This is a genomic window from Streptomyces sp. NPDC045695 (assembly GCF_056432025.1).
In genome coordinates, this window is record NZ_JBWKJU010000018.1 from 1 (window position 1) to 111068 (window position 111068).

Here is a 111068-nt window from a genome sequence, read left to right on the forward strand (position 1 = left end):
GCCGTTGGGTGGTCCGGTTTCGGGGGTGGCTTGGGTGGTACGGGGTGGACCGGCTTTGGTGGCTTGGGTGCCGTTGGGTGGTCCGGTTTCGGGGGTGGCTTGGGTGGTACGGGGTGGACCGGCTTTGGTGGCTTGGGTGCCGTTGGGTGGTCCGGTTTCGGGGGGGGCTTGGGTGGTACGGGATGTACCGGCTTTGGTGGCTTGGGTGCCACTGGCTGTACCGGCTTCGGTGGCGGCGGTGGTTCCGGCTTCGGTGGCTCGGGTGCCACTGGCTGTACCGGCTTCGCAGGCTCCGGTGCCACGGGCTGGACCGGTTCCGGCGGGGGCTTCGGCGGCTCGGGTACCACGGGTTCGACCGGCTTCGCAGGCTCCGGTGCCACGGGCTGGACCGGCTTCGGAGGGGGTGGGGGCGGTGGCTCTGCGGGCACGGGTGGCGCGGGCGGAACCGGAGGCTCCGGGGGTGCTGGCGGATCCGGCGGGGGTGGCGGCGGTTCTGTGTCAGGTGCGGCGATCGGAGGCTCTCCGAGGTGTCCGGGCGCCGCCACAACACCCGTCGCGCCGGTCACGGTGATGGCCGCAGACAAGCAGGACGCGCCGATGAAGCGTGCGAGTTGTCCCCGGCCGATTCTGACCATGGCGGTATCCATTACAGGTAGTGCTAGTTCCGCTATCCACCCTACGCCCCGGAGTCTCCGCCATGCCCCGGCCTCTCAGACAGGCCCGGAGCGAGCGGTCACGTGATCGTGCTCCCGTCAGGGCGCGTACCCGATGCGCCGGCCGATCGAGGCGAGGCGTGGCGATCTGACCTTCCGTCAGAATGGAACGTGTTCTACTCTGGCCCGCGACCGGGACCCGGGACGGACCGGACCGGGCGGGAGAGGGTGGGGCGAGGATCCGTATGGGCATCGGAATCACGCAGGAACAAAGGGAGTTGGCCGAGGCGGTGCGCGGCTGGGTGGCGCGGGCCGTGCCGCCCGAGGAGGTGCGCAAGCTCCTCGACACCCCGCCGCAGACCGGCGCGCGGCCCGCCTACTGGGACGCCATGACCGCGCAAGGTCTGCTCTCCCCGCACCTCGACGGCGGGACGCTCCTCGACCTCGCCGTCGTCGTCGAGGAGGCCGCCCGGGCCGCGCTGCCCGGGGCGTACCTGCCGAGCGCGCTGGCCTCCGTCCTGCTGGACCGGGCCGGCGCCGAGCCCCTCGCGGGCCGGGTCGGCGCCGTCGCGCTCGGCCCGGGGGCGCTGAGCGCCGTCGCCGTCGAGGGCGGCGGGTACCTGCTCGACGGCCTCGCGCCGCCCGTACTCGGCGCCGGCGAGGCCGACCTCGTCCTGCTCGCCGCCGAGGCCGCGCACGGCACGTGCTGGTTCGCCGTGGACGCGGCCGCGCTGGACATCCGTACGCACGAGAGCGCCGACCCGACCCGCCCGACCGCCGAAGTGCGGGCGCGCGCAGTCCTCACCAGCCCCGACCGGCTGCTGGAGGTGGACACTGCCCTGGTCCGCGACCTGGCCTGCACGCTGTTCGCCGCCGACGCCTGCGGCACCGCCGCCTGGGCCCTGCACACCGCCGCCGAACACGCCAAAGTACGCGAGCAGTTCGGCCGGCCCATCGGCCGGTTCCAGGGCGTCAAGCACCTGTGCGCCGACATGCTGGTCCGGCTGGAGCAGGCCCGGGCGCTCGCCTGGGACGCCGCGCAGGCCATGGACGAGCCGGCGCAGGTGCGCTCGCTCGTCGCGGCCCTCGCCGCCGGGAGCGCCCTGGACGCCGCGTACTCCTGCGCCAAGGACTGCATCCAGCTGCTCGGCGGGATCGGCTTCACCTGGGAACATGACGCCCACATCTACCTGCGGCGGGCGGTCGTCGCCCGCCAGCTCCTCGGCCCCGGCGACGGCCACCGCCTGCGGGCCGTGCGGTGCGCCGCGGGCGGTGCGCGGCGCGAGCTGCGCCTGGAACTCCCGGCGCGGGCCGAGAGCTACCGCGCGAAGGCCCGCAGCGCCATCGCGCAGGCGCGCGGGCTCGACCCGGCCGCCGCCCGGCGGGTCCTGGCCCCCACCGGCTACACCGCCCCCTACCTCCCGCCGCCCTACGGACTGGGCGCCGGGCCCGTGGAACAGCTCGTCGTCCAGCAGGAGCTGCGCGCGGCCGGGGTCAAGATCGCCGACCTCGGGATCGCCACCTGGGTCGTGCCCTCGCTGATCGCCTACGGGACGCAGGCGCAGCGCGACGCCTACGTCCTGGCGACCCTGCGCGGGGACGTCACCTGGTGCCAGCTCTTCTCGGAGCCGGGCGCGGGCTCCGACCTCGCCTCGCTGCGGACGAGGGCGCAACGGACCGGGGACGGCTCCTGGAGGATCAACGGACAGAAGGTGTGGACGAGTTCCGCGCACAGCGCCGACTTCGGGATCCTGCTGGCGCGCACCGACCCGGACGCGCCCAAGCACAAGGGGCTCGGCTACTTCGTCGTCGACATGAAGAACACCCCCGGCATCGACGTCCGGCCGCTGAGGGAGATCACCGGCGAGGCCCTCTTCAACGAGGTCTACTTCGACGACGCGGTCCTCCCCGCGGACGCGCTGGTCGGGGCCGCCGACGAAGGGTGGAAGGTCGCGCGCAACACCCTCGGCAACGAACGCGTCCACATGGCCGACCAGATGAGCTTCGACACTCCCCCTGGGCCTGGCGGCCCGGGAGGTACCCCCAGTCTGGAAACCCTGATCGCACGCTCATGCGACCTCGACGGCTCGTACGGGGCGCGGATCGGCGCGCTGGCCGCCGAGGCGCACGCGCTGGCCTGCATCGGGCTGCGCACCACCCTCCAGCAGGTCTCGGGGCTGGAGCCGGGCGCGGGCGCCTCCGTACGCAAGCTCATCCAGACCCCGCACCAGCAGCGGACCGCCGAGCTCGCGCTCGAACTCCTGGGGCCGCTGGGCGCGGTACGGGAGGGGGCGGGGGAGCGGGCGGTGCACGGAATGCTCATGTCCCGCTGCCTGACCATCGCCGGGGGCACCACGCAGGTCCAGCTCAACGTCGTGGCCGAGCGGATCCTCGGCCTTCCCAGGGACTGAAGGGCATCAATGATGAAGTCGTACATCGTGGGCGTCGGCATGACGAAGTTCGAGAAGCCGGAGTCGCGGGACTGGCAGTACTGGGACATGGCGAAGGAGGCCGGGTCCGCGGCGCTCGCGGACGCGGGGGTGGACTACGGGCTGGTGGAGCAGGTCCCGGTGGGGTACTGCTTCCAGGCCTCCACGGCCGGTCAGCGGGCGGCGTACGAGCTGGGGCTGAGCGGGGTGCCGGTCTACAACGTCAACAACAACTGCGCGACGGGCTCGACGGCGCTGATGATGGCGCGGCAGTTCGTGCAGGGCGGGATCAGCGACTGCGTGCTGGCGCTGGGCTTCGAGAAGATGAAGCGCGGCGCGCTGGGCGGCGGGGCCGACGGTGGCGACTTCAAGACCTCCCCGGTGGCCCGGCACTACGGGATCATGGCCGCGGGCCACGGCTTCGCGATGTCCCCGCCGACCGCGCAGATCTTCGGGAACGCGGCGCGGGAGCACATGGAGCGGTACGGGACGACGGCCGCGCAGCTGGCGGCGGTGGGCGAGAAGAACCACCGGCACTCGGCGGACAACCCGAACGCGCAGTTCCAGGACGTGTACTCGGCGGCGGAGATCCTGGCGTCGAAGGAGATCCACGCGCCGCTGACGAAGCTCCAGTGCTCGCCGACGTCGGACGGGGCGGCGGCGGCGCTGGTGGTGTCGGAGCGGTTCGTGGTGCGGCACGGGCTGCACGACAAGGCGGTGGAGATCGTCGCCCAGGCGATGACGACGGACACGGAGGAGTCCTTCGCGTCGGGCTCGTGCATCGACGTGGTCGGCAAGCCGATGACGGCGGCGGCGGGGCGGAAGGTGTACGAGGCGTCGGGGCTCGGGATCGAGGACGTCGACGTGATCGAGCTGCACGACTGCTTCTCGGTCAACGAGCTGCTGACGTACGAGGCGCTGGGCATGTGCGGGGACGGGGGCGGCGGGAAGCTGGTGGAGTCGGGCGCGACCACGTACGGCGGGCGGTGGGTGGTCAACCCGTCCGGGGGGCTGATCTCGAAGGGGCATCCGCTCGGGGCGACGGGGCTGGCGCAGGCCGCGGAGCTGGTGTGGCAGCTGCGGGGGGAGGCGGGGGCGCGGCAGGTGTCGGGGGCGCGGGTGGGGCTGGCGCACAACATCGGGCTGGGCGGTGCGGTGGTGGTGACGCTGCTGAGGAGGTAGCGGGCCGCGGGCCCGCGCCCGGGCGTGTGGGGCTCGGCCCCGGGCCCCGCGGGGCTCCGGCCCGGGCGCGTGATCGGGGCTCCGCCCCGGGGCCCCGCGCGGCTCCGCCCCGGGCGCAAGATCGGGGCTCCGCCCCGGGCCCCGCGCCTCAAACGCCGGCGGGGCTGGATTGGGGCGGCGGGGCCGGATGGTGCGCCCCGGGCGCAAGATCGGGGCTCTGCCCCGGGCCCCGCGCCTCAAACGCCGGCGAGGCTGGATTGGGCGGCGGGGCTGGATTGGGGCGGCGGGGCCGGATGGTGCGACGGGGGGTGCAAGATCGGGGCTCTGCCCCGGGCCCCGCGCCTCAAACGCCGGCGAGGCTGGATTGGGCGGCGAGGGCCCGGCAAGATACGGAAGAGACGGCCTAGCGGCGGGGCGTGGGGACTAGTTCGCAGACGCCGTTCGTGCACGCGCGGCGGAGGCGGCCTCGGGAGAGGGTTTGGATCAGGCCGATGGTCCAGCACGTCGGGCAGCCGCGTAGGGCCAGGACGCCGATCGGGGCGAGGAGGAGGCTGGCCGGGCCCGTGGTCGGCAGGAGGGCGAAGGCGGCTATCAGCGCGCCGAAGCCGATCGCGCCGCGCACCAGGTGCCGGGGCACGGAGGCGCTCGCGAAGTCGCGGCCGTCAGTCTTCATCGGGGGCTCCCGGGGTGGGGTCGGGGTCGGCCGGGGTGTGCAGGGTGCGCTGCACCGCCGCGCGGGCCCGGTGCAGGCGCGATTTCATCGCGGCCGGGCTGAGGCCGAGCGCGTCGGCGGTCAGCCGGCCGCTGTAGCCCTGGATGTCCCGCATGATCAGCACGTTGCGCTGGTCCTCGGGCAGCGCGGCCACCGCCTTGGCCACCCGCGCCGCCTCCAGGCGCAGTACCACCTCGTCCTCGGCGGACATCACGGCGGTGTCCGGCAGCGGCGCGCGGTGCCGCGGCGTCAGCCGGGCGCGCCGCAGGCACTCGTTGCGGACGATGCGGAACATCCACGAGGCCAGCGCCCCGGAGGCCCGCAGCATCCCGATCTTGCGGTACAGGATGATCAGCGCCTCCTGGGCCGCGTCCTCGGCGTCCTCGGGCGAGGCGCACAGCGCGTGCGCGAACCGGCGTACGTGCGGGTGCGATCCGGACACCAGGGCCGTGATCGAGTCGAGGTCGCCGCCCTGCGCGGCGACCACCAGCGCCTCACCGGGCCAGGTCGTGTCAGCCACGGGACCGACCCCGCTTGCGCAGGACGAGGACCGTGCACGTGCAGAGCATGACGACGACGACGGCACCGGCGATGAGAGCGGTCACGACAACCTCCAGGTCATGTCCCGACGTGGTTGCCGGAACACTCATAAGAGGGGCGACCACCGGAAAAGGATTCACCCCAGGCTGGGATCGATCACGGTTTCGCCCATCGAGGCGCGGCGGATGGCGTCCGCCAGGTCCTCGACCGGGCCGTCGCGCAGGATCAGGCCCGCCGCGCCCGCGGCCAGGGCGGCGTCGGCCAGGCCCGGGTGCGCGGACCCGGTCAGGACCAGGATCCGGCATTCCGGGTCGTCCTCCAGCAGGGAGGGCACGCTCGTGACCTCCTCCACCAGCGCCACCACCGGCCGGGCCGTCAGGTCGCGCACGACCTCGATGTCCGGCTGGAGGCCGAGCTGGAGCGCCAGGGCCGGGTTCTGCGGCTCCAGCAGGACGCGTAGCGCACGGGCCTGACGGTGGTCAACGGGCATTTCGGTCACCGGCGCAGCATATCTGACGTCAAGTCAGGAGTCTTTGCGTGCGTCTTCCCAAGTGCCGGGGCGTGCGTTATACATTCCCTCACCGGTCGGACCTAGAACGCGTTCTAGAACCGGCCGTCCCGCATGCGACCTCGGTGCGGCCGACGGTGCGGACAGCCGCACCGAGGTCTTCCAGCACGAGCCAAGAAACAGGGAGCAGCATCCTCATGCCGATCGATGCCGCCAAGGCCCTCGCCGCAGAACCCCGCCAGGGGGTCATCGGCTGGGACCACAAGGACATCCAGCTCTACCACCTCGGCCTCGGCGCCGGCCGGCCCGCGACCGACCCCGACGAGCTGCGCTACACCCTCGAATCCAAGCTGCACGTGCTGCCCAGCTTCGCCACCGTCGCCGGCGCCGGCATGGCCATGCTGGGCGGCCTCTCCGCACCGGGCATCGACGTCAACCTCGCCATGGTCCTGCACGGCGGCCACTCCATCGAGCTGCACCGCCCCATCCCCGTCACGGGCCGGGCCACCTCCAGCTCCAAGGTCGCCGCCGTCTACGACAAGGGCAAGGCGGCCGTCATCGTGCTGCGCTCCGAGGTCGCGGACGCGGACGGGCCGCTGTGGACCAGCGACGCGCAGATCTTCGTACGGGGCGAGGGCGGGTTCGGCGGCGAGCGCGGGCCCTCCGTCACGTCCGAGCGGCCCGAGCGCGCGCCCGACCGTACCGAGGAGCGGCGCATCCGCGAGGAGCAGGCGCTCCTCTACCGCCTCTCCGGCGACTGGAACCCCCTGCACGCCGACCCCGAGTTCGCCAAGGTGGCCGGCTTCGACCGGCCCATCCTGCACGGCCTGTGCTCGTACGGGATGACCCTCAAGGCCGTCGTGGACACGGCCCTGGGCGGGGACGTGTCGCGGGTCCGCGCCTACCGCACGCGCTTCGCCGGGATCGTCTTCCCCGGCGAGACGCTGCGGATGCGGATGTGGCAGGAGCCGGGCCGCGTCCTGGTGTCGGTGACCGCCGTCGAACGCGACGACGCGCCGGTCCTGGCCGACACGGTCGTCGAGCACGCGTAGGACCCCCGGCACTGCGGCACCCGGCACGCGTACCCCGGCACGCGAAGCACTCGTAGCACGACACCTCACGGACTGAAGGAGCCGCACCGTGCGCGCAGCACTGCAGAGCGAGATCGGCCAGGACAAGCTGGAGGTCGTCGACGACATGGAGGCCGTGGGCCTCGGTCCCGGCAAGGTGAAGATCCAGGTGAAGGCCACCGGCCTGTGTCACTCCGACCTCTCCGCGATGAGCGGCGTCCTGCCGCAGCCCGCCCCCTTCATCCCCGGCCACGAGGGCTCCGGGGTGATCAGCGACGTCGGCGACGGGGTCACCGGCCACAGCATCGGCGACCGGGTCCTCGTCTGCTGGCTGCCGCCGTGCGGCCAGTGCTCGTCCTGCAAGCGCGGCCAGGGCCACCTGTGCCTGGCGAGCCTGGCCAACGCGGGCACCCCCAACTTCCGCCGCGCGGGCGGCGACGTCTTCGGCTTCGCCGCCACCGGCACCTTCGCCGAGGAGCTCGTCGTCGACGCAGCGTGCGCCGTCCCGATCCCCGACGACGTGCCCTACGACATCGCCGCCCTCATCGGCTGCGGCGTCACCACCGGCCTCGGTGCGGCCATCAACACCGCGCAGGTGCAGGCCGGTTCCTCGGTCGCCGTCATCGGCTGCGGCGGCGTCGGCATCTCCGTCATCCAGGGCGCCAAGGTCCAGGGAGCGGCGCAGATCGTCGCCGTCGACCCGGTGGAGTCGCGGCGCGAGGGCGCGCTGAGGTTCGGGGCGACGGAGGCCGTCGCGCCGGAGGCCTTCGACGACGCCAAGAACCGGATCACCGGCGGCGAGGGCTTCGACTACGTCTTCGAGGTCGTCGGCAAGTCCGCCACCGCCCTGACCGCCTACAAGATGACCCGGCGCGGCGGCACCGTGGTCATCGTCGGCGCGGGCGCGCTCGACGACAACTTCCAGATCGACATGTTCTCGCTGTTCTTCGACGAGAAGCGGATCCTCCCGTCGATGTACGGCGGCGGGGACGTGCTGCGCTCCTACGAGCGCACCATCGCGCTGTGGCGGGCCGGCCGCGTGGACCTGGCCGGCCTGATCACCCACCGGGTGCAGCTCGCCGAGATCAACGACGCACTCGACCAGATGCGCACGGGCGTGGCCCTGCGCACCTGCATCGAACTCTGACGCTCCGCCGACCAGTCTGAGGGGAACCGTACGGATGTCACTGCCACTTGAGGGACTCTCCGCCATCGTCACGGGCGCCGGCCGCGGACTGGGCCGGGCCGAGGCGATCGAGCTCGCGCGGCTCGGCGCCGGCGTGGTCGTCAACGACTTCGGCCAGAGCGGGCGCGACGGCTCCGGGGAGGCCTCGGCCACCCCGGCCGAGGAGGTGGCCGCGGAGATCCGCGCCGCGGGCGGCCGGGCCGTGGCGCACCTGGGCGACGTGGCCGAGTTCGCACAGGCGCGCGAGCTGGTCGAGCTGGCGGTGAGCAGCTTCGGCAAGCTCGACATCCTGGTCAACAACGCGGGCATCCTGCGCGACCGGATGGTCTTCTCGATGTCGGAGGAGGAGTGGGACTCGGTCATCCGGGTCCACCTCAAGGGGCACTTCAACACCACGCACTTCGCGTCAGCGCACTGGCGCGAGCGCTCGAAGGCGGCGGGCGGCCCGGTCTACGGCCGGATCATCAACACCTCCTCCGAGGCCTTCCTCGGCGGCTCGGCCGGCCAGCCCAACTACGCGGCGGCCAAGGGCGGCATCGTGGGGCTGACCACCTCGACCGCCCTGGCCCTGGCCAAGTACGGGGTGACGGCCAACGCCATCTGCCCGCGCGCCCGCACCCGGATGACCGAGGACGTCTTCGCGGGCTTCCAGGTGCCGGAGGAGGGCAGGCTGGACGCCCTCGCCCCCGAGCACGTCTCCCCGCTCGTCGGCTACCTGGCCTCACCCGCCGCGGCGAAGGCCAACGGCCAGCTGTTCGTCGTACACGGCGGCATCGTGGCCGTGATGGAACGCCCGAAGGTGGCGGCCAAGTTCGACACGGGCAAGGAGGCCTTCTCCTACGAGGAGCTCGACGAGGTCCTCACCCCGCACTACGCCTCCCGCCCGGCGAACGAGACCTTCGCCGCGACGGAGGTCCTGGGCCTCAAACACGGCTAGGCGTACGGCCCACCGGGTCGTCGGCACGGCTGAGGGAGCCGGGCCACCAGGCGCGCGGCCCGATGTCCAGCACCAGGGCGGGGACGAGCACGGACCGGACGAGGAGGGTGTCCAGGAGGACGCCGAAGGCGACGATGAAGGCGATCTGCGCGAGGAACGCGAGCGGGATGACGATCAGCGCGGCGAAGGTCGCGGCGAGCACCACGCCCGCCGAGGTGATCACTCCGCCCGTCGCCGTCAGCCCGCGCAGGACGCCCTCGCGCGGCCCGTGCAGCAAGGACTCCTCCCGTACCCGTGACATGAGGAAGATGTTGTAGTCCACGCCCAGGGCGACGAGGAAGACGAACCCGTACAGCGGCACGGACGCGTCGGTGCCGCTGAATCCGAAGACGTGCCGGAAGACCAGCGCGGCCACTCCCAGCGTGGCCAGGTAGTTCAGCGCCACCGTCGCCACCAGCAGCAGGGGGACGGGGAACGAGCGCAGCAGCAGGACGAGGATGGCCAGGATGATCACCAGTACGACGGGCACGATCAGGTTCCGGTCCTGCTGTGCGGTGCGCTGGGTGTCGTACTGCTGGGCGGTGTAGCCGCCCACCAGGGCACGCGCCTCCGGCACCGCGTGCACCGCGGCGCGCAGCCGTCCCACCGTCTCCTTCGCGGCGTCGCTGTCCGCGGCGTCTTCGAGGGTCGCGTCGATCCGTACCCGCCCGGTGCCCGGCGCGGCCCCCGGGCCCGGTCCCGCCCGCACGATGGCCGAGGCCACGCCCCGGGTGCCTTCCGCCGTGGCCCGCACCTCCTCGGCCGCGGCCGCGTCGGTCACGATGACGGCGGGGTTGCCCGATCCGCCGGGGAAGTGCTCGCCCAGGGTCTGCTGGGCCGTCACGGACGGCGCGTCGTTGACGAAGATCTCGTCCAGCGGCACCCCCTTGGCGGACAGCGTGGGCGAGAAGCAGGCCAGGAGGGCGAGCAGCAGGGCTGCCGACACCCACACGCGCCGCGGCGAACGGTCCACGAGGGCGGCGACGCGTCGCCAGACGGCGTGCCCGCCGCGTGCCCCGTCGGCCGGTTTCGGCCTGGCCGGCCAGTAGGCGGCCCGGCCCAGCAGGACCAGTACGGCCGGCAGGAACGTCAGCGCGCCCAGCACGGCGCACACGATTCCGATGGCCCCGACCGGGCCCAGGGCGCGGTTGTTCGTCAGATCACTGGCGAGCAGCGCGAGCAGGGCGAGGGCGACCGTCGCGGCGCTCGCGGTGATCGCGCCGAAGGAGCGCCGCAGGGCCGCGCGGGCGGCGGCGAACCGGTCGTCCCGTTCGGCGATCTCCTCGCGGAAGCGGGCGGCGAGCAGGAGTGCGTAGTCGGTGGCGGCCCCGATCACCAGGATCGAGAGGATGCCCTGCACCTGCCCGTCGACCCGCACGATGTCGTGGAGGGCCAGGACGTAGACGACGGCGCACGCCAGCGCCAGCGAGAAGACGGCGCCGAGAATGATCACGAAGGGCAGCAGGGCACTGCGGTAGACCGCCAGCAGGATCACGAGCACCGCGCCGAGCGCCACTCCCAGGAGGAGGCCGTCGATTCCGCCGAAGGCCTTCGCCAGGTCGGCCCGGGTGGCCGCCGGTCCCGTGAGCTGCGCGGTGGTGCCCGGTACGGCTTCGACCGAGGTACGGATCCGGTCCAGCGTGGCGGTGAGGGCGTCCCCGAGGTCAGGCTCCAGCTGGACGACGCCCCGCAGCGCTCTGCCGTCCTCCGAGGGAAGGGCGGGCGAGGGCGCGCCCACCACCCCCGGCACCCCTTGGAGGGCCGCCAGTGCGCGCGTGGCCGACTCCTGCTGTGCGGGTGTGACGGGGCCCCGGTCGGCGGTCCAGACCGCGATGGCGGGGAGCGTCTGCGCCTGGCGCAGCGCCTTCTGCTCGGCGGCCACGGCCGTGGACTCGGCGCTCCGGGGCAGGAACGCCGCCCGGTCGTTGGAGGAGACCTCGCCCAGCTTCCCCGCGTACGGGCCGAAGGCGCCGCCGACCGCGAGCCAGACGACGACGAGGACGACGGGCAGCACCCATCGGACGTGTCGGTGTGCGGTGATGCCCAACGCTTCCCCGTCTCGCTCGGTGTCCACGCGACGAGTGCACCACACGAACCCCTACAGCGGCGCCTGCTGGAGCGGCACCGGGCGGGGGGCGGGTACCGACGGGTCCACCCGTACGGGGGACGGTGACGGGTCCAGCCGGACGGGGGGCGGCGGCGACACCGGCAGGGTCAGGCTCGCGATCCCGCACGGGACATCGGGCGTGGCGTACGGGAGGTGCAGGCGGCCCTGCGGGCTCCACAGTCCCGTGCCGAGCCAGCCGACGGGCGCGCCGAGGCGGAACACGTGCCGGTCGGCGGGGCGCCACAGGCCGATGCCCGCCGCGCCGCCGGGCGCGGCCCCGGCGTCCTCGAACCGCAGCGCCACCCCGCAGGTCTCCGGCATCAGGGCCTGGCCGGGCTGCACCGCGAAGGGATGTGCCCGGCCCAGCCGGGCCAGGCATTCGGGGAAGCGGACCGGCCGGGAGCTGCCCAGCACCCCCCAGCCCAGCCGGGCTTCGCCGGGGGCGTCGGAGCGGATCAGCAGCAGCCCGCTGTCCGGGTCGGCCAGCAGCAGCCGGTCGTCGCTGTGCTCGGTGATCTGGAGCAGTGCGGAGGTCGCCCCGCCGTTGCCCAGGTCGACGGCGACGGCCTTGGTAGCGCCCTCCAGTTCGCGGTCCAGGGCCAGCAGCCGGCCCGCCCGGTCCAGCCAGACGCCGCCGGAGCACCTCCCCGGGATCCGGGCGACCGGCCGGGGCCCGAAGGGGACCCCGGCCACCTGCCAGACCGTGGTCACGGTGTCCGCCGCGGCCAGGGCGAAGGCCGTGGCCCCGTCCGGGGACGGCGGGAGCAGACGCACCCGTAGGCCCTCCTGCGCGTCCACCGAGCCCAGCGCCAGCTCCCCGGTGCGGGGCCCGCCGACGCCGCCGCCCGTCGGGTACAGCAGCGCGAAGGCGTGGCGGTCCGCGACCCGCCGGTGGATCAGCACCCGACCGTCGGCCAGCGGCAGCAGCTCGCTGTCGGCCTCCTCCGGCTGCGCGAGCGGCAGCGGAACCGCGTACGGCTCGGGCCCGCCCAGGGTCCACCGCTCCGCGTAGCGGGCCTCGCCCTGTCCGGCGAGCCGGGCGGCGTACGACCCGTCCGCGGCGATCGTGAACGGGACCGTGGTCGTCATGTCGATGGCACAGACAGTCATCCGGCCGTCACCTCCGGCGAGGAAGGTAGTTTTCGCACCTCCGCCGAACAACATCAAGCAACCCGGCTTCATACATATGGGTGTCCGTACGGCGATTCCGCTGTGGTGGACGGGGCGGTTGTGCTGTGTCATTTAGGGGCGTTTGGGGTGGAAGGAGGTGAGGTGGGCCTAAGCTCCACCGCATCGCCGATCCGCGGCGGCGGGTCCCGTGGGCGGGTCGTGGGCGGGCTCCTGTCGGCCGGGCGGGGCGGTCGCCGCGGACGGTAGCCTTGGCCTGTGCCCCGTCTCTCTGAAGTCATCGCCGCGCTGGACGCTCTCTGGCCCCCCTCGCGGGCCGAGCAGTGGGACGCCGTCGGCACCGTCTGCGGCGACCCCGACGCCGAGGTCACCCGGGTCCTCTTCGCGGTGGACCCCGTCCAGGAGATCGCCGACGAGGCCGTGAAGCTGGGCGCCGACCTGATCGTCACCCACCACCCGCTCTACCTGCGCGGCACCACCACCGTCGAAGCCGGCACCTTCAAGGGCCGCGTCGTGCACACGCTGATCAAGAACGACGTCGCGCTGCACGTCGCCCACACCAACGCCGACACCGCCGACCCCGGGGTCTCCGACGCCCTCGCCGGCGCCCTGGACCTGCGGATCACCGGTCCGCTGGTGCCCGACGCGAGCGACCCCGAGGGCCGCCGCGGCCTCGGCCGCATCTGCGAACTCGACCACCCCGAGACCCTGAGCGCCTTCGCCGCCCGCGCCGCCGCCCGGCTGCCGCAGACCGCCCAGGGCATCCGCGTGGCGGGCGACCCCGACGCCCTGATCCGTACCGTCGCCGTCAGCGGCGGCTCCGGCGACAGCCTCTTCGAGCAGGTCAGGGCCGCGGGCGTGGACGCCTTCCTGACCGCCGACCTGCGCCACCACCCGGTGTCCGAGGCCCGCGAGCAGAGCCCGCTCGCCCTCGTCGACGCCGCGCACTGGGCCACCGAGTGGCCCTGGTGCGAGCAGGCCGCCGCGCAGCTCGACGCCATCTCCGAGCGCCACGGCTGGGGTCTGCGGACCCACGTCTCGCGCACGGTCACCGACCCGTGGACGGCGCACGCGCCGTCCGTGACACCCCCTTCTATCTCTGGAGCCCCCAACTGAACGCCGAGCCCGCCGACCAGATCCGACTTCTCGACATCCAGGCCCTGGACGTCCGGCTGTCTCAGCTCGCCCACAAGCGCAAGTCTCTGCCCGAGCACGCCGAGGTCGACTCGCTGACCAAGGACCTCACCCAGCAGCGCGACCTGCTCGTCGCCGCCCAGACCCAGGCCAGCGACGCGGCCCGTGAGCAGACCAAGGCGGAGCAGGACGTCGACCAGGTACGCCAGCGCGCGGCCCGCGACCAGCAGCGACTGGACTCCGGCGCCGGCGTCTCGGCCCGCGACCTGGCGAACCTGCAGAGCGAGGTCGTCTCCCTCGCCAAGCGCCAGGCCGACCTGGAGGACGTGGTCCTGGAGGTCATGGAGCGCCTGGAGGCCGCGCAGGAGCGGGTCACCGAGATCACCGACCGCGTCGCCGCCCTGGAGGCCAAGCTGACGGACGCCACCGCGCGCCGTGACGCCGCCACCGGCGAGATCGACGCCGAGGCCGCCAAGATCGCCAAGGACCGCGAGGTCATCGTCGCGTCCATGCCGACGGACCTGATGGCCCTGTACGAGAAGATCCGCGCCAAGCAGGGCGGGGTCGGCGCCGCGCGCCTGTACCAGCGCCGCTGCGAGGGCTGCCGGCTGGAGCTCGACATGGCCGAGGTCAACGAGATCAAGGCCGCTTCCCGGGAGCAGGTCGTGCGTCACGAGAACTGCGGCCGCATCCTCGTCCGTACGGCCGACTCGGGCATCTGATGCCGCGGTTCGTCGTGGAGGCGGACGGCGGGTCCCGGGGCAACCCGGGCCCCGCCGGCTACGGCGCGGTGGTCCTCGACCCGGAGACGGGCGAGACGCTGGCCGAGCGCGCGGAGTACATCGGCGTCGCGACGAACAACGTGGCGGAGTACAAGGGCCTGATCGCCGGGCTCCAGGCGGCGCGCGAACTGGCCCCGGCCGCGCAGGTCCTGGTCCGGATGGACTCCAAGCTCGTCGTCGAGCAGATGTCGGGCCGCTGGAAGATCAAGCACCCGGACATGAAGCCGCTGGCGGCGCAGGCGGCGCAGATCCTGCCCGCCTCGCAGGTGACGTACGAGTGGATCCCGCGGGACCGCAACAAGCACGCCGACCGACTCGCCAACGAGGCGATGGACGCCGGCCGGCTGGGCCGGCAGTGGGAGCCGTCGGCCTCCACGGCGGCCCTCGACCACGGCGCCGCCCGCGCGGTGGCCGCCTCCTCCGCTCCGCCCGCGTCCGGTCCGCCGGGTGACGCGGCGGCGGGCGCGGCAGCCGTCCGCGCGGCGCTCGCGGCCGCGGGCAGCCGCACCCGGACCGGTGCCGGCGCCGTCTCCCCTGAACCAGCCATCCGCGACACGTTGTTCGCGGACGCCGAGGCCCTGACGGGACCGGGACACCCGGCGGCGCCCGCGGCGGACACGCTGGTGATCGAACCCTGCCTCGACTCCGACACCCCGGCGACCCCGGCGGCCGAGCCGTCCGGCGCGGCCGAGGCCACCGGCCCGGCTGCGGCTGGCGCCCCCGGGTGGGGCCCCGACATGGGGGCGCCCGCCACCTTCGTGCTGCTGCGGCACGGCGAGACCGCGCTCACCCCGCAGAAGCGCTTCTCCGGCAGCGGGGGATCGGACCCCGAGCTGTCCCCCGCGGGCAGGCGCCAGGCCGCCGCCGTCGCCGAGGCGCTGGCCGCCCGCGGCACCGTCCAGAGCGTCATCACCTCCCCGCTGCGCCGCTGCCGCGAGACCGCCCGGGCCGTCGCCGACCGGCTCGGCCTCGACGTGACCGTCGAAGAGGGCCTGCGCGAGGTGGACTTCGGCGCCTGGGAGGGTCTGACCTTCGCCGAGGTGCAGGAGCGCTTCCCGGACGACCTCCAGGCCTGGCTGGACTCCCCGAAGGCGGCCCCCACGGGCGGCGGCGAGAGCTTCGCGGCAGCCACCCGCCGGATCTCCGCCACCCGCGACCGGCTCCTTGCCGCGCACGCGGGCCGTACGGTCCTGCTGGTCACGCATGTGACCCCGGTCAAGATCCTGGTCCGCCTCGCGCTGGGAGCCCCGCCCGAAGCACTGTTCCGCATGGAACTCTCGGCGGCCTCCCTCTCGGCGGTGGCCTACTACGCCGACGGCAACGCCTCGGTCCGGCTCCTGAACGACACGTCCCACCTGCGCTAGGACGCGAAAACCCCCCTCACCGGAAGCCCGGCGGCGGGGGCGGCGCCGCTCAGCGGCAGACCCTCCACCCCGAACGGGGTGGGAAGGGCAGACGAGCCGGCCTGTACGCCGGGTTCTGTCGCCCGGAGACCTCGCGGTCGCCGGGGAGACGGCCATCCATCTAGGACCGGTGTTGCCACCGGCCTCGTGCGGTCTACCCGCGAACTCGGGCGGGCAGCCCTCAAGCGTTCGCGCAGACCCGTCCGAAGACGGATCCTCTTGACCTTGCTCCGGGTGGGGTTTACCTAGCCGCCTGAGTCACCTCAGGCGCTGGTGGTCTCTTACACCACCGTTTCACCCTTACCGAGGACCGAAGTCCCCGGCGGTCTGTTTTCTGTGGCACTGTCCCGCGGGTCACCCCGGGTGGGCGTTACCCACCACCCTGCCCTGTGGAGCCCGGACGTTCCTCGGCGGGATCCGGGGATCCCGACGCGGCCGCCCGGCCGACTCGTCTGCCGTGGCGACCATGTTACCGGCTGTGCCGTCGCCGCCCGACCCCGACGAGTCCTCCCGGTCAGGCCGGGGCGAAGAGGACCTTCGCCGTGCCCGGGTCCGCCTCCGTCAGCCGGACGCGGATGCGGTCGCCCAGGGGGAGCTCCTCGGTGGACCGGATACGGCCGACCACCGCGGGGTCCTCCAGGTGGACGGTGCCCACCAGCGGCTCCCGGTCCTTGACGTCGATGACCGTGGCGTCGAAGGTCTCGCCGACGCGGTCCTTCAGCACGGCGGCCTCGACCAGGTCCACGCACTCGCGCTCCGCCGTGTTCACCAGCCGGGTGCCCTGCGCCATCCGCTCGGGCAGCGCCTCCAGCGCCGCCACCGCCCACTGCGGGGGCTCGGCCCCCGCGGCCGCCGCCACGCACAGCTCGCCCGCGTACCGGTCGACGAGCCGGCGCAGGGGCGCGGTGCAATGGGCGTACGGGGCCGCCACCGCGGAATGGATCGCCGGGTCGGGGCTCCGGCCGCCGGTGAAGGCGGTGTAGCCGGCGCCGCGCAGCAGGCCCGTGCACTCCTGGAGGAAGGCCGCGTGGGCGGGGCGGTGCGGGTCGAGGGAGCGTACGAGTTCGGCGTACGGGACGTGGTGCGGCCAGTCGATCCGCAGGGCCTTCGCCGCCCGCCGGAGCCTGCCGACGGCGCCGTCGGGGGCGCTGGGCAGGGTGCGCAGGATGCCCTGACCGGCGGCCAGCATCAGATCGGCGGCGGCCATCCCGGTCATGAGGGAGATCTGCGCGTTCCAGCCGTCCGCGGGGAGCGGGGCGCGGTAGGCCAGGGCGTACGAACCGTCGTGCGCGATGACCTCCTGCTCGGGGACGTTGAGGGAGATGCCGCCGCGTTCGCGTTCGAGGGCCTCGCGGAGCCGGCCGATGTCCTCCAGGAGGGCGAGGGGTTCCTCGGCCGTGCCGGTGTCGATGGCCTTCTGGGCGCCGGCGTAGTCGAGTCTGGCCCGGCTGCGGACCAGGGCGCGGCGCACGTCCGTGGTCTCGATGCGGCCGTCGGCGTCCAGGTCGAGGCGCCACACGAGCGCGGGGCAGGTCTGGTCGGGCAGCAGGCTGGCCGCGCCCGCCGAGAGCGCGGCCGGGTGCAGGGGGATCTTCCCGTCGGGGAAGTAGAAGGTGGTGACGCGGCGGTGGGCCTCGGCGTCGAGCGGGCCGCCGGGGGTGACGAAGGCGGCGACGTCGGCGATGGCGTAGTGCACGCGGTAGCCGCCGCCGGAGCGTCTGGCCAGGTGCATGGCCTGGTCGAGGTCGACGGAGGCCGGAGGGTCGATCGTGAAGAAGGGGATGTCGGTGCGGTCCAAGGCGGGGAGGCGGGGGTGCCCGGCCGCGTGCTCGGCCTCGGCCAGCACCTCGGCCGGGAAATCCCCCGGTACGTCCAGCTTCGTCCGCAGTTCACGCAGCGCGGCCCGCAGAGCAGCCCCGTCTGCGCCGGTCATGTGCATCTGACGGCGTGGCATGGCCCGAGCCTATGGGCGCCGGGGCCGGACGGCACGGCGAGCCGTCTACCCTGGCCCGGGGGCCGCATCCCCTGCGCCGTGTCGTATTGAAGGAGAACCACCGTGCTCGTGCTGCTGCCGCCGTCCGAAGGAAAGGCCGCCGGCGGCTCCGGCGCACCGCTGAAGCCGCAGTCGCTGTCCCTGCCCGGTCTGGCCCCGGCCCGTGCGGCGGTGCTGGAGGAACTGGTCGAGCTGTGCGCGGGCGACGAGCTCAAGGCGCGCGAGGTGCTGGGTCTGAGCGAGGGGCTGCGCGGCGAGGTCGCGAAGAACGCCGCGCTGCGCTCGGCGCCGGCCCGCCCGGCGGGGGAGATCTACACGGGCGTGCTCTACGACGCGCTGGGCCTGGCCGACCTGCCGCCCGCCGCGCGGGAGCTCGCCGAGCGTTCGCTGCTGGTGTTCTCGGGACTCTGGGGTGCGGTGCGGATCGGCGACCGGATCCCGTCGTACCGCTGCTCGATGGGCGTGAAGCTGCCGGGGCTGGGGGCGCTCGGGGCGTACTGGCGGGGGCCGATGGCGGAGGTCATGCCGCAAGCCGCCGCGTCGTCCGCCTCCGCCGGATCCGCCGGGGGCGGGCTGGTGCTGGACCTGCGGTCGGCGGCGTACGGGGCGGCGTGGAAGCCGAAGGGGGAGCTGGCGGGGCGGACCGCGACCGTGCGGGTGCTGCACGCGCAGGTGGTGGACGGGGTGGAGAAGCGGTCGGTGGTCAGCCACTTCAACAAGGCGACCAAGGGCCGGCTGGTCCGGGACCTGCTGATCACGGGCTCCGCCCCGGCCTCGCCGGCGGAGCTGGCCACCGCCCTGCGGGACCTGGGCTACGTGGTCGAGGCCCAGGCCCCCGCGAAGGCGGGCAAGGCCTGGTCCCTCGACGTGGTGGTGAGCCAGATCCACTGATTCAGCCCCTCCGGCGTTTGAGGAGCGGGGTACGGGGCGGAGCCCCGGCTTTCAGCCGCGCCGGCGTGTGAGGCGCGGGGCCTGGGGCGGCCTCCCAGGGGCCGGGCGCAGCACGGCTGGGGCTGCGGCCCGCCGGGAGGCTACGCGCGGCCCAGGGGCCAGGCGACGGCCGCCGGGGTCTGGTCCGTCGCCCCCGCGTACTGCGCGCACGCGTCCGTCAGGGTCTCCAGGAGGGTGAGGGGGTCCGGCAGGGGGTGTTCCATCCCGCGCAGCCAGGTCACCGCATGCTCACCGGGCAGGGCCGCCGGGGGGACCAGGACGTAGCTGCCGCGGCAGTGCCAGCGCAGGCCCGGGTGTTCGTCCATCGTCTCGGGGTGGCAGTCCAGTTCGCAGGGCCACCACTCGTCCTCGTCCTCCGGGGTGCCGCGCGTGGCGGTGAAGAAGAGCATGCGGGCCTGGTCGCCCGTGCCGCCCGATTCGGCGACCGGACCGACCTCGATGCCGGCCTCCAGGAGGCGGGCGAGGGCGGCCGCGCCGGCTTCCAGCGGGACGTCCAGGACGTCGTGGACCATGCCGGTCGCGGTGATGAAGTTGGCCTGGGGCTGGCTGCGCGCCCATCGCTCGACCTGGGCGCGGTCGGTCGTCGACTGGGTCTGCCAGGCGAAGGAGACGGGGTGACGTGCGGGCGTCGGACAGCCGATCCGGTCGCACGAACACCGGTAACCGGCGGGATGGGCGGCGGGGGCGAGCGGCAGACCGGCGGCGGCGACGGCCAGGAGGAGCGCCTCGCGCTCGCGTCCGGGGTCCTCGGCGGTGGGTTTCTGCTGCCGGCGCAGCCACTGGGAAATCCTGCTCTGCTCGCCGCGTTTGACGCGGCCGGACTCAGACCCCATCTATCCCCTCACCTCACCGTATCCCCGGCGGACCTTCACATGGTCCCACCATCCTGCGCCCCAAGTGACCGCTCTTGACGACCGGGGCCCCGGGGATCGGCGGCACGGAATCCCCACATACCCCCAGAATCAGGCCATTTGGGCTCGGCCAGCGGCCGGTGGCCGGCCGGTCAGCGGGCGGTGACGTTTGCCACCCCGCCGAGCACCCGGTCCACCAGTGCGTCGGTGTAAGCGTGCGTCAGGGGCGCGGTGCGCAGCAGCCAGCGGTACGTCAGCGGCCCCAGGAGCATCTCCACCGTCAGCCGCAGGTCCGTGTCCGGGGCGAGCTGGCCGGCCTCCCGGGCCGTGCGCAACCGGGCTTCGTAGAGGGCGAGCTGCGGCTCCAGCAGCTGTTCGGTGAAGCGGGCGCCGAGCTCGGGGTCGGTGGCCCCGGCCGCCGTCAGGGCGCGCGCGGGGGCCTCGTACGCCTCGTCGTTGAACTCGTCCACCGTCGCCCGCAGTACCTGCTTCAGGTCGGCCGCGAGGTCCCCGGTGTCGGGGAAGCCGGTCCACGCGGCGTCCCGCTCGGCGTCCCCGGCGAGGGCCAGCGAGGCGTCGAGCAGGACGGCGGCCTTGGAGGGCCACCAGCGGTAGATGGTCTGCTTGCCGACGCCCGCGCGGGCGGCGATGGCCTCGATGGTCAGCTTGTTGTAGCCGACCTCCCCGACCAGGGCGAGGGCGGCGTCGAGGATGGCGCGGCGCGAGCGGTCGCTGCGGCGCGTGGCGTCAGGGGTCTTGGTCATGGCCTGAACGTACCAAAGCGAGACGTCTCGTCTCCCTGAGATCCGGTGAACCACCCGACCGGTCCACTGCGTCGCCCTGTTTGAGGAGAGACGATTCTCTCCAATACTCGACTCCGTACTCCGAACGAGTAGAGCTAGCCGTGTAAGTCGTGAGGAGCCTTCTTTGCGCAGAAACGCCACACCCCGGCGTTACCTGATGTGCCCACCCGCACACTTCAAGGTCACGTACTCCATCAATCCGTGGATGGACCCCACGAAACCGGTGGACCTGCCCCTCGCACTCGCCCAGTGGGAAGACCTGAGGGACCGCTACCGCGCCCTCGGGCACACCGTCGAGACCCTCGTACCCGACCCCGAGCTGCCCGACATGGTCTTCGCGGCGAACGGCGCCCTGGTCGTCGACGGCAAGGTGCTCGGCGCCCGGTTCGCCCATCCGGAACGGGCCGCCGAGGCCGGGATCCACCTCGCATGGTTCCGCAGCCACGGCTACCAGGACGTCCACGAGCCGTCCCACGTCAACGAGGGCGAGGGCGACTTCGCCGTCACGGCCACCTACATCCTGGCCGGCCGGGGCTTCCGCTCCAGCCCGCTCTCGCACGACGAGGCCCAGGAGTTCCTCGCCCGCCCGGTCATCGGCCTCGACCTGGTGGACCCGCGCTACTACCACCTGGACACGGCGCTCTGCGTCCTCGACGGCGACGAGATCATGTACTACCCCGGCGCCTTCTCGCCCGGCAGCCAGGGCGTCCTCAGGCGGCTCTTCCCGGACGCCCTGATCGCCGAGGAGGCGGACGCGGCGGCCCTCGGTCTGAACGCGGTGTCCGACGGCCGGCACGTGGTGCTCCCGCAGGCGGCGACCGGGCTGCTGGCGCCGCTGCGGGACCGCGGGTTCGAGCCGGTCCCGATGGACCTGGGCGAGCTGCTCAAGGGCGGCGGCAGCGTGAAGTGCTGCACCCAGGAGCTGCGGCCCCAGGCCGTCTAACCCTCTTGGGATTCGGAGGGCGGGGGCCAGGCCTGGCCCCAGTCGGCGTCCCGGGCGGCCTTGTAGCGGTCGCCCTGGCGCTTGGTCACGTTGACCCGGGTCAGGCCCTCGCCCTGCGGCCCGCACAGCTCCAGCAGGACCAGCCCCTTGCGGATCTGCGGCTTCCGCGTGATCCGGAAGGCGGCGGGCCCGGTCGGGAAACGGGTCGCGGCGACGTAGCTGAACTTCTCGTCCTCGTACGGGAGCGAGCCGCCCTTGACCTGCCGGTGCAGGGAGGACCGGCTGACCCGCGCCGAGAAGTGGCACCAGTCCTGGCCGACCTCGATCGGGCAGGCCCCGTCGTGCGGGCAGGGCGCGGCCACCCGCAGCCCGGCGCCGATCAGCTGGTCGCGGGCCTCGCGGATGCGGAGGTAGCCCTCCGGCGTGCCCGGCTCGATCAGCACCACGGCCTGTCCGGCCCGCGCCGCCTCGGCGACGACCGCCGTGCGGGCCTGCGGGGTCAGCTCGCCCAGCACGTACGAGACGGTCACCAGGTCCGCGTCGGGCAGGGCCAGACCGGAGCCGATGACGGCCCGGCGCCAGTGCGCCGCGCGCAGCGCGGGGGAGGGCGAGGCGTCCGCGATCTCCTTGCCGAGCTTGAGCGCGGGCTCCGCCCAGTCCAGCACCGTGGTCTCGCGCGGGCCGTCCCAGGTGGCGTCCACCGCCCAGGTGGCCGCGCCCGTACCGCCGCCCACGTCCACGTGCGAGCCCGGTGTCCAGGCGGGCGCCGCCTCCGCGAGCCCGTCCAGGGCGGCCCGTACGGCCTCGAAGGTGGCCGGCATCCGGTACGCGGCATACGCCGCCACGTCGGAGCGGTCACGCAGTACGGGCACGTTGGTCGGGGTCTGCCCCCGGTAGCTGGCGATGAGCCGCTCGACGGCGGCCGCGGCCTGCGTGGGCGGGAGGCCGTCGAGCAGACCGCCGAGGGCGGTGCGCAGGGTCGCGGCGGTGGTGGGGGCGGAGGCGTTCACCCACCGAGTTTACGGCGCCGGGCGGGGTGGCCTCGTGGGGGGCGCCTGCGGTGCGGCTGCCGGGGCTCCGCCCCGGACCCCGCACCTCAAACGCCGGCGGGGCCGGATTTCCAGGGGCGGCACAGAGTCAGGAAGAAGGTCACCGACAGGAGGGCGCACACCAGCTGGACCACCGCCATCGGCACCGCCGTGTCCTCGCCCGCGACGCCCACCAGCGGGGAGGCGATCGCGCCGACCAGGAACGAGGAGGTGCCGATCAGGGCGGAGGCGGAGCCGGCCGCGTGCGGGGTGCGCATCAGCGCCTGGGCGTTGGTGTTGGGCAGCAGCACGCCCATCGCCGACATCAGCACGAACAGCGCGGCTGCGACCGGGGGCAGCCCGACCTCCCCGAACACCCCGGTGGACATCAGCAGCAGCGCCACCGCGGCGGCCGTGACGATCCCGAGCCCGACGGCCAGGACCTTGTCCAGGCTGACCCGGCCGACCAGCAGCTTGCCGTTGATCTGGCCGACGGCGATCAGGCCGACGGAGTTGAGGCCGAAGAGCAGGGAGAAGGCCTGGGGCGAGGCCCCGTAGATCTCCTGGATCACGAAGGGCGAGGCCGAGATGTAGGAGAAGAGCACGGCGAAGGCGAAGCCGCCGGTGAGGGTGTAGCCGGTGAAGACGCGGTCGGCGAGCAGGCCGCGCATGGTGTGCAGGGCGGATCCGACGCCGCCGGTGTGCCGCCGCTCGGGCGGCAGGGTCTCGCCGAGCTTGCGCCACACGACCAGCGTGAGCACGGTACCGACGCCGGTCAGGACGACGAACACCCCGCGCCAGTCGGAGACGCGCAGGACCTGGCCGCCGATGAGCGGCGCGATGATCGGGGCGGTCCCGGATATGAGCATCAGGGTGGAGAAGAAGCGGGCCATCTCGACGCCGTCGTACAGGTCGCGCACGACGGCCCGCGCGATGACGATCGCGGCCGCTCCGGCCAGGCCCTGGAGCAGGCGGAAGCCGATCAGCATCTCCGCGCTCGGGGCGAGGGCGCAGATCGCGGTGGCCAGGACGTAGACGACCATGCCGGCGAGCAGCGGACGGCGCCGGCCCCACTTGTCGCTCATCGGGCCGATGACGAGCTGGCCCAGGGCCATGCCGGCGAGGCAGGCGGTGAGGGTGAGCTGGACGGTCGCGGCGGGGCTGTGCAGGGCGTCGGTGACCTGCGGCAAGGCCGGCAGGTACATGTCCATGGACAGCGGGGGCAGGGCCGTCAGCCCGCCGAGCACGAAGGTCACCAGCAGGCTGGTGCGCCGGGCGGCCGCCAGGGGCGCGCTGGCGGAGGGCGATGCGGGCGAGGAGGGAGACGAGGGCGATGCGGGCGACGAGTCCTGCGAGGCGGCCGTCGCGGGGCCTCTTTCCGACATGCGGGACTCCCGTCCTCTCAGCTGCTGCACGCACCCTGACCGACCCATGCTCTCAGCAATCGGAACGTCCGGGGACCGGGCCGCCGTGTGACGTACCCTGCGGCCCCATGGACGAACCTACGAAGAAGATCGCCGTGGTCACCGGCGCCGGCTCTGGGATCGGCCGCTCCGTGGCGCTGGCCCTGGCCGCCGCGGGCTGGGCCGTGGCCGTGGCCGGCCGCCGCACCGAACCGCTGGAGGAGACCGCGAAGGCGGCCGGGGCCGGCGCCGACGTGCTGTGCGTACGCGCCGACGTGAGCGACCCGGACGACGTGACTCGGCTGTTCGAGTCGGTACGCGCGCACTACGGGCGCCTGGACGTGCTCTTCAACAACGCGGGCACCTTCGGGCCCGGCGGGGTCCCCCTGGAGGACCTCACCTACGAGGCGTGGCGCTCCGTCGTGGACGTCAACCTCACCGGCGCCTTCCTGTGCGCGCAGGCCGCCTTCCGGCAGATGAAGCAGCAGACCCCGCAGGGCGGGCGGATCATCAACAACGGCTCCATCTCGGCGCACGTGCCCCGCCCCCACTCCATCGCCTACACCGCGACCAAGCACGCGATGACCGGCCTGACGAAGTCGCTGTCGCTGGACGGGCGGCCGTACCGGATCGCCTGCGGCCAGATCGACATCGGCAACGCGGCGACCGAGATGACCGAGCGGATGCAGACCGGCATCCTCCAGGCCAACGGGCAGCTGGCGGTGGAACCGGTGATGGACGCCGCCGACGTGGCCCGTACGGTCCTGCACATGGCCGATCTCCCGCTGGAGGCGAACGTCCAGTTCGCGACGGTGATGGCCACCGCGATGCCGTACATCGGGCGCGGCTGAGCAACCTCGTTGCGCGCCCGTGCGAACGCGGCAGATCATGAACGGATGACCGATACCGAGGTACTGCGCTACACCGCCTTCTCCCACGACCCGGCAGGCGGCAACCCCGCCGGGGTCGTGCTCGACGCGGCCGGGCTGGACGACGCCGCGATGCTGGAGATCGCCGCCGGGCTGGGCTACAGCGAGACCGCCTTCCTTACCGCGCCCCCGGAGGGACTGGGCGGCCCCGAGGGCCGGTCCTTCACCGTGCGCTACTTCAGCCCCAAGGCGGAGGTCTCCTTCTGCGGGCACGCCACCGTCGCCACGGCCGTGGCGCTGGCGGAGCGGACCGGTCCCGGTGAGCTGCTCTTCGCCACCCCGGCGGGGCCCGTCCCGGTCGACGTCGTCGCGGAGGCGGACGGACGGCTGCGCGCCACGCTGACCAGCGTCGAACCGCACACCGAGGAGATCGCCGCCGCCGACCTCACCGAGGCGCTGGCCGCGCTGGACTGGCCGCAGGCCGACCTGGACCCGGCCTTCCCGCCCCGGATCGCCTTCGCCGGAGCCCGCCACCTGGTGCTCGGCGCCGCCACCCGGACCCGGCTCGCCGACCTCGCGTACGACTTCGCCCGGCTGGAGGCCCTGATGCGGCGCCTCGACCTCACCACCGTGCAGCTGGTGCACCGGGCGGGCCCGGCGGAGTTCCACGTACGGGACCCGTTCCCGGTCGGCGGCGTCGTCGAGGACCCGGCCACGGGAGCCGCCGCGGCCGCCTTCGGCGCGTACGCCCGCGAGCTGGGTCTGGTCCCGCAGGACGCCGTGCTCACCCTGCACCAGGGCGAGGACATGGGGCGGCCGGGGGTGCTCACGGTGGAGCTGCGCGCGGGCGACTCGCGCGTGCGGGTCGGCGGCGGGGGCGTGCGGATCGCGTGAGCGCGTACACCCGTCGTCGAGGAAGGCCCGTGCGGCGCCGCTGCCGGGGCTCCGCCCCGGACCCCGCGCCTCAAACGCCGGCGGGGCTGAATTGGCCGGCATGAGGGTGCTCGGGTCAGCTGAGGCGGACGTGCCCGCCGAGCTGGCCCGGCAGGTCGCGGCCCTGGAGGCCGAGGCCTGGCCGGGGGCGTCGCCGGGGCACGACCCGGCGCTGGCGCCGCGCGCGATGCTGCTGGTCGACGCCGACGGCGCCGTGGCCGCCTCCCTGGCGCTGTTGTTCAAGGAGATCCCGCTCGCGGGGCGGACGTACCGGGCGGCCGGGCTGAGCGCGGTCGTGACGCGGGCCGCGCTGCGCGGCCGGGGGAGCGGCGGCCGGCTGGTCGCCGCGGCCCGCGCGGCGCTCGCCGCGGAACCGGGCCTGGACCTGGCGCTGTTCAGCTGCGACCGGCCGCTGGTCCCGTTCTACGAGGCGGCCGGGTTTGAACTGCTGCCCGCCACCGTCCTGGTGGGCGGGACGCCGCAGGAGCCCCTCGCCACGGACGCCCCGGGCTTCGACAAGACGGTCATGGCGGCCTTCTTCTCGGACACTCCCGACCGGGACCGGGCGGCCTTCACGGGCGCCCGCGTCCCGCTGTACCCGGGGAGCGTCGACCGGCTGTGGTGACCGGACGCGCCGTTCAGCCGGCCTGGGTGGCCTGCGCCGGCTGCGGCTTCGCGGCCGGCGGGCGGCCGCGGTCGAGGAGGAACAGCGTCAGCACGGGGACCAGGTACAGCGCCCACACCGTCAGCTGGAGGACGGTGGGATCCGGCTGGAAGTTGAAGACCCCCTTGAGCAGGGTCCCGTACCAGCTGTCCGGCGGGACGGCCGCGCTGACGTCGAAGGCCCGGTCGTTCAGACCGCCCAGGAAACGGGCCTCCTGGAGGTCGTGGACGCCGTACGCGAGCACGCCCGCGGCCACGATCACCAGCATGCCGCCGGTCCACGTGAAGAACTTCGCCAGATTGATCTTCAGGGCGCCCCGGTAGAAGAGGTACCCCAGCACGATCGCCGTCGCGATGCCCAGCAGGACCCCGATCAGCGGCGCCGAGGAGCCCTCGCCGCTGGCACGCACCGACGCCCACACGAACAGCGCGGTCTCCAGCCCCTCGCGGCCGACGGCCAGGAACGCGGTGGCGACCAGCGCGCCGGTGCCCATCGCGAGCGCCGTGTCGAGCTTGCCGTGCAGCTCGGCCTTCAGATGCCGCGCGGTGCGCTTCATCCAGAAGACCATCCACGTCACCAGACCCACCGAGATGATCGACAGGCTGCCGCCGAGCAGCTCCTGCGTCTCGAAGGTCAGCTCCTGCGTGCCGAACTCCAGCATCGCGCCGAAGGCGAGCGAGAGCCCGCAGGCGATCGCGATGCCGAGCCACACGGGACGCAGGGCGTCCCGGCGTTCCGTCTTCACCAGGTACGCGACCAGGATGCAGACGACCAGGCTGGCCTCCAGCCCCTCGCGCAGGCCGATCAGATAATTGCCGAACACGGCGGTTTCCTTCTCTCGGGCTGACTTACGCGAACAGCGTCCGGCCCCACCAGTCGTCCTTGTCGCGGACGCCCGGCGGGACGGCGAATATCGCCGAACCCACGTGCTGGATGTATTCGTTGAGGACGTCGGCCTTGGCCAGCTGGCGCTGGATCGGGACGAAACCCTTGCGGACGTCGCGCTGGTAGGCGAGGAAGAACAGGCCCGCGTCGAGGCGGCCCAGGCCGTCGGTACCGTCGGTGAAGGAGTAGCCGCGGCGCAGGATCGTCGCGCCGTTGTTCGAGTCCGGGTGCGCGAGGCGGACGTGCGCCTCGGGCTTCATCGCCTTCAGGAACGGCTCGTCGCGCTCCTTCGACTTGCCGACCGGGGCACCCTCGCCCTTGTCGCGGCCGAAGATGTCCTCCTGCTCGCGCAGCGGGGTGCGGTCCCAGATCTCGATGTTCATCCGGATCCGCCGGGCCACCAGGTACGAGCCGCCGGTCATCCAGTCGCTGCCGTCGCCGGGGCCGACCCACACGTGCTTGTCCAGGGCGGCCTTGTCGGTGCCGGAGATGTTCCGGGTGCCGTCCTTGAAGCCCATCATGTTGCGCGGGGTCTGCTCGTCGGGCGTGGTCGACGAGGTCTTGCCGAAGCCCAGCTGCGACCAGCGCACCGCGGTCTTGCCGAAGCCGATGCGGGCCAGCTGGCGGATGGCGTGCACGGCGACCTGCGGGTCGTCGGCGCAGGCCTGGACGCAGATGTCGCCGCCGGAGCGGGCCGGGTCCAGGTTGTCACCGGGGAACAGCTCCAGGTCCACCAGCGCCTCGGGGCGCTTGCCCTCCAGCCCGAACCGGTCCTTGGCGAACAGGCCCGGACCGAAGCCGATGGTGAGGGTGAGGCGGGAGGCCTTCAGGCCCAGGGCCTCGCCGGTGTCGTCCGGCGGGGCCTCCGGGAGCCCGCCGAAGCCGCCCTCGCCGACCGGCCGGCCGACCGTCATCAGGCGGGCGGCCTCGGTCCACTCCTTGAGGAGCTTGATCAGCTCCTCGCGGCTCTTCGTCTTCACGTCGAAGGCCGCGAAGTGCAGACGGTCCTGCACGGCCGTAGCGATACCGGCCTGGTGCTCACCGTGGAACGGCACGGCCGCCCCGGCGGCAGCGGCCGAGACCATGTCCGGCCCGCCGCCCAGGGCAGCCGCCGCGCCGCCGGCCGCGGCCGCGCCGAGCGCGAGCCCGGCACCGCCCCAGCCCAGGACGGTGCGGCGCGAGGGCGCGCCGGCCGTCGCCGGCTCGCTGCCGCCGAGGTGTTCGGCCTGCGTTTGCGTCTGGGCCTGCGTCTGCTGCGCCGCCGTCTCCGGCGTGGGCTCGGTCATCGCGCTCTCCCGCCTCCTCGTCCCCGTTACTTCGCGACCGCGGCGGCGAGCTTGGAGAGCGGCTCACCGAGGGCGCTGACGCCGTCCGAGAGCTCCTTGCGCTCCGGGTCGCCGACCTGGTTGTACGAGGTGAACTCGTAGGAGGTCTTGTCCGCGCGGTACTTGTCCAGCAGCGTGTTCATCGCCGCGAACTGGGTGTCCAGCTGCTTGACGAGCTCCGGGTCGTTCTTCGAGGCGATGGCCTTCAGGACCTCGTACGCCTTCTCCGCGCCCTCGACGTTGGCCTTGAAGTCGACCAGGTCGGTGTGGGAGTAGCGCTCTTCCTCGCCCGTGACCTTGCCGGTGGCGACCTCGTCCAGGAGCTCCTTGGCGCCGTTGGCGATCGAGGAGGGGGTGATCTCGGCCGTGCCGACCTTCTTCTCCCAGTCGGTCAGGTCCGCGATCAGGGTGTCGGCGAGCTTCTTGTCGTTGTCGTCGATCTTCTTGTCGACCCACAGGGACTTCTCCAGGCGGTGCCAGCCCGTCCAGTCCTTCGCCGGGTCCTGACCGGCCTCCAGGCCGTCCTCGCGCACGTCGACCTTCGGGTCGATGTCACCGAAGGACTCGGCGACCGGCTCGGTGCGCTCCCAGCCGATGCGGGACGGCGCGTACGCCTTCTTCGCGGCTTCGAGGTCGCCGGCCTTGACCGCGTCCGCGAAGGCCTGGGCCTTGGGGAGGGTCTCCTGGGCCTGCGTGACCACGTACTGGCGGTAGGCGGCGACCGCGGCGTCCGCCTCGGGGCTGCGCTTCTCCTCGGCGGCGCCCTTGCCGGTGGCCTTGACCTTCTGCGCGATGCCGTCGCCCTTCATGCCGGGCTTGCAGACGATCTCGTACTCGCCCGCCTTGATCTCGGCGGTGATGGAGGCCTTGGTGCCGGGGCCGATGTTCTCGCGCTCGGTCACGATGCGGGCGTCCGGGAAGAGGACGTAGACCTCGGTGACCTTGGAGCCCTTGTTCTCGACGTCGATCTGGACCTTGCCCGCCGGGAACTCGGTCGCGGAGACCTCGCAGGCGTTGTCGGAGGCGGCCACCTTGATCGCGCCGTCGCCGCCCGCGTCGCTCTTCTCGGAGCAGCCGGTGACGGCGGTCAGGGCGGCTGCCACGGAGGCGGCGGCGATGACGGTGAGGCGGGCGGGGCGCATGGGGGCTCCTGGGCGTCGGACGAGGGGCCGTCCCAAGGGGGAACAGGCCGGTGAGGCGGACCTAACTTAACCGAGCCTTACCTCAGTCATACCCACTCGTACAGTGATTCAGCTCTCACCTCTTGTGGTCGGATACGAGCCAGTCACGGTCGTTTCACGCCAACCCCATGGTCGAGTCAAGAGAGGGTCAAGCCCTGGTGACCGTTCCGTACTGCGGAAGGCCGATCCGCGGAATTATTCGTTTCCGCGGACGGGGACTACCGCGCACCGAACACCTCGCCGGGCCGGACCGTCCGCGGCGATCCGCCCCTCGTGCAGGACGGCGGCCCGGTCCGCGTAGGCGGCGGCCAGCCCGAGGTCGTGCAGGACGACGACCACCGCGTCCCCGGCCGCGGCCCGCTCCCGGCAGATGCGCAGCACGAGCTCCTGGTGGCGCAGGTCCAGGGCGGCGGTGGGCTCGTCGAGCAGCAGCAGCGGGGCCCGCTGGGCCAGTACGCGGGCCAGCGCGACCCGGGCGCGCTCGCCGCCGGAGAGGGCGGAGAAGGGGCGCGCGGCGAAGGCCGTGACCTCGGTGGCGGCCATGGCGGCGGCCACCGCCTCGTCGTCGCGGCCGGCGCAGGCGGTGCCGGCCCAGGGCGCGCGGACCCTGTACGTGGACGTCACGAACGCCTCCGGCAGCAAGGCGGCCGTCCCCTTCGCCACGCTCGACCTGTCGAAGACCGACTACAAGACCAAGGGGGGCGTGCTGACGCTCCAGGCGGTACCGGCGGTGTTCACCGCCGAGGGCGCGGCGAGCTTCGCCAACGCCACCACCGGCTCCCCGTACAAGGCGGGTGACGCGATCGACCCGCTCGGCCTCTCCGTGGCGGTGGACAAGGACGCGGTCCTCCCGGCCACCGGTGCGACCCCCGCTCCCACCGCCACGACGGTGACCACGACCGGCGGTACGGGCGCCGGCGTGGGCGGCGGCTCCGTCGGAGGGAACCTCGCCACCACCGGCTCGGAGGTCCCCGCCGGAGCCCTGCTCGCCACCTCCGGCGCGGTGGTCGCGGCCGGCGCCGGCGCGGTGTTCCTCGCCCGCAGGCGGCGCGCCGACCTGGTCTGAGCCGTGCTTCAATTCCCGCGTGAACGATCTCGACGTGCTGAAGGTCTTCTGCGCGGGCGACGGCCGCCACGGCAACCTGCTCGGTGTCGTACGCGACGGCCGTACCTGCCCCGACGACGCCGGGCGGCAGGCGCTGGCCGCCGAACTCCGATACAGCGAGACGGTGTTCGTCGACGACCCCGAGCGCGGGGTCGTCGACATCCGCACCCCCGGCACGCGGATGTCCTTCGCCGGACATCCGCTGGTCGGGGTCGCGTGGCTGCTGGACATCGAGGAGCTCCAGCCGCCGGCCGGATCCGTATGGGCCCGCGACGACGGGGAGTTCACCTGGATCACGGCCCGCCCCGAGTGGGTCGAGGGCAAGCGCACCGAGCAGTACGGGTCCGTCGCCGAGGTCGATGCGCTGCCGGCCCCGCCACCGGGCGAGGGCTGGCTGTACGCCTGGGCCTGGGAGGACGAGGCGGCGGGCCGCGTGCGGGCCCGCGGGTTCCCGCGCCGCCCCGACGGGGTCATCACCGAGGACGAGGCCACCGGATCGGCGGCGATCCTGCTGACGGCGCAGCTGAACCGCGCCCTGAACATCACCCAGGGCGCGGGCTCCCAGCTCCTGACCGCCCCCGGACCCGACGGGACGGTCGAGATCGGCGGCCGCGTCCGCTTCGCCCAGATCTAACCTCGCCGGCGTTTGAGGTGCGCGAGGCCGGATGCGGGCTACGCGCTCAGCGGGAACCGTTCGCCCAGCTCGCGGAAGACCGCCCCGTTGAAGTCGAAGGCGCGCTTGCACTCGTCGACGATGCGCTGCTTCTCCAGGTCGTCCGCGGCGATCGCGTCCAGCAGCTCGCGGTAAGACCGCTTGAAGGCCGCCGGGTTGGCGATGTCCGCGAAGACGTAGAAGCGCACGCCGTCGCCCTTGCGCGCGAAGCCCCAGGTGCGCTCGGCCTTGTCGCGGATGATCTGGCCGCCGGAGAGGTCGCCCAGGTACCGGGTGTAGTGGTGGGCGACGTACCCGCCCGGCCACTCGGCCGCGCACCGCGCCACCCGGGAGGCGTACGCCTCGGTCGCCGGCAGCGCCCTGACGCCCTCGCGCCAGTCCGGGCCCAGCAGGTGCGCGAGGTCGCGTTCGAGCTCCGCGACGCGCATCAGCTCGGGCCGGATGAACGGGCCGGCCACCGGGTCGTCCTTGAGGGACTCGGCTGCGTCCTCCAGGGCCCGGTACACGAACCACAGTTGCTCGGTGTAGCGCGTGTACGCGTCCACGCCGAGCCGGCCGCCCAGCAGGTCGCTCATGAAGCTCGACGTCTCCGCTTCGGTGTGCTGTTCGTGTGAGGCGACGCGGATGACCGTAGAGAAGGCGTCCAAGGCGGACCTCCAGACAGAGGAAACGGGCGCGGCGGCTGTGCCGCCACGCCCGATACTCCTACTTGGTATGCCTAAGTCAATGTGTTGCCGACGTCTTGTCGGTAAAGGGACGCAGGCTACGGAAGGGTCAGGATCTCCGCCCCGGAGTCCGTGACGACCAGCGTGTGCTCGAACTGGGCCGTGCGCTTGCGGTCCTTCGTGACGACCGTCCAGCCGTCCTCCCACATGTCGTACTCGTGGGTCCCCAGGGTCAGCATCGGCTCGATGGTGAAGGTCATCCCCGGTTCGATGACGGTCGTGGCGTGCGGGCTGTCGTAGTGCGGGATGATCAGGCCGGAGTGGAAGGAGGAGTTGATGCCGTGGCCGGTGAAGTCACGGACCACGCCGTAGCCGAAGCGCTTCGCGTACGACTCGATGACCCGGCCGATGACGTTGATCTGGCGGCCCGGCTTCACCGCCTTGATGGCCCGGTTCAGCGCCTCGCGGGTGCGCTCCACCAGCAGCCGCGACTCCTCGTCCACCTCACCGCACAGGTACGTGGCGTTGTTGTCGCCGTGCACCCCGCCGATGTACGCGGTCACGTCGAGGTTCACGATGTCGCCGTCGCGCAGGACGGTGGAATCGGGGATGCCGTGGCAGATGACCTCGTTCACGGAGGCGCACAGCGACTTCGGGAAGCCGCGGTAGCCGAGCGTCGAGGGGTAGGCGCCGTGATCGCACATGTACGCGTGGGCGACCCGGTCGAGCTCGTCGGTGGTCACCCCCGGCGCGATCAGTTTGGCGGCCTCTTCCATCGCCTGGGCGGCGATCCGGCCGGCGATGCGCATGGCTTCGATGGTCTCGGCCGACTGCACCTCCGGTCCGGTGTACGGCGTGGGCGCGGGCTTGCCCACGTACTCGGGCCGGCGGATGTTTCCGGGAACGGAACGGACGGGGGAAAGCTCGCCTGGTACGAGCAGCGACTGGCCAGACATGCAAGCGAGTGTATCCAGCGGTGATGGGGCAGCATGGCGGCAGAGAGCGGTTGCAGCGGTATCGAGAGGAGCCCGACAGCGATGGCCCTGTTCAAGAAGCGCCAGGTGGGCAAACCGGGCGAGTGGTACTACTGCCTGGTCCACCAGAAGGTCGAGGAAGGCCCCGAGTGCCCGGCCAAGGACCGGTTCGGTCCCTACGAGAGCCGCGAGGAGGCCTCCCGCGCCATGGCGACGGCGCAGGAGCGCAACCTGGAGTGGCAGAACGACCCCAAGTGGAACGACGCGTCCCGCGAGGAGGACGAGGGCTCGGCGCCCTGACGGGGGCGCTGCACGGCCGGCCCCGGCAACGGGGCACCAGCGGGGCTACCAGCGGGTGGGCGGCGGCGCGGTCAGCTGGTCGACCAGCCGCGCCAGCCGGTCCCGCAGCCGGCGCGGCCCGCGCTGCACCGGCAGGCTGGTGTTCTCCCCGGCCGCCGCGCTGACCAGGTGCTGGACGGTGTCGAGGTCCAGCTCGGCGGCGCCGTCCGGCACCGACAGCGCCTCGTGCGCGAGCGTGCCCAGATCGGGGTCGCCGCCGTCCAGGGACAGCACGGTCGCCCCCGCCCGCCGGGCGTCGTGGACCCGCTCCAGCAGCCCCTCGCCGGGCTCCCCGGGCGCCACCACCAGCAGCGTGTGCCCGCGCCGGGCCGCCTCCAGCCTGCCCAGGCCCACCGACAGGTGCGGCGGCTCCCCGGGCCGCACGTGGTGGCGTACGAGCGTGGGCGCCAGCTCCGGCAGGCCCGACCAGGCGGCCTCGTCCACCAGGTGCGCCGCCAGGTGCCAGGGCTCGTAGCGCTCGGTTCCCACCAGCAGCAGGTTGCCGCCGGCCGGCACGACGGAGCGCCGCAGCGATCCGGCGAAGCGGCGGGCGGCGCCCGGCCACTGCGTACCGGCGAGCACCTCGCGCAGCAGCGCGACCCTCACGGCGTCCATGCCGGAATCCTGCACCATCGGAGGGACGCGGGGGAGCGGTTCCCTCCGGTCCGCCGCGCCGCGTTCCCGTCCTCCCCTCGCGCGCCCTCTCCCGCGCCCCCTCCCCGCGCCCGTCCCTTCGACTGTGGGCTACCCGGCAGTACCCTCGCCCCCATGACTTCCTCAGACAACACGCAGAAGCCGCCGGCGAAGGACCCGTGGGACCTGCCCGACGTGTCCGGGCTCGTCGTCGGCGTCCTCGGCGGTACCGGCGACCAGGGCCGGGGCCTGGCCTACCGGCTCGCCCGGGCCGGCCAGAAGGTGATCATCGGCTCCCGCGCCGCCGACCGCGCACAGGCCGCGGCCGACGAGCTGGGCCTGGGCGTGGAGGGTGCGGACAACGCCGCGTGCGCGCGCCGCAGCGACATCGTCATCGTCGCCGTGCCGTGGGAGGGCCACGCCAAGACCCTCGAAGCGCTGCGCGAGGACCTCGCGGGCAAGCTCGTCGTGGACTGCGTCAACCCGCTCGGCTTCGACAAGCAGGGCGCCTACGCCCTCCAGGTCGAAGAGGGCAGCGCCGCCCAGCAGGCCGCGGCCCTGCTCCCGGACTCCCGCGTTACGGCCGCCTTCCACCACCTCTCGGCGGTCCTCCTCCAGGACGAGTCGATCGAGGAGATCGACACCGACGTGATGGTGCTGGGCGAATCCCGCGCCGACACGGACCTCGTCCAGGCCCTGGCCGCCCGTATCCCCGGCATGCGCGGAGTCTTCGCGGGCCGCCTGCGCAACGCCCACCAGGTCGAGTCCCTGGTCGCCAACCTGATCTCCACCAACCGCCGCTACAAGGCCCACGCGGGCCTGCGCGTCACGGACGTCTGAGCCGGCGCCCGCACGCCGGACGACCCGGGACGACCCCGGACGACCCGGACGACCCGGCCGGCCGGGACGTCCTTACGGCAGCACTGCGGGGCATGGGGGACACTGGACGGGCTCGACCCCGTTCCGTGTTCCCGAGGAGCCCTTCCCATGCCCCGCCTTGCAGTCTTCGCCGTCGTCGTGTGCGTCCTCGCGGTGGCCGCGGCCGTCGTCGCCTTCGTCGACGGCAGCTTCCTCGGGATCATCTGGGTGCTGCTGGCCGGCCTCACGTCCAACATGGCCTGGTACTACCTGCGCAAGGCGAAGGCCGAGAAGGCCGCGCGCGCTTCCTAGGCGGCGCTGGTGCCTCGGCAGGCCTACGGGGCCGTGCAGAGGCCCTCGCCCTCCTGCCAGAAGCGGTAGAGGTCGCGGCCGCAGTACGTCTCCAGGTCCGAGACGCCCAGTCCCGACAGCACGCCCTGCACCACGTCGAAGAAGAACGCGTTGACCTCCGGGATCCACAGCAGCGCGAAGACGGCGATCAGGCCGAACGGCGCCAGCGGCGCCACCTCTCGGCGCACCTTGTACGACAGCCACGGCTCGATGACCCCGTAGCCGTCCAGGCCCGGAACCGGCAGGAAGTTCAAGATCGCCGCCGAGACCTGGAGCAGCGCGAGGAAGGCGAGCGCGTAGCGGAACGCCATCGGCACCCCGTCGAGGGCGTCCAGCCAGAACGGGGCCGTGCAGACGACGGCGAACGCGACATTGGTCAGGGGGCCCGCCGCCGAGACCAGGCTGTGCTTCCAGCGGCCGCGGATCCGGTCACGCTCGATGTAGACGGCGCCGCCGGGCAGGCCCAGCCCGCCCAGGATCACGAAGAGCACCGGCAGGACGATGCTGAGCAGCGCGTGCGTGTACTTGAGCGGATTCAGCGTCAGGTAGCCCTTGGCGCCGACCGAGATGTCACCGCCGTGCAGGGCGGTGCGGGCGTGCGCGTACTCGTGCAGGCACAGGGAGACGATCCACGCGGACGTCACGAACAGGAACACCGCGAGCCCGGTACTCGTCGCGTACCGCGTCCACACCGCCCAGCCGGTGACGGCCATGACGGCGACGATGCCGAGGAATACCGAACTGATCTGCCGCTCGCCGCGGCCGCCCTGGTGACCCATGCCCGGAAACCTATCCCGGAGCCCCGCAGGAAATGGGTTCGGGGCCGGGACCGGGTCCGGTGACAATGGGCCGGTGCGTTACGCGATTCTCGGCACCACCCAGGCCATCCAGGACGACGGCACCACCGTCGCCGTCGGCGGAGCACGCCTGCGGGCGCTCCTGACCGCGCTCGCACTGCGACCGGGGCGCGTGGTCCCGGCGCACCTGCTCGTCGCCCAGGTGTGGGACGGCGACCCGCCGGCCGACGCGGTGGCCGCCCTGCAGGCGCTGGTCGCCCGGCTGCGGCGGGCGCTGGGGCACGCGGCCGTGCGCTCCGCCGAGGGCGGCTACCAGCTGGCCGCCGAGCGGGAGGACGTGGACCTGTACCGCTTCGAGCGGCTGGTCCGGGCCGCGGCCACGGCGCCGCAGCCGACCGAGGCGGCCGCCCTGTACGAGGAGGCCCTCGCCCTGTGGCGCGGCCCGGCCCTCGCCGACCTGCCCGACCCGGCCGCGGAGGCCGCGCGCTGGGAGGCCGTACGGGCGGACGCGCGCCGGGGCCGGCTCGCGGCGGCCCTGGCCCTGGGCGAGGTGGAGCGGTCCCTGCCGGAGCTGACCGCGCTGTGCGCGCAGCAGCCGCTGGACGAGCCGTTGCAGGCGCTGCGGATCCGGGCCCTGCGCGACGCGGGACGCCCGGCGCAGGCCCTGGCCGCCTACGACACCGTCCGCCGCGAGCTCGCCGACCGCCTGGGCGCCGACCCGGGCCCCGCCCTGCGCGCCCTGCACGCCGAACTCCTGAGCCCGCCGCAGGCCCCCGCCTCCGGCGGCACCCCTGCCCTGCACCCCTGGTCCCAGGCCCCAGGCCAGACGACTGCGCCGGCGCGCAGCTGGGGCTCCGCCCCAGACCCCGCGCCTCAACCACCGGCGGGACTGCATGTGGCCGATGCCTCCCGCCGCGCCCCCGGCAACGGCGCCGCAGGCGCCGGCCAGGGAAACCTGCGGGCGCGGCTCACCACCTTCGTCGGACGCGAGGACGACATCCGCGTCATCGGGGACGACCTCGCGCGGGCGCGGCTCGTCACGCTGCTGGGCCCCGGCGGGGCCGGCAAGACCCGGCTGTCCCAGGAGGCCGCGGAGGCCCACGAGGCGCGCGGCGACTGGCCCGACGGGGTGTGGCTCGTCGAGCTGGCCCCCGTGGACGACCCGGAGGACGTGGCCGAGGCGGTGCTCGCCGCGCTCGGCGCCCGGGAGACCAAACTGCGCGGCGCCGCCGCCGAGGAGCTGCGGGCGCTCACCGACCGCGCCGGGGACGATCCCCTGGACCGCCTCGCCGAGCACTGCGCCCGGCGTCGGATCCTGCTGCTGCTCGACAACTGCGAACACGTCATCGGCGCGGCCGCCGAGCTCGCCGAGCGACTCCTCATCCACTGCCCCGGCGTGCAGATCCTGGCCACCAGCCGCGAACCCCTCGGTGTACCGGGGGAGTCGCTGCGCCCGGTGGAGCCGCTGCCCGACCCGATCGCGCTGCGGCTGCTCGGTGACCGCGGGGGCGCCGCCCGCGCCGGGTTCACCGTGGACGAGGACCCGGAGGCCGCCGCCGAGATCTGCCGCCGACTCGACGGTCTGCCGCTGGCGATCGAGCTGGCGGCGGCCCGGCTGCGGCTGCTGACCCCGCGCCAGATCGCGGACCGTCTCGACGACCGGTTCCGCCTGCTGACCAGCGGAGCCCGTACCCTCCTGCCCCGCCAGCAGACCCTGCGGGCCGTCGTCGACTGGTCCTGGGACCTGCTGGACGAGTCCGAACGGGCCGTCCTGCGCCGCCTGTCCGTCTTCGCCGGCGGCTGCGACCTGGCCGCCGCGGAGGCCGTCTGCGCGCAGGGATCCCTCGACGTGGCCGACGTCCTCGGCTCCCTCGTCGACAAGTCCCTCGTCGTCGCCACCCCCGGCCCCGACGGCTCCGGCATGCGCTACCGCCTGCTGGAGACCGTCGGCGAGTACGCCGCCGAGCGCCTCGCCGCCGCCGGCGGCGACCGCGAGGACACCGGACGCCGCCACCTCGTCCACTACCGCGAACTCGCCCGCACCACCGAGCCCCTGCTGCGCGGCCACGGCCAGCGGGCCGCCGCCGACCGTCTCGCCACCGAGTACGAGAACCTGCGTACGGCCCTGCGCCGCGCCGTCGCCACCCGGGACGGGGACGAACTGCTCTGCCTCATCCACTCCCTGGGCTGGTACTGGCACATGCACGACCAGCGCGCCGAGGCCCGGCACTGGGCCGACGCGGCCGCGACCCTGGGCCCCAACCCCTTCCTGGCACCCCTGACCCCGGCGGAGCCGGTGTACGAGCGGCTCGTCGACTCGCCCCCGCCCTACAGCGGCGAGCTGCTCGCCGAGGGCTGGCGCGCCGTCCACCTGGTCCGGCTGGCCTCCCGGGACCAGACGAACGCCACCTGGGACAGCCCCGAGGTGCGGATCCAGATCGACGGGGTACTGGCCACCTACCGGCCCGGCCTTCCCCAGACCTGCCGGACCCCCGGCTCCCTGTGGATCTACGCCGTCATGATCGCGGGCGACCCCGGGCTGCTCAAGCGGGTCGTCGACGAGACCGTGGAATCCGCCCGCGCCCTCGGCTACCGCTGGGAACTGGCCTCCGCGCTCCAGCTGCGCGCCAACATCCTGGCCAACCGCGCCGACTGGGCGGGCGACGCCTCCCGTGACGCCGACGAGAGCCTGGCCCTCTTCCGCGAGCTCGGCGACGCCTGGGGCTGCGCCGAGGCGCTCTCCGCCCGCGCCGAGTCCCGGGAGAAGCGCGGCGAGTACGGGCCGGCCGCCCGGGACTACCGCGAGGCGATCGCGTACGCCGAACGCCTCGGCGCCAAGGCGCAGGTGACCGTCCTGCGCGTACGGATGGCCGGGACGCTCACCGAGGCCGGCAGGATGGAGGAGGCCGAGCAGATCCTCACCGAGGTCACCGCCACGGTGCAGCGGTTCGGCAACGAGGCCATGCCCGCCGCCCGGATGTTCCTCGCGGGCATCCTCGGCCGCACCGGCCGGATCCCCTCGGCGCGCAAGCAACTGCAGCTGCTGCGCGACGAGTTCGCCTTCGGCGCGTTCGCGGTCTTCGACGGCTTCCTCCTCGGGACGATGGCCTGGCTGGACAACCAGGAGGGCCGCTACGAGGAGGCCCGCGAGCGGCTGCGGCAGGCGATGACGTCCATCGAGGATCCGATGGCGCGGATGGTGGCCCCGCAGATGCCGGCGGTCTACCTGATGACCGCGGCCGTCTCCCTGAGCTCGCTCGGCGGCCCGCAGCGGGCGTACGACGCCGCCCGGCTGATCGGCGCCTACGGGACCCAGCTGCCGCCCGGGCACTTCCCCGTCACCACGGAACGCGAGGACCGCGCCCTCGCCGAGAAGCTGGCGCGGGCGGCGCTCGGTGACCGCGCCTACGAGGAGGCGTACGCCGAAGGCGGCGGCCTCACGCTGGAGGAGGCCACCGCCCTCATCTGACCCGGCCCCCGGCCGGTGTCCGTCCGGGACGCGATCCGGAACGGATCGGTCCGCGGGTCAGGTCTTCTGGCGGAACTTGCGCACCGCGAGCGGCATGGTGGTCGCCGTGATGGCGACCGACCAGGCCAGGGTCATCCACACCGAGTCCCCGACCGGCGTCCCGTTGATCAGGGCGCGGGCCGCGTCGGCCAGGTTGGACAGCGGGTTGTAGTCCGTGAAGGACTGCAGCCAGGCCGGCATGGTGGTCGGCGGCGCGAAGATCGAGCTGCCGAACTGGAGCGGCATCAGGACGATCATCGCCATGCCCTGGACGGCCTGCGCGGTCTTCAGGGTGAGACCGAGCAGGATGAAGATCCACATCAGCGAGGCGCCGAAGACGGCGGACAGACCGATGGCCAGGAACAGGTCCAGCACCGACCCCTTGATCGACAGACCGAGGATGAAGCCCACCGTGAGCAGGATGGCGATGGCGACCATCATCCGGCCGATCTCGACGACGATCTTGGCGAGGAGCACGGAGGACCGGGCGATGGGCATGGACCGGAAGCGGTCCATCACGCCCTTCTTGAAGTCGTCGTTGACGCCGGTGCCGACCGCCATCGAGATGTTCATGCCCATCATGGCCATGAGGCCGGGGATCACGTAGTTGACGTACGCGTCCTGGTTGCCCTTGCCGGAGATCGCACCGCCGAAGACGAACACGAACAGCAGCGTGAAGATGATCGGCATGAACAGGACGTCGAACATCGACTCCGGGTCCTGCTTGATCTGCAGGGCGTTGCGGCGCACCAGGGCGCCGATGTGCCGCAGGTTGGCCCGCAGGCCGATCCGGCCCTCGCCGCCGCCGGCGGCCACCGGGGCCGGACCGGGCGCGGTGGGAGCGGGCTTCGTCGTGGTTACGGTGCTCATGCCGCGACCTCCTCGGTCTTCTCGGTGGGGACGAAGTCCTCGACGGCGGTGGGCTTCTGGCCGGTGATGGACAGGAACACCTCGTCGAGGCTGGGCAGGTAGGTGCCGAGGTCGGCGATCGCGTACCCGCGGGCGGCCAGCAGACCGACCACGGCGGTCAGCTGCTCGTCGCTGAGGATCGGGACCAGCAGCACGCCCTCGTCCGGTACGGCCTGGGTGCCGGCCACGCCGTCCAGTCCGGCCTCGGACAGTGCGCGGGCCATGCCCGGCAGGTCGGCAGAGGCCACCGGCCGGATCCGCAGGGTGCGGCCGCCCACGCGCGCCTTCAGCTCGTCGACCTTGCCGTTGGCGATGACCTTGCCGCGGTCGATCACCGTCAGCTCGCTGGCGAGCTGCTCGGCCTCCTCCATGTACTGGGTGGTGAGCAGCACGGTGGCGCCCTCGGCGACCAGCCGCTGGACCTCGTCCCACACCTCGTTACGGGTGCGCGGGTCGAGACCGGTGGTCGGCTCGTCCAGGTAGAGCACGGCCGGGTTGCCGATCAGCGAGGCGGCGAGGTCGAGCCGGCGCCGCATGCCGCCGGAGTAGTTCATCGCGGCCTTCTTGGCCGCCTCGGTCAGGGAGAACCGCTCCAGCATCTCGTCCGCGCGGCGGCGGGAGTCCTTGCGGGAGAGGTCGAGCAGCCGCCCGATCATGTAGAGGTTCTCCCAGCCGGAGAGCTTCTCGTCGACCGAGGCGTACTGGCCGGTCAGGCCTATGGTGCGGCGCAGCTGCCGCGGCTGGCGGACCACGTCGTAGCCCGCGACGGTCGCGGTCCCGGCGTCGGGAACGATCAGGGTGGAGAGGCAGCGCACCAGCGTGGTCTTGCCGGCCCCGTTCGGTCCGAGGACCCCGAGGACCGTGCCCTCGCGGACGTCCAGGTCGACCCCGTCGAGGGCCTTGGTCTCGCCGTAGTGCTTGACCAGCCCCCGTACTTCAACGGCGTTGGGGTTCTTGTCGTTTCGCGTCATGTCCACCATGGGAACACCCGCCACCGACAAAGCACCGACAGCGGACCGACAGCGGACCGACAACCGGCTGACAGCCACCTGACGAGGGAGCGGCGAAGGAGCGGCGAACGCCGGCAGCCCGCCGACGCGGAGTCGACGGGCTGCCGGGGCTTACGGGGCCCAGGGGGCCCGGTTGCCTCAGTGGAAGGCGTGTTCCGCCTGCGGGAACGTTCCGCCGACCACGTCCTCGGCGAAGGCCTTCGCCGCGTCGCCCATGGTCGCGCGGAGGTTCGCGTACTGCTTGACGAACTTCGGCATCTTCCCGCCGGTCAGGCCCATCATGTCGGTCCACACCAGTACCTGCGCGTCGCACTCCGCGCCCGCACCGATCCCCACCGTCGGGATGTGCAGGGACCGGGTGACCTCGGCGGCCAGCTCGGCCGGCACGAGCTCCAGCACCACGGCGAAGGCACCCGCGTCCTGCGCCGCCTTCGCGTCGCGCAGCAGCCGGTGCGCCGCCTCGTCGCCCCGGCCCTGCACCCGGTAGCCCATGGCGTTGACCGACTGCGGGGTCAGGCCCAGGTGGGACATGACGGGGATGCCGGCCTGCACGATCAGCTCGGTCTGGGCCAGCGAACGCTCGCCGCCCTCCAGCTTCACCGCTCCGACCCCGGCCTCCTTCACGAGACGGGTGGCGCTGCGCAGGGCCTGCACGGCGCCTTCCTGGTACGAACCGAACGGCATGTCGCCGATCACCAGCGCACGGCTCGTGCCGCGCACGACGGCCGCCGAGAGCATGGTCATCTGGTCCATCGTCACCGGGACGGTGGAGTCGTAGCCGAGGTGGCAGTTGCCCATCGAGTCGCCGACGAGGATGACCGGGATGCCGGCCTCGTCGAACACGGACGCGGTCATCGCGTCGTAGGCGGTGAGCATGGGCCACTTCTCGCCGCGTTCCTTGGCGAGGGTCAGGTCGCGGACGGTGATGCGCCGGGTGCCGGTGCCTCCGTACAGGGTGCGGGGGTCCGACGGAGATGCTGCTGCGGGTTCGCGGGCAGGCGAAACGGCATGCGTCATTGCAACTGCTCCTTGTGTCATCTCGAGGCGCCCTCACGGCGTCCCCGGACTCACCCACCATGGTGGCATCCGCGTGGCCGAAGGCGGAAGTGCTGGGGAGCGCGCGCCCCGCCACACGATGCAATGTGCGCGTTTCGTGACAAGCGGAACCCGTGGCGTACGGCCGTTCGTCCTCCCGGACGTACGACCGTGAAGGACGGTCGTGACGTACGGCACGTAAGGCTTCGTCGATCGCCTAGGGTCAAGGGGCGGGGACGGAGCGCGAGCACGGCAGTGAGGGCAGTGGCATGGCACAGGCGTACATGACGGAGTCGGGGAACGGCGGCTCGGACCCCGAGCCCTCCGCGTCCCGCTTCCGACGCCGGCTGGCCGACCTGCGCAAGGACCCCGGAATCTGGCGCCGCGGATGGGTGCTGGCGGGGATCGCCGCCCTGATCTCGCTGATCATGATCTTCCATGCCGACCTTCCCAACGACGTGGGCAACCTCGGCAGCCTCACCGAGACCTTCCTGCCCTGGCTCGGCGTGGCCGTCCCGGCCCTGCTGGCCGGGGCCGTGGTCCGCAAGTCCGCGACCGCGCTCATCGCGGTACTGCTGACGGCCGCGGTCTGGGCGAACCTCTTCGGCGGCCTGGTCACCGACAAGTCCGGCGCCGGCGGCAACCTCGTCGTCGCCACCCACAACGTGGACGCCGACAACCCCGACCCGCGCGGCACCGCCGAATCCGTCGCCCGGTCCGGCGCCGACGTCCTGGCCCTGACCGAGCTCAAGGGCAGCGCCGTCCCCGTCTACGAGAAGGCACTCGCGGCCACGTACAAGTACCACTCGGTCGAGGGCACCGTCGGCCTGTGGAGCAAGTACCCGCTGAGCGCCAGCGCGCCCGTCGACATCAGGATGGGCTGGACCCGCGCCATGCGCGCCACCGTCGACACCCCCCAGGGGAAGGTCGCCGCCTTCGTCGCCCACCTCCCCTCGGTCCGGGTCAAGCTGAACGCCGGCTTCACCGCGAACCAGCGCGACGACAGCGCCGACGCGCTGGGCGCCGCGCTCGCCGCCGAACCGCTGAAGAAGGTCGTCCTGCTCGGCGACCTCAACGGCACCATGAACGACCGCGCGCTGTCCGAGGTCACCTCGCAGATGCGCTCCACCCAGGGCGCGGCGGGCGACGGCTTCGGCTTCAGCTGGCCCGCCGGGTTCCCGATGGCCAGGATCGACCAGATCCTGGTCCGCGGGATCCGCCCGGAGGCCTCCTGGACCCTGCCGCGCACGGGCAGCGACCACCTGCCGGTCGCCGCCCGGCTCACCGTCAAGCCGTAGACCAGCCAGGGCGGCTACGCCCGCTGCCCTGCGGCTACGCCCGCTCGCGCCAGCCGTTCGTGATGGGCAGCCGGCGGTCCTTGCCGAAGCCCTTCGCGGAGATCTTCGTGCCCGGCGGGTACTGGCGGCGCTTGTACTCCGCCGTGTCCACCATCCGCAGCGTCCTGGCGACCAGCTCCCGGTCGAAACCGGCCGCGACGATCGCCTCCATGCCCTGGTCCCGGTCCACGTACAGCGCGAGGATCGCGTCGAGGACCGGGTAGTCCGGCAGCGAGTCCGTGTCCACCTGCCCCGGGCGCAGCTCGGCGCTCGGCGGCTTCACGATCGAGTTCTCCGGGATCGGCGGGGTCTCGCCGCGCTCGACGGCGGCCCGGTTGCGGTAGTGGGCCAGCCGGAACACGTCCGTCTTGTACACGTCCTTGATCGGGCCGTACGCGCCCACCGAGTCGCCGTACAGGGTGGAGTAGCCGACGGCCAGCTCCGACTTGTTGCCCGGGGCCAGCACCAGGTGGCCCTCCTGGTTGGACACCGCCATCAGCATGGTGCCGCGCAGCCGGGACTGGAGGTTCTCCTCGGCCAGGCCGGTGAGGCCGAGCGATCCCATGTACGCGTCGAACATCGGCTCGATGGGCACGGTCCGCAGGTGCAGCCCGGTCCGCTCGGCCAGATCGGCCGCGTCGCCCCTGGAGTGGTCCGAGGAGTACTTCGAGGGCATCGAGACGCCGTACACGTTCTGCGCGCCGATTGCGTCGCAGGCGATGGCGGCGACGAGCGCCGAGTCGATGCCTCCGGAGAGCCCGATCAGGACGGAGCGGAACCCGTTCTTCTTGACGTACGCGCGCAGGCCCACGACCAGCGCGTCGTAGACCTCCTCGTCGTCGTCGAGCCGGTCGGCGTACCCACCGGGGACGACCGGCTCGTACGGCTCCACCGGATCCTCGGAGAGGATCACGCGGTCGATCCGCAGCCCGTCGTCCACCACGCCCTCGGGCGCGTCGGCGCGCGCCGCGGGCAGGTCGAGGTCGACCAGGACGCAGCCCTCGGAGAACTGCGGTGCGCGGGCGATGACTTCGCCGGCGGAGTCGACAACGATCGAGTCCCCGTCGAAGACCAGCTCGTCCTGGCCGCCGATCATCGCCAGGTAGGCGAGCGTGCAGCCGGCCTCCTGGGCCCGCTTGCGGACCAGCTCCAGGCGCAGGTCGTCCTTGTTGCGCTCGTACGGGGAGGCGTTGATCGAGACCAGCAGCCCGGCCCCGGCGGAACGCGTGGCCGGGACCCGGCCGCCCTCCTGCCAGAGGTCCTCGCAGATGGCCAGGGCCACGTCGACGCCGTGGACCCGGATCACCGGCTGGGTGTTGCCCGGTACGAAGTACCGGAACTCGTCGAACACGCCGTAGTTGGGGAGGTGGTGCTTGGCGAAGCGCAGGACGACCTGCCCGCGGTGCAGCACGGCGGCCGCGTTCTCGGGCGAGCCGGCCGGGCGGCCGAGCCGGGGCGTGGCCTTCTCGGTGCGGTCGAGGTAGCCGACGACGACCGGCAACTCGCCGAGCCCCTCGGCCGCCAGCCGCTGGGCGAGCTCGCGCAGCGCGGTGCGGGAGGCCTCGACGAAGGACTCGCGCAGGGCGAGGTCCTCGACGGGGTAGCCGGTCAGCACCATCTCCGGGAACGCCACGAGGTGGGCGCCCTGCTCGGCGGCGTGCCGGGTCCAGTGGACGACCGAGTCGCAGTTGGCCGCGATGTCGCCGACGTGCGAGTCGATCTGATTCAGAGCGAGGCGTAGTTGAGGCACGGGGCCCAGTCTAATCGTCTTTCTGACGCGATGTCCTGGGCCCCGGCTCTCTCACGGGCCGCGTCAGCCGATCGGGCCGCCGAACTTGGCGGGGGCGAGCAGGGTGGCCGGACTGATGTCCGCACTGATCTTCGTCGTGCCCTCGGGGACCTCGTAGGCGACGACGCCGCTCGCGGACGCGCCCGGCAGGATGTCGCCCCTGATCATCTTCGGCAGGTCGCCGTCGAAGACGATCTTGCCGGTCATGCCGTTGTCGTCGCGGACGTTGGGCATCGCGTAGATGACGTTCAGGGTCTTGTCGGAGTCGTTGGTGATGGTGACGGTCATCTGGACCGCGTTGCCCACCTTCAGGTACTCGCTCTTCGTCACGTACTTCTTCGGCACGCTGATGCTGACCTTGACGCCGCTGGGGTACGTGAACGTCTCGCCGAACGCCAGCGCGCTGGTCATGCCCGGGACCTGGGAGGGCGACGGGGACTTCGAGGGGTACGAGGGCTTCGACGGATACGGGTACGGGGTGGCCGACGGCCACGGGTCGCCGCTGGGGTACGGGCCCAGCTCCATCTGCTCCTCCTCGATCTTCCGGTCGATGCGGTCGACGACGCCGACGGTGAGGAAGAAGCCGACGGCGGAGGCACCGAGGCCGAGCACGCCGAGGACGGTGCCGAGGATGGCCAGCGGCTTGTGCGGCCCGCCCTTGGAGGCGCGGACGAGGGCGCCGATGCCCAGGCCGATGCCGACCACGGCGGTCAGGGCGCCCGCCCAGAAGAGGAAGGGGATGAAGCCGAAGACGATGCCGAAGCCGCCGACGATGAGGGCGGCGATGGCCAGGCCGTTGGTGGCCGCCGGACCACCCTGCGGGTACCCGGGGTACGGACCCGAGCCATAGCCGTGACCGTGGCCGGGCTGGGCCCAGACGTTGCCGGGGGCACCGGGAGCGCCGTGCGCGCCCGGGACGCCGTAGCCGCCTGCGGGCGGGGCCGGGGCGGCGGGGGCGGCCGGGGTGGGCGGGGCGAACGGCGTCGCGACGGTGGCGGGGGACGGGGCGGGCGGGTCCGCGGGGGCCGCCAGGGCCGAGTGCAGCGGGACGGTCGCCGGTTCGGTGGGCTCCACCGCTTCGGGGGCGCTCGGGGCGGGCTGCAGCGGGACGGTTGCCTCTTCCGACGCCGGGTCCGGGGCGGGGGCCGGTTCCGGGGCCGTGGCCGGGGTCGCCGGGGTCTTCTCCAGCGACAGCGCGGGCGCGCGCGTCGGTTCCGGCGCCGGCTCGGGGGAGATGGGCTCGGGCGTGGGCTCCGGTATGGAGGCCGTCTCGGGAACGGGCGTGCCCGCAGGCTCCGTCGGCGGACCGGCGGGGGTGCTGGGCGGGTTCGGCGGAGTACTCATACCGGCGGGGTCGTCCTTTTGTCGCAGCAGCTCTGATCACCGCAAGAGTGCCATGCCGACGGCCCGCCCCCGTCCGAATTCCCGTGCGGTTCCGGTCCCCGGCCGGAACCGGAACCGCACGGACGGGCCCGGCGCTCGCCAAGAGCCCGTCAGGCGCCCGTCAGAGCTGGTAGCCGAGGACCGCCATCATCCCGGACTCCGAGTGGTAGACGTTGTGGCAGTGCATCATCCACAGCCCGGGGTTGTCCGCGTCGAAGTCCGCGGTCAGCCTCTTGCCCGGCAGGAGGATCGCGGTGTCCTTGCGGGCCCCGCCCGCTCCGCCGCCCAGCGCGAAGGTGTGCCCGTGCAGGTGTACCGGGTGCCACATCGCCGACTGGTTGCTGAACTCCAGCCGGACCCGCTCGCCCGCCTTCACGGGGTGCCGCTGGTCCGGTGTGTACGGCTTGCCGTCGAAGGCCCAGTTGTACCTGGCCATGGTGCCGGTGAGCCGGATCCGCACCGTACGGTCCGGCTCGCGCGGCGCCAGTACGGCCGGCCCCGCCGCCTTGAGCGCGTCCGCCATCAGCGGCCGCACGTCCAGCTCGGCCGGCCGGGTCGCGGCGGTGGGCGCCGTCCCCGACCCGGTGCGCAGCACGGCGAGCGCCGACCGGCCCTTGCCCTCGGCCAGCGCGGTGAGCGGGAACACCCCGTCCTGCGCGGTGACCAGGACGTCGTACCGCTCGCCCATGCCCAGCAGCAGCGAGCTCGCCTTCGCCTGCTCCACCGGAAACCCGTCGGTGTGGGTGACCGTCAGTTCGTGGCCGCCGAGGGCGATCCGGAAGGCGGTGTCCCCGCCGGCGTTGATGATGCGCAGTCGGATCCGGTCGCCGGGGCGGGCGGTGAAGACCGACGGGTCGTCCGCCACCCGGCCGTTGATCAGGTAGTGCGGGTAGACGACGTCCCCCGCGTCCCCGCCGAGGAGTTCGCTGTTGCCGCCCATCATCACGTGGGAGCGCCCGCCGCCGGCTCCGGCCCCACGGGTGCCGGCGGGTGCGGGCGCCCGGCCGTGGGCGTGCCCGCCGCCCGCCGCGGTCATGCCCTGGCGGAGCTCGGCGAGGACGGCGTCGGGCGTGGCTCCGTCCACTCCGTCGATCCAGTCGTCGAGGACCACGACCCACTCCTTGTCGTAGGAGAGCGGCTCCTTCGGGTCCTCGACGATGAGCGGGGCGTAGAGGCCGCGGTCCTGCTGGACCCCGGTGTGCGGGTGGAACCAGTACGTGCCCGGGTGCGTGACGGCGAACTTGTACGCGAAGGATCCGCCCGGGGCGATGTCCCGCTGCGTCAGCGCGGGGACCCCGTCCATGTCGTTGCGCAGCGCGATGCCGTGCCAGTGCAGGGAGGTGGCCTGCGGGAGGTTGTTGGCCAGGGTGAGGGCGAGGGTGCCGCCCGCGGTGGCCCGTACCTCCTGGCCCGGCAGCTTGTCCCCGTACGCCCAGGAGCGGACGGTGTGCCCGCCGCCGAGGTCGAGCGGGGTGGCGGTGGCGGTGAGCTTGACCTCGGTGAGCGGTCCGGTGGCCTTGCGGGCGGCCTCGGCGGCCTTGACCTCGGGCCCGGCCGGGTCGACGTAGCCCGCCGGGCCGTCGGCGAGGGAACCGCCGTGGTTCATGGAGCCGTGGTCCGCGCCGGAGGAACCGGAACGGGAGCCGGAAGAGGATCCGGAACCGGAGCAGGCGGAGAGCAGTCCGGAGCCGAGGACGGCGGCGGACGCGCCGAGGACGGCGCGGCGGGTCGTCGGACGGGTGGGAAGAGAGCGCATGGGGGCACCTCGTGCGTGTGGTGGTACGGGTTCAAGGGCGCGATCCGGGGCCGCCCCACGGCCGTGCGCACAGGAAGGCGCGCGGACGTGCGGGCCTGCGGGCGCGGGGGCATGGGGGAGGGAGGGGGGCGGCGGCGAGGCGGCCTATACCCGCAGAACCGCCAGCCGGGTGAGGAGTTCGCGTGGTGACGACGGGCCCGGGCCACCGGACCGGCCGGGTATGCGGGCCGCGCCCCCGAGCGGCGCGGTGTCGCGGGAGCCGGCCGGTCCGGCGCCGAGGTACAGCAGGACGAGCCCGGTGAGTACGGCGAGGCACACGGACAGGGGGTCCATGCCGGTGCCGGTGCCGGTGCCGGTGCCGGTGGCGTTGCTGATGCCGACGGCGGCGGCGGGCAGGGGCGCCCCGGCCACCGGTATCGGGTCCTGCGCGTGCCCCTGGGCCTGCCCCTGCGCGTGCACCCGTTCCGCCCCCCGGGCGTGACCGGCCGAGGCAACGGAGCGGCCCGCGGGCGCGTCCTCCACGGCATGGGAGTCAGCCGGATGGCCCAGGGAGTGCATGGTGACGATGCCCAGCAACAGCGCGGCGAGCAGCAGCAGCCGGGCCCCCGGGCCTGCTCGCTCGCCACTGCGCGTCATGCGCGGAACCCTACCCGGGGTGGGTATCCGATCATAGGACCGACCCTGGATCTGCCTAGGATCAGTCACACTATGTCCCGCCATGGTCTCTCTCTGCGGACCGCCTGGCCGGTCGCCGTCCTCATCGGCCTCGCCGGCGCCGCCTACACGGCGTGGGTACTCGAAGTCGTCCTCTCCACGGGCCTCAACCCCATCGAGACGTACGTCAGCGAGCTCGCCGCCCAGGACCAGCCGCTCGGCGGCCTGTTCCGGGCCACCGACTTCACCGCCGGCCTGCTCGCCTTCGCCGGGGGCCTGCCGGCCCTGCTGGGGCTGCTGAGGCAGGCCGCGTCCCGCCGCCCCTGGGCGGTCGTCGGCTGGGCCGGGGTCACCCTCTTCGGCGCGGCCACCGCCGCCGACGCCTGGCTGCCGCTGAGCTGCACGCCGACCGCGGACCCCGTGTGCGCCGCGCGGGAGACCGCCGGGCTCGTCCCCGCCACCCATCAGGCGCACGCCATCAGCAGCAGCCTCGCCATGACCGGAGCCCTGACCGGGGTGGTGGCCCTGACCGTGGCCGCGCGCCGCTACGGCTGGTTCGCCCCGCTCGCCCGCTACGGTCCCGCGCTCGTCGTCCTCGAACTGCTCGCCACGGTCTGGACGCTGTCCGCCATCGCGCTGTTCACCGCCGGGCGCGGGACCTGGGCCCTGGGGGCCGGACAGCGGCTCCAGGTGCTGTTCGTGGCGCTCTGGCTTGGCCTGCTCGCGTATTCGGTCCACAAGGAACGCCGCACACGCGTCCACGACGCACGCCGACCGCCCGTCCACGAGGAACGCCGACCGCGCGCCCACGAGGAACGCCGGCCGCGCGCCCACGAGGAACGCCGGCCGCGCGCCCACAAGGAGCACCGCAGGTGACCCGCACCGGCCGGTTCGTGCGCGTGGACGGGACCGCGCTGCACGTCCTCGTCGAGGGCCGGGGCCCCGTGTGCGTGCTCAGCGCCGGGCTGGCCCTGGCCTGGTTCGACTGGGACCCGGTCGCCGCGCTGCTCGTCGCCCGGGGCCGTACCGTCGTCCGCTTCGACCGGCCCGGACACGGCCTCAGCGGTCCGGCCACCGTGCCGCCGACCACCGTCGGGGAGGCCCGCCGGATCGCAGGCCTCCAGGACGCGCTGGGCCTCACCGGCCCCGTCACCGTCGTGGGGCACTCGATCGCCGGGTTCCACGCCGAGGCCTTCGCCCGCCTGTACCCGCAGCGCACCGCCGCCCTGGTGCTGCTCGACTCCAGCGTGGAGGAGACCCCCCGGGCCCTGCTGCCCGCAGGGCCGCGCACCGCAGCCGCCCGGGCGCTCGGCCGGGCCGTGACCGCCGCGGGCCTGCCGGCCGCGCTGGGGCCACCGGTGCGACGGGCGGCCGTACGGGCCTCGCGCGCCGGCGGCTCCGACCCGGCCGCGCGTGACCTCGTACGACGCTGCTACCGCACGGGCCGCGTCTGGCGCGGCGCCCTGCTGGAGAACGCCCGCTACCCGGACATGGCGGCCGAGCTGCTCGCACTGCGCGCCGCGCACCCACTGGCCGCACCCGCCACCGTCCTCGCCGCCCACGACGGCTCCCGCGGCCGGTGCGCGCTGCGCTGGCCGGCCCGCCAGGCGGAACTCGCCGCACGGCTCGGCGCCCGCTTCGAGGTGGCCGAGCCCGCCGGACACCTGGTCATGCTGGACCGCCCGGACCAGGTGGCCCGGGCGGTCCTCGCAGCGCGGGAACCGGGTCAGCGCCTGGCGTAGACCTTCTCGACGAAGCCGGCCAGCTGGTCCTCCGACAGGTGCTGGGCCAGGTCGGCCTCGCTGATCATGCCGACCAGCTTCTTGTCCTTGATCACGGGGAGTCGCTTGATCTGGTGGCTCTCCATCTCCTCCAGCACTTCGGAGACGTCCGCGCCCGCGTCGATCCAGCGCGGGGTGCCCTGGGCCATGTCACCGGCGGTGGTCTTCGACGGATCGTGGCCCTTGGCCACGCAGCCCACGACGATGTCGCGGTCGGTCAGGATGCCGCACAGCCGCTCGTCGGCGTCACTGATGGGCAGCGCGCCCACATTGAGCCGGCTCATGAGCTCTGCGGCCCGGTCCAGGGTCTCCGTGGCGGGGATCCACTGGGCCCCCTCGTGCATGATCTCTCCGGCGGTGGTCATCGCGTCAACCTCCTGAGCGCCGTGTGCGGCGGGCCCGGGCGGGCCCGCCTCGGCGCCCTCCTGGTCATGCGGCCTGGTCATAGGGCCGCCGGGCCGTCCGGCGTACGCGACCCCCAGGGGGAGTACACGCCCGTACGGGTGAGAGGGCGCCTCCCACCACCGTACGAGCGTGTCCCGTCACCCGCGCGGCGCGGCCCCGCGCTGCTTGAGCATGTCCGCCATCAGGGTGAGCTCCGAGCGCTGGGCGTCGACCATGCCCTGAGCCAGCGCCCGCTCGACCGGGGTCTCGCACTGCCGCGCGCAGCCCTCGGCCATCGCGACGCCGCCCTGGTGGTGGTCGGTCATCAGCTGGAGGAAGAGCACCTCCGCGTCCCGGCCCTCGACCGCGCCCAGCCGGGCCAGCTCCTCCTTGGTGGCCATCCCGGGCATCAGCGCGCCGGGCTTGGCCGCGCCGTGGCCCGCGTGCCCGCCGTGGCCGCCCGAGGCCCCCATCCAGGACATGGGCGGCTCGTCGGCCACGACCTTCGGCAGCCCCCACAGGTCCAGCCAGCCGAGCAGCATGCCCCGCTGGTTGGCCTGGGTGTTGGCGATGTCGTAGGCGAGGGTGCGGACGGCCTCGTCCTGGGTGCGGTCCCGCACGATGAAGGACATCTCCACCGCCTGCTGGTGATGCACTGCCATGTCGCGGGCGAAGCCCGCGTCGGGGGAGTGGAGCCCGGGCGTCCGGGCCGCGGCGCTGCCGTTACCGCTGCCGCTGTCGTTGCCAGTGCCGTTGGCGGCGGACACGGTGGCCGCCGCCGCGAACAGCAGGGCCAGCAGGACGGCCGCGCCGGCGATCCAGTACGTACGCGGGACGGTGGCGCGGGGGAGCGGGCGGCTCACTTGCCGGCCACCCCGCTCGTGCAGGCCGCACCCGGCTCGGGGGTCTGCTCACCCTGCACGTACTTGGTGAAGAACTGCGCCACCCGGGGATCGTCGGCGCTGTCCACGGTCAGCTGCTTGCCCCACGCGCTGAGCATGATCGACCCGATCTGCTCCTTGACCGGGCTCATCAGCGAGTACGGGGTCTTCTCCACCCGCGCGGAGAGCTTGTCGAGGTCGGCCTTGGGCGCCTTCTCGTTGTACGTCACCCACACCGCCCCGTGCTCCAGCGAGTGCACGGCGTTCACCTCGGGCACCGGGTTCGTGTAGACGTCGCCGTTGCAGTTCATCCAGCGGGGGTGGTGGTCACCGCCGACCGGCGGGTTCATCTCGTACTTCACCGGCGTCTCGACGTGATTGCGGCCGAACTTCGTCGCGTCCCACAGCTGCTCGCCCTCCACGGGCTTCTTCCGGAGCTCCTGCTGCTCCTTGAAGAGCTTCACCGCGGCGTCCTTCTTGCGCTGCTCGGTCTGCTTCTGGTCGATCAGCACCCACGCGCCGAAACCGACGAGCCCGACGACGACGGACGACGCGACCGTGATCGCGATGGCCTTGTTGCGCCGCTCCCGCACCTGGTCGGCGCGGCGCATCTCGGCTATGCGCGCCTGGCGGGAGTGCGGGTCGGTGTGCTGGGGGGTCCTGCCGGACTTGCTGGCCATGTGCCCTGGTTCCTTCTGCTGAGGGGGGTGGACGGAACGCGAAACCAAACCGGACCCGTCAGGTCCGTAGCACCTGGAGGGCATGCAGATCCGGGGCGCGGGCCGCACGCTCGGGCGGCCGGACCCGTCCGGCCCCGGCGGCCCGCGCGACGGGCGGCGGGTCGCCGCCGGCCACGGTGACGGCGGGCGGCGGCGTGGGCAGCACGCCCGGGGTCACGTGCTCCAGGGACGAGCAGCCGGGCAGGTCGTACGGGGACGCGCAGACGGCGCGGGCCGCGCGGCGGTCCGGGGCTCCGGCGCCGGCCTGTGCGGTGGTGGTGGCGCCGGCCTGTGCGGTGGTGGTGGCGCCGGCCTGTGCGGTGGTGGTGGCGCCGGACTGTGCGGTGGTGGTGGCGCCGGCCTGCGGGGCGGCGTGCGGCTCGCCGGCCGGGCGGGCACAGAGGAACAGCACGCCGATCAGTACCTCGAGGACGGGCACCAGCAGGGCACAGCGGAGCGCGAGACGTCCACGACGCCCCTGCTGCCCGCGACGCCCCTGCTGCGCGTACCGCTGCGTGTACTGCCGGCCCCCCATGGGCGCAGATGGTAATGCTCATGACGGGACCGAGGTCAGAGCGGGGGTGTCACGACCTTTGCGGGGTGCGTAATGTGGCGGAAACCACCGCTGGCGATACTGGTCCGCCCCCAGCTGTGCGCCGGGCGCCCCGCGGCGGTGGTGCACAGGCCGTCTGAACTGCGAGGATGAAGGCATGGACAAGCAGCAGGAATTCGTCCTCCGGACGCTTGAGGAGCGCGACATCCGCTTCGTGCGCCTGTGGTTCACCGACGTGCTGGGCTTCCTCAAGTCCGTCGCGGTCGCCCCAGCGGAGCTGGAGCAGGCCTTCGACGAGGGCATCGGCTTCGACGGCTCCGCCATCGAGGGCTTCGCGCGGGTCTACGAGTCCGACATGATCGCCAGGCCGGACCCGAGCACCTTCCAGATACTGCCCTGGCGCGCCGAGGCCCCCGGGACCGCCCGGATGTTCTGCGACATCCTGATGCCGGACGGCTCCCCGTCCTTCGCGGACCCGCGCTACGTCCTCAAGCGCATCCTCGCCAAGACCTCCGACCTGGGCTTCACCTTCTACACCCACCCGGAGATCGAGTTCTTCCTGCTGAAGGACAAGCCGCTCGACGGCACCCGGCCCACCCCCGCCGACAACTCGGGCTACTTCGACCACACCCCGCAGAACGTCGGCATGGACTTCCGCCGCCAGGCGATCACCATGCTCGAATCGATGGGCATCTCGGTCGAGTTCAGCCACCACGAGGGCGCCCCCGGCCAGCAGGAGATCGACCTGCGCTACGCCGACGCGCTCTCCACGGCCGACAACATCATGACCTTCCGCCTGGTGATGAAGCAGGTCGCCCTGGAACAGGGCGTCCAGGCCACCTTCATGCCGAAGCCCTTCTCCGAGTACCCCGGCTCGGGCATGCACACCCACCTCTCCCTCTTCGAGGGCGACCGCAACGCCTTCTACGAGTCGGGCGCCGAATACCAGCTCTCCAAGGTCGGCCGCTCGTTCATCGCGGGCCTCCTGCGGCACGCGGCGGAGACCGCGGCGGTCACCAACCAGTGGGTCAACTCCTACAAGCGCATCTGGGGCGGCTCCTCCCGCAGCGCCGGCGCGGGCGGCGAGGCCCCCTCGTACATCTGCTGGGGCCACAACAACCGCTCGGCCCTGATCCGCGTCCCGATGTACAAGCCGGGCAAGACGGGCTCCTCCCGCGTGGAGGTCCGCTCGATCGACTCGGGCGCCAACCCCTATCTCACCTACGCCGTCCTCCTGGCGGCGGGCCTCAAGGGCATCGAGGAGGGCTATGAACTCCCGGCGGGCGCCGACGACGACGTCTGGGCCCTCTCGGACGCCGAACGCCGCGCGATGGGCATCGAACCCCTCCCGCAGAACCTCGGCGAGGCGATCGCCCTGATGGAACGCAGCGAACTGGTCGCCGAAACCCTCGGCGAGCACGTCTTCGACTTCTTCCTGCGCAACAAGAAGCAGGAGTGGGAGGAGTACCGCAGCGAGGTCACGGCCTTCGAACTCCGCAAGAACCTCCCCGTCCTGTAGGGGCAGAGCGTCCGATACTCCGGGCCGGTGGTCGATGACCGCCGGCCCGGAGCCGTTCCGGCCCCCGGCCCAGGGGGCGCACACGGGGGCGCGCGTTGTCGAAACGATTCTGCCGCGGGCATTGGAGTGAACTGTCGTTCCCCTGGGTGCTTCCAGGCGTTGGACCGGCCGACGTGCACATCGACCAGCTGCGCGTCGTCGTTCCACAGATCCTTAGGGGAGTCATGCGTATTCGTTCTGCTGTCACCGCGTCCGTCCTGGCCGCCGGCATCCTGCTGGGCGGGGCCGGCGCGGCTCTGGCCAATGACGGGGTCGACACCGACTACTTCTCCGGCGGTCGCGCGGGCTTCACGTCGACCTGCTCCTCGCTCGCCGCGGTGCCCGCCAGCCGCCCGGGGTTCACGGGCCCGATCTACACCTCCAGCTGCCTCACGGACGGCGAGCTGGAGTGGGCGCAGGGCCACCACCAGGGTGCCTGATCCGGCGGCCCGCGCCGCGGGGGCGGACCGACGGCGACGTCGCTCCGCCCCCGCGGCGTGCCTGGCCCCGGGCCGCCACACCCGCGGCCCCGGCCGGCACGAAACATCGCCGCACCCGCCGCCGCTGCAAGGCTGAGGCCAGCAGCGGTGCGTCAGTGGACCGCGCGGTGCCAGGTGGGGCGGGTGCGGGTGGCCGGGGCGGTGGAGGTGTGGAGTTCGGCGTCCAGGCCCAGGACCGCCGTGGTGGTGGTGCCGCTGGGTTCGAGGACGGCCGCCGGGGCGCCCGCGAAGAGCATGCGGGATTCCGTCCACGCGGGCGGGCCGCCGAGGCCCGTGGTGCTGATGGTGCCGCTGTCCGCGCGGCCCGCCACCACGCGGCCCGCGGCGCCCACCGCGCCGTAGCCGGCCCGGCCGCCCGCCTCCGCGATGCTGGAGACCTGGGGCTTGGCGGCGGAGCCCGCCGTGACCAGGGCCGTGCGGACGACGCCCGAGTCCGGGCGGCGGAAGTAGAGGCGCACGCCCGCGCCGTCCGGGGACGCCGAGAGCGGGACCGTCGTGGCGGGCAGGCCCGTCGGGGCCGGTCCCGCCAGCGGGGCGCCGGGGCCGGGCTGGATCCAGGCCAGGATCGACTCGGTGGTCGTGGCGTAGACGTGGCGCCGTCCGGCGGCGTCGACCGCCGTCACCGGGTCGCTCTGCAGGTCCTCGCCGCCCAGGCGCTGCCACGGGGAGAAGCCGCCGTCCGGCTGCTGGGTGGTGGCGCGCAGGGTGCGGCGGGAGTCGCGGAGGTAGACCGTGAGGCGGCCGTCCGCGTCCACGGCCGCCGCAGGTGCGCTGATCGCGGAGGTGCCGTCCTCGTCGGACGTCTCGGGGGTGCCCAGTGACTGCCACGGCCCGAAGGGGCCGTCGGGCACGGACTGGACGGCGTACACGACCTCGCGCCGGTAGTCGGTGGGGGCGGGGCCGAAAGCCGTACGGGTGGCCAGGACGGCGACGCGGCCGTCCGGGAGGCGGACGGTGCTCGCCCCCGGGTCGATGCCCGTGCCCGGCAGGAGGGTCGGGCCCGCCCAGGCGCCGCCGGGGGCCCTGGTCCAGTACGCGCCCTGGCCGTCGAGCGTGGCGAACGCCCAGAGGCGGCCCGGGGTTCCCTCCGTCAGCCAGGCGGTGTGGTCGGCGCGGGTGTAGCGCAGCGACTGGGCCCAGTTGCGCCCGGTCGGGTTGCCCGCCACCTTGCGGTCGCCGCAGCCGGAGGGGGAGCCGCAGTAGTCCTGGTGGTCCTGCCAGGCGTAGGTCCGCAGGAAGCCGGTCTTGGTCTCGGCCGTCTGCGGGTCCAGCGCGTGCGGGAGGGTGCTGTTGTGGTAGCCGAGGTAGCTCTGGACCGAGAACCGCGGCCGGTCCCGGACCTGGCCGGCGTAGGTGGCGGTGGCGGCCTGGACGAAGCGCGCGCCGTACATGTGGTCCTGGTGATCGGTGTAGCGGCCGTTCTCCCCGTACCGGCCCGGCGTCGGGTCCTGCATCCGTATCGTCGTCGGCCGGTACCGCTCCAGGACCCCGGCTATCGCCTGTATCAGCTGGTCCTTCGTGTACGTGAACGGCTGCTTGACCGGGGTGCCGGAGGTCAGCTGGGACTCCAGCGCGGGTATGCGGCCGTTCCACAGGCCGCGCAGGCTCTCGGGGGTGTCCCCGGCGGTGCTGCGGGCCTCGCGCAGCATCAGCCACACCAGTTTGACCTGCGGTTTCGCTATGAGCACATCGAGCTCGGCCCGGCCGCCGCCCGCGGTGGATATGACCGTGCGCTTCCACGCGCTGGTGCGGTCCCCGGTGGCCATCTGGGCGTAGGCGGAGCGGATGCCGTTCTGGCGGGCCTCCGCGTAGTGGGTGCGGTCGGCGGGCTGTTCGGGGTCCTGGGCCGCGCCGCCGCGGGCCTCGTTGCGGCCGTCGGACTCGCCGGAGGTGAGGTACGCGGTGGTGACCTGGGTACCGGACAGCAGGGAGCGGCTGAGGTCCGGGTTCATGAAGAAGAGGTCGTCGTCGGGGTGCGCGACGACCTGGACGACCGTCCCGGCGGTGACGCTCGCGGGAAGGACGACCGACGGGTTCTCCTGAGTGGCCTCGGCCGAGGTCTGCTGGCCGGAGGCCACGGAGAGCACGCCGGTGGCGCCGGCTGTCAGCACGGTGAGCAGAGCCGCGAAGCGGCGGCGGGTCACGGGCATCGGGTCACGCCTTGGTTCGTTCCGGGCGGGGAAAACCGCTGAGCAGTCAGAGAGAGGCGAAATCGCGGGACTTGGTTCACCGCTTTCGCCGATGACTCCTGCTTCTTCCCGCCCGGGCCGATCGCCTCAACCGACCGCTACGGAGCCCCGTTGCGCGGGCCCACCGGCTGCCACGGCGCCAGGTGCGCGTCCGGGGCGTCCGCCGAAGACGTCACGTACAGGCGGGCGTCGAGCCCCACCACGGCCAGGCTGACCATGTTCCTGCCGGTCATCGTGGAGGACGGGGCGCCGACGAACATCAGCGGCGACCTCTCCCACGGCCGGCCCGACCCGACCTCCGAACCCAGCTGCCCGCCCGCCGCGCGGCCCGCCAGTACGTGCCCGCTCGCCGTCACCGAGCCGAAGCCGCTGAGCCCGCCCAGGTCGGTCAGGTTGTTCACCTTCAGGCCGTCGTCGCCCGTCACCAGGGCGGTACGGACATTGCCCGAGCCGGGCTTGCGGAACCACAGCCGCACCCCGCCCTCGCGCCCCTGCGCGGTCAGCGGGAGCGTGGTGTCCGGCAGCCCGGTGGCCGTGACCGGGCCGAGCGGGGCGCCCGGCTTCGGCTGCGCCCAGCCCAGCACCGTCTTGGACGTCGCGCAGAACACCATGCGCCGCCCGGCGCCGTCGGTCGCGGTGGCCGGGGCGCCGTGCAGGTCGGCGCCGCCGTACTTCTCCCACGGCCCCCAGCCCCCGTCCGCCTGTTGCACCCGGCCGCGCAGGGAGCCCGCGCCGTCGCGCACGTACGCCGCCAGTTGCCCGGCGCCGTCGACGGAGACGGCCGGCGCGCTGATGTCGGAGGTCCATGTCTCGTCCGTGGTCTCCGGGGTGCCGAGCGACTGCCACTCCCCGAACTCCGCCGCCCCCGGGCCCTTCTGGACGGCGTGGACGACCTCGCGCTTGTAGTCGGCCGGCCTCGCTCCGAAGGAGGTGCGGGTGCCGAAGGCGGCTATCCGGCCGTCCTTCAGGGTGACGGTGGACACGCCAGGGTCCATGCCGGTGCCGGGCAGCAGGTCCGGCCCCCGCCACGGACCGACCAGACCCCGCCGGTGCCAGACGGCGACCTGGCCGTCGAGCACCTTGAAGGCCCACAGGCCGTGTTCCTGGTCGGAGGTGAGCCACGAGGTGCTGTTGCCGCGGGCGTAGTTGATGGCGTCCGACCAGCGGTTGCCCGCCGGGTGGTCGGCCACCTTGAGGTCCCCGCAGCCGGCGTCGCTGCCGCAGTGGTTCTGCCGGTCCAGCCAGGCGTAGGTGTCCAGGATGTCGAGCTTCTCCTTGGCCTCGTCCGGGTCCAGGGCGCTGGGGAGGTAGCCGTTGAAGTAACCGAGGTAGTTCTGGAGGGCGAAGTGCGGGCGGTCCTGGACGTCCTTCGCGTAGGCGGCGGTGGCCATCTGAACGAAGCGGGCGCCGTAGAAGTGGTCCTGGTGGTCGGTGTACCGCTTGGTGTCGGCGAACCGGCCGGGGGTCGGGTCCTGGGAGCGGACGGTCGTCGGCTTGTACTGCTCCAGGACGCCGACCAGGGTCTGGACGACCTGGTCCTTCGTGTACGCGTACTTCTGCTTGACCGGGGTCCCCGAGGAGAGCATCGCCTCCAGGCGGGGGACCTTGCCGTCCCACAGCCCGTGCAGGCTGTCGGGGACGTCGGCGTAGACGTTGCCCGCCTCGCGGAGCTGTAGCCAGACGAGGCTGACCTGGGGCTTGGCGAGGAGGACGTCGACCTCGGCCTGGCCGCCGCCCTTCGTCGGGACGGCGGTGCGCTTCCAGGGGCTGCTGCGGTCGCCGGTGGCCATTTTGGCGTAGGCGGCGCGGATGCCGTTCTGGCGGGCCTCGGCGTAGGCGGGCTTGTTGGGCGCGGTGGTGGTCTCCTTGGCGGCGCCGGCGTTGATGCCGTCGGCTTCGCCGGAGGTGAGGTAGACCGAGGTCACCGGGTGGCCGGTGGATATGGAGTAGCGCAGGTCCGGATTCATGAAGTAGAGATCGTCATCGGGGTGCGCGACGATCTGGAGCACCCGGCCCGGGTCGGGTGCGTCGGCGGGGGCCGCGGGGGCGCCGGCCTTGCTGTCGGGGGCGGCGGGAACGCCGAGGCGGCCGAGGGCTTCGCTCCCCCGGAGCATGAGCATGCTGGCGGCGACCACGGCCGCGCAGAACGCCACGGCTTTGACGAGTCCGGCCCGGCGCAGACGGGCGCGCGGGTCGGGTTTTGGCTGGTGGGGTTCGGGCTGGTGGGGGGCGCCGGCCCTGCCGCTGCCGTTGCCCTTGCGGTTGCCGTCGGCCCGGCGGCGCCCGCGCCGGCCGCCGCCGCTGCGCTCGGCCTCGCGGGCGAGCCGCGCGGCCTTGCGTCCGCCGGTGGGGAGTTGGGGCTCGGGGGCCCGGTCCCGGTCGGCCGACGGGTCGTATGGGGGCGACGGGTCGTACGGGACCCGGGCCTCGGCCGGGGTGGACGGCGGGGCTTCAGCAGCCTGCCGGACGGGGTCGGCTGACGCCCCGTCGGAATCGGCTGGGGTGAACGGCCGCGGCGGGTACGGCCCTTGCGGGTACAGCCCCTGCGCGGCCCAGGCTTCAGCGTGGGCGGACGGCCAGGCTCCGGCCGCGGGGTCGGACCGGGGAGCGGTGTGATCGTGCTGCAAGGGGTGGTGGCCCGGGGCGGGTTCGGGCGAGGGGTCGTGCGGGGCCGACGGGCCCTGCGGGTACGGGCCCTGCGCCGCCCAGGCCCCGGTCTGGTCGGCCGCCCAGGCCCCGGTCTGGTCCGTCCAGCTCCCGGCCTGGTCGGCCCGGTCGGTCCAGCCCCCGGTCTCGGCGGTCCAGCCCCCCGGTGCCTGCCGGGCGGGGCCGGAGTGGGGGTGTCCGTCGGACATGGGGGTGGGCTCCTCGTGGCCGGTGGGCGGGGAGCGGGCCCCATCACGCGATAAGTATTCGGATAATCCGATAATCCACGTCATGGTACGTGCCTGTGGACAGGACAACTGCTCGGCCCCGGCCAGCCCGTAAGCTCAGTTCAGGCACGCCAGGGCAGTGGCAAGCGACGACCGCGGGAGGTGCGGGATGACAGTCCCAGGACGCAGGAGCAGCACCTTCAGCAGGCTGCTGCGCAGCGGCTTCACCGACCCCTCCGCCGCCGCCCGGCTGCTGGACGCCCCCGCGCTGGCCGCCGTACGCGCCGATCCGGTGCTGCTGGACGCCCTCGGGGCGACCGCCGACCCCGACCTCGCCCTCCTCGGGCTCGTCCGGCTCGCCGAGGCGCAGCCGCCGCACGAGCTGCCCGGGCTCCTCGACACCCTCGTCAGCGCCAAGCCGCTGCGCGACCGGCTGCTCGGCGTGCTCGGTGCCTCCGAGGCCCTGGGCGACCACCTCGCCCGCCACCCCCGCGACTGGCAGTCCCTCGTCACGTACGAGGCCGCCGATCTGCACCCCGGCCTCCCCGAGTTCGAGCGCGGGCTCGCGGACGCCCACGAGCCCGTCGCCCTACGCGTCGCCTACCGCCGCTGCCTGCTCTCCATCGCCGCACGCGACGTCTGCGGCACCATCGACGTCGTCGAGACCGCCGCCGAGCTCGCCGACCTCGCCACCGCCACCCTCCGCGCGGCCCTGCGGATCGCCTCCGCCGCCGCCCCCGAGGACGCCGCCCGGTGCCGCCTCGCCGTCATCGCGATGGGCAAGTGCGGGGGCAACGAGCTGAACTACGTGTCCGACGTCGACGTCATCTTCGTCGGCGAGGCCGCCCCCGGCACCGACGAGGCCAAGGGTCTGCAGGCCGCCACCCGCCTGGCCTCCCACCTCATGCGGATCTGCTCCGAGACCACGGTCGAGGGCACCATCTGGCCCGTCGACGCCAATCTCCGCCCCGAGGGCCGCAACGGCCCCCTCGTGCGGACCCTCGCCTCCCACCTGGCCTACTACCAGCGCTGGGCCAAGACCTGGGAGTTCCAGGCCCTCCTCAAGGCTCGCGCCGTCGCCGGCGACCGCGACCTCGGCGCGCAGTACGTCGAGGCCATAACGCCCCTGGTCTGGCAGGCCGCCGAGCGCGAGAACTTCGTCGCCGACGTCCAGAAGATGCGCCGCCGCGTCGTCGACAACATCCCCGCCGCCCAGGTCGACCGCGAGCTCAAACTCGGCCCGGGCGGCCTGCGCGACGTCGAGTTCGCCGTCCAGCTGCTCCAGCTCGTGCACGGCCGCAGCGACGCCACCCTGCACTCCCGCACCACCCTCGACGCCCTCCAGGCCCTCGCCGCCGGCGGCTACGTCGGCCGCGCCGACGCCGCCCAGCTGCACGACGCGTACCGCTTCCTGCGCGCCATGGAGCACCGCATCCAGCTCTACCGGCTGCGCCGCACCCACCTCGTTCCCGAGGACGAGAACGACCTGCGGCGCCTGGGCCGTTCCATGGGCCTGCGCACCGAACCGGTCGCCGAGCTCAACAAGGCGTGGCGCCGGCACGCCTCCGTGGTCCGCCGCCTCCACGAGAAGCTCTTCTACCGGCCGCTGCTCGACGCCGTCGCCCAGCTGGCCCCCGGCGAGACCCGGCTCTCCCCGCGCGCCGCAGGCCAGCGCCTCGAAGCCCTCGGATACGCCGATCCGGCCGGCGCCCTGCGCCACCTCGAAGCGCTCGCCTCCGGCGTCACCCGCAAGGCCGCCATCCAGCGCACCCTGCTGCCGGTACTCCTCGGCTGGTTCGCGGACTCCGCCGACCCGGACGCCGGGCTCCTCAACTTCCGCAAGGTGTCCGACGCCCTGGGCAAGACCCCCTGGTACCTGCGCCTGCTGCGCGACGAGGGCGCCGCCGCCGAGAACCTCGCCCGCGTCCTGTCCGCCGGACGCCTCGCCCCCGACCTGCTGCTGCGCGCGCCCGAAGCCGTCGCCCTGCTCGGTGACCCCGAGGGCCTGCAGCCCCGTGCGCACGAGGCCCTCGAACAGGAGGTCCTCGCCGCCGTCGGCCGCGCCGAGAACCCCGAAGCCGCCGTCGCCGCCGCCCGCGGGGTGCGGCGCCGCGAGCTGTTCCGTACCACCGCCGCCGACATCATCGGCTCGTACGGTACGGAGGACAGCCCGGCCGAGGAGGACCACGGAGCCCTGGTCGACCGGGTCGGCGGCGCCGTCTCCGACCTCACCGCGGCCACCCTCGCAGGCGCCCTGCGCGCCGCCGTCCACAGCCACTTCGGCGACACCCTGCCCACCCGCTTCGCCGTCATCGGCGTCGGGCGCTTCGGGGGCCACGAGCTGGGCTACGGCTCCGACGCCGACGTCCTGTTCGTCCACGAACCCCGCGAGGGCGTCGGCGAACAGGAGGCCGCCAAGGCCGCCCAGACCGTCATCGCCGAGATGCGCCGGCTGCTCCAGCTGCCCAGCACCGACCCGCCGCTGCTCATCGACGCCGACCTGCGGCCCGAAGGCCGCTCCGGGCCCCTGGCCCGCACCCTCGGCTCCTACGCCGCGTACTACCGGCGCTGGTCCCTGACCTGGGAGAGCCAGGCCCTGCTGCGCGCCGAGCCCGTCGCGGGCGACATGGAGCTCGGCGGGCGCTTCATCGAGCTGATCGACCCGCTGCGCTACCCGGCGGAGGGCCTCGGGGAGGACGCCGTACGGGAGATCCGCCGGCTCAAGGCCCGCATGGAGTCGGAGCGGCTGCCGCGCGGGGCCGACCCGACCCTGCACACCAAACTCGGCCGCGGCGGCCTCAGCGACGTCGAGTGGACCGTCCAGCTGATGCAGATGCAGCACGCCTGGTCGGAGCCGGGCCTGCGCACCACGCGTACCCGTCAGGCCCTGGCCGCCGCCCACGCGGCCGGGCTGATCCCGACCGAAGAGGCCCAGATCCTGGACGAGGCATGGGTACTGGCGACCCGCGTCCGCAACGCGGTCATGCTGGTCCGCGGCCGCGCCGGCGACACCTTCCCGCCCGAGGCCCGCGAGCTCGCGGCGGTGGGCCGCTACCTCGGCTACGCGGAGGGCACGGTCGGCGAGATGCTGGACGACTACCGCCGCATCACCCGCCGTGCCCGGGCGGTGGTGGAGGAGCGTTTCTACGGCGCGTAGCCACGGGCGTCACGCGCGCAGTGCCGCGAAGACGGCTCTGGCGGGGGCGCCGGACGCGTCGTGCCAGGTGGCCGACACGTGGGTGTGCGGGTCCGCCGGGGCGTGGGGGTGCAGGACGCGGGTCACCGTCACGGTGGGCCCGGTCTCGCCCGGGACCACCACGACCGTGGGGTCCGGGGTGTCGCTCGCGCTCTGCGCCTGCGGGACCGCCTCGCCGCGGAGGAGCGCGCGGAGTTGGGTCAGCAGTACGGGGTCCTGGGCGCCGTCGTAGATCCACCGGGTGCCCAGGACCCCGTGCTCCGAGGTGCCGACGAGGGCGTGCTCGGCGCCGGGGAGCGGGGCGCCGCGGTAGGTCAGCGGCACGTGGTAGGCGACCGGGCCGCCCGGACCCGCGGTGTCGGTGACCACCATGAACTCGATGCCCACCTCTCCCTCCGGGTCGTCCAGCCGGAAGCCGCCCGCCCTGGCCAGCTCCGGGGCCCGGCCGGGCAGGCCCTCGTACCACGGCTGCTCCGGCAGCCATGACGCCACGAGCTCCAGCTTTCCGGGGGACATCGTGGTGCGGTGGACGACGGCCATGGGACGGACCTCCAGGGGTGGTTGACGTTTCCCGAAGCCTAGATCCTCTCCCCGGCAGCCCCCCGGCATCAGATCCCGGCGGTGGCCAGGCGGCTGCGGAGCTGCTCGTCCGAGAGGTCTTCGAGGTGGGTCAGGAACACCCACATGTGCCCCGAGGGGTCCTTGAGGATGACGGTGCGGTCCCCGTGGAACATGTCGGTCGGCGGCTGGAGGATCTCCGCCCCGGCGGCCTGCGCGCGCTCCGCCAAGGCGTCGACGTCGGCCACGAAGACGTGCAGGGTGACGGAGGTGCCCCCGCCGAGTGCGGCCGGGGAGGCGAAGGAGGCCTGCTCGGCCGCCTCCACGCTGGCGTCGCCCAGCATCAGGACCGACGGTCCGATGCTGATCTCGGCGTGCAGGACCCCGCCGCCCGGGGCGTCGATCCGGAACTCCTCCCGGGCGCCGAACGCCCGCTGGTAGAAGTCGATCGCCGCGGCGGCGTCGTCGACCATGATGTGCGGAATCACGGCGTGGCGGTAGCGCTCGGGGATGTGCAGCTCGGGGGCGTGGGGCTCGGCGTGGGCAGTGCGCTCGGTCATGGCGAACCTCTCGGGAAGCACCGCCGGTCGTTCCGGCGGCCTCTGAGAGCGACCGTAAAAGCTCAAGTTTGGTTCAGGTCAAGCTAAGGGCGCGCGCGAAACCTGTTCAGTACGGCCGCCGTCACCGGGTGCGGGGACGTTTCCAGGGGACGGCGCGGCAGGTGGTGGGGGAGCGAGCCGAACCAGCCGCGTGACACGGTGTAGCCGAAGGTCAGGCACAGGAGGCCGCCCACCGCGTCCAGCCAGAAGTGGTTGGCGGTGGCCACGATGACGACGAGGGTCACCGTCGGGTAGAGCAGGCCCAGCATCCGGGCCCACGGGGCCGAGGCGACCGCGAAGATCGTCAGCCCGCACCAGAGCGACCACCCTATGTGCATGGACGGCATGGCGGCGTACTGGTTCGACATGTGCTTGAGGTTCCCGGAGGCCATGGAACCCCAGGTGTGGTGGACCAGCACCGTGTCGACGAAGTTCTGCCCGTTCATCAGGCGGGGCGGCGCGAGGGGGTAGAAGTAGTAGCCGACGAGCGCGACGCCCGTGGTGGCGAAGAGGACCAGGCGCGTGGCCGCGTAACGGCCGGGATGGAAACGGTAGATCCACACCAGCACGCCGATGGTCACGACGAAGTGGAGCGTGGCGTAGTAGTAGTTCATGCCCACGATCAGCCACGTCACGGAGTTGACCGCGTGGTTGACCGACTCCTCCACGGCGATGCCGAGGCCCCGCTCCACGCGCCAGATCCAGTCGGCGTTCGCGAGGGCGGCCGTCTTCTGCTCGGGCACCGCGTTGCGGATCAGCGAGTACGTCCAGTAGCTGACCCCGATGAGGAGGACCTCGAACCAGATCCTCGGCCTGCGCGGGGAGCGCAACCGGGAGAGGAGGGCGCGGTCCGACCTCGGGCGGGTCGCCGTCTCGGTCACGCTGGGCGACGAGACGTCCGTCCGGGCTTCCAGTGTCTTCACGCTCGCTTCACCCATGGGGAGAGAGTCTGCCAGATGCGTTCTCGCCTCCGATCATCCCTCGGGACGGTCTTCGGCGCAGCCGCTCCCCCTCAGGGACGACCCCGGCCCCGACCCTGTCCGGGGCCCGAGGCCGTGGAACCGCGCACCACCAGCTCGGGCAGGAACACGAACTCGCTGTGCGGCGCCGGCGTACCGCCGATCTCCTCCAGGAGCGTGCGCACGGCCGCCTGCCCCATGGCCTGCACGGGCTGCCGGATGGTGGTCAGCGGCGGATCGGTGAACGCTATGAGGGGGGAGTCGTCGAAGCCGACCACCGACACGTCCTGCGGCACCCGCAGCCCCTGCTGGCGGGCGGCCCGGATCGCGCCGAGCGCCATCATGTCGCTCGCGCACACCACCGCCGTGCACCCCCGCGCGATCAGGGCGGCCGCGGCGGCCTGACCGCCCTCCAGGCTGTACAGGGAGTGCTGGATCAGCTCCTCGACCTCGGCCTCGCCGAGCCCGAGCCGCTCCTTCATCCCCAGCCGGAAACCCTCGATCTTGCGGAGCACCGGCACGAACCGCTTCGGTCCGACCGCGAGCCCGATCCGGGTGTGCCCCAGCGCGGTGAGGTGGGTGACGGCGAGCTGCATCGCGGCCCGGTCGTCGGGGGAGACGAAGGGGGCCTGCACCTTGTCGGAGAACCCGTTGATGAGGACGTACGGGACGCCCTGCCCGCGGAGTTGGTCGTAGCGGCCCATGTCGGCCGTCGTATCGGCGTGCAGGCCGGAGACGAAGATGATGCCGGAGACCCCGCGGTCGACCAGCATCTCGGTCAGCTCGTCCTCGGTGGACCCGCCGGGCGTCTGCGTGGCCAGCACCGGCGTGTACCCCTGCCGGGTCAGGGCCTGACCGATGACCTGGGCGAGCGCGGGGAAGATGGGATTGTCCAGCTCGGGGGTTATCAGCCCGACGAGGCCGGCGCTGCGCTGGCGCAGCCGCACGGGACGCTCGTAGCCGAGTACGTCGAGCGCGGCCAGCACGGACTCGCGGGTGCCGGCGGCCACACCGGGCTTGCCGTTGAGCACGCGGCTGACTGTGGCTTCGCTGACCCCCGCCTGGGCTGCGATGTCGGCTAGCCGTGCGGTCACGGGATTGGACTGTACCGGTCCCGGGTTCACAATGCCCACCACGTGCACGAATCCGGGGGAAGCCGGACGGTGCGCCCGTCCGTCTCCACGGGCGCGCTGGAGAGTACGGGTCGTCCGGGCGCGGGAAGCTCCACCGCGGCGGGGCGGGTGTTGAGCGTGCAGGCGAAACCGGGGCGGGTGAAGAGGAGCACGCCGTCGGGCGCGGGGAGCCAGGTCAGCGGGCCCGCCTCCAGGGCGCCCAGGCCCGGCAGGGCGCGGCGCAGTTCCAGTGCGGCGCGGTAGAGCTCCAGCGTGGAGTGCGGGTCGCCGGTCTGCGCGGCCACGCTCAGCTCGCCCCACCCCTCGGGCTGCGGCAGCCAGCTCCCGGCCGGGCCGAAGTCGTACGGGGGCTGCGTGCCCGACCAGGGCAGCGGCACCCGGCACCCGTCGCGCAGCCCGTCCTGGCCGGCCGCCGCCTCGGGTGCGGCCTGCGCGTCGCCGGCCGGTCCGGTGCCGGTCCCGGTCTGCGTACCCGTACCCGTACCGGCGTCGGCCCCGGCTCCGGCCCCGGCTCCGGCCCCGGCGTCGGCCCCGGCTCCGGCCCCGGCTCCGCCCCCGGCCCCCAGCGCCTCGCCCCGGCGGCGCCCGCGGCGGAACGCCGGGTCCTGGCGCACCTGGTCCGGGAGGTCGGTGACCTCCGGGAGGCCGAGTTCCTCGCCCTGGTAGACGTACGCCGATCCGGGCAGGGCCAGCATGAGCAGCGCGGCGGCCCGCGCCCGCTCCAGGCTGCCGTAGCGGGTGCGGTGGCGCACGACGTCGTGGTTGGACAGCACCCAGGTGGTGGGGGCGCCGACCGAGCTGGTGGCGGCCAGTGACTCGTCGATCACGGTGCGCATCGTGGCGGTTTCCCACGGGCAGTTCAGGAAGCGGAAATTGAAGGCCTGGTGCAGCTCGTCGGGCCGGACGTACAGGGCGAGCCGCTCGGAGGTCGGGGCCCAGGCCTCGGCGACGCCGATGCGCGCCCCCTCGTAGGAGTCGAGGAGGCGGCGCCAGGCGCGGTGGATCTCGTGGACCCCGTCCTGGTCGAAGAAGGGGAGCGGCTCGGTGCCGATGAGGGTGGCCTGGGCGCCGCGGCCGATGTCCGGCATCCCGGGGGCCTTGACCATGCCGTGGGCCACGTCCACGCGGAAGCCGTCGACGCCGAGGTCGAGCCAGAAGCGCAGCACCGACGTGAACTCCTCCGCGACCTCGGGGTGCTCCCAGTTCAGGTCGGGCTGCTCGGGGGCGAACAGGTGCAGGTACCAGTCGCCGTCCGCGACGCGGGTCCAGGCGGGCCCGCCGAAGACGGACTCCCAGTCGTTGGGCGGGAGCTCCCCGCCGGTTCCCCGTCCCGGGTGGAAGTGGTAGCGGGCCCGGGCGGCGGGGTCGCGCAGGGCCGCCCGGAACCACGGGTGCTCGGCGGAGGTGTGGTTCGGGACGATGTCCACGATGATCCGCAGCCCGAGGGCGTGCGCGGCCCGCACGAGCTCGTCGGCGTCGGCGAGGTCTCCGAAGAGCGGGTCGACGGCCCGGTAGTCGGCGACGTCGTAGCCGCCGTCCGCCTGCGGGGAGACGTAGAAGGGGGTGAGCCACACGGCGTCGACCCCGAGGCGGGCGAGGTGGGGGAGGCGGGAACGCACTCCGCGCAGGTCCCCGACGCCGTCGCCGTCGCTGTCCGCGAAGGACCGTACGTAGACCTGATAGATGACGGCATCGCGCCACCACTCGCCGCTCGCGGTCGCGTTGCTGGAAGCGCTTGCAAGCCGGGATGCGGTCAGCTCATGGGTCATATCGGGGTCAACGCGGCTACATGGCCCGTGGTTGCGGGCCCGGACAGTCGAAGGTGACGCGAACTAACAGCAAGCTGCGGCAACCGTACGGACACACGGATGTAACGATCAACCCTTCTTGCAGAAAATTGCCGCAAGCTCTTTCGGACGGCTTTCAGGCTTGTTACGTTCCCTGCAACTCGGGACCGCGAGGGCGCGGCCGGGATCATCGAAGGAGTTCATATGCGGCGTGGCATAGCGGCCACCGCGCTGGTCGCGACCCTGGCGCTCGCGGCTACGGCTTGCGGCGGTGACACCAAGGGCGACGGTGGCGAGACGAAGGCCGGCGGAGAGCTTTCCGGCACGGTCACGTGGTGGGACACCTCGAACGACGCCGAGAAGGCCAGCTTCCAGAAGATCGCCGAGGCGTTCACCGCGAAGCACCCGAAGGTCACCGTCAAGTACGTCAACGTCCCCTACGGTGACGCGCAGAACAAGGTCAAGAACGCCTTCAGCAGCGGCTCCGACGCCCCCGACGTCATCCGGGCCGACGTCGGCTGGGTCGCCGACTTCGCCTCGCTCGGCTACCTCGACGAGGTCCCGGCCGAGACGGCGAAGAAGGTCGACGCCGAGTTCCTCGCGCAGGCCGCGGCCAGCGGCAAGTACGATGGCAAGACCTACGCCGTGCCGCAGGTCATCGACACCCTCGGCCTCTTCTACAACAAGAAGATGCTCGCCGACGCCGGCGTCCAGCCCCCCAAGACGCTGGAAGAGCTGAAGACCGCCGCCGCGGCCATCAAGGAGAAGACCGGCAAGGCCGGTCTCTACCTGCGCGGCGACGACTCCTACTGGTTCCTCCCGCTGATCTACGGCGAGGGCGGCGACCTCGTCGACGCCAAGACCAAGACGGTCACCGTCGACAACGCGGCGGGCGTCAAGGCCTTCAAGACCGCTCGTGACCTGGTCACCTCCGGTGCGGCGATCACCAACGCCACCGACGGCTGGAACAACATGCAGACCGCCTTCAAGTCGGGGCAGGCAGCCATGATGATCAACGGCCCGTGGGCGGTCGCCGACAGCTACGCCGGCGAGCAGTTCAAGGACAAGGCCAACCTCGGCATCGCCGCGGTCCCGGCCGGTTCGGTCAAGGCGGGCGCCCCGCAGGGCGGCCACGACCTCGCCGTCTACGCCGGCTCCAAGAACACCGCCGCGGCGCACGCCTTCGTCGAGTACATGACCTCGCAGGAGGTCCAGGTGCAGTCCGCCAAGGAGCTGAGCCTGCTCCCCACCCGTACCGCCGCCTACGAGCAGCCGGACGTCAAGAGCAGCGAGATGGTCCAGTTCTTCAAGCCGGCCGTGGACAAGGCCGTCGAGCGGGCCTGGATCCCGGAGAACGGCTCCCTCTTCGAGCCGCTGAAGGTCGAGTACACCAAGGCGATCACCGGGGCGTCGAGCCCGGAGGACGCCGCCAAGTCGGCCGGCGTCGAGTTCCGCAAGATCCTCAAGGGCTGGAAGTAACGAAACCATGGCTGCTCACACCAGCCAGTCGGTGGCGAAGGCCGCGGGCGACGAAGCCGGTACCCCCGGTGTCGCCCGCGGCCGGAGCCGCAGGACTGACAGCGGGAACGGGAACACGGGTGGACTGAGGCGCGCCCTCGCCACCCACTGGTACGCCTGGGCCATGGTCGCCCCCGTGGTGCTCGTCCTCGGCGTGATCATCGGCTGGCCGCTCGTCCGCGGCATCTACCTGTCGCTGACGAACGCCAACGAGCGCAACGTCGCCCGTGACATCGGCGCCCGGCACATCGACGCCACGTACGAGTTCGTCGGACTCGACAACTACGCGGCCGTGCTCAGCGACCCGGTGTTCGTGCAGCGGCTGGTGTGGACGGTGGTGTGGACCGTCGCGTGCGTGTCCGTCACCTTCACGCTCGGTCTGATCCTGGCCAACATGCTGAACCGGGAGTTCCGGGGGCGCGCCGCCTACCGGATGGCGCTCATCCTGCCCTGGGCCGTCCCCGGCTTCGTCTCCGTCTTCGCCTGGCGGTTCCTCTTCAACCGCGACAACGGCATCCTCAACAAGATCCTCGACGGCGGCGGCATCGCCGCCATCCCGTGGCTCGACGACCCGACCTGGGCCAAGTTCTCGGTCGTCGCCGTCAACGTCTGGCTCGGCGTCCCCTTCATGATGGTCGCCCTGCTCGGCGGCCTGCAGTCGATCCCCGGCGAGCTCTACGAGGCCGCCGAGATGGACGGCGCCGGCCCCTGGCAGCGCTTCCGGCACATCACGCTGCCCGGCCTGCGCGCGGTGAGCATGACGGTGATCCTGCTCTCCACCATCTGGACCTTCAACATGTTCCCGGTGATCTTCCTGCTCACCCGCGGCGGACCGGGCGACTCCACCGAGATCCTGGTGACCCAGGCCTTCCGCGAGGCCTTCATCACGAGCCCGCGCGACTTCGCCGTCTCCGCGACGTGGGGCGTACTGATCCTCGCCCTGCTCATGATCTTCGCGCTGGTCTACCGGCGCTCGCTGCGCAAGCAGGGAGAGGTGTGGTGACCGTGACCACTACGCGTACGAGGGGCAGCCGATCCCCGCTCGCCTCCGTCGGCCTGCACACCACCCTGGTCATCGCGGCCGTGATCGCCGTGTTCCCGGTGCTGTGGATCCTGCTGACCTCGCTCAAGCCCCCGCAGCACGCGATCACCACGGACTTCGTCAAGGAGCCCACCCTCTCCAACTACCGCTACCTGCTGGAGTCCAGCCACTTCTTCAGCTGGTTCGGCAACTCCGTGCTGGTCGCCGGCGTCACCACCGTCCTCGGTGTGTTCATCGCCGCCACCACCGGATACGCGGTCAGCCGCTTCAAGTTCCCCGGCATGCGGCCGCTGATGTGGACCCTGCTCATCACGCAGATGTTCCCGATGGCCATCCTCATCGTCCCGCTCTACAACCTGATGGGACAGCTCGGGCTGCTCAACCAGCCCCTCGGTCTGATCATCACCTACCTCACCATCGCCGTGCCGTTCTGCGCATGGATGATGAAGGGCTTCTTCGACACCATCCCGGTGGAGATCGACGAATCCGGCCGCGTCGACGGACTCAACCCCTTCGGCACCTTCTGGCGGCTGATCCTGCCGCTGGCCAAGCCCGGCCTCGCCGTCACCGGCTTCTACGCCTTCATCACCGCCTGGGGCGAAGTCGCGTACGCCTCCGCCTTCATGGTCGGTGAGGAGAACCTCACCCTGGCCGGCGGCCTGCAGACCTTCGTCACGCAGTACACCTCCAACTGGGGTGCCATGAGCGCCGCTTCGGTCCTCATCGCGATCCCCGCGGCGATCTTCTTCGTCTTCGCCCAGCGTCACCTCGTCGCCGGAATGACCGCAGGCGCCACCAAGGGCTGACCACCCGCCGCCCGCTCCTTACCCACCGGCCCGATCTCTTCAAGGACGACATGACCCAGCACCTCGCCGACGCACGTCCCACCTCCACCGGCACGCAGCCCGGCTGGTGGAGAGACGCGGTGATCTACCAGGTCTATCCGCGCAGCTTCGCCGACTCCAACGGAGACGGCATGGGGGACCTCGAAGGCATCCGCAGCCGCCTGCCCTACCTCAAGGAGCTGGGCGTCGACGCCGTCTGGCTCAGCCCCTTCTACGCCTCCCCGCAGGCCGACGCCGGCTACGACGTCGCCGACTACCGGGCCATCGACCCCATGTTCGGCACCCTGCACGACGCCGACGCCGTGATCCGCGAAGCCCACGAACTGGGCCTGCGCATCATCGTCGACCTCGTCCCGAACCACTGCTCCGACCAGCACGAATGGTTCAAGCAGGCACTGCGCGAAGGCCCGGGCACCCCGCTGCGCGAGCGCTTCCACTTCCGCCCGGGCCGCGGCGAGAGCGGCGAACTGCCGCCCAACGACTGGGAGTCCATCTTCGGCGGCCCCGCCTGGACCCGGGTCGCGGACGGCGAGTGGTACCTGCACCTCTTCGCCCCCGAGCAGCCCGACTTCAACTGGGAACACCCCGCCGTCCAGGACGAGTTCCGCTCCATCCTGCGGTTCTGGCTCGACCTCGGCGCCGACGGCTTCCGCATCGACGTCGCCCACGGCCTGGTCAAGGCCCCCGGCCTGCCCGACCTCGGCCGCGACGAGCAGCTCAAGCTGCTCGGAAACCAGGTCCTGCCCTTCTTCGACCAGGACGGGGTCCACGAGATCTACCGCTCCTGGCGCCTGGTCCTCGACGAGTACGCCGGCGACCGCATCGGCGTCGCCGAGGCCTGGACGCCGAGCGCGGACCGCACCGCGCTGTACCTGCGCCCCGACGAGCTGCACCAGGCCTTCAACTTCCACTACCTGAACACCGGCTGGGACGCCGAGGCGCTGCGCTCCACCATCGACGAGTCCCTCGACTCGATGCGGCCGGTCGGCGCGCCGACCACGTGGGTGCTGTCCAACCACGACGTCGTGCGCCACCGCACCCGCTTCGGCAGCCTGGAGCGGGCGCGGGCCGCCGCGCTGCTCATGCTGGCCCTGCCCGGATCGGCGTACGTCTACCAGGGCGAGGAACTCGGCCTCCCGGAGGTCACCGACCTCCCCGACGAGGTGCGCCAGGACCCCTCCTTCTTCAAGGCGAACGGCCAGGACGGGCTGCGCGACGGCTGCCGCGTGCCGATCCCGTGGTCCGGCGACCAGGCCCCGTACGGCTTCGGGACGGGCGGCAGCTGGCTGCCGCAGCCCGCCGAGTGGGCCGGGCTGAGCGTGGAGGCGCAGACCGGAGACCCGGCGTCCACGCTGGAGCTGTACCGCGCGGCCCTGCGGGTGCGGCGCGCGCACCCCGCGCTGGGAGCGGGCGACGCCGTGGAGTGGCTGCCCGCGCCCGAGGGCGTACTGGCCTTCCGCCGCGGTGACTTCGTCTGCACGGCGAACACCACGTCCCAGCCCGTACGGCTGCCCGCGCCGGGCACGGTCCTGCTGGCCAGCACGGACCTCACCGAGCCGGACGTCCTTCCCGCCGACTCCACGGTGTGGTGGCAGGGGTGACTTCCCCGCTGCGGCTGACGGACATCGCTGCGCAGGCCCAGGTCAGCGAGGCGACCGTCAGCCGCGTGGTCAACGGCAAACCGGGCGTCGCGGCCGGTACCCGCCACCGGGTGCTGGCCGCGCTCGACCTGCTCGGCTACGAGCGGCCCGTACGGCTCAAGCGACGCAGCAACGGCTTGGTGGGCCTGCTGATCCCGGAGCTGACCAACCCCATCTTCCCGGCGTTCGCGCAGGTCATCGAGCAGGCGCTCGCCGGGCACGGCTACACCCCGGTGCTGTGCACGCAGACCCCCGGAGGGGCCACCGAGGACGAACTCGTGGAGCAGCTGGAGGAGCGCGGGGTCACGGGGATCGTCTTCCTGTCGGGCCTGCACGCGGACTCGGCGGCGGACCCCGCGCGCTACCAGCGACTGGCGGCGCGCGGGGTTCCCTTCGTCCTGATCAACGGCTTCAACGAGCAGGTCAACGCCCCCTTTATCTCCCCGGACGACCGGGCGGCCGCGGACATGGCCGTGCGGCACCTGGAGGACCTGGGCCACCGCAGGATCGGCCTGGCGATCGGCCCGACGCGGTACGTGCCGTCCGCGCGCAAGGAACAGGGCTTCCTGGCGGCGCTGCCGTCGGCCGACGCCGAAGGCCTGATCCAGCGCACGCTGTTCACGGTCGAGGGCGGCCACGCGGCGGGCATCGCCCTGCTGGACCGCGGCTGCACGGGCATCGTGTGCGGCAGCGACCCGATGGCGCTGGGCGTCATCCGCGCGGCGCGCGAGCGGGGGCTGCGGGTGCCGGAGGACGTGTCGGTGGTCGGCTTCGACGACTCCCCGCTCATCGCCTTCACGGACCCGCCGCTGACAACGGTCCGCCAGCCGGTGCGCGCGATGGCGACCGCAGCGGTCGGAGCCCTGCTGGAGGCGGTCTCGGGCACGCCGGTGCAGCGCACGGAGTACGTCTTCCAGCCGGAGCTGGTGGTGCGGGGGTCTACGGGGCAGGGGCCGGCCTGAACTGGCGTGTGGGGGGTGGCTTCGGGGGCGGGATCCCCTGGGGCGGGATCAGAGACGCGTATGGGGGTTTCCCGTCAGTCTCATCGTCTCTCCGTGTCGGGCCGGTCCCTCAAGGGCGCTCCCTTCGGTCGCGTCGCTGCGCGATGGCCTTCGGCCACCCTTGACCGACCGTCCCGCCCCGGACATACGAAGACTGCCGAGAAACCCCCAAAGGAACGGGCCGGGGGTTCCGGGGTAGGGACGGGGAGAGTCGCGATGCGCGGCCTGGGCGCTGGCCGGCCGGTCCGAGAGGCGGGCCGATCGGGGCATGGGATCCCGGGTCGGGGGCGGGGGCGGACGCGTCAGATCGCTACGCGCTTCTCATCTCTCAGCGTCCGGCGGCCGTCCGGGGCTGGACATAGGCCGCCCACGACCGTCAGAAGTCGCCGAAGACGGCGTCTGACCGCCGTCTGGGGAAGTCCAGCCCCCGGAGCGTGGCTATTCCGAGCTGTATCCGGGTCTGCGTGGGTGGGCGACCGAAAAGGCCGTCGGTTTGCCCCAATTGGGGCGGTCTGTCCACTGGTTTGCGGGAGTGGGGTCGCTCTGATGGGAGTACAGCTCGCCTGAGGCGAGGAATCACCGCCCACGGCCCACAAGCGACCGGCAGTCGCCGTCGACGGGGAGCGTGTAGCGATCTGTGGCGGCCTATTCCCAGCCCCAGACGGCCGCCGGACGCTGAGGATGAGAAGCGCGTAGCGATCTGACGCGTCACCCCCGACCCGGCGTCCGATGCCGACCGGCCCGCCTCTCGGACCTTGCCGCCAGCGCCAGGCCGCGCATCCCGACCCTCCCCGTCCCTTAAATGGAACCCCCGGCCCGTTCCTTTGGGGGTTTCCCGGCAGTCTTCGTATGTCCGGGGGGGGACGGTCGGTCAAGGGTGGCCGAAGGCCATCGCGCAGCGACGCGACGACGAAGGAGGAGCGCCCTTGAGGGACCGGCCCGACACGGAGAGACGATGAGACTGACGGGAAACCCCCATACGCGTCTCTGATGCCGCCCGCGTGGCTCCCGCCCAACCCGAAGCCACCCCGCACGGCCCCACCCCGCCCGCCTGGCCCCACCCCGCCCGCCTGGCCCCACCCCGCCCGCCTGGCCCCACCCCGCCCGCCTGGCCCCACCCCGCCCGCCCCGCCCCACCCCACCCCCCCCAGGACACACGCAAGAAACAATTCTGCAATTTCTTGCGCAAGGTATTGCAGGGGTCTTGGTGGGCCCATACGGTCGCCAGCAATCCCCACCTCTCGGTCGCCCCCACCTCTCCGCCAGGAGGCCCACGTGTTCCCCACCTGCACCCGCACCCGCTCCCGCACCCGCCCCCGCACCGCAAGAACCGGCAGAGCCCTCCTGGCAGCCGGCGCCGGCGCCGCCGCCGCCGCCCTCGGCGCCGCGACCCTGACCGTCGTCGCGCCGCAGGCGCAGGCGGCGCCGCCCGGGGACAAGGACGTCACCGCCGTCCTCTTCGAGTGGAAGTTCGCCTCCGTGGCCGCGGTCTGCACCGGCGCCCTCGGGCCCGCCGGCTACGGGTACGTGCAGGTCTCGCCTCCCCAGGAGCACATCCAGGGCGCGCAGTGGTGGACCTCGTACCAGCCCGTCAGCTACAAGATCGCCAGCCGGCTCGGTGACCGGACCGCGTTCAAGAACATGGTCGACACCTGCCACGCCGCCGGCGTGAAGGTGGTCGCGGACTCCGTCATCAACCACATGGCGGCGGGGGACGGAACCGGGACGGGCGGGAGTTCGTACACGAAGTACAACTACCCCGGCCTGTACTCGGGTTCCGACATGGACGACTGCCGGGCGACGATCTCCACCTACCAGGACCGCGCCAACGTGCAGAACTGCGAGCTCGTCCAGCTCGCCGACCTCGACACCGGCGAGGACTACGTGCGCGGCCGGATCGCCGGGTACCTCAACGACCTGCTGTCGCTCGGCGTCGACGGTTTCCGGATCGACGCCGCCAAGCACGTGCCCGCGGCCGACCTCGCCAACATCAAGTCCCGGCTGACGAACCCCGGCGTCTACTGGAAGCAGGAGGCGATCCACGGCGCGGGTGAGGCCGTCTCGCCCAGTGAGTACCTCGGTAACGGTGACGTCCAGGAGTTCCGGTACGCGCGGGACCTCAAGCGGGTCTTCCAGAACGAGAACCTCGCCTACCTGAAGAACTTCGGCGAGGCGTGGGGGCACATGCCGAGCGGACAGGCCGCCGTCTTCGTCGACAACCACGACACCGAGCGGGTCGGCGACACCCTCACCTACAAGGACGGCTCCGCCTACACCCTCGCCAGCGTCTTCATGCTGGCCTGGCCCTACGGCTCCCCGGACGTGCACTCCGGCTACGAGTGGACGGACAAGGACGCCGGCCCGCCCAACGGCGGCGCGGTGAACGCCTGTTACGCCGACGGGTGGAAGTGCCAGCACGCCTGGCGGGAGATCTCCTCCATGGTCGGCTTCCGCAACGCGGCCCGCGGGCAGTCCGTCACCGACTGGTGGGACAACGGCGGCGACCAGATCGCCTTCGGGCGCGGCTCCAAGGCGTACGTCGCCCTCAACCACGAGTCGAGCGCCCTGTCCCGCACCTTCCAGACCTCGCTCCCGGCCGGCGACTACTGCGACGTCCAGAGCGGGCGCGCCGTGACCGTGAACTCCGGCGGCCAGTTCACCGCCACCCTCCCCGCCGGGACGGCCCTCGCCCTGCACGTGAACGCCCGGACCTGCTCGGGCACGCCGGCCGCCTCCTCCGGCGCGTCGTTCGCCGTCAACGCCACCACCACCCTCGGCCAGAACATCCACGTCGTCGGCGACCGCGCCGAGCTCGGCGCCTGGAACCCCGCCGGCGCCCTCAAGCTCGACCCGGCCGCCTACCCGGTCTGGAAGCTCGACGTCACGCTCCCGGCCGGCACGTCCTTCGCGTACAAGTACGTCCGCAAGGACGCCTCCGGGAACGTCACGTGGGAGAGCGGCGCCAATCGCACGGCCACCGTCCCCACGACCGGCAAGGTCACGCTGACCGACACCTGGCGCAGCTGAGCCGACCAGCCCGAGCCGCCGCGCCCGAGCCCGCCGGCCCGAGCCCGCGCCCCGCGCCCGCAAGCCAGCCCGCGCCCCCCGACCAGGGCCGCCCGGCATCTTCTTCCCCGCCACCGCCGGGCGGCCCTCATCCCTGCGACACGTGACGCGCGCACGACCGGCGTCGCCACGCCGCCCGACCCACGACCCGTACCCAAGGAGAGCCCGCCTTGATACGCCCCGCCGCAGGAGTCCTCGCCGCCGCCCTGGCCGTGACGCTCCTGCCCGCCCTCCCCGCCGCGGCCGCCGCCGCGAGGCCGCCCGCCCCGCCCTCGGACGCGAAGCTGGCCGCCGAGCCCGCCCGTCATGACCTGACCCGGGAGCAGTTCTACTTCGTGCTCCCCGACCGGTTCGCGAACGGCGACCCGGGCAACGACCGGGGCGGTCTGACCGGCTCGCGGCTGGAGACCGGCCTGGACCCGACGGACAAGGGCTTCTACCAGGGCGGCGACCTCAAGGGGCTCACCGACCGGCTCGACTACATCAAGGGGCTCGGCACCACGGCCATCTGGATGGCGCCGATCTTCAAGAACCAGCCGGTGCAGGGCAAGGGGACGGACGTCTCGGCCGGCTACCACGGCTACTGGATCACCGACTTCACCCAGGTCGATCCGCACTTCGGCACCAACGCCGATCTGGAGCGGCTGATCGAGAAGGCGCACGGGAAGGGGATGAAGGTCTTCTTCGACGTCATCACCAACCACACCGCGGACGTCGTGGACTACCGGGAGGCGTCGTACTCCTACCTCTCCAAGGGCGCGTTCCCGTACCTGACGAAGGACGGCGTGCCCTTCGACGACGCCGACTACGCGGACGGGAAGGGGAAGTTCCCCAAGGTCGACGGTGAGTCCTTCCCGAGGACCCCCTTCGTCCCGGACGCCAAGAAGAACCTCAAGTCGCCGGCCTGGCTCAACGACCCGACGATGTACCACAACCGCGGCGACTCCACCTTCGCCGGCGAGTCCTCCGAGCAGGGCGACTTCTTCGGCCTCGACGACCTGTGGACCGAGCGCCCCGAGGTCGTCAGCGGGATGGAGAAGATCTACGAGAAGTGGGTCGAGGATTTCGACATCGACGGCTTCCGCATCGACACGGTCAAGCACGTCAACACCGGCTTCTGGACCCAGTGGGCCACCGCCCTCGACACGTACGCCGCCAAGCGCGGCCGCGACGACTTCTTCATGTTCGGCGAGGTCTACTCCGCCGACACGGCCGTGACCTCCCCGTACGTGACGCGCGGGAAGCTCGACGCCACCCTCGACTTCCCGCTCCAGGACGCGATCCGCGCGTACGCCTCCCAGGGCGCGGGAGCCGACCGGCTGGCCTCCGTACTGGGCGACGACTACCGGTACACCTCGGGGAAGGCCAACGCCTACGAGCAGGTGACCTTCCTCGGCAACCACGACATGGGCCGCTTCGCCACCTTCCTGAAGCAGGACCGGCCGGGGGCGGGGGAGCAGGAACTGCTCGACCGCTACCGCCTCGCGAACGAGCTGATGTTCTTCTCCCGGGGCAACCCGGTGATCTACTCCGGTGACGAGCAGGGCTTCACGGGCGCGGGCGGCGACAAGGACGCCCGCCAGCCCCTGTTCGCCTCGCAGGTCGCCGACTACCTGGACGACGACCAGCTCGGAACGGTGCGCACGCATGCGAGCGATGCTTACGATCCGGAGCACCCGCTCTACCAGCAGATCAGTGCTCTCTCCCGGCTGACGAAGGCCCACCCGGCCCTGCGGGACGGCGTCCAGAGCGCACGTCTCTCCGACGGCTCCGTCCACGCCTTCGCCCGCACCGACACCAAGACCCGCACCGAATACCTGGTCGCCGCCAACAACGCGACCGCATCCCGCACCGTCGAGATCGACGCCCCGGCCGGCGCCCAGTACCGCACCCTCTACGGCGGCACCGCACTCATCCGCGCCTCGGCGGCCGGCAAGCTCACCGTGCCCGTCCCGGCCCTCGGCTCCGTCGTCCTCCAGGCCGTGACCCCCGCCGCCCAGCCCACTGCCAAGCCCGCCCTGACCCTGAAGGCCCCGGCCGCCGGCGCCACGGGCACCGTCGAGCTCAGCGCCGACGTCACCGGAGGCGGCGGCCGCGTCGTCTTCGCCGCCCAGACCGGCAACGAGAAGTGGCAGGTCCTCGGCACCGCCGACCACGCCCCCTACAAGGTCACCCAGCACATCGAGGCGCCCGCCGGCGCCGCGCTGCGCTACAAAGCCGTCGTCGTCGACTCCGCTGGCCGCACCGCGAGCGCCCTCGCGCAGTCCGTCGCCGGACAGGCCCCGCCCGCGGAGGTCCCGACCGCCACCCAGCGCGACTACGCGGTCGTCCACTACAACCGGCCCGACGGCGACTACACCGACTGGCGGCTCTACGCCTGGGGCGACCTCGCCGACGGCGAGGCCACCCCCTGGCCCGCCGGTCACGGCTTCACCGGCCGCGACGCCTACGGCGCCTTCGCGTACGTCCGCCTCAAGCCCGGCGCCTCCTCCGTCAGTTACCTCGTCATCGACAAGGACGGCAACAAGGACGTCGCAGCCGACCGCACCATCGACGTGACGAAGACCGGCGAGATCTGGCTGGAACAGGGCAAGGAACCCGCCCGCACCGACCGCCCCGCCCAGCCGCCGCAGGACACCACGAAGGCCGTCCTGCACTACCAGCGCCCCGACGGCGCCTACGAGGGCTGGGGCCTGCACGTCTGGACCGGCGCCGCGACCCCCACCGACTGGTCCAAGCCGCTGCTCCCGGTCCGCACCGACCCCTACGGCGCGGTCTACGAGGTCCCCCTCGCCGCCGGGGCGACCTCCCTCAGCTACATCCTCCACAAGGACGACGAGAAGGACCTGCCCTCCGACCAGTCCCTGGACCTGAAGGCCACCGGCCACGAGGTCTGGATGCTCGGCGGCAAGGAGAAGTACCTCCTCCCGCAGCCCGCCGGCTCCTCCGCTTCCCTGGACCTCACCACGTCCCGGGCGATCTGGATCGACCGCGACACCGTCGCCTGGAACGCCCCCGCGGGCGCCGCCTCCGTACAGCTCCTCGCCTCCCGCGAAGGCGCCGTCACGGCCGAGAACGGCGCCCTGCACGAGGGCGGCGCCCAGTGGCTGCGCCTGACCGGGTCCCAGCTCACCGCCGCCCAGAAGCAGAAGTTCCCGCACCTGGCCGCCTACAGCGCCTTCACCATCGACCCCCGCGACCGGGACCGGGTCCGGGCCGCCCTGCGCGGCCAGCTCGTCGCGAGCGCCCGCGCCGCGAACGGCGCCGTCCTCGCCGCCACGGGCGTGCAGCTCGCCGGCGTCCTGGACGACCTGTACGCGACGACCGCCGCCCTCGGCCCGGTCTTCAAGGACGGCCGCCCCACCCTCTCCGTCTGGGCCCCCACCGCCCAGCAGGTCTCCCTCGAACTCGACGGCCGCACCGTGCCGATGCGCCGCGACGACGCCACCGGCGTGTGGTCGGTCCGCGGCGAGCGCTCCTGGACCGCGAAGCCCTACCGCTTCGCCGTCACCGTCTGGGCCCCCAGCACCCGCCAGGTGGTCCGCAACCTGGTCACCGACCCCTACTCCACCGCCCTGACCGCCGACTCCACCCACAGCCTGGTCGTGGACCTGGCCGACCCGAAGCTCGCCCCGCCCGGCTGGAAGACGCTGCGCAAGCCCGCGCCCGTGCCGTTCACCTCCGCGCAGATCCAGGAGCTGCACATCCGCGACTTCTCCGTCGCGGACCGCACCAGCGCCCACCCCGGCCAGTACCTGGCCTTCACCGACACCGCCTCGGCGGGCATGCGCCACCTGCGCGGCCTGGCCGCCGCCGGCACCTCCTACGTCCACCTCCTGCCCGCCTTCGACATCGGCACCATCCCCGAGAAGGCGGCCGACCGCACCGAGCCCGCCTGCGACCTCAAGGTGTACGCCCCCGACTCGCAGGAGCAGCAGGCCTGCGTGGCGGCCGCGGCCGCGAAGGACGCGTACAACTGGGGCTACGACCCGCTGCACTACACCGTCCCCGAGGGCAGCTACGCCAGCGACCCCAACGGCACGGCCCGCACGGTCGAATTCCGCAAGATGGTCCAGTCCCTGAACGGATCCGGCCTGCGCACGGTGATGGACGTGGTCTACAACCACACCGTCGCCTCCGGCCAGTCGGACAAGTCGGTCCTCGACCGCATCGTCCCCGGCTACTACCAGCGCCTGCTGGCCGACGGCAGCGTGGCCACCTCCACCTGCTGCTCCAACACCGCTCCCGAGAACGCCATGATGGGCCGCCTGGTCGTGGACTCGGTCGTCACCTGGGCGAAGGAGTACAAGGTCGACGGCTTCCGCTTCGACCTGATGGGCCACCACCCGAAGGCCAACATCCTGGCGGTGCGCGCCGCCCTCGACGCTTTGACGGTGGCCAAGGACGGCGTCGACGGCAAGAAGATCGTCCTCTACGGGGAGGGCTGGAACTTCGGCGAGATCGCCGACGACGCCCGCTTCGTGCAGGCCACGCAGAAGAACATGGCGGGCACCGGCATCGCCACCTTCTCCGACCGGGCGCGCGACGCGGTCCGCGGCGGCGGCCCCTTCGACGAGGACCCGCGCGTCCAGGGCTTCGCCTCGGGCCTGTTCACCGCCCCGAACGGATCTCCCGCCAACGGCACCCCGGAGCAGCAGAGGGCCCGCCTCCTGCACGCCCAGGACCTGATCAAGGTGGGCCTGTCCGGCAACCTCGCCTCGTACGCCTTCACCGACACCTCGGGCCGCCGCATCAAGGGCTCCGAGCTGGACTACAACGGCGCCCCGGCCGGCTACGCGGCCGCCCCCGGCGACGCCCTCGCCTACGCGGACGCCCATGACAACGAGACCCTCGCCGACGCGCTGACCTTCAAACTCCCTGCGGCCACCAGCAACGCGGACAAGGCCCGCATGCAGGTCCTGGCCATGGCGACGGCCACCCTCTCCCAGGGCCCGGCCCTCTCGCAGGCGGGAACCGACCTGCTCCGCTCCAAGTCGCTGGACCGCAACTCCTACGACAGCGGCGACTGGTTCAACGCCGTCCACTGGGACTGCAAGGACGGCAACGGCTTCGGCCGCGGCCTGCCGCCGGCCGCCGACAACGGCCCGAAGTGGCCCTACGCCAAGCCCCTCCTGGCGGGCCCGGCCCCTTCCTGCGCGGACATCACCGCCACCGCGGGAGCCCACCGCGACCTGCTCACGATCCGCACCACCGAGCCGGAGTTCGCCCTCACCACGGCCGAGGCGGTCCAGTCCCGGCTGGCCTTCCCCCTCTCCGGCAAGGAGGAGACCCCAGGCGTGATCACCATGACCCTGGGCGACCTGGTGGTGATCTTCAACGCCACCCCCACGGCCCAAGCCCAGCGCGTCGCCGCCCTCGCGGGCACCTCCTACACCCTGCACCCGGTCCAGGCGGCGGGTTCCGACGCCACGGTCAAGCAGTCCGCCTACGACGCGCAGACAGGAGAGTTCACCGTCCCGGCCCGCACGGTCTCGGTCTTCACACGACGCTGAGCCGGTCCAGCCGCTTCTCCAGCAGGATCACCCCGTAGACCCTGCCGTCCTTCCCCACCTTGTTGGGGAGCTCCCCGACCACCCGGTAGCCCGCACCCTGGTAGTACGCGAGCAGCCGGGGGTTGGTGGAGACGCAGTCCAGCCGCGCCCGCTCCCGCCCGGTCCGTGCGATCCGCCGCTCGGCGTGTTCGAGCAGACGCCGTCCGGCACCCGCGGGCGCGGCTTCCCGCTCCACCATCAGCCGGTGCACGTACCCGGCCACCGGCGGCTGGACGCCCCAGGCGTCCTCGTCGGACCACCACAGTTCGTACGCTCCGACGACCCGCCCGTCGCAGTCCCCGCCGAGCCACACCTCGCCGTCGGCCATCCGCGCGCGGAAGTGGTCGGCGTCCTTGTCGCCCGGTTTCCACTGCTCGATCCCGTGCTTCTGCATCCAGCGGGCGGCCTGGTCGTACAGGCGCACCAGGATGCTCGCGTCCTGGTGCCCGGCCGGCCGGAACAAGATCCCGTCGTCAATGATCACGCGGGCATTATCGATGATCATGGGCAGCCGTGACACGGGGATTCACCGCGGGGCGGGCACGCCGTCCAAGACCTCGTCGGAGACCTCGCCGGGCCCCTCGTCGCCCACCCCGCCCGGAACGAGCGCGACGAGCCGCCCGACCAGCTCCCCGAAGGGCCCGTCGGCGGGCTCGCCGGCCAGGATCCGTACGAGGATCCCCGCCATCTCCGCGTCGTACGCCGCGCTCACGGCGGCCAGCGCCGCGAAGTCGTGCACCAGCTGCAGTTCCAGCTCGGCGCGCGGGATCCTGCGCCCGTCCAGCCAGATCAGCGCGGTGGACTCGGCGAGCGACACCCAGGAGCGCACCACGAGTTCCAGCCGCGCCGGGGGTTCGGCGATCCCGAGGCCCAGGTGCGCCAGGATCTGCTCGTACGCCGCCTGGCGGACCTCGTCGATCATCGCGTTGGCCCGGCTGCTGCCGACCGCCGGCCCGCCCCGCATCAGCGCCGAGAAGCCCGGCCCGTGCTCGTCGACGAAGGTGAAGAACCGCCCCATCACCCGCAGCAGCCGCGCCCCGAGCGGCCCCTCCCTGGGCTCCACGAACAGCGCCGCCAGCTCGTCGGCCGCCCGCCGCAGCGCGGCCTCGTACAGGCTCAGCTTGCCGGGGAAGTAGTGGTAGACGAGCGGCCTCGATATCCCCGCGGCCGCCGCGATCTCGTCTATCGACACATCGTCGGGCGACCGGTGGCTGAACAGCTCCAGGGCAACCCCGATCAGCTGTTGCCGCCGCTCCTCGACACCCATCCTGCGTCGCACTCCGGTCGTCATGCCGACACCCTACTGGGGCGCGTCACAGGTCCAGGACGAGGCGGTTCCCCTTCGCGCGGGAGACGCACAGCAGCATCGAGTCCGCGCGCTCGCCGTCCGTGAGCAGCTCGTCGCGGTGCTCCACCTCGCCAGCCAGGACGCGGTGTTGGCAGGTCCCGCAAAAGCCCTGCTGACACGAGTACGGAGTGTCCGGCAGCTCTCTGCGCACCGCGGCCAGGGTGGTCTCGTCCGCGCCGACCTCCACGGTCCGCCCCGAGCGGCGCAGTTCGACCGTGAAGGGCTCCGCGGGGCCGGGTGCCGCCGCCGGGGCGAAGCGTTCCAGGTGGACCAGGGCCGGGTCCGGGGCGGCGGCCGTGACGGCCCGCATCAGGGGGTCCGGGCCGCAGCAGTAGACCAGCGTGCCGGGCGGGGCCGTGGACAGCCGGGTCAGGTCGGGCCGGCCCGTCTCGTCCTCGGGCAGGACCGTGACCCGGTCCCCGTATACCGCCAGTTCGGCCAGGAAGGGCATCGAGGCGCGTGAGCGGCCCCCGTACAGGAGGGTCCAGTCGGCGCCGGCCGCCGTGGCCGCCTGGAGCATCGGCAGGATCGGGGTGATGCCGATCCCGCCCGCGACGAAGACGTACGAGGACGCCGGGACCAGCTCGAAACGGTTGCGGGGCGGCCGCAGTTCCAGCTGGGCGCCCTCGACCAGCCGGGCGTGCGCCTCGCGGGAGCCGCCGCGGCCCTCCGCGATCAGCCGGATGGCGATCGTGTACCGGCCGCCGTCCGCCGGGTCACCGCACAGGGAGTACTGGCGGACCAGCCCCGAGGGCAGGGTGACGTCCACGTGCGCGCCGGGGGTCCACGCCGGGAGGTCCGGTGACTCCAGGGCCAGTTGCAGCACGCCCTCGGCCGGCTCCGTACGGGAGACGATCAGTGCGCGCAGCCGGCGGCGCGGGGAGTGGCCCGAGACGGGCGTCTCCAGCGCGGGCAGGGGCCACAGCGGGGACGTCCCGATGCGCCGGCTCAGGGCGCGCCGCGCCACCCAGGCCGCACCCGCCACCGCCGTCACCGCGAGGGCGCGCCTCATGCCCGGACCCCGCCGTTCGCGCCGGGGGAGGAGGCGAGATAGGCCACCGCCTGGGCGGTCGAGCCCTCCTGCGAGGGGTGGTAGCCGCGGGAGAGGTACTTCGGGACGGACTTCAGCATCGCGCCCGTGGAGGGGAGCACGCCCTGCTGTCCGGCCAGGAAGAACTGCCCGAAGGACGCCTTGCCGTCCACCAGGTGCGGGTCGTTCGCCATGAAGAAGCGGACCCCGCGCTGCCACAGGAAGACCAGCGCCGAGAAGGCGGTCGCCCAGGTGCGCGCCCGGCGCCGGTAGGTGCCGTCCACGTGCATGAAGAGGTCGAAGGCCACCGCGCGGTGCTCGACCTCCTCGGCCCCGTGCCAGCGCAGCAGGTCCAGCATGGCGGGGTCTGCGCCCCGCCGGTCCAGGGCCTCGGCGTTCAGCACCCAGTCGCCCAGGAACGCCGTGTAGTGCTCGATCGCGGCGATCATCGCGACCCGCTCCATCAGCCACCAGTGCCGCGCCCTGCCGGGCGGCAGGGTCCGGTCGCCGAGCAGCTTCTCGAAGAGCCAGTCCACCTGCGCGGTGTACGGCGTGGGGTCCAGCCCCAGCCGCTTCAGGTGCGGCAGCACGTCGTCGTGGGCGGCGGCGTGCATGGCCTCCTGCCCGATGAATCCGACGACGTCGGCCCGCAGTCGCTCGTCCTCGATGTACGGGAGCACCTGCTTGTAGACGTGCACGAACCACCGCTCACCCGCGGGGAGCAGCAGGTGCAGCACATTGATCATGTGCCCGGCGAAGGGGTCGCCGGGCAGCCAGTGGAGCGGGGTGTCCTCCCAGTCGAAGGACACGTTCCGGGGCTTGAGGTCTATGTGTTCCGACGCCACGGGGGCGGGCGCGAGCGGCCTATTAGACATGGCGTCAATGTACTGAGGGGTAGGGGCGAAGAAAACCCCTCTGCACGCGCTAGCGCAGCGCCCCCGCCTTCGAGCCGTCCGTCAGCTTGCCCGACAGGTCGACCTGCGCACCGGCCGGAGCCTTGACCGCCAGCCGGTTGCCGTTCGCCGAACCGCTCACGCCGCCGCCCGACGCCGACAGCGACGCGAACTGCGCACTGCCCGCGGCCAGTACGTACCACTGCCCCGCCCGCGACTTCCACAGCACGCCCGCCAGCACCCGCGGCTCCCGGGGCCCGCACGCCGGGGACCCCTCGGCCGTGGCCGCCTGCGCCGCCACCGGCGTGCCGGGGGCCAGGAACTGCGCCTGCACCCGGTCCGCCGCGCCCTGCCAGGTCTCGGCCCGCGTACAGAGCCAGGTCGCCGTCCCGTCGCCCTCCGGCAGCGGCTGCTTCGCGTAGGTCCAGGCGTTGACCGTACGCACCCCGTGCGAGCGGACCGGGGGCAGCAGGCACGCGATCCGCGACCACTCCCCGAGATCCGCGGCCTCCGTGACGTCGCGCTCGGCGCCCGGCGCGCCCGAGGTCAGCCGGGCCGGGGTCAGCTCGCCGAGGTCGGTGATCAGCCGGGTGGTCCCGTCGCCGGTCAGGGACAGGGCGTTCCAGCTCGTGCAGTTGCCCGCCGGTGCCGGGCTCGCCACCGGCGGGGTCACCCCGTCCGGGCCCGGCTTCAGCGCCGTCGCCGCGTCGCCGGGCTTGAGCAGGTCCCGCAGGGCCGCACCGGTGACCCACGGCGCCGTGAGGTAGCGGACGTTGCCGTCGACCCGGCTGAGGACCAGCGCGGTGGCGGTGTCCGCCGAGGCGCCGTCGGTGCGCGCGAAGTCGAGGGCGGCGCCGGTGGTCCCGGTGCGCGGTTCGGCGTAGCGGACCACGCGCAGCCCGTCGTACAGCAGGACGACGACGGCCTGGTCGACGGCGCCCGCGAACAGCAGCTGAGCCGGTCCCATCGGCGGCCCGGCGGGGGTCCCCGGGGTCGCGGAGACCACCACGGAGGAGCCGGGCCGCGCCCAGACGGCCAGCGCCCGGCGCAGCAGCGCGGCGTCGTCGGCGCGGTCGCCGCGGGCGGGCCACGTGGAGAAACCCGTACGGGACGACGTGCGCCACAGCGTCGGCGCGGCCCGGACCAGCTTCCCCGGGTCCAGGGCCTGCTCGGCCGCGGCGTTGCGGGAGTACGGCGGGGCGGCGGCCCCGTCCGAGCCCCAGCCCCCGCCGGGCAGCGCGAGCAGCGCCCCGCACACGGTGAGCGCGGCGGCCGCCGCCAGGGCGGCGCGGGTGAGGCGGCGCCGGCGCAACAGGTCGGTGGGCCGGGCCTGGAGCACGCACGGGTCGAACTCGGGGGAGGCGAACAGGGCGTCGTTCGCCGGATCACCGGAGCCCGCCACCGCGGCGGCCGGGTCCGGGATCCCGGCCTCGTCGAGCACCCGGAGCACCTCAGGCTCGGACAGCCGCTCCAGGGCCCGCAGCACACAGGCGGCCCGGCCGGCCCCGTCGAGCGTGGCCAGCCACTGGTCGAGGGCGAGCTCCTCGGCCCCGCCCGAGCGGGGGAACAGCCGCAGCCCCCAGACCTGGGGGAGCGCGGGCGGGAGCTGCGCGCGCCGGGGCAGAGCCCGGAAGGTCAGCGGAATCCCCGCCTCCAGGGCGGCGCGCAGCACGCGCAGCCGGACGTACGCGTAACCGGAGTCGTCCTCGCCGGCCCGCTGGCCCGGCACCCCGCCCTGCACGGCCGCCACGGCGGCCGCCGCGTCCCGCCGGCCGCGCGGCAGCGCCCGCTGGACCAGCGAGTGGGCGGTGAGCACCCGCCTCTTACGGCCGAGGGCTGGCGGCAGCACCAGGTAGGCGAGCCGCACCAGCCGCGGGTAGTGCTCGACGATGGCGGCCTCGGCCTGCTCGACGTCCGGGGGCACGGGAGATACGGGAGGCAGGGAGCGGGTGGCGGTATCCGGCGCAGTCACGTTCAGCAGAACGAGCGAATCGTCGGATGGTCACCCGTCGTCGTATCGCACGTTCGGGTCAATTCGGGTCATGTCGGGGCCGCCAGTCACCGCGGGTGGGCGGTCAGGCGATCAGGCGATCAGGCGGGCGCGCAGTGCCTCGACCGTCTCGTCCGGGACGACGAGCCCCTCGCGCACGTACTTCTCCATGGAGCCGTAGCGCGTCTCCACCTCGTCGAGCGCGGCCTCCAGGTAGGAGGGGAACACGCCGATCAGTGCGAGCGCGATGTCCGGGTCGCCGCCGGCCGCCGTGAAGCCCTCGATCATCGGGGCGAAGGCCTGCTTGACCGCCGGATTGACCGACAGGTACTCGGCCATCAGCGTCTCGTCGTCCGCGCCGAGCAGCGACAGGACGACCGTCGCGCCCCAGCCGGTGCGGTCCTTGCCGGCCGTGCAGTGGAACAGCAGCGGGCCCGACGCGGGGTCGGCGGCCTCGGTGAGCAGCATCCGGTACGCGGCCTGCGCGGAGCCGGAGTTCACGAACGACCGGTAGGTGTCGGCGAACAGCGCCTGCGCCTTGCCGCCGCCCAGGTGCTTCTCGGCCACCGCCGGGTCGGACAGCAGGTTCTTCAGCTGCACCGCGGCGGGCACCTTGCCCGCGCTCAGCTTGTCCGCGAGGACGTCGGCGACCAGCAGCCGGGCCCCGGCGGGCAAGCGGTCGGGGTGGTCGGCGCGCTCGGCGTCGGTGCGGAAGTCGATGACCGTACGCACGCCCAGCGCGTCCACGGCCGGGTCGGTGGCGGGGTTGAGGCGGTCGAGCTGGCCGGAGCGCAGCAGCCGGCCGGGGCGCACGGTGCGGCCGCCGCGCAGCGGGGTGCCTCCGAGGTCGCGGACATTGGCGACGGTGGTGGAGGGGATGGCGGTCATCGTGGCGGCTCCAGCGGGGTGCGGGGTACTGGGTCGTACGGGGTCGGGTCCTGCGGGGTCGGGTGGCCGGCGGGTTAGGCGGTGACCCGCGCGGCGATTCCTGCAATTTTCTGGGCGTTCGTCCCGGAAAGACAATCGGCGGCCACCGAGACCCCGATGCCGACCGCGAGCGCCACCAGGTGTCCGGCGTCCGTGAAGGTCCGCCCCCGCTTGACCACCGGCGCCGCCACGAGCGCCAGCAGGCCCACCCGGGCGGCCGTACGGACCGTCCCGCGCGGCAGGGCCGAGGTCAGTGCGCCGAGTACGGCGTTGAACCCGTAGCTCGTGCCGACGTCCAGGGCGCGCCGGGTGCGCGGGTCGGCGGTCCTGCGCAGCGCGCCGAACACGAGGAGGGTCGCCGTGGTGTGCCCGAAGAGGAACACCGCAGCCGTCCACCAGGCGCCGTACGCGTACTCGGCGTATCCGAGGACCGCGACCAGCAGCAGCGCGTAGGGCAGCGGCATGGGCTCCTCCACGACGAAGGCGCTGCTCAGCAGCGTCTCCCAGCGCCCGGCGGCCAGATTGTCGACATTCGTCGAGCAGGCGCGCAGCAGCCGCTCCCGCTCGGCCGTCCCCATCCGCTCCAGGGCGAGTGCCCCGAGCTGGACCCCGCCGGCGTACACCGCTCCGAGTGGAATTGGATTCACGTGTCCATGATCGGATACGGCCCCCGGGCGGGCTTCACCGGCCCCGTGCGAACATGGCCCGGCCATGTCAGAGCACCCCGCGCCGATGCGCGCCACGCGGGCCGCGGTATTCGCGGCGATGTGCGTCGCTCTGGGTGCGGTGGGGCATTCCTTCATGTCCAGCGCGGATGTTCCCGTTTCTGGTCTTCTGGGTGCTTTTGTGGCGGTCAGCGTGTTGGCATGGTGCGCCGCACGGAGGCGACGGGGGCCGGTGGGCATTACAGCGGCACTGCTCGGCGTGCAAGGGGTGCTGCACCTCGTCTTCTCGGAGAGCCGCCCGGCCGGGCGCTCGCCCGCGCCCTCGCCCGCGCACCACCACATGCCGGGCACGGACATGGACATGAGCGCGGGCATGGACATGAGCGCGGGCATGGACATGGGCGCGGGCGCCGGCATGGCCGGTCACGGCGGCACCGGGATGATCGCCGCGCACGTGCTCGCCGGACTGCTCTGCGCCGCATGGCTGGCGTGGGGCGAAGCCGCCGTGTTCCGGCTGGCCCGGGTGCTGGGAGCCGCCGCGCTGCACGCGGCCCGCCCGCTCTCCCGCGCCCTCGTCCTCGTACGGGCACGGCCGGCCGCCCTGCTGACCCCGCCTGCCTTCCGGGCCCCGTACCACCGGCCGCGCCGCCTGCGCGGGGCCGTGCACGCGCATGCCGTGGTGCGGCGCGGGCCGCCCGCGGCCCTGCTCCTTCGCGCCACGGCCCCCGGCCGTCCTGCCCGCGCCTGACCGGCGCACCTCCCTGGTGAGGGGGCGGCGAGACCTGGGGCCGGTTCCCCATGTCTTCGCCAACACTTAGGACTCCCATGTCCCTTGACGAGATCCACGACGTCCGCACCCCGGACGCCATGCCGGAAGTCATTCCGGACGCCACCCCGGAAGCCGTTCCGGCCGAGGCGCCCAAGCGGCGCGGCGGCTGGGCCGCCGTGCGGCCGCTGCTCCTGCGCATGCACTTCTACGCGGGCCTGCTGATCGCCCCGCTGCTGTTCCTCGCCGCCGCCACCGGGCTGCTCTACGCCGCCTCGTGGCAGGCCGAGAAGATCATTTACGCCGACGAGCTGACCGTCGCCCGCGTCGGCGAGAGCGTCCTGCCGCTCAGCGCCCAGGTCGAGGCCGCCCGGGGCGCCGCACCCGAGGGCAAGGTCGTGTCGGTGTGGCCCGCCCCCGACGAGGAGGCCACCACCCGGGTGATCATGGAGCGCTCGGGGCTCCCGGAGGGCGAGACCCTCACCGTGTTCGTCGATCCGTATACGGCCGAGGTGCGCGGGCAGCTCGCCACCGCCGGTGACGCGCTGCCGCTGCGGGCCTGGCTGAGCGAGTTCCACTCCAGCCTCCAGCTCGGGGAGTTCGGCCGGATCTACAGCGAGCTCGCCGCGAGCTGGATGTGGGTGGTCGCACTCGGCGGACTCGCCCTGTGGATCGGCCGCCGCCGTACGCGCAGGTCGCAGATGCTGCTCCCGGAGCGCGGGGTCACCGGCCGGCGCCGCACCCTGTCCTGGCACGGGGCCGTCGGCCTCTGGGCCGTCGCCGGTCTCGTCGTACTCTCCGCGACCGGCCTGACCTGGTCGAAGTACGCCGGTGAGAACATCGGGCAGCTCCAGGACAGCCTCGGCGGGGCCACCCCCAACGTCTCCGCCCAGCTGAAGCCCGGTGCGGGCGCCGACGGGGCCGACGAGCACGCCGGGCACACCATGGCCCCCGGCGAGGAGATGCCGCCCGCGCCGCCCGCCGTCGACGTCGGCATCGACAGGGCCGTGGCCGCCGCCCGGGCCGCCGGCGCCACCGAGGAGCTGCGCGTGACCCTGCCCGCCCGGGGCAAGGGGTACGTGATCAAGGAGCAGGACAAGCAGGTGCCCGTACACCTGGACGCGGTCTCCGTCGACCCCGCGGACGGCCGGGTCATGGACGAACTGCGCTTCGCCGACTACCCGTTGCTCGCCAAGATGACCCGCTTCGGCATCGACCTGCACATGGGCAAGACCTTCGGGCTCGTCAACCAGATCGCGCTGGCCGCGCTCGCCCTCGCCGTGATGTTCCTGGTCTTCTGGGGCTACCGGATGTGGTGGCTGCGCCGGCCCACGAAGGACCTCAAGCTGTCCGTCGGCCGCGCCCAGCCGCGTGGCGCCTGGCGCAGGCTGCCGGTGACCGTGCTGCTGCCGCTGGCAGCGGTTACCGCCGTCGTCGGCTGGTTCGTCCCGCTGCTGGGGATCAGCCTGGTCGCCTTCCTCGCGGTCGACGTGCTGCTGGGCTTCGTGGGGGGCCGCCGGGCCGCCAAGGTGGCGTAGTCCCGAGCAGCGGCGCGTAGCGCCGTGTAGCGCCTGCGCTCGGTGGGCCCGTACGCGCGGAAGCGGGTACGGGCCCACCGCGTGCTGGGGCCTACTGGGTGCCGGGCGCCAACGGGGCCTGTCAGGGGGCGTACTTGTAGCCCACCCGGCGGACCGTCCGGATCACGCCGCGGTGGGCCGCGCCCAGCTTGCGGCGCAGGCGGGCGATGTGGACGTCCACGGTCCGGCCGTCGCCGACGTGGCCGTAGCCCCAGACCGTGGTGACCAGCTGGTCCCGGCTGTGCACCCGGTGCGGGTGCTTCACCAGATGGGCCAGCAGCTCGAACTCCAGGTAGGTCAGGTCGAGCAACCGGCCGTCGACCTCGGCCGTGCGCTGCGCCGCGTCGATGCGGACGAGGGCGTCGCCGCCCGTGGCGGTCGGGGCGTGCGGGGCGTCAGGTGCCGGGGGCGCCGCCGGGGCGGGCTGCGGCGCGGCCACGGCCTGCGGGGCGAAGGCGATCGGCGGCTGCTGGTCGGCCGGTACGAGGACCAGGTAGCCGACCATCGGAGGCTGGCCCGGCAGCGTCGGGAGGGTGTGCTGCGGTGCGGGCAGCCAGGTGGCGCCGGGCGGGAGGAGGTCCACGACTCGGGCCACTTCGTCTCGGTGCACGGAACGCAGGTGGTGGCGCGCACTGGGCGGGTGGGTCGGGGAAGCGGTCGCAGCGGAGGCGGCGGCGGAGGTGAGGGAGCGGGTGTTCGCCATGAGTGGTCAGCTCTTTCACGCGGAGTGGTCGGCAGGAGACGTGCGTACGTCATCGATGTCGTACCGCGCAGACCGAAGGCCTCGGGCAAGGTCAGAAGGGTGGTCCCGGAGGCTTTAGAGGGCCGGCGCGTTCTTCGCGCGGCAACACTCCCGGTCGAAAACGTGCGCCTGACGGGACGGCCAGAACGGCTCGAGGTCGCTGCGACCTGACGAGGTGTGCGAATGGCTGGCCATGGCCCCATTCAAGCAGAAGTCATGTCTCCGAGGCAGACCCTGTCTCACGTCGTGGAGCGGAATCTCATATTCCGCCCCCACGTCCCCGTCAAACCAGGACAAAGGCGGGTTGTGTCAGTCCAGGTGCAGTCGCTCCCAGGCCGGCCCGGCGTCCCAGTCCTTCTCCTGACGGGCCCAGCCCGCCATGACCTCCACCACTTCGGCCGCGGTGGGCAGATACGCCTGGAAGTGCCGGTCCGCGGCCCCGGCCCGGTGCTCCAGCTGGTAGTCCTCGCCCTCGTCGCGCCACACCTGTATGTAGACGTCCGGGTCCTCGACGAGCCGCTCGACGATGACGAAATGGTCCTCGTCCGCGCCGATGCGCTCCACGAGTTCGGTCAACGTGCCGAGTGCGGGCCGCTCGTAGGACTCGCCGCGCTCCGTCTGGATCCTGATCGCCAACATGGTCCACACCGTGCCAGACGGCACTGACAACGCCCGCCGCCCGCCGGTCCACGGGGGACCGGCGGGCGGCGGGGTGCTTCGAGGGGCGGCGGGTCCTAGACCAGGCCGTCCTTCTCCAGGCCGGTGCAGCAGGTGTCCGTGATGAGGCGGGTCACCACGTACGGGTCCACGTTCGCGTTCGGGCGGCGGTCCTCGATGTAGCCCTTGCCGTCCTTCTCCACCTGCCACGGGATGCGGACCGAGGCGCCGCGGTCCGAGACGCCGTAGCTGAACTCGTTCCACGGGGCGGTCTCGTGCAGACCCGTCAGGCGCTCGTCGATGCCCGCGCCGTAGTTCTTCACGTGGTCCATGGGCTTGCTGCCCTCGCCCAGCGCCTCGCACGCGGAGATGATCGCGGGGTAGCTCTCGCGCATCGCCTTCGTGGAGAAGTTGGTGTGCGCGCCGGCGCCGTTCCAGTCGCCCTTCACCGGCTTCGGGTTCAGCGTCGCGGAGACGTTGAAGTCCTCGGCGGTGCGGTAGAGCAGCCAGCGCGCGATCCACAGCTGGTCGGAGACCTCCAGCGGACCCACGGGCCCGACCTGGAACTCCCACTGGCCGGGCATGACCTCGGCGTTGATGCCGGAGATGCTCAGGCCCGCAGCGAGGCAGTGGTCCAGGTGCTTCTCGACGATCTCGCGGCCGAAGATCTCGTCCGAGCCGACGCCGCAGTAGTAACCGCCCTGAGCGGCCGGGAAGCCGTTGACCGGGAAGCCGAGCGGGCGCGAGCCGTCGAAGAAGGTGTACTCCTGCTCGATGCCGAAGATCGGCTCCTGAGCGGCGAACTTCTCGGCGACCGGACGCAGCAGCGCGCGGGTGTTCGACTCGTGCGGGGTCATGTCGATGTTCAGCACCTCGCACAGCACGAGGAGGTTGTCGCCGCCGCGGATCGGGTCCGGGCAGGAGAAGACCGGGTTCAGCACGCGGTCGGAGGCGTGGCCCTCGGCCTGGTTGGTGCTCGATCCGTCGAAGCCCCAGATCGGCAGCGCGTCGCCTCCCCCAGAGCCTCCGGCCTGGGAGGGGCCCCCATCCAGGATCTTCGTCTTGGAGCGAAGCTTCGCCGTCGGCTCGGTGCCGTCGATCCAGATGTACTCAGCCTTGTAGCTCACGGGCCCCATCCTCAGACTCTGCGGGTGCTGCTGGTCGCTGCTTCATCGCTGCGGTGATGACCGCAGCGTGCCCGCCCGCGATTTCCCTTCCGTTGCCCGTGTGTGAACCCCGTGTTACCGAGGTTTACGCCGCAGGTCGGGTGGGCTGTGCGGGGCGACCGCGGGTTGGTGGCGGCGCGCCCGTCCGGGTGGGGCAGACTGGCCCCGTGAGCATTTCGTCTGATTTGAACCCTGTAGGCGACCCCGGCCCCGGCCACCCCGAAGAGCCCCGCCCCAGGGTGGGGCTGCTGGGGACCGGCCCCTGGGCGCACCGGACCCACGCCCCCGCCCTCGCCGCGCACACCGGGTCCGAGTTCGCCGGCGTGTGGGGCCGCCGGCCCGAGGCCGCGGCGGAACTCGCGCGCGCGCACGACGTGAAGGTGTACGAAGACCCCGACGAGCTGTTCGCCGAGTGTGACGCCGTGGCCTTCGCCCTGCCGCCCGACGTGCAGGCCCCGCTCGCCGTGCGCGCGGCCGCCGCCGGCTGCCACCTGCTGCTCGACAAGCCCGTCGCGACGACCGTGGCCGATGCCCGCGCCGTGGCCGACGCGGTGGCCCGCCACCAGGTCGCCTCCATCGTCTTCCTCACCCTGCGCTTCGCCGAGCCCACCGCGGGCTGGGTCGCGGAGCAGGCCGGACGCCCGGGCTGGTTCACGGCGGCCGCGCACTGGCTCGGCGCCGTCTTCCCGCCCGACGGCACGCCCAGCGCGTACGCCGACTCGCCCTGGCGCAGGGCCAAGGGCGGGCTGTGGGACGTCGGCCCGCACGCGCTCTCCGTACTCATCCCGATCCTCGGCGAGGTCACCGAGGTCAGCGCCACCCGCGGCCCCTCCGACGTGGTCCAGCTGGCCCTGCGGCACACCTCCGGCGCGGCCAGCACCGCCGTGCTCAGCCTGGGCGCGCCGCGGGCGGCCGCCGGGGTGGGGCTGGAACTGCGCGGCACCGAGGGCGTCTACGCTCTGCCGGGCTGGAGCGACGTACCGGGCGCCTACGGGCGCGCCCTGGACGCGCTGCTCACCGCGGCCCGGACGGGCGTACCGGACCCGCGGGGGGCGGAGTTCGGGGCCCGGCTGACGGAGCTGCTGGTGGAGGCGGAGGCGCAGCTCCCGGCTACTTGATCAGGGCGTCCGCCACGATGATGGCGAGGCCGACGGTGGCGTCGGCCAGTCCGATGAGCAGCGCCGAGCGGAGCCGGTAGCCGACCCGGATCGCCACGAGGGACCCCCAGGCGAACAGCAGCGCGGTGTTCAGGCCGAGCCCGACGGCCGTCCCCCGGTGGGAGTCCCAGCCGGCGAGCCCGGCGACGATCAGCAGCAGGACGGTGGGAAGAGCGGCCGCGATGATCGGCCACTCGTTCCACAGCGCCCCCGCCAGCAACCGCCACCGGTGCCCGACGGAGCTCCGCTGGTGGCTGCTCATGTGGTGCGAGTAGCCGTGCGCGAGCGCGGCGGTGGCCGCGGTGACGAGCACCCAGCTGGCGTCGTAGTACGGGGTGTAGTCCCCACCCTCCCGCTCCAGCGCGGCCAACAGCCCACTGGCCAGCACGGTCCCGTACACCCCGCCGAACATCCAGTCGGCGCCATGGTGGGGCGGGGGGAAGGTGGGGGTGGGGTCGGGGTTCGGGGTGGGTGTGGGTTGTGGCTGCTGCTCGTTCACCGGGGGTCCTTGAGGTCTTTTGGTGCTATACGTCCCTTTTGGTAATGGGGTCACCCTACGAGGTGGTGGGGGCGGGAGCCTCTCGGGCGGCCGGGATGCACGGGCTGGGCGCTGGCGGCGGATCTCCAGAGCGGACCCACTTCCGGCAGTCGAGAGTGCTTAGCATCGGGTATGCCTCAGCTCCAGCTGCTCCGTTTCGACCATGCACCGGCGCTTCTCGCATTCGAACAAGAGAACCGGGCTTATTTCGCTGCGTCGGTACCCGACCGTGGCGATCACTACTTCGCTCATTTCGACGCCCGGCACCAGGGTCTGATGGCTGAGCAGGCAGAGGGACTGTGCTTCTTCCATGTCCTGGTGGGCAGCGGTGGGGAGGTGCTGGGAAGGGTCAACCTCATCGACGTGGAGGACGGTTCGGCCGAGCTCGGGTACCGGATCGCCGAGAAGGCCGCAGGGCGGGGGCTGGCCACCGCTGCCGTGCGTGAGGTGTGCGCCCTGGCTGCAACGGAGTACGGGCTGACCGCGCTGCGAGCTGTCACGACCGTCGACAATCCCGGTTCGCGGACCGTACTGGCCCGCACGGGATTCGTCTCCACCGGAGAGATCCGAATCGACGGCCGTCCCGGCTTCGCCTTTCTGCGGAACCTGCGGGAAGCGGCTGTGTGACGACTACGGCTTCACCCCGTGGATGACCTCCGCCAGCGCGTCCACGGCTCGGGTGAACGACGTGTTCGGTGGGGAGGCGTAGCCGACGACCAGGCCCTCGCGGGGTGGGGTGCGGGAGGACGGGTGGTGGTAGGAGGAGAGGCCGTCCAGGGCGAGGCCTGCGGCGCGGGCGGCCGCCAGGGTGGGGGCTTCTTGGCCCGGGGGGAGTTCCAGGACCGCGTGCAGGCCTGCCGAGATGCCCGTCACCCGGATGTGCGGGGCGCGGGCTGACAGTGCGGAGACCAGGTGGTCGCGGCGGGCGCGGTAGCGCAGGCGCATCCGGCGGACGTGGCGGTCGTACGCGCCGCACTCGATGAAGTCCGCCAGTGCCAGTTGGTCCAGCGCGCTCGACCAGGACTCCCGCAGGCCCTTCGCCGCCAGGACCTGGTCGACCAGGTGGTCCGGGAGGACCAGCCAGCCGAGGCGGAGCGCGGGGGAGAGGCTCTTGCTGAGCGAGCCCGCGTACACGACGTGGCCGGGGGCGAGCCCTTGGAGGGCGCCGATGGGTTTGCGGTCGTAGCGGAATTCGCCGTCGTAGTCGTCCTCTACGATCACGCCGCCGGTGCTGCGGGCCCATTCCGCGGCGGCGGCGCGCCGTGAGGGGAGCAGGCGGGCGCCGGTGGGGAACTGGTGCGCTGGGGTGAGCAACAACGTGCGGGTCCGGGCGGGGAGTTCCCCGGTGAGCTGGGCGCCGTCCTCGTCCACCGGGACGGGATGCGGGTGGACGCCGGCCGTGTCGAGGATGCTGTGGTGGAAGGGGAGTCCGTAGGCCTCGACCGCCCAGTCCCGGGGACGGATCGCGGCCAGCAGGCGCAGGCCGTTGGCGAAGCCGGAGCAGATGACGATGTTGGCCGGCGTGGTGCGTACGCCGCGCGCCCGGGAGAGGTAGCCGGCCAGGGCCTGTCGCAGTTCGGGGCGGCCCCGCGGGTCGCCCGGTCCGAACGCCTCGGTGGGTGCCTGGGTCAGGGCCCGCCGTGCGCTGGTGGCCCATGGGCCCCGGGGGAAGGATGCGGGGTCGGGCTTGCCCTGGAGCAGGTCGTGGCGGTGACCTGGGGGCGCGGATGTGGTCGTCGGGGCCGGGGGTCCGGCGGCGGCGACGCCCTCGGCGACGTGGGTGCCGGAGCCCTGGCGGGCGGTGAACCAGCCTTCGGCGACGAGCTCGGCGTACGCGTCGGCCACGGCGTTGCGGGCCAGCCCGAGGTCGGCGGCGAGCGTCCGGTACGGCGGTAGGCGCGTCCCGCCGGCCAGTCGGCCGGTGCGTACGGCGTCGCGCAGGGCTTGGGCGAGGGCGGTCCGCCGGGCGCCTTCGGCGGGGAGGTCCAGGTGCAGGTCGGCGCCGGAGTCGGGGGCGGTCATGCGGCCGGCGGGGTGAAGACGGTGTGGGTGGCCGTCAGGAAGCGGCGGACGGTGTCCCGTTCGGCGGGGTCGAAGGAGTCCAGCACCGCCAGGACCCCGTCGATCAGCGGGCCGAAGAACTCCCGGCCCAGGCGGATCGCCTCCGGCTCCACGCGCAGCAGGATCCGGCGCCGGTCGCGGTCGTCGCGGACGCGGGCCACGTAACCGAGCCGTTCCAGCCGGTCGATCACGGCGGTGGTGCCCGCCGAGCCCTGTCCGAGGCGGGCGCCGAGCAGGCCCACCGTGGCGGGTTCGCCCGCGCGGGCCGCGTCCAGGAGGCAGATCAGGGCGCGTACGTCCGTGGGGTGCATGCCGTTGCGTGCGGCGAACTCCGCCTGGCGCAGGCTGAATTCGATGCTCACCGCTCGCAGCAGGTGCACCAGTTCAAGGTTCTCGGGTTCCGGCCTGTCGTTCATGTCGCCTAGTATCTCTCGCTGAGCGAGATTATCGCCTGGCGAGGCATTGGGGTCTGTCATGTTCTCTGCTTCTTCCTTTCGCGCCGCCTACGACGAGGTGCTCGGGCAGTGGCCGCGCGCTGAAGCCGTCGACCTGGCCACGCCGTACGGGGTCACCCGCGTCAATATGTGGGGCCCGGCCGGTGCGCCGCCGTTGGTGTTGCTGCCCGGTGGCGGGGCCACCTCCACCGTGTGGGGCGCGTGCGTCGCCGCCGGGCTCGGCCGTGATCACCGGGTGCATGCCGTGGATCTGGTGGGGGAGCCCGGGCTGAGTGTGCCCGCGCCGGGGCGGGCGGTGCGGACCACCGGGGACCTCGTCGGCTGGCTCGACGCCGTCCTCGACGGGCTGTGCCCGAACGGGCCGGTCGGGCTCGGCGGGCACTCGTACGGGGCATGGATCGCCGCCCACTACGCCGCGCGGCGTCCTGCCCGGCTCGGCCGCCTCGTGCTGCTCGACCCGACCCGGGTTTTCGCCGGGCTGCGTCCTGGCTATGTGCTGCGCGCCGTGCCCGTGCTGGCGCGGCCCACGCCGCAGCGGATCCGCTCGTTCCTCGCGTGGGAGACCCGCGGGGCCGCGCTCGATCCGGCCTGGCTGCGGCTCCAGGACGAGAGCGTCGGGTTCCCCGCCGTCCGGCCGGTGACCGGTCCGCGCCCGGACCTGACCGGGCTCGGGATCCCGGTCCAGGTCCTGTTCGCCGGGCGTGCCCGCTGCCACGACGCGGACCGCGCGGCCCGGGCCGCGCGGGGGGCGCTGCCGGGGGCGCGGGTCGACGTACTGCCCGGCGTCGCGCACCACGCGCTGCCGCTGACCGCGGCCGGGGAGATCGTCCGTCGGCTCACCGGGGCCGTCTGAGAGGGCCCGGTGGGAGCCGGCCTCAGGCCTTGCGGGACAGGGCCTCGCGGACGGCGTCCTCCGAGCGGGCGACCACGGCCGTGCCGTCCTCGGCGGTGATGATCGGGCGCTGGATCAGCTTCGGGTGGGCGGCCAGGTGGGCGATCCACAGGGCCCGGGCCGCGTCGGTCTCCTCGCGCGGCAGGTCCCGTACGCCGGTCTCCTTGGCGAGCGGGTCGGACGTACGGGTGATGTCCCACGGCTCCAGTCCGAGCCGGCCGAGCACCTCGCGGATCTCGTCCTCGGAGGGCACGTCCTCCAGGTAGCGGCGCACGGTGTAGTCGGCGCCCTCCGCGTCCAGCAGGGTCAGCGCGCTACGGCACTTGGAACAGGCGGGATTGATCCAGATCTCCATGGCGCCCCACTCTAACGAGGACGGTGTGCGGGTGCCTCGGGGCGTCGTCCGGCCAGGGCTTTTGTCAGTGCCCCCCGGTAAAATCGAGGGAGAACGACGGGACGCCAACTACCGTTTGGGAGGCTGTAGATGGCCACTGCCACCACCATCCAGCACGTCAAGAAGAAGCCACTGCCGGCGGGCCTGCCCCGCGAGTGGTACGAGAGCCACAACCGCCGCCTGAAGGCCATGCGGCTGGCGATATCCCTGCTCGACTCGGGGACGTACGACGCCCGGCGCGCCACCAACCGGAAGATCCGGACGATGGCCGTCCGGACGGGGATCCACCGGCCGTCCAATGTCACGTGCAAGATGGTGCGCGCCTTCATCAAGGAGTCATGAGGCGTCGGCTCGTCATCGTGTGCCGGGGGCCCGGCCGGCCGGAGTGGTCGGGCCCCCGGTGCACCGCGCGCCGTCCGTCAGGGTGACGGCGGCGCCCCGTCCACCGAGAGCAGCAGCAGGGCCACGTCGTCGCGCGGACCGCCGTCCGTGAAGGCCGCCAGGTCCCGCCACACCGCGTGCACCAGACCCGCCGGGTCCCTGGCCAGTACGGGCACCCGGGCGGCCAGCGGGTAGAAGCTCCCCGTCGCGTCCCGGGCCTCGGTCACGCCGTCCGTGTGCAACAGCAGCCGGTCCCCGGGCAGCAAGGGCAGCTCCGCCACCGCGGGGGCCGGCCCCGAGAGCCCCAGGCCCAGCGGCGGGCCCGGCTCCACGGCCACCTCCGACACCGCGAAGCCGCGCAGCCGCAGGGCCGACGGATGCCCGCACGACACGATCCGTACGAGGTCCAGCCCGGGCGGGAACTCCAGCAGCACCGCCGTCGCGAACAGCTCCGGATGCTCGACGGGGGCGAGCGCCGAGTCGGCCAGCAGCCGCCGGTCCAGCCTGGCCGCGACCGCCGCCAGCCCGGCGTCGTCGAGCACCGCCTCGCGGAAGGCGCCCAGCAGCGCGGCCACGGTGGCGACCGCCGCCAGGCCGTGTCCCTGGACGTCCCCGACCAGGGCCCGCACCCCGTACGGGCCGGCCCGTACGTCGTACAGGTCGCCGCCGACCAGGGTGCCGCGCTGCGCCGCCCGGTAGAGGCCCGAGCAGCGCACACCGCCCACCCGGTGCGGCACCGGCGGCAGGACCGCCAGCTGGGCCGCCTCCGCCACCGTGCGGACGCTGACCAGCTGGGCGTCCCGGCGCCGCCGTACCCAGGCGATCACCACGCTCAGCAGCCCGACGGCGGCCACCGTGGCCATGTCCGTCCCCCGGGCGTGGGCGATGCCGAGGTCGGGCACCCACAGCAGCAGGAGGACGACGACAGCGAAGACCGCGGTCCCGGCCGCGCCGTACGCGAAGGCGGCCACCGGCGGCAGACCCGCCAGGAAGAACCCCAGCTCGACATCGGCCGGGGTGGCCCGCTGGGCGAGCACCAGCCCGACCAGGGCCACGGCGGGCGCGATCCGGGCCCAGCGCGGCGGTGGCTCACCGCGCAGCCACCCGGGCTCCTCGCGTCCGCGTCTCACACCTCCACCCTGGTACGCGGTCCGGTCCCGCGCACCCCGGACCGGCCCGCCGGGTGGCCTCGCGGGGCCGGTGCCGGGACAGTGGTGGCGTGACAGGTGACGAGGGTGCGGTGGGCCGGGGGCCCGGTCGGGCGCACGTCGAGGCGCACGGCGCGGGCGCGGGCTCGCAGAGCGCGGGGATCAGCACCCGGCTCAACTGGCTGCGCGCGGGGGTGCTCGGCGCCAACGACGGGATCATCTCCACCGCGGGCCTGGTGGTCGGCGTGGCGGGGGCGACGACCTCGCGCGCGGCGATCCTGGCAGCGGGTGTCGCGGGGCTGCTGGCGGGCTCGCTGTCGATGGCGGCGGGGGAGTACGTCTCCGTCAGCTCGCAGCGGGACTCCGAGCGGGCCGCGCTCGACCTGGAACGGCGGGAACTGGCCGAGGAGCCGGAGGCCGAGCTCGACGAGCTGACCGACCTGCTCGCCGCGCGGGGGCTGAGCCGCGGGGTGGCCCGGGAGGCGGCCGAGCAGCTGACGGAGCGGGACGCGCTGCGGGCGCACGCCCGGGTGGAGCTGGGGATCAATCCCGACGAGCTGGCCAATCCGTGGCACGCGGCCTTCGCCAGCCTCGTCGCCTTCACGGTGGGGGCGGTGCTCCCGCTGCTGGCGATCATCCTGCCGGGGCCCTCGGCGAGGGTGCCGGTGACGGTGCTGGCGGTGCTGGCCGCGCTCACGCTGTGCGGGGTGCTCAGCGCGCGGCTGGGCGGGGCGCCCGCGGGGCGCGCGGTGCTGCGGAACGTGGGCGGGGGCGCGCTGGCCATGGCCGTCACCTACGCGGTGGGCACCTGGCTGGGGACCGGCTGAGCGAATTCAGCCCCGCCGGCTATTGAGGCGCGAGGCCGGTTCGGGCCGGGGGCTGCGCGCCGCACACGCCGACCGGGCCGGATGGTCGCGCCGCGCGGCCACGGCACCGGCAGGATGGGGACATGCGCATCGCGGTCACCGGATCGACCGGGCTCATCGGCAGTGCACTCGTGCGGTCCCTGCGGGCGGACGGGCACGAAGTGGTGCGGTTCGTACGGCGGGAGCCCGCGGCCGCCGACGAGGCGCGCTGGGATCCCGTGCGCGGGTACGTCGACCCCGCGGGGCTGGCCGGGTGCGGGGCCGTCGTGGGGCTGGCCGGGGCCGGGGTCGGCGCGCACCGGTGGACCGCCGCGTACAAGAAGGAGATCCGCGACAGCCGGGTGCTCGGCACCGCCGCGCTGGCCCGGGCCGCGGCCGCGCTCGACGAACCGCCGCAGGTGTTCGTCGTGGGGTCCGCCATCGGCTACTACGGGGACACCGGCGACCGGGCCGTGGACGAGACGGCCCCCGCCGGGCACGGCTTCCTGCCCTCCGTCTGCGTGGAGTGGGAGGCGGCCGCCGCCCCCGCCCGCGAGGCCGGGATCCGGACCGCGTTCGCCCGCAGCGGCCTGGTCGTCGCCCGGGAGGGCGGAGCCTGGGGGCGGATGTTCCCCCTCTTCCGCGCCGGCCTCGGCGGACGGCTCGGCAACGGCCGCCAGTACTGGTCGTACATCTCCCTCCGGGACGAGATCGCGGCCCTGCGCCACATCATCGACACCCCCGGCCTCGCGGGCCCCGTCAACCTCACCGCCCCCGAGCCGCTGACCAACCGCCAGATCACCGCCGCCATGTCCCGGGTGCTGCGCCGGCCCGCCGTGCTCCCCGTACCGGCCGTGGCCCTGCGCCTGGTGCTCGGGGAGTTCTCCTCCGACGTGCTCGGCAGCCAACGGGCCCGTCCCGCACGGCTGCTGGAGTCCGGCTTCGTCTTCCGCGACCCCGGCATCGAGCAGGCCATTCGCGCCGCGCGCTGAGAGGCCCGCATGCTCCATGTGAACCGCGTGCGACCGGCGTGCGACCGTTCGTGACCCGGATGCGACCGTCGTGCGACCGGATCTGACCGTAATACTGAGCCGAACTCGGGTTCCCCCGCAGCCCCTTGAGGGAAGGAGGATCCCCACACAGCCGCGCCGACCTCGGGGAGGGGCACGTGCTCAGCAGCGCACACCATGCCGCACACCATGCGGACGTCGTCATCGTAGGAGCCGGAGTCTCAGGACTCGCGGCCGCGCACCACCTGATCGCAGCCGGGGTCACGGTCACCGTCCTGGAGTCCGCGGACGACCCCGGCGGACGGATGGCCACCGAGTCGGCCGACGGGTTCCGGCTGGACCGGATCGGCCAGCTGCTCAACACCTCGTACACCGAACTCACCCGCACCCCCGCCCTGCGGACCCTGACCCTGCGCCCCTTCGCGCCCGGGGTCCTGGTCCACACCGACGGCAAACAGCTCCGGGCCGGGGCCCTCACCCCCGCCCGCGCCCTGGCCAGCGGCTCCCTCGACCAGGCCCGGCTCAGCGCCGCCCTCGGCCGGCTCGCCGCCGTGCCCGAGGACAAGCTGCTCGCCCGGCCCGAACGCACCGCCCACGCCGCCCTGCGCACGCGCGGGCTGCCGGCGCGCACCCTGGGCGGGGTGCTCCGGCCCCTGCTCGCCACCCTGCTGCGCGACCCGGAGCTCACCACCTCCAGCCGGGTCGCCGACCTGGCCCTGCGCACCTTCGCCCGCGGCCGGCTCGCCGTGCCCGAGGGCGGAGCGGCGGCCCTGCCCGACCTGCTCGCCGCCGGCCTGCCGCCCGGGACCGTACGGACCGGGGTGCGGGTGCGGTCGGTGGCCATCAACCTCGTCACCACCGAGGAGCACGGCGACTTCAGCTGCCGCTCCGTCCTGCTGGCCACCGGCGCCCGCGCCGCCGCCGAGCTCCTGCCCGGCCTGCGCGTACCCGCCTTCCACCAGGTCACCGTCCTGCACCACGCCACCACCACCCCCCTGCCCCGGGACGGCTCGCTGGTCCTGGACGGCGACCCGGACTGGCCCGTCTGCCACACCGCCGTGATGAGCGCGGTCGACCCGACGCGGGCCCCCCGCGGCCGGAGCCTGGTCACCACCACCGTGCTCGGCCCGCCGCCCCCCACCCGTACGGTCGCCTCGCGCCTCGCCCGGCTCTACGACACCACCACCCGGGACTGGGAGCTGCTGGCCGTCCACCACACCCCGGAGGCCGTCCCCGCCATGCCCCCGCCCTACGACCTGCGGCGCCCCGTACGGGTCCTGGCCGGGCTGTACGTGTGCGGCGACCACCGCGACACCAACACCGTCCAGGGGGCCCTGCACTCGGCCCGCCGGGCCACCGGCGCCGTCCTGCGCGACTTCGGCATCCCGCTCCCGGCCACCTCGGAGCACGCCCTTCCGGTGGCGGCCTGAGAACCACCCAGTCCGCCGGCGGGGCCGCGTCCGCAGCCCCGCCGGCACCGGTGCGCCCCCGCCGTCCACGTGCGGGTCACGACAAGGCGGCCACCCGGTCCCGGTACGTCCGCACGGCGGACGCGTCCCGGTAGGGCTCCAGCCGCCGCTCGAAGTCCCGTACGTACTCCACCGCGCGCACCGACCGCATCTCCATCGCCTGCTGCGCCGCCTCCGCGCCCAGCGCGCACGCCTGGTCCAGCTCGCCCAGCCCCAGCCGGGCCGTGGCCAGCACCACCCGGCAGAACAGCCGGGAGCGGGCGTACGCCGGGGACCGCAGCTGCAAGGACCGCTCCGCGTGCTGCGCCGAGGCCCGGTACTGCTGCAGGTCCCGGTGGCAGTGCCCGAACTCGGCCGCCAGCTGCGCCTCGTCGTAGCAGCGCGCCCAGTGCGGCACGTCGTCCCCCGGCCGGGCCGCGCCCAGGGCCCGCTCGGCGCGCGCCAGCGACGCGGTGGACGCCCGGACCTCGCCGAGCACCGCGTGCCCGCGCGCCTCCGCCGCGTGCAGCAGCGCCTGCACCACCGGCGGCGGGCCGGAGCCCACGCCCTGCTGGGCGACGCGGGCCAGCTGCACCGCCTCCCGCCCGTGGCCGAGGTAGACGGCCTGACGGCTCATGGTGACCAGGACGTACGAGCCGTAGGGCCGGTCCCCGGCCGCCTGGGCCAGCCGCAGGGCCTGCACGAAGTACCGCTGGGCCAGCCCGTGCGCGGCGATGTCGTACGAGGTCCAGCCCGCGAGCCGGGTCAGATCGGCCGCGGCCGCGAACAGCCGCCGCCCGGTCGTCTCCCCGTAGGTCCCGCGGAGCATCGGCTCGGCCTCGTGCTCCAGGTACCGCACCAGCGCCTGCCGGGCGTGCCCGCCGCCGTAGGTGTGGTCCAGGGTGCGGAACAGCTCGCTCACCGAGCGCAGCGCCGCGATGTCCCCGCTGGTGACCCGCTGGCCGGGGCCCCGGTCGATCTGGCGCTGGCGGGGCACGGTGGCCCGGCCCTGCAGGGGGACCCGGACGGCGGCCTGATCGGCGCCCCGCCCGACGCGTTCGTCGGCCCGTCCGATCAGCCAGTCCCGGCTGGGCACGACCAGTCCGGCCGGCGTGAAGGCGATCTTCCGCAGCTCGGCGTGGGATCCGGAGTCCTTGCGCCACAGGCCGCTCGCGATGTCGACGGCCTCTTCCGGGGTCGCCGCGAACTCCAGCCCGGCGTACACGGGCGCGCAGGCGTCCAGGCCCAGGTCCTGCGCGGACAGGCGCCGCCCGAGGCGCCGGGTGAAGACCTCGGCGATCAGCGCGGGGGTGGTCCCGCGCGGCTGCTGCCCCCGCAGCCACCGGGTCACGGAGGTCTTGTCGTACCGCAGGTCGAGACCGTGCTCCAGGCCGAGCTGGTCGACGCGCCGGGCTAGCCCGGCGTTGGAGAACCCGGCTTCCGCGATCAGCGCCGCGAGCTGCCGGTTGGGGACGCGCTGGGCAGGTCGTTCCGTCATCGGCTCCACGGTTTCCTGACGTGACGGACCGGAGTCCCGGCCCTGTGAACGGCGTGAATGTAGCGGCGAACTCCGCTCATGCCGCCCTCTCTGCCCCACATTCATCCGATCGTGTGCCGAATGGGTAGGGCGCTTTACGGCCCGTCCCCCTCTGCCCGCGTACGCTGCGGGCCATGACCCCTCGGCCCCACCGGGCGCACCTCCCCGAGGAGCGAACCGAATCCACCGTTCCGCTGCCGCCGCCCGAGCTGACGGAGGCGGAGTGCCGCCGCTGCGGCACCTACATCGCGGGGCTCGACGGGCGGTACGCCTGCGGGGTGTGCGGCTGGGTGAACGACCATTCGGAGGGGCACCGCAGGCTGCCGCGCGCGGACGAGGACCCCGACCGGCCGCCCAGGGGCCGGCGCCGCCGGCCCTAGGTCGCCTCTTTGGGATCTTGCCGGGCTCCTGAAGGGGCCCGCGGGGGCCGCCGTACCCTTGCTCCGTGGGATACGTGCACACAGCAGGTTCAATGAGGAGGCGCTGCGGTGGCTGAGCTTGGGTTTGTCCATCTGGGCTTCGGGCCGGAATCCGTCGAGTACACCCACGCCTGGGAGGAACAGCGCAGGGTGCACGCGGCCCGCTTCGCGGACGAGATCGAGGACACCTGCCTGCTGCTGGAGCACCTGCCGGTCTACACCGCGGGCCGGCGCACCGACCCCAGCGAGCGCCCGCTCGACGGCACTCCGGTGGTCGACGTGGACCGCGGCGGCAAGATCACCTGGCACGGCCCGGGCCAGCTGGTCGGCTACCCGATCATGAAGCTGCCCCGCCCGGTGGACGTGGTCGCCCACGTCCGCCGCCTGGAGGAAGCGCTGATCCGGACCGCCGCCGAGTTCGGCCTGGAGACCACCCGGGTCGAGGGCCGCAGCGGCGTCTGGGTGCTCGGCGACCCCGTCGAGGAGCGTCCCGCGATCGGCGGGCTCTCCCTCGACCTGGACCCGCGCCTGCACGACGACGAGTTCGACGCCCGCCTGAACGGCCCCGAGTACGCCCCGTCCAACGCCGGCCAGCGCCGCGAGGACCGCAAGCTCGCCGCCATCGGCATCCGCGTGGCCAAGGGCGTCACCATGCACGGCTTCGCGATCAACGTGAACCCGGACAACACGTGGTTCGACCGGATCGTGCCCTGCGGCATCCGGGACGCCGGTGTGACCTCGCTCTCGTACGAACTGGGCCGCGAGATCACCATCGCCGAGGTGCTGCCGGTCGTCGAACGGCACCTGAAGGACGTGCTGGAGCACGCGGAGCTGCTGCCCCGCGAAAGGGAGCAGGTCGCGGGCGCCTAGCGCGGCGGCGCCCCGGAGACGTCCCGGTGGACGGCCGGGGACGGCCGTGGGGCGGCCGGGTGGCCGCGCGGGAATGCGGTCGGCCCCTCGCAGGTTGGCCGACGTAAGAGCGTACGAATTTACGGGCGTACCCTGGTGGACGCCCGAACAATCGAAGTCACAGGGAGCCGGTCGTGTCCGCAGTCGCACCCGACGGACGCAAGATGCTGCGCCTGGAGGTCCGGAATGCCCAGACCCCCATCGAGCGCAAGCCCGAGTGGATCAAGACCCGGGCGAAGATGGGCCCCGAGTACACCAAGATGCAGGCCCTGGTGAAGGGCGAAGGACTGCACACGGTGTGCCAGGAAGCCGGTTGTCCGAACATCTACGAATGCTGGGAGGACCGCGAGGCCACCTTCCTCATCGGTGGCGACCAGTGCACCCGGCGCTGTGACTTCTGCCAGATCGACACGGGCAAGCCCGAGGCGCTGGACCGTGACGAGCCGCGTCGTGTGGGCGAGTCCGTGGTCACGATGGACCTCAACTACGCCACCATCACGGGCGTCGCGCGCGACGACCTGGCCGACGGCGGCGCCTGGCTGTACGCGGAGACCGTGCGCCAGATCCACCAGCAGACGGCGGGCCGCGCGAGCGGCCACACCAAGGTCGAGCTGCTGGCCCCCGACTTCAACGCGGTCCCGGAGCTCCTGGAGGAGGTCTTCGCCTCCCGCCCCGAGGTCTTCGCGCACAACGTCGAGACGGTGCCGCGGATCTTCAAGCGGATCCGCCCCGGCTTCCGCTACGAGCGCTCGCTCGACGTGATCCGGCAGGCCCGCGCCTACGGCCTCGTCACGAAGTCGAACCTCATCCTCGGCATGGGCGAGGAGCGCGAGGAGGTCAGCGAGGCGCTGAAGGACCTCCACGAGGCCGGCTGCGAGCTCATCACCATCACCCAGTACCTGCGGCCCTCGCCGCGGCACCACCCCGTCGAGCGCTGGGTGAAGCCGGCCGAGTTCGTGGAGCTGGCGAAGGAGGCCGAGGAGATCGGCTTCTCCGGTGTGATGTCCGGGCCGCTGGTCCGTTCCTCGTACCGCGCGGGTCGTCTCTACACCCAGGCGATGGAGAAGCGCGCCGCGTCCGTGTGAGGTCGCGCACAGAACCTTACTAGCGGGTAACCCTGCGTCGATGCGGCCCCTAGGCTCTTCCAGTGAGGAAGTGCCCGGCGGGCCGCGTCAATCTTTCATCACGTTTGACCGGCCGGTCATGCGCTGGTAACACCAATCAGTGACGCTAGGTCCACGCACCGCACACGGTGCACGCACCTCACGCACCGCCCACGGGGCTCCGTGAAAGGGAAGGGATCGACATCATGCAGGCCGCGCCCGTACGCGCCATCGCCATCCCGTCCGTCTCCGACGCCTTCCGGGGCTTCGAGTCCCTGCTGATGAGCGGCGCCCGCCGCAACGCCTGGGCGGCCGTCCTCGAAGACCGCCGCAGGGCCAAGGACCGGGTCGAAACCGAACACGTACTTGAGGCCGCGGCGACCCGGACCCCGCAGGCCACGTAAACTTCGCTCTATGGCGAGGAAGTCAAACGCAGAGACTGCTGCGAACCCCGGGCGACTGAAGCAGATCGCCCTGACGTACAAGATGACGCGCAAGGCCGACCCGAAGGTCGGTCTGATCGTCGCGGGCGTGGGAATCGTCACCTTCGGTGTCTTTCTTGCGATCGGCTTCCTGATCGAGCACCCGGTCTACCTGGGCATCCTGGGATTCCTGGTGGCGTTCCTCGCGATGGCGATCGTCTTCGGACGACGGGCCGAGCGGGCTGCCTTCGGGCAGATGGAGGGACAGCCGGGTGCGGCCGCGGCCGTACTGGACAACGTGGGGCGGGGCTGGACCACCACCCCTGCCGTCGCGATGACCCGCCAGCAGGACATCGTCCACCGGGCCGTCGGCAAGGCCGGTGTCGTGCTGATCGCCGAGGGCAACCCCAATCGGGTGAAGCCGCTGCTCGCGAACGAGAAGAAGAAGCTGGCCCGGATCATGCCGGACGTGCCGGTGCACGACTTCATCGTGGGCACGGGCGAGGGCGAGGTGCCGCTCAAGAAGGTGCGCACCACCCTGCTGAAGCTCCCGCGCGTGCTGGCCGGCCCGCAGATCACCCAGGTCAACGACAAGCTGCGTGCCATGGGTGACCTCATGAGCAACATGCCGCTGCCGAAGGGCCCGATGCCCAAGGGCATGAAGATGCCGCGCGGCGGAAAGATGCGCTGACGGTGCGCTGAGCCGTCCACCTGATTTTCGTATACGACGTTTACGACGTACACGTACGACACAGGGGCGGGAGGAGGGGGGGGGGGGGGGGGGGGGGGGGGGGGGGGGGGGGGGGGGGGGGGGGGGGAGAGGGGTGGGCGGGGAGAAA

Annotated in this window: 97 protein-coding genes, 1 other RNA gene and 1 pseudogene; 46 read left to right on the forward strand and 53 right to left on the reverse strand. The window is 73.1% G+C overall.

From position 1 onward, the window contains the following. The first annotated feature begins 898 nt into the window (after positions 1-898). Positions 899-3064 (forward strand): acyl-CoA dehydrogenase, encoded by a 2166-nt coding sequence (locus tag AC07DU_RS25875; RefSeq protein ID WP_479113890.1) that lies wholly within the window; start codon positions 899-901, stop codon positions 3062-3064. A 12-nt stretch (positions 3065-3076) separates the two neighbouring features. After that, positions 3077-4264 carry a lipid-transfer protein gene (locus AC07DU_RS25880; protein ID WP_479114006.1) on the forward strand — a complete coding sequence of 396 codons (1188 nt, stop codon included), beginning with the start codon at positions 3077-3079 and terminating at the stop codon, positions 4262-4264. A gap of 403 nt (positions 4265-4667) precedes the next feature. On the opposite strand, the gene AC07DU_RS25885 is transcribed toward AC07DU_RS25880, so the two are convergent. The 3 genes from AC07DU_RS25885 to AC07DU_RS25895 form a co-directional block, all read right to left on the reverse strand. Continuing rightward, complete coding sequence (locus AC07DU_RS25885) at positions 4668-4937, reverse strand: hypothetical protein (protein ID WP_479034470.1); 270 nt, start codon at positions 4935-4937, stop codon at positions 4668-4670. Next, positions 4927-5496, reverse strand: coding sequence for an RNA polymerase sigma factor (locus tag AC07DU_RS25890; RefSeq protein WP_479113892.1), 570 nt, complete (start codon positions 5494-5496; stop codon positions 4927-4929). The genes AC07DU_RS25885 and AC07DU_RS25890 overlap by 11 nt, the downstream gene beginning before the upstream one ends. A 156-nt stretch (positions 5497-5652) precedes the next feature. After that, the gene (locus AC07DU_RS25895) at positions 5653-6006 is read right to left on the reverse strand and encodes a response regulator (RefSeq protein WP_360897958.1); all 354 of its coding nucleotides are present in this window, start codon (positions 6004-6006) and stop codon (positions 5653-5655) included. 215 nt (positions 6007-6221) lie between these two features. Between AC07DU_RS25895 and AC07DU_RS25900 the strand changes: the two genes are divergently transcribed. From AC07DU_RS25900 to AC07DU_RS25910, 3 genes are all read left to right on the forward strand, one after another. Beyond that, positions 6222-7076 (forward strand): MaoC/PaaZ C-terminal domain-containing protein, encoded by an 855-nt coding sequence (locus AC07DU_RS25900; protein ID WP_360897848.1) that lies wholly within the window; start codon positions 6222-6224, stop codon positions 7074-7076. Between the two features lie 88 nt (positions 7077-7164). Continuing rightward, the gene (locus AC07DU_RS25905; protein ID WP_479034464.1) at positions 7165-8241 is read left to right on the forward strand and encodes a Zn-dependent alcohol dehydrogenase; all 1077 of its coding nucleotides are present in this window, start codon (positions 7165-7167) and stop codon (positions 8239-8241) included. A 34-nt stretch (positions 8242-8275) separates the two neighbouring features. After that, on the forward strand, positions 8276-9217 hold the full coding sequence (locus AC07DU_RS25910) for a 3-oxoacyl-ACP reductase (protein ID WP_360897852.1): 942 nt from the start codon (positions 8276-8278) through the stop codon (positions 9215-9217). Here the strand turns inward: AC07DU_RS25910 and AC07DU_RS25915 are convergent. Together AC07DU_RS25915 and AC07DU_RS25920 are read right to left on the reverse strand one after the other, a co-directional pair. Then, positions 9204-11330 carry an MMPL family transporter gene (locus tag AC07DU_RS25915; protein WP_479113895.1) on the reverse strand — a complete coding sequence of 709 codons (2127 nt, stop codon included), beginning with the start codon at positions 11328-11330 and terminating at the stop codon, positions 9204-9206. The genes AC07DU_RS25910 and AC07DU_RS25915 overlap by 14 nt on opposite strands. Before the next feature lie 24 nt (positions 11331-11354). Then, positions 11355-12473 (reverse strand): hypothetical protein, encoded by a 1119-nt coding sequence (locus AC07DU_RS25920; RefSeq protein WP_479113897.1) that lies wholly within the window; start codon positions 12471-12473, stop codon positions 11355-11357. Positions 12474-12749: 276 nt separating this feature from the next. Between AC07DU_RS25920 and AC07DU_RS25925 the strand changes: the two genes are divergently transcribed. The 3 genes from AC07DU_RS25925 to AC07DU_RS25935 are packed head-to-tail and all read left to right on the forward strand — an operon-like array spanning position 12750 to position 15771. Continuing rightward, positions 12750-13607, forward strand: a complete 858-nt coding sequence (locus AC07DU_RS25925) for a Nif3-like dinuclear metal center hexameric protein (protein WP_479113899.1) — start codon at positions 12750-12752, stop codon at positions 13605-13607. Continuing rightward, entirely contained in the window at positions 13604-14347 is a 744-nt protein-coding gene (locus tag AC07DU_RS25930) for a zinc ribbon domain-containing protein (protein WP_360897962.1), read from the forward strand. The genes AC07DU_RS25925 and AC07DU_RS25930 overlap by 4 nt, the downstream gene beginning before the upstream one ends. After that, positions 14347-15771, forward strand: coding sequence for a histidine phosphatase family protein (locus tag AC07DU_RS25935; RefSeq protein ID WP_479113901.1), 1425 nt, complete (start codon positions 14347-14349; stop codon positions 15769-15771). Before AC07DU_RS25930 ends, AC07DU_RS25935 begins: the two co-directional genes overlap by 1 nt. 88 nt (positions 15772-15859) lie before the next feature. Here the strand turns inward: AC07DU_RS25935 and rnpB are convergent. Then, positions 15860-16261, reverse strand: an RNA gene (gene rnpB / locus AC07DU_RS25940) — RNase P RNA component class A. A gap of 63 nt (positions 16262-16324) precedes the next feature. Beyond that, a complete protein-coding gene (locus tag AC07DU_RS25945; RefSeq protein ID WP_479034453.1) occupies positions 16325-17764 on the reverse strand; it encodes an RNB domain-containing ribonuclease in 1440 nt (479 codons plus the stop codon). Between the two features lie 102 nt (positions 17765-17866). On the opposite strand from AC07DU_RS25945, the gene yaaA reads away from it, so the two are divergent. Then, positions 17867-18694 carry a peroxide stress protein YaaA gene (yaaA, locus tag AC07DU_RS25950; RefSeq protein ID WP_479113903.1) on the forward strand — a complete coding sequence of 276 codons (828 nt, stop codon included), beginning with the start codon at positions 17867-17869 and terminating at the stop codon, positions 18692-18694. Positions 18695-18834: 140 nt separating this feature from the next. Here the strand turns inward: yaaA and AC07DU_RS25955 are convergent, their stop codons facing one another. Continuing rightward, on the reverse strand, positions 18835-19587 hold the full coding sequence (locus tag AC07DU_RS25955) for a bifunctional DNA primase/polymerase (protein ID WP_479113905.1): 753 nt from the start codon (positions 19585-19587) through the stop codon (positions 18835-18837). 170 nt (positions 19588-19757) lie between these two features. Further along, positions 19758-20369, reverse strand: coding sequence for a TetR/AcrR family transcriptional regulator (locus AC07DU_RS25960; protein WP_360897866.1), 612 nt, complete (start codon positions 20367-20369; stop codon positions 19758-19760). Between the two features lie 103 nt (positions 20370-20472). On the opposite strand from AC07DU_RS25960, the gene ddaH reads away from it, so the two are divergent. After that, on the forward strand, positions 20473-21351 hold the full coding sequence (gene ddaH / locus AC07DU_RS25965) for a dimethylargininase (RefSeq protein WP_479114008.1): 879 nt from the start codon (positions 20473-20475) through the stop codon (positions 21349-21351). On the opposite strand, the gene AC07DU_RS25970 is transcribed toward ddaH, so the two are convergent. Next, a complete protein-coding gene (locus AC07DU_RS25970) occupies positions 21348-22361 on the reverse strand; it encodes a small ribosomal subunit Rsm22 family protein (protein WP_479113907.1) in 1014 nt (337 codons plus the stop codon). The genes ddaH and AC07DU_RS25970 overlap by 4 nt on opposite strands. 86 nt (positions 22362-22447) lie before the next feature. After that, positions 22448-23764 carry a Bcr/CflA family multidrug efflux MFS transporter gene (locus AC07DU_RS25975; RefSeq protein ID WP_479113909.1) on the reverse strand — a complete coding sequence of 439 codons (1317 nt, stop codon included), beginning with the start codon at positions 23762-23764 and terminating at the stop codon, positions 22448-22450. 107 nt (positions 23765-23871) lie between these two features. Between AC07DU_RS25975 and AC07DU_RS25980 the strand changes: the two genes are divergently transcribed. The 3 genes from AC07DU_RS25980 to AC07DU_RS25990 all read left to right on the forward strand — a co-directional run bounded on the left by AC07DU_RS25980 (position 23872) and on the right by AC07DU_RS25990 (position 26209). After that, complete coding sequence (locus AC07DU_RS25980) at positions 23872-24633, forward strand: SDR family oxidoreductase (protein WP_479113911.1); 762 nt, start codon at positions 23872-23874, stop codon at positions 24631-24633. Between the two features lie 45 nt (positions 24634-24678). Next, positions 24679-25545, forward strand: a complete 867-nt coding sequence (locus tag AC07DU_RS25985; protein ID WP_479113913.1) for a PhzF family phenazine biosynthesis protein — start codon at positions 24679-24681, stop codon at positions 25543-25545. A gap of 100 nt (positions 25546-25645) precedes the next feature. Next, entirely contained in the window at positions 25646-26209 is a 564-nt protein-coding gene (locus AC07DU_RS25990; RefSeq protein ID WP_479113915.1) for a GNAT family N-acetyltransferase, read from the forward strand. 13 nt (positions 26210-26222) lie between these two features. On the opposite strand, the gene efeU is transcribed toward AC07DU_RS25990, so the two are convergent. From efeU to AC07DU_RS26010, 4 genes and pseudogenes are all read right to left on the reverse strand, one after another. After that, positions 26223-27071, reverse strand: a complete 849-nt coding sequence (gene efeU, locus AC07DU_RS25995; RefSeq protein WP_479113917.1) for an iron uptake transporter permease EfeU — start codon at positions 27069-27071, stop codon at positions 26223-26225. 25 nt (positions 27072-27096) lie between these two features. Then, a complete protein-coding gene (gene efeB / locus AC07DU_RS26000; RefSeq protein WP_479113919.1) occupies positions 27097-28419 on the reverse strand; it encodes an iron uptake transporter deferrochelatase/peroxidase subunit in 1323 nt (440 codons plus the stop codon). A 26-nt stretch (positions 28420-28445) separates the two neighbouring features. Further along, positions 28446-29600, reverse strand: a complete 1155-nt coding sequence (gene efeO, locus AC07DU_RS26005; protein WP_360897881.1) for an iron uptake system protein EfeO — start codon at positions 29598-29600, stop codon at positions 28446-28448. Between the two features lie 285 nt (positions 29601-29885). Next, positions 29886-30296: pseudogene (locus tag AC07DU_RS26010) on the reverse strand (ATP-binding cassette domain-containing protein); the annotation flags it as partial. Here AC07DU_RS26010 and AC07DU_RS26015 point away from each other — a divergent pair. Then, positions 30181-30705: an HtaA domain-containing protein gene (locus AC07DU_RS26015; protein ID WP_479113921.1), complete on the forward strand. Its 525-nt coding sequence runs from the start codon at positions 30181-30183 to the stop codon at positions 30703-30705. The pseudogene AC07DU_RS26010 and the gene AC07DU_RS26015 overlap by 116 nt on opposite strands. Before the next feature lie 19 nt (positions 30706-30724). Beyond that, positions 30725-31378, forward strand: a complete 654-nt coding sequence (locus AC07DU_RS26020) for a PhzF family phenazine biosynthesis protein (protein ID WP_479034433.1) — start codon at positions 30725-30727, stop codon at positions 31376-31378. A gap of 38 nt (positions 31379-31416) precedes the next feature. On the opposite strand, the gene AC07DU_RS26025 is transcribed toward AC07DU_RS26020, so the two are convergent. Together AC07DU_RS26025 and map are read right to left on the reverse strand one after the other, a co-directional pair. Then, positions 31417-32064 carry a biliverdin-producing heme oxygenase gene (locus AC07DU_RS26025; protein ID WP_479113923.1) on the reverse strand — a complete coding sequence of 216 codons (648 nt, stop codon included), beginning with the start codon at positions 32062-32064 and terminating at the stop codon, positions 31417-31419. A 116-nt stretch (positions 32065-32180) separates the two neighbouring features. After that, positions 32181-33038 carry a type I methionyl aminopeptidase gene (gene map, locus AC07DU_RS26030; RefSeq protein WP_360897889.1) on the reverse strand — a complete coding sequence of 286 codons (858 nt, stop codon included), beginning with the start codon at positions 33036-33038 and terminating at the stop codon, positions 32181-32183. An 81-nt stretch (positions 33039-33119) separates the two neighbouring features. On the opposite strand from map, the gene AC07DU_RS26035 reads away from it, so the two are divergent. Then, positions 33120-33356: a hypothetical protein gene (locus AC07DU_RS26035; RefSeq protein WP_360897891.1), complete on the forward strand. Its 237-nt coding sequence runs from the start codon at positions 33120-33122 to the stop codon at positions 33354-33356. Positions 33357-33401: 45 nt separating this feature from the next. On the opposite strand, the gene AC07DU_RS26040 is transcribed toward AC07DU_RS26035, so the two are convergent. Next, positions 33402-34010 (reverse strand): hypothetical protein, encoded by a 609-nt coding sequence (locus tag AC07DU_RS26040; RefSeq protein ID WP_360897892.1) that lies wholly within the window; start codon positions 34008-34010, stop codon positions 33402-33404. A 153-nt stretch (positions 34011-34163) separates the two neighbouring features. On the opposite strand from AC07DU_RS26040, the gene npdG reads away from it, so the two are divergent. Both npdG and AC07DU_RS26050 read left to right on the forward strand, forming a co-directional pair. After that, complete coding sequence (gene npdG, locus AC07DU_RS26045; protein WP_479034426.1) at positions 34164-34868, forward strand: NADPH-dependent F420 reductase; 705 nt, start codon at positions 34164-34166, stop codon at positions 34866-34868. A gap of 147 nt (positions 34869-35015) precedes the next feature. Then, positions 35016-35198 (forward strand): hypothetical protein, encoded by a 183-nt coding sequence (locus AC07DU_RS26050; RefSeq protein ID WP_360897896.1) that lies wholly within the window; start codon positions 35016-35018, stop codon positions 35196-35198. A gap of 23 nt (positions 35199-35221) precedes the next feature. Here AC07DU_RS26050 and AC07DU_RS26055 read toward each other — a convergent pair whose 3' ends face one another. Beyond that, complete coding sequence (locus AC07DU_RS26055; protein WP_360897898.1) at positions 35222-36016, reverse strand: site-2 protease family protein; 795 nt, start codon at positions 36014-36016, stop codon at positions 35222-35224. A gap of 73 nt (positions 36017-36089) precedes the next feature. Between AC07DU_RS26055 and AC07DU_RS26060 the strand changes: the two genes are divergently transcribed. Continuing rightward, on the forward strand, positions 36090-39503 hold the full coding sequence (locus AC07DU_RS26060) for an AfsR/SARP family transcriptional regulator (RefSeq protein ID WP_479113925.1): 3414 nt from the start codon (positions 36090-36092) through the stop codon (positions 39501-39503). Between the two features lie 57 nt (positions 39504-39560). On the opposite strand, the gene AC07DU_RS26065 is transcribed toward AC07DU_RS26060, so the two are convergent. From AC07DU_RS26065 to panB, 3 genes are all read right to left on the reverse strand, one after another. Further along, a complete protein-coding gene (locus tag AC07DU_RS26065) occupies positions 39561-40412 on the reverse strand; it encodes an ABC transporter permease (protein ID WP_479034421.1) in 852 nt (283 codons plus the stop codon). Next, positions 40409-41431, reverse strand: coding sequence for an ATP-binding cassette domain-containing protein (locus AC07DU_RS26070; RefSeq protein WP_479034418.1), 1023 nt, complete (start codon positions 41429-41431; stop codon positions 40409-40411). The genes AC07DU_RS26065 and AC07DU_RS26070 overlap by 4 nt, the downstream gene beginning before the upstream one ends. Positions 41432-41599: 168 nt before the next feature. Then, entirely contained in the window at positions 41600-42478 is an 879-nt protein-coding gene (gene panB / locus AC07DU_RS26075; protein ID WP_360897906.1) for a 3-methyl-2-oxobutanoate hydroxymethyltransferase, read from the reverse strand. 287 nt (positions 42479-42765) lie between these two features. Between panB and AC07DU_RS26080 the strand changes: the two genes are divergently transcribed. Beyond that, positions 42766-43794 (forward strand): endonuclease/exonuclease/phosphatase family protein, encoded by a 1029-nt coding sequence (locus AC07DU_RS26080; protein WP_479034415.1) that lies wholly within the window; start codon positions 42766-42768, stop codon positions 43792-43794. A gap of 34 nt (positions 43795-43828) precedes the next feature. Here AC07DU_RS26080 and AC07DU_RS26085 read toward each other — a convergent pair whose 3' ends face one another. The 4 genes from AC07DU_RS26085 to AC07DU_RS26100 form a co-directional block, all read right to left on the reverse strand. Then, complete coding sequence (locus AC07DU_RS26085; RefSeq protein WP_479034412.1) at positions 43829-45583, reverse strand: NAD+ synthase; 1755 nt, start codon at positions 45581-45583, stop codon at positions 43829-43831. Between the two features lie 63 nt (positions 45584-45646). Then, the gene (locus AC07DU_RS26090; RefSeq protein WP_479113927.1) at positions 45647-46966 is read right to left on the reverse strand and encodes a DUF4352 domain-containing protein; all 1320 of its coding nucleotides are present in this window, start codon (positions 46964-46966) and stop codon (positions 45647-45649) included. A gap of 160 nt (positions 46967-47126) precedes the next feature. Continuing rightward, positions 47127-48761 carry a multicopper oxidase family protein gene (locus AC07DU_RS26095; protein ID WP_479113929.1) on the reverse strand — a complete coding sequence of 545 codons (1635 nt, stop codon included), beginning with the start codon at positions 48759-48761 and terminating at the stop codon, positions 47127-47129. Positions 48762-48905: 144 nt separating this feature from the next. Beyond that, positions 48906-49397: a hypothetical protein gene (locus AC07DU_RS26100; protein ID WP_479113931.1), complete on the reverse strand. Its 492-nt coding sequence runs from the start codon at positions 49395-49397 to the stop codon at positions 48906-48908. Positions 49398-49469: 72 nt separating this feature from the next. Between AC07DU_RS26100 and AC07DU_RS26105 the strand changes: the two genes are divergently transcribed. Both AC07DU_RS26105 and AC07DU_RS26110 read left to right on the forward strand, forming a co-directional pair. Then, on the forward strand, positions 49470-50291 hold the full coding sequence (locus AC07DU_RS26105) for a DUF998 domain-containing protein (RefSeq protein ID WP_479113933.1): 822 nt from the start codon (positions 49470-49472) through the stop codon (positions 50289-50291). Next, entirely contained in the window at positions 50288-51157 is an 870-nt protein-coding gene (locus AC07DU_RS26110) for an alpha/beta fold hydrolase (RefSeq protein WP_479113935.1), read from the forward strand. Before AC07DU_RS26105 ends, AC07DU_RS26110 begins: the two co-directional genes overlap by 4 nt. On the opposite strand, the gene AC07DU_RS26115 is transcribed toward AC07DU_RS26110, so the two are convergent. The 4 genes from AC07DU_RS26115 to AC07DU_RS26130 form a co-directional block, all read right to left on the reverse strand. Further along, positions 51142-51561 carry a CBS domain-containing protein gene (locus tag AC07DU_RS26115; RefSeq protein ID WP_360897922.1) on the reverse strand — a complete coding sequence of 140 codons (420 nt, stop codon included), beginning with the start codon at positions 51559-51561 and terminating at the stop codon, positions 51142-51144. The genes AC07DU_RS26110 and AC07DU_RS26115 overlap by 16 nt on opposite strands. A 177-nt stretch (positions 51562-51738) precedes the next feature. Next, entirely contained in the window at positions 51739-52443 is a 705-nt protein-coding gene (locus AC07DU_RS26120; protein ID WP_360897924.1) for a DUF305 domain-containing protein, read from the reverse strand. Further along, on the reverse strand, positions 52440-53072 hold the full coding sequence (locus tag AC07DU_RS26125) for a DUF3105 domain-containing protein (protein ID WP_479114010.1): 633 nt from the start codon (positions 53070-53072) through the stop codon (positions 52440-52442). Before AC07DU_RS26125 ends, AC07DU_RS26120 begins: the two co-directional genes overlap by 4 nt. A 127-nt stretch (positions 53073-53199) precedes the next feature. Continuing rightward, the gene (locus tag AC07DU_RS26130; protein WP_479113937.1) at positions 53200-53715 is read right to left on the reverse strand and encodes a hypothetical protein; all 516 of its coding nucleotides are present in this window, start codon (positions 53713-53715) and stop codon (positions 53200-53202) included. Between the two features lie 175 nt (positions 53716-53890). Between AC07DU_RS26130 and AC07DU_RS26135 the strand changes: the two genes are divergently transcribed. Further along, the gene (locus tag AC07DU_RS26135) at positions 53891-55252 is read left to right on the forward strand and encodes a glutamine synthetase family protein (RefSeq protein ID WP_360897930.1); all 1362 of its coding nucleotides are present in this window, start codon (positions 53891-53893) and stop codon (positions 55250-55252) included. A 224-nt stretch (positions 55253-55476) separates the two neighbouring features. After that, positions 55477-55731 (forward strand): hypothetical protein, encoded by a 255-nt coding sequence (locus tag AC07DU_RS26140; protein WP_479034388.1) that lies wholly within the window; start codon positions 55477-55479, stop codon positions 55729-55731. A gap of 152 nt (positions 55732-55883) precedes the next feature. Here the strand turns inward: AC07DU_RS26140 and AC07DU_RS26145 are convergent, their stop codons facing one another. Together AC07DU_RS26145 and AC07DU_RS26150 are read right to left on the reverse strand one after the other, a co-directional pair. Further along, complete coding sequence (locus AC07DU_RS26145; protein WP_479113939.1) at positions 55884-57941, reverse strand: PIG-L family deacetylase; 2058 nt, start codon at positions 57939-57941, stop codon at positions 55884-55886. Positions 57942-58078: 137 nt separating this feature from the next. Then, a complete protein-coding gene (locus AC07DU_RS26150) occupies positions 58079-60835 on the reverse strand; it encodes a PIG-L family deacetylase (RefSeq protein ID WP_479113941.1) in 2757 nt (918 codons plus the stop codon). A gap of 187 nt (positions 60836-61022) precedes the next feature. Between AC07DU_RS26150 and AC07DU_RS26155 the strand changes: the two genes are divergently transcribed. After that, entirely contained in the window at positions 61023-64010 is a 2988-nt protein-coding gene (locus AC07DU_RS26155) for a bifunctional [glutamine synthetase] adenylyltransferase/[glutamine synthetase]-adenylyl-L-tyrosine phosphorylase (RefSeq protein ID WP_479113943.1), read from the forward strand. Between the two features lie 9 nt (positions 64011-64019). Here AC07DU_RS26155 and AC07DU_RS26160 read toward each other — a convergent pair whose 3' ends face one another. From AC07DU_RS26160 to AC07DU_RS26180, 5 genes are all read right to left on the reverse strand, one after another. After that, a complete protein-coding gene (locus AC07DU_RS26160) occupies positions 64020-64589 on the reverse strand; it encodes a maltokinase N-terminal cap-like domain-containing protein (RefSeq protein ID WP_479113945.1) in 570 nt (189 codons plus the stop codon). 68 nt (positions 64590-64657) lie between these two features. Further along, a complete protein-coding gene (locus AC07DU_RS26165; RefSeq protein WP_479113947.1) occupies positions 64658-65167 on the reverse strand; it encodes a VOC family protein in 510 nt (169 codons plus the stop codon). A gap of 83 nt (positions 65168-65250) precedes the next feature. Continuing rightward, the gene (locus tag AC07DU_RS26170; protein WP_360897942.1) at positions 65251-66144 is read right to left on the reverse strand and encodes a phosphatase PAP2 family protein; all 894 of its coding nucleotides are present in this window, start codon (positions 66142-66144) and stop codon (positions 65251-65253) included. A gap of 74 nt (positions 66145-66218) precedes the next feature. Beyond that, positions 66219-67259 (reverse strand): LacI family DNA-binding transcriptional regulator, encoded by a 1041-nt coding sequence (locus AC07DU_RS26175; RefSeq protein WP_360897944.1) that lies wholly within the window; start codon positions 67257-67259, stop codon positions 66219-66221. 26 nt (positions 67260-67285) lie between these two features. After that, complete coding sequence (locus tag AC07DU_RS26180) at positions 67286-69067, reverse strand: glycoside hydrolase family 13 protein (RefSeq protein WP_479113949.1); 1782 nt, start codon at positions 69065-69067, stop codon at positions 67286-67288. Positions 69068-69289: 222 nt separating this feature from the next. Here AC07DU_RS26180 and AC07DU_RS26185 point away from each other — a divergent pair, with 222 nt between their 5' ends. From AC07DU_RS26185 to pulA, 7 genes are all read left to right on the forward strand, one after another. Continuing rightward, entirely contained in the window at positions 69290-70564 is a 1275-nt protein-coding gene (locus AC07DU_RS26185) for an extracellular solute-binding protein (RefSeq protein ID WP_479113952.1), read from the forward strand. A 7-nt stretch (positions 70565-70571) separates the two neighbouring features. Further along, the gene (locus tag AC07DU_RS26190) at positions 70572-71606 is read left to right on the forward strand and encodes a carbohydrate ABC transporter permease (protein WP_360897950.1); all 1035 of its coding nucleotides are present in this window, start codon (positions 70572-70574) and stop codon (positions 71604-71606) included. 2 nt (positions 71607-71608) lie between these two features. Then, positions 71609-72451, forward strand: coding sequence for a sugar ABC transporter permease (locus tag AC07DU_RS26195; RefSeq protein ID WP_360897952.1), 843 nt, complete (start codon positions 71609-71611; stop codon positions 72449-72451). Between the two features lie 50 nt (positions 72452-72501). Next, positions 72502-74091, forward strand: coding sequence for a glycoside hydrolase family 13 protein (locus AC07DU_RS26200; protein WP_453287994.1), 1590 nt, complete (start codon positions 72502-72504; stop codon positions 74089-74091). After that, on the forward strand, positions 74079-75092 hold the full coding sequence (locus AC07DU_RS26205) for a LacI family DNA-binding transcriptional regulator (protein ID WP_360897956.1): 1014 nt from the start codon (positions 74079-74081) through the stop codon (positions 75090-75092). Before AC07DU_RS26200 ends, AC07DU_RS26205 begins: the two co-directional genes overlap by 13 nt. Positions 75093-76475: 1383 nt before the next feature. Next, on the forward strand, positions 76476-78158 hold the full coding sequence (locus AC07DU_RS26210) for a carbohydrate-binding module family 20 domain-containing protein (RefSeq protein ID WP_479114012.1): 1683 nt from the start codon (positions 76476-76478) through the stop codon (positions 78156-78158). A gap of 209 nt (positions 78159-78367) precedes the next feature. Then, positions 78368-83710, forward strand: a complete 5343-nt coding sequence (gene pulA / locus AC07DU_RS26215) for a pullulanase-type alpha-1,6-glucosidase (RefSeq protein WP_479113954.1) — start codon at positions 78368-78370, stop codon at positions 83708-83710. Here the strand turns inward: pulA and AC07DU_RS26220 are convergent. The 7 genes from AC07DU_RS26220 to AC07DU_RS26250 all read right to left on the reverse strand — a co-directional run bounded on the left by AC07DU_RS26220 (position 83697) and on the right by AC07DU_RS26250 (position 90584). Then, entirely contained in the window at positions 83697-84233 is a 537-nt protein-coding gene (locus AC07DU_RS26220; protein ID WP_479034351.1) for an N-acetyltransferase family protein, read from the reverse strand. The two genes, pulA and AC07DU_RS26220, sit on opposite strands and share 14 nt — an antisense overlap. A 42-nt stretch (positions 84234-84275) precedes the next feature. Then, positions 84276-85040 carry a TetR/AcrR family transcriptional regulator gene (locus AC07DU_RS26225; RefSeq protein WP_479113956.1) on the reverse strand — a complete coding sequence of 255 codons (765 nt, stop codon included), beginning with the start codon at positions 85038-85040 and terminating at the stop codon, positions 84276-84278. 22 nt (positions 85041-85062) lie between these two features. Next, a complete protein-coding gene (locus tag AC07DU_RS26230; RefSeq protein WP_479113958.1) occupies positions 85063-86109 on the reverse strand; it encodes a PDR/VanB family oxidoreductase in 1047 nt (348 codons plus the stop codon). Continuing rightward, positions 86106-87002: a metal-dependent hydrolase gene (locus AC07DU_RS26235; RefSeq protein ID WP_360902145.1), complete on the reverse strand. Its 897-nt coding sequence runs from the start codon at positions 87000-87002 to the stop codon at positions 86106-86108. The genes AC07DU_RS26230 and AC07DU_RS26235 overlap by 4 nt, the downstream gene beginning before the upstream one ends. 49 nt (positions 87003-87051) lie before the next feature. Next, on the reverse strand, positions 87052-88992 hold the full coding sequence (locus AC07DU_RS26240) for a hypothetical protein (RefSeq protein ID WP_479113961.1): 1941 nt from the start codon (positions 88990-88992) through the stop codon (positions 87052-87054). 111 nt (positions 88993-89103) lie between these two features. Next, entirely contained in the window at positions 89104-89898 is a 795-nt protein-coding gene (locus AC07DU_RS26245) for a tyrosine-protein phosphatase (RefSeq protein ID WP_479113963.1), read from the reverse strand. Between the two features lie 74 nt (positions 89899-89972). After that, positions 89973-90584 (reverse strand): rhomboid-like protein, encoded by a 612-nt coding sequence (locus AC07DU_RS26250; protein ID WP_479113965.1) that lies wholly within the window; start codon positions 90582-90584, stop codon positions 89973-89975. 250 nt (positions 90585-90834) lie between these two features. Here AC07DU_RS26250 and AC07DU_RS26255 point away from each other — a divergent pair, with 250 nt between their 5' ends. Both AC07DU_RS26255 and AC07DU_RS26260 read left to right on the forward strand, forming a co-directional pair. Next, complete coding sequence (locus AC07DU_RS26255; protein ID WP_479113967.1) at positions 90835-91350, forward strand: hypothetical protein; 516 nt, start codon at positions 90835-90837, stop codon at positions 91348-91350. A gap of 77 nt (positions 91351-91427) precedes the next feature. Continuing rightward, on the forward strand, positions 91428-92906 hold the full coding sequence (locus AC07DU_RS26260) for a PepSY-associated TM helix domain-containing protein (RefSeq protein ID WP_479113969.1): 1479 nt from the start codon (positions 91428-91430) through the stop codon (positions 92904-92906). 121 nt (positions 92907-93027) lie between these two features. On the opposite strand, the gene AC07DU_RS26265 is transcribed toward AC07DU_RS26260, so the two are convergent. From AC07DU_RS26265 to glnII, 3 genes are all read right to left on the reverse strand, one after another. After that, positions 93028-93648, reverse strand: coding sequence for a winged helix-turn-helix domain-containing protein (locus AC07DU_RS26265; RefSeq protein ID WP_479113971.1), 621 nt, complete (start codon positions 93646-93648; stop codon positions 93028-93030). Between the two features lie 348 nt (positions 93649-93996). Next, entirely contained in the window at positions 93997-94326 is a 330-nt protein-coding gene (locus AC07DU_RS26270) for a hypothetical protein (protein ID WP_360902165.1), read from the reverse strand. A gap of 95 nt (positions 94327-94421) precedes the next feature. Continuing rightward, entirely contained in the window at positions 94422-95471 is a 1050-nt protein-coding gene (gene glnII, locus AC07DU_RS26275) for a glutamine synthetase (RefSeq protein WP_360902168.1), read from the reverse strand. Positions 95472-95683: 212 nt separating this feature from the next. On the opposite strand from glnII, the gene AC07DU_RS26280 reads away from it, so the two are divergent. After that, positions 95684-96628 (forward strand): Gfo/Idh/MocA family protein, encoded by a 945-nt coding sequence (locus AC07DU_RS26280; RefSeq protein WP_479034649.1) that lies wholly within the window; start codon positions 95684-95686, stop codon positions 96626-96628. Here AC07DU_RS26280 and AC07DU_RS26285 read toward each other — a convergent pair. Next, on the reverse strand, positions 96621-97166 hold the full coding sequence (locus AC07DU_RS26285; protein WP_479034318.1) for a hypothetical protein: 546 nt from the start codon (positions 97164-97166) through the stop codon (positions 96621-96623). The genes AC07DU_RS26280 and AC07DU_RS26285 overlap by 8 nt on opposite strands. Positions 97167-97337: 171 nt before the next feature. On the opposite strand from AC07DU_RS26285, the gene AC07DU_RS26290 reads away from it, so the two are divergent. Further along, positions 97338-97832, forward strand: a complete 495-nt coding sequence (locus AC07DU_RS26290; RefSeq protein ID WP_360902175.1) for a GNAT family N-acetyltransferase — start codon at positions 97338-97340, stop codon at positions 97830-97832. A gap of 3 nt (positions 97833-97835) precedes the next feature. Here the strand turns inward: AC07DU_RS26290 and pdxR are convergent, their stop codons facing one another. Beyond that, the gene (pdxR, locus tag AC07DU_RS26295) at positions 97836-99227 is read right to left on the reverse strand and encodes a MocR-like pyridoxine biosynthesis transcription factor PdxR (RefSeq protein ID WP_479113974.1); all 1392 of its coding nucleotides are present in this window, start codon (positions 99225-99227) and stop codon (positions 97836-97838) included. Next, positions 99224-99682, reverse strand: coding sequence for a MarR family winged helix-turn-helix transcriptional regulator (locus tag AC07DU_RS26300; RefSeq protein ID WP_453372386.1), 459 nt, complete (start codon positions 99680-99682; stop codon positions 99224-99226). Before AC07DU_RS26300 ends, pdxR begins: the two co-directional genes overlap by 4 nt. Before the next feature lie 58 nt (positions 99683-99740). Between AC07DU_RS26300 and AC07DU_RS26305 the strand changes: the two genes are divergently transcribed. Then, on the forward strand, positions 99741-100574 hold the full coding sequence (locus AC07DU_RS26305) for an alpha/beta fold hydrolase (protein WP_479113977.1): 834 nt from the start codon (positions 99741-99743) through the stop codon (positions 100572-100574). A gap of 22 nt (positions 100575-100596) precedes the next feature. Here the strand turns inward: AC07DU_RS26305 and AC07DU_RS26310 are convergent, their stop codons facing one another. Beyond that, the gene (locus AC07DU_RS26310) at positions 100597-100968 is read right to left on the reverse strand and encodes an ArsC/Spx/MgsR family protein (protein WP_360902187.1); all 372 of its coding nucleotides are present in this window, start codon (positions 100966-100968) and stop codon (positions 100597-100599) included. A gap of 129 nt (positions 100969-101097) precedes the next feature. On the opposite strand from AC07DU_RS26310, the gene AC07DU_RS26315 reads away from it, so the two are divergent. Continuing rightward, positions 101098-101349, forward strand: coding sequence for a hypothetical protein (locus tag AC07DU_RS26315; protein ID WP_360902190.1), 252 nt, complete (start codon positions 101098-101100; stop codon positions 101347-101349). Between the two features lie 77 nt (positions 101350-101426). Here the strand turns inward: AC07DU_RS26315 and AC07DU_RS26320 are convergent, their stop codons facing one another. Then, positions 101427-102518: a PP2C family protein-serine/threonine phosphatase gene (locus tag AC07DU_RS26320; RefSeq protein ID WP_479113979.1), complete on the reverse strand. Its 1092-nt coding sequence runs from the start codon at positions 102516-102518 to the stop codon at positions 101427-101429. An 89-nt stretch (positions 102519-102607) separates the two neighbouring features. On the opposite strand from AC07DU_RS26320, the gene AC07DU_RS26325 reads away from it, so the two are divergent. From AC07DU_RS26325 to AC07DU_RS26335, 3 genes are all read left to right on the forward strand, one after another. After that, positions 102608-103363: a VIT1/CCC1 transporter family protein gene (locus tag AC07DU_RS26325; protein ID WP_453372382.1), complete on the forward strand. Its 756-nt coding sequence runs from the start codon at positions 102608-102610 to the stop codon at positions 103361-103363. Between the two features lie 122 nt (positions 103364-103485). Continuing rightward, the gene (locus tag AC07DU_RS26330) at positions 103486-104373 is read left to right on the forward strand and encodes a TIGR01777 family oxidoreductase (protein ID WP_479113981.1); all 888 of its coding nucleotides are present in this window, start codon (positions 103486-103488) and stop codon (positions 104371-104373) included. 176 nt (positions 104374-104549) lie between these two features. After that, positions 104550-105821, forward strand: coding sequence for an FAD-dependent oxidoreductase (locus AC07DU_RS26335; RefSeq protein ID WP_479034298.1), 1272 nt, complete (start codon positions 104550-104552; stop codon positions 105819-105821). Positions 105822-105897: 76 nt separating this feature from the next. Here AC07DU_RS26335 and AC07DU_RS26340 read toward each other — a convergent pair whose 3' ends face one another. Further along, on the reverse strand, positions 105898-107337 hold the full coding sequence (locus AC07DU_RS26340) for an NsdA family TPR-like regulatory protein (protein ID WP_360902202.1): 1440 nt from the start codon (positions 107335-107337) through the stop codon (positions 105898-105900). Between the two features lie 173 nt (positions 107338-107510). On the opposite strand from AC07DU_RS26340, the gene AC07DU_RS26345 reads away from it, so the two are divergent. The 5 genes from AC07DU_RS26345 to AC07DU_RS26365 all read left to right on the forward strand — a co-directional run bounded on the left by AC07DU_RS26345 (position 107511) and on the right by AC07DU_RS26365 (position 110920). Continuing rightward, positions 107511-107756, forward strand: coding sequence for a hypothetical protein (locus tag AC07DU_RS26345; RefSeq protein ID WP_360902205.1), 246 nt, complete (start codon positions 107511-107513; stop codon positions 107754-107756). Between the two features lie 108 nt (positions 107757-107864). Continuing rightward, complete coding sequence (gene lipB, locus AC07DU_RS26350; RefSeq protein WP_479034295.1) at positions 107865-108665, forward strand: lipoyl(octanoyl) transferase LipB; 801 nt, start codon at positions 107865-107867, stop codon at positions 108663-108665. 173 nt (positions 108666-108838) lie between these two features. Further along, a complete protein-coding gene (lipA, locus tag AC07DU_RS26355) occupies positions 108839-109789 on the forward strand; it encodes a lipoyl synthase (protein WP_453372379.1) in 951 nt (316 codons plus the stop codon). Between the two features lie 224 nt (positions 109790-110013). Beyond that, complete coding sequence (locus AC07DU_RS26360) at positions 110014-110211, forward strand: SCO2195 family GlnR-regulated protein (protein ID WP_360902214.1); 198 nt, start codon at positions 110014-110016, stop codon at positions 110209-110211. A gap of 10 nt (positions 110212-110221) precedes the next feature. Beyond that, a complete protein-coding gene (locus AC07DU_RS26365; RefSeq protein WP_360902217.1) occupies positions 110222-110920 on the forward strand; it encodes a DUF4191 domain-containing protein in 699 nt (232 codons plus the stop codon). The last annotated feature ends 148 nt before the right edge of the window (positions 110921-111068 follow it).

What these genes read in the sequence shown, in the direction of transcription:
- AC07DU_RS25875 (WP_479113890.1), top strand. Translation starts at nt 899, where the DNA reads ATGGGCATCGGAATCACGCAGGAACAAAGGGAGTTGGCCGAGGCGGTG.
- AC07DU_RS25880 (WP_479114006.1), top strand. Translation starts at nt 3,077, where the DNA reads ATGAAGTCGTACATCGTGGGCGTCGGCATGACGAAGTTCGAGAAGCCG.
- AC07DU_RS25885 (WP_479034470.1), bottom strand. Translation starts at nt 4,937, where the DNA reads ATGAAGACTGACGGCCGCGACTTCGCGAGCGCCTCCGTGCCCCGGCAC.
- AC07DU_RS25895 (WP_360897958.1), bottom strand. Translation starts at nt 6,006, where the DNA reads ATGCCCGTTGACCACCGTCAGGCCCGTGCGCTACGCGTCCTGCTGGAG.
- AC07DU_RS25900 (WP_360897848.1), top strand. Translation starts at nt 6,222, where the DNA reads ATGCCGATCGATGCCGCCAAGGCCCTCGCCGCAGAACCCCGCCAGGGG.
- AC07DU_RS25910 (WP_360897852.1), top strand. Translation starts at nt 8,276, where the DNA reads ATGTCACTGCCACTTGAGGGACTCTCCGCCATCGTCACGGGCGCCGGC.
- AC07DU_RS25920 (WP_479113897.1), bottom strand. Translation starts at nt 12,473, where the DNA reads ATGACTGTCTGTGCCATCGACATGACGACCACGGTCCCGTTCACGATC.
- AC07DU_RS25935 (WP_479113901.1), top strand. Translation starts at nt 14,347, where the DNA reads ATGCCGCGGTTCGTCGTGGAGGCGGACGGCGGGTCCCGGGGCAACCCG.
- AC07DU_RS25945 (WP_479034453.1), bottom strand. Translation starts at nt 17,764, where the DNA reads ATGCCACGCCGTCAGATGCACATGACCGGCGCAGACGGGGCTGCTCTG.
- AC07DU_RS25955 (WP_479113905.1), bottom strand. Translation starts at nt 19,587, where the DNA reads ATGGGGTCTGAGTCCGGCCGCGTCAAACGCGGCGAGCAGAGCAGGATT.
- AC07DU_RS25960 (WP_360897866.1), bottom strand. Translation starts at nt 20,369, where the DNA reads ATGACCAAGACCCCTGACGCCACGCGCCGCAGCGACCGCTCGCGCCGC.
- AC07DU_RS25975 (WP_479113909.1), bottom strand. Translation starts at nt 23,764, where the DNA reads ATGTCGGAAAGAGGCCCCGCGACGGCCGCCTCGCAGGACTCGTCGCCC.
- AC07DU_RS25980 (WP_479113911.1), top strand. Translation starts at nt 23,872, where the DNA reads ATGGACGAACCTACGAAGAAGATCGCCGTGGTCACCGGCGCCGGCTCT.
- AC07DU_RS25985 (WP_479113913.1), top strand. Translation starts at nt 24,679, where the DNA reads ATGACCGATACCGAGGTACTGCGCTACACCGCCTTCTCCCACGACCCG.
- AC07DU_RS25990 (WP_479113915.1), top strand. Translation starts at nt 25,646, where the DNA reads ATGAGGGTGCTCGGGTCAGCTGAGGCGGACGTGCCCGCCGAGCTGGCC.
- efeB (WP_479113919.1), bottom strand. Translation starts at nt 28,419, where the DNA reads ATGACCGAGCCCACGCCGGAGACGGCGGCGCAGCAGACGCAGGCCCAG.
- efeO (WP_360897881.1), bottom strand. Translation starts at nt 29,600, where the DNA reads ATGCGCCCCGCCCGCCTCACCGTCATCGCCGCCGCCTCCGTGGCAGCC.
- AC07DU_RS26015 (WP_479113921.1), top strand. Translation starts at nt 30,181, where the DNA reads ATGGCGGCGGCCACCGCCTCGTCGTCGCGGCCGGCGCAGGCGGTGCCG.
- map (WP_360897889.1), bottom strand. Translation starts at nt 33,038, where the DNA reads ATGTCTGGCCAGTCGCTGCTCGTACCAGGCGAGCTTTCCCCCGTCCGT.
- AC07DU_RS26035 (WP_360897891.1), top strand. Translation starts at nt 33,120, where the DNA reads ATGGCCCTGTTCAAGAAGCGCCAGGTGGGCAAACCGGGCGAGTGGTAC.
- AC07DU_RS26040 (WP_360897892.1), bottom strand. Translation starts at nt 34,010, where the DNA reads ATGGACGCCGTGAGGGTCGCGCTGCTGCGCGAGGTGCTCGCCGGTACG.
- npdG (WP_479034426.1), top strand. Translation starts at nt 34,164, where the DNA reads ATGACTTCCTCAGACAACACGCAGAAGCCGCCGGCGAAGGACCCGTGG.
- AC07DU_RS26050 (WP_360897896.1), top strand. Translation starts at nt 35,016, where the DNA reads ATGCCCCGCCTTGCAGTCTTCGCCGTCGTCGTGTGCGTCCTCGCGGTG.
- AC07DU_RS26055 (WP_360897898.1), bottom strand. Translation starts at nt 36,016, where the DNA reads ATGGGTCACCAGGGCGGCCGCGGCGAGCGGCAGATCAGTTCGGTATTC.
- AC07DU_RS26065 (WP_479034421.1), bottom strand. Translation starts at nt 40,412, where the DNA reads ATGAGCACCGTAACCACGACGAAGCCCGCTCCCACCGCGCCCGGTCCG.
- AC07DU_RS26070 (WP_479034418.1), bottom strand. Translation starts at nt 41,431, where the DNA reads ATGGTGGACATGACGCGAAACGACAAGAACCCCAACGCCGTTGAAGTA.
- panB (WP_360897906.1), bottom strand. Translation starts at nt 42,478, where the DNA reads ATGACGCATGCCGTTTCGCCTGCCCGCGAACCCGCAGCAGCATCTCCG.
- AC07DU_RS26080 (WP_479034415.1), top strand. Translation starts at nt 42,766, where the DNA reads ATGGCACAGGCGTACATGACGGAGTCGGGGAACGGCGGCTCGGACCCC.
- AC07DU_RS26090 (WP_479113927.1), bottom strand. Translation starts at nt 46,966, where the DNA reads ATGAGTACTCCGCCGAACCCGCCCAGCACCCCCGCCGGTCCGCCGACG.
- AC07DU_RS26095 (WP_479113929.1), bottom strand. Translation starts at nt 48,761, where the DNA reads ATGCGCTCTCTTCCCACCCGTCCGACGACCCGCCGCGCCGTCCTCGGC.
- AC07DU_RS26100 (WP_479113931.1), bottom strand. Translation starts at nt 49,397, where the DNA reads ATGACGCGCAGTGGCGAGCGAGCAGGCCCGGGGGCCCGGCTGCTGCTG.
- AC07DU_RS26105 (WP_479113933.1), top strand. Translation starts at nt 49,470, where the DNA reads ATGTCCCGCCATGGTCTCTCTCTGCGGACCGCCTGGCCGGTCGCCGTC.
- AC07DU_RS26115 (WP_360897922.1), bottom strand. Translation starts at nt 51,561, where the DNA reads ATGACCACCGCCGGAGAGATCATGCACGAGGGGGCCCAGTGGATCCCC.
- AC07DU_RS26125 (WP_479114010.1), bottom strand. Translation starts at nt 53,072, where the DNA reads ATGCGCCGCGCCGACCAGGTGCGGGAGCGGCGCAACAAGGCCATCGCG.
- AC07DU_RS26130 (WP_479113937.1), bottom strand. Translation starts at nt 53,715, where the DNA reads ATGGGGGGCCGGCAGTACACGCAGCGGTACGCGCAGCAGGGGCGTCGC.
- AC07DU_RS26135 (WP_360897930.1), top strand. Translation starts at nt 53,891, where the DNA reads ATGGACAAGCAGCAGGAATTCGTCCTCCGGACGCTTGAGGAGCGCGAC.
- AC07DU_RS26140 (WP_479034388.1), top strand. Translation starts at nt 55,477, where the DNA reads ATGCGTATTCGTTCTGCTGTCACCGCGTCCGTCCTGGCCGCCGGCATC.
- AC07DU_RS26145 (WP_479113939.1), bottom strand. Translation starts at nt 57,941, where the DNA reads ATGCCCGTGACCCGCCGCCGCTTCGCGGCTCTGCTCACCGTGCTGACA.
- AC07DU_RS26150 (WP_479113941.1), bottom strand. Translation starts at nt 60,835, where the DNA reads ATGTCCGACGGACACCCCCACTCCGGCCCCGCCCGGCAGGCACCGGGG.
- AC07DU_RS26155 (WP_479113943.1), top strand. Translation starts at nt 61,023, where the DNA reads ATGACAGTCCCAGGACGCAGGAGCAGCACCTTCAGCAGGCTGCTGCGC.
- AC07DU_RS26160 (WP_479113945.1), bottom strand. Translation starts at nt 64,589, where the DNA reads ATGGCCGTCGTCCACCGCACCACGATGTCCCCCGGAAAGCTGGAGCTC.
- AC07DU_RS26165 (WP_479113947.1), bottom strand. Translation starts at nt 65,167, where the DNA reads ATGACCGAGCGCACTGCCCACGCCGAGCCCCACGCCCCCGAGCTGCAC.
- AC07DU_RS26170 (WP_360897942.1), bottom strand. Translation starts at nt 66,144, where the DNA reads ATGGGTGAAGCGAGCGTGAAGACACTGGAAGCCCGGACGGACGTCTCG.
- AC07DU_RS26180 (WP_479113949.1), bottom strand. Translation starts at nt 69,067, where the DNA reads ATGACCCATGAGCTGACCGCATCCCGGCTTGCAAGCGCTTCCAGCAAC.
- AC07DU_RS26185 (WP_479113952.1), top strand. Translation starts at nt 69,290, where the DNA reads ATGCGGCGTGGCATAGCGGCCACCGCGCTGGTCGCGACCCTGGCGCTC.
- AC07DU_RS26190 (WP_360897950.1), top strand. Translation starts at nt 70,572, where the DNA reads ATGGCTGCTCACACCAGCCAGTCGGTGGCGAAGGCCGCGGGCGACGAA.
- AC07DU_RS26200 (WP_453287994.1), top strand. Translation starts at nt 72,502, where the DNA reads ATGACCCAGCACCTCGCCGACGCACGTCCCACCTCCACCGGCACGCAG.
- AC07DU_RS26225 (WP_479113956.1), bottom strand. Translation starts at nt 85,040, where the DNA reads ATGACGACCGGAGTGCGACGCAGGATGGGTGTCGAGGAGCGGCGGCAA.
- AC07DU_RS26230 (WP_479113958.1), bottom strand. Translation starts at nt 86,109, where the DNA reads ATGAGGCGCGCCCTCGCGGTGACGGCGGTGGCGGGTGCGGCCTGGGTG.
- AC07DU_RS26235 (WP_360902145.1), bottom strand. Translation starts at nt 87,002, where the DNA reads ATGTCTAATAGGCCGCTCGCGCCCGCCCCCGTGGCGTCGGAACACATA.
- AC07DU_RS26245 (WP_479113963.1), bottom strand. Translation starts at nt 89,898, where the DNA reads ATGACCGCCATCCCCTCCACCACCGTCGCCAATGTCCGCGACCTCGGA.
- AC07DU_RS26260 (WP_479113969.1), top strand. Translation starts at nt 91,428, where the DNA reads ATGTCCCTTGACGAGATCCACGACGTCCGCACCCCGGACGCCATGCCG.
- AC07DU_RS26265 (WP_479113971.1), bottom strand. Translation starts at nt 93,648, where the DNA reads ATGGCGAACACCCGCTCCCTCACCTCCGCCGCCGCCTCCGCTGCGACC.
- AC07DU_RS26270 (WP_360902165.1), bottom strand. Translation starts at nt 94,326, where the DNA reads ATGTTGGCGATCAGGATCCAGACGGAGCGCGGCGAGTCCTACGAGCGG.
- AC07DU_RS26290 (WP_360902175.1), top strand. Translation starts at nt 97,338, where the DNA reads ATGCCTCAGCTCCAGCTGCTCCGTTTCGACCATGCACCGGCGCTTCTC.
- pdxR (WP_479113974.1), bottom strand. Translation starts at nt 99,227, where the DNA reads ATGACCGCCCCCGACTCCGGCGCCGACCTGCACCTGGACCTCCCCGCC.
- AC07DU_RS26300 (WP_453372386.1), bottom strand. Translation starts at nt 99,682, where the DNA reads ATGAACGACAGGCCGGAACCCGAGAACCTTGAACTGGTGCACCTGCTG.
- AC07DU_RS26305 (WP_479113977.1), top strand. Translation starts at nt 99,741, where the DNA reads ATGTTCTCTGCTTCTTCCTTTCGCGCCGCCTACGACGAGGTGCTCGGG.
- AC07DU_RS26310 (WP_360902187.1), bottom strand. Translation starts at nt 100,968, where the DNA reads ATGGAGATCTGGATCAATCCCGCCTGTTCCAAGTGCCGTAGCGCGCTG.
- AC07DU_RS26315 (WP_360902190.1), top strand. Translation starts at nt 101,098, where the DNA reads ATGGCCACTGCCACCACCATCCAGCACGTCAAGAAGAAGCCACTGCCG.
- AC07DU_RS26330 (WP_479113981.1), top strand. Translation starts at nt 103,486, where the DNA reads ATGCGCATCGCGGTCACCGGATCGACCGGGCTCATCGGCAGTGCACTC.
- AC07DU_RS26340 (WP_360902202.1), bottom strand. Translation starts at nt 107,337, where the DNA reads ATGACGGAACGACCTGCCCAGCGCGTCCCCAACCGGCAGCTCGCGGCG.
- AC07DU_RS26345 (WP_360902205.1), top strand. Translation starts at nt 107,511, where the DNA reads ATGACCCCTCGGCCCCACCGGGCGCACCTCCCCGAGGAGCGAACCGAA.
- AC07DU_RS26360 (WP_360902214.1), top strand. Translation starts at nt 110,014, where the DNA reads ATGCAGGCCGCGCCCGTACGCGCCATCGCCATCCCGTCCGTCTCCGAC.
- AC07DU_RS26365 (WP_360902217.1), top strand. Translation starts at nt 110,222, where the DNA reads ATGGCGAGGAAGTCAAACGCAGAGACTGCTGCGAACCCCGGGCGACTG.